Source organism: Pantoea sp. Ae19-2 (genome assembly GCF_059801205.1).
This window is the reverse complement of sequence record NZ_JBCHWE010000003.1, coordinates 112,626-205,032: the sequence shown is the minus strand read 5'-3', so window position 1 is coordinate 205,032 and position 92,407 is coordinate 112,626. Positions and strand designations below refer to the sequence as shown.

The following is a 92,407-nucleotide window of genomic DNA, read 5'->3' as shown; positions in this document are numbered from 1 at the left end:
CCTCCACCTCCGGTGTGACGGTAGCTGAAGGTGCGACCCTTAATCTCAGCGGCAACAGCCAGACCGTCACCACACTGAACAACAGTGGTACCGTATTAATTAATGATACCGGCGCAGATGCACTGCCGAAAGCAGTAACACTGTACGGTGACATGATTAACAGCGGACTGGTAATGATTAATAACGGAGCCACTAATGCGGGCCAGACCCTGGCCGTGGAAGGCGACTGGACCGGAAATGGCGGTACAGTTTCTCTCGGAACTGTGCTGGGTGGCGATGACAGCCTGACAGATAAGCTGACCATCAGCGGGAATGCTTCCGGCACCACCTACATCAGGGTCGCCAACGAAGGCGGTATCGGGGCACAGACCCTGGAGGGAATTGAAGTTATTTCCACCGGTAACTCCGCCTCCGGTGCCTTTATTCAGAAAGGGCGAATTGTAGCCGGCAGTTATGAGTATCATCTCCAGCAGGGTACCCCTTCCGGCATGAATAACAATAACTGGTATCTCACCAGTCAGAGTGAAAATAATAACGGTAATAACGGTAATAACGGTAATAACGGTAATAACGGCAATAACGGCAATAACGGCAATAACGGCAATAACGGCAATAACGGTAATAGTAATGGAACTCATAACAATGCCGATACCGGACACACTTATCGTCCTGAGCGAGGAAATTACGCCGCCAACCTTCAGGCAGCCGCAACAATGTTCAACATGCGTCTCAAAGACCGTCAAAGTGGCATGATATACACAAACCTGGCCACCGGAGAGCGTCACGAAAGTAGTCTGTGGGTACGCTCTGTGGGGGGCCATACGGAAGGACATGTCTCGGACGGTCAGTCAAAATACGCCGCAAACCGGATAGTCTTCCAGATGGGGGCAGATATCTTCAACGGCAGCACCGGCAACGACGATGCGTGGCATCTTGGTCTGATGGGCGGCTACGGTAAACAGTACAGTAATTCCCGTAACACTTTGTCCGGTTATAACTCAAAAGGCTCTGTGTGGGGTTACAGCGCTGGTGTCTACAGCACCTGGCACCAGAATTCGAAGGACAAAACCGGCCTGTATGCAGACAGCTGGATGGCATGGAACTGGTTCGATAACTCCGTTAAAGGTGATGAACTGGCGTATGAGAAGTACAAATCAAAAGGTCTGAGCGCGTCACTGGAAACGGGGTATGTTTTCCATACGGGTTCATACAGAACCTCCGGCGGAATGGAAAACAACGTTTACATAACGCCCCAGGCACAGGTGCTATGGTCCGGCGTGAAAGCCGATAATCACACGGAAGTCAACGGTACGAAAGTGGAAGGCAGGGGAAGTGATAACGTCCAGACACGCCTGGGTGTACGCTTGTCAATGACCGGACAGAGCCATCATGACAAAGGTTCCTTCCGTCAGTTTGAACCTTTTGTGGAAGCAAACTGGGTTTATACCGCGAAGGATTATGGCGTGAAGATGGGTGAAAGCAGTGCATATCTTCAGGGGCAACGCAATGTGGCAGAGCTAAAAACTGGTGTTGAGGGCCACATAAGCGAAAATCTGAGCGCATGGGGCAACGTGGCGCAACAGATGGGGTCAGGTAGTTACTGGGACACTCAGGGTATGCTGGGAGTGAAATACGCCTTCTGACAAGAAGGAATACGGTAGAACTCTAAAGCGCCTCTCTGGAGGCGCCAACCTAAAAAAATCATACAGAGATGAGTCATTATAATAATAGCCAGAACAGACTTAATCAGCATTGTCTGAAAGATGCCCGCCTTCCAGCCCAAACTGCACGAAAGAAAAGTAATAAGCCATATACGAAGTAAACATTTTAACAAAAGACTCATAAATAGTTATCTCACCAGTTTTTTTGTTAAAAGAGAGCATGTTTATTTCTTCGGCCGCAATTAGTATATTTCTCAAGTGCGTTCTAGAAACACCACATTCTTTAGATACTAAGCTTAATATCGCTTTTGGCTTATTATCCTCTATGGCAAGCATATAGAGATAAACAAGAATCATATGGCCTGAATCTTTTGAAATAAAAACATCCAAATCATTGACAAAATTAATAATAAATAGTGAAGATCTGTGGATTTTTGCGTATGATTTAAAAAAAACAGAAATCTGATCATCAGATATAATCTTAGGATTATATGGGCCTTCAAACATCAAGCTTAGTGCAGGAACCATTGTGTTCAACAATTTTATAATATCTAACCTACCTTTTCTTGTTATCTTAAAACTTTTTTTCCTTTTGTCATTATCACTCTCCCTAAGTGAAATCCTTCCACTAACATTAAATAACAACAACAAAGATGTAATTGTATTATGACTAACCAACCCCGTAGTCAAACACTCGCTCACAACGTCAGACAAAAAAGCTTCATCCTTATTAAAAAAAACAGATGCAGTCACAGTCGAAATGACAAAGCGATTATTACTAAATATATATTTATAATATAACCTATCTTTCTTGAACTCTTCAATCATAAGCCTACAATGCGTTTCAACTGCAGGAATAAATAGACTATCTCTTGAGATAACTTTATAGAGATGCTGTATTCTGTTGTAAACCTTTAATTTCAGCTCCATATTCAAAACCTTTTTCAACATGTTTGGTAATTAAAATAATCCTTCATCCTCATTATACAATAAAATCACACAACTACTTAATAACTGTTTCATATATTGACGAGCGTGAACACTCTCATCTATTTACATAAAAATCAATAGCAAACAACAGCACAAAAAGTAAAAACATTAAATAATAATTATAATTTATTATTTAGCATCACAGGCCAATAAAGTTTGTTGCGCTAGTGAACTATAGTTCTGTAGATACCCAGTATTTTATAATAAATTAATCGCCGTATACTTAAAGTGGTTAAAACAAAAAAATTGATATGCTGAATTAATTGCAAAATAAAAATCGCTCCTTACACAAAAAAATATAATTAATGATCCACATCAATATTCAGACTCCAGACTGCGCGCCTTCACAAATAAATGATGCCAATTTTCAAATTAGAAAAAAAAGAAATTAATTACTACTCAAGGGCTACAAATGAGATCTGTTTTCAGGAAATTACTTTATTACAGCGGAAGTTACACCCCCCTTGCAGGATAAGACTAAAAAAATCAAAGGATATATTTCATATAGCCATATTTAGATATGTATATGCAACAATATCAATTTACATTTAATTTTTTGAAAGTTACGAAAATTGAAAAAAAACTAGTTAAATAAATTGAAATTCGTTAATTTTGAATATTAACCTTGGGACATGCGGAAAATCATTCTTCGTAAAAAAGATAAAAACAAGATTTGATTAAACTGACACCCCTTCAAAGAGATTAAATGCAAGCTGTTAACTTTAAAATAACTCACTTTAACTAAACTAACAAAAACACACTTGGCTGGGTAACTATAGTTCTGGAAACATTTTCACTCGTACAATAATAAAACCCCACTACCATACTGTAAAAATCTATCCTTGGCAGGCCTAAGCCTGCCAAATATATTTACTTAACGATATCTTTCGTCCATACACCAATAATAGGCCGAGAAAAAATTGCCAATACTGCAATGAGGCTAAACTCAATTGATACAGACCAACAAATATGCCCTAATAGTTCACTCCAGAATTCGTAACCGTTCAAATTCCACAGCCAACCAGTTTTTCCGCCAAGGTAAACTGGATAACGGAAACCCAGTGCAGGTATAAGGAATCCGTGCATAACAAACGTAATGATGACTCCATAAGCCGCACCATACCAAAGTCTAACTTTTGGCACATAAGCTGAGAGTAAAATATAAATGCCAGCAAAGATAAAACTAAATAGCCAATGATAGAGCATTACAGCACCGGGAATAGTAATTCCTTGGTATATGTAATCCATCGAGTGCGAGTTAACCCCCAGCCAGCCCAACCAGGCATCAATGTTCAACGCGGGAGGAGAAACTTCCCCTGCGAGACGAGGTGGCATATTAACTTCAGTACCTGATTTAACTAATGAGCTTATCGCACCACCAATGAAAGTCGCCCACAACAAAATGCGTACGTTAGTTTTTTTCCATGCGCTCATAATTTATCCTTAAAAGTAAAATTGATACCATCATACACCTCAATCAAGTTACTGGATGTTTCTGTACGCGTCAATATTTTACGTTTCTTTAATATCTAATGATACGCAATTGAATCAATATACTTTTAATTTGTTATTTACGCTCTGCTGCGTGGAGGATAGTGCAGTCAATCAGTAAGAGATCACAGTTAATATTATTGAAAGCTATTGGTGTAACATCATTATTTTAAATCACGAAATTTAATTCACTACACTGCCCCCTTTTCTATGATGACTGACTTGTTGGCCTAAAGTAAGATTGACCCCGAATATGCTCCAGTCATAATCAGGAATAACCGGCTTCATGTTGGTTGCATGTTCTGGCAACCGGCAGACTTTTCAGCAAATTCGGACGGGATCATACAGCCCAGCGCAGAATGAGGACGTCTCTGGTTATAGTGTATGCGCCAGGCTTCGATTTTGCACCGGGCATCCTCAAGCGACATGAACCAATTTTCGTTCAGGCACTCCTGCCGCAGTCTGCCGTTGAACGACTCCACGGTCGTATTGTCCGTGGGCGTTCCCGGTCGTGAGAAGTCGATGCGGATCCCTCTTTCGTACACCCATTTGTACAGCATTTTCCCTGCAAGTTCAGAGCCATTATCGGTTTTCAGCCATTGTGGTAAGGGACGTCTGAGTGCAATGGCGTTCAGCATCTCTGCGACCTCCATTGAGCGCAGATTCTGACCCACGCAAATCCCCAGACATTCGCGCGTGTAGAGATCAATGACCGTCAGCAGACGTAGCCGACGCCCGTCAAATAAGGCGTCAGATACAAAATCCATGCTCCAGACATAGTTCGGATACAACCCCTGAGGCTGGGGCTGTCGCCGCTGTGCCGATTTATTTCGGCGCGGGCGTTTGAGGCGCAGGGACAGACCCTTCTCGCGATAGAGCCGGTAAATGCGTTTGTGATTATCCCGCCAGCCTTCCCGCCTGAGCATGACGTGAACTCTGCGGTAGCCATAGTGGACCCGGGTTTCAGTGATCTCCCTGATACGCAGGCGGAGCGCACTGTCGTCTGCCGCCACAGCACGGTAGCGGAAAGCGCTGCGGCTGATCCGTAGTGCAAAACAGATCTGCCGCTCGCTGGCCCCGTAACGTGCCTGCAAATCCCGGCCCCATTCACGCAGACACGCCAGCGTCAGTTCTTTTTTTCCAGCACATCCTGCAGCATGGACTTGTCGAGGCTCAGATCGGCTACCAGCTTCTTCAGCCTGAGATTCTCTTCCTCAAGCTGCCGCATGTGCTTCAGCTCAGAAGGGGAAATCCCGCCGTATTTTTTTCGCCGGGTGTAAAACGTGGCATCGGAGATACCCAGCTTACGGCAAACTTCGGGCACGCTCGTACCCGGTTCGGCCTGTTTCAGGGCAAAGACAATCTGCTCTTCGGTGAATCGTGACTTTTTCATCGGCACCACCTCCGTTCAGGGAAGTATTCATCATGCCGGAATTCTGTTTCTGAATGGAGCAGGATTTTGGGTCAGGGTCACAATCACGCAACAAGTACTGGCGAAGAAAAATGGGCAGTGAAAGTTGTATCTGCTTTAGCGAGACTGATTCACTGTCTGAAGAAAAGTTTCTTTATATTCTAAGGAGGTTGGAGCGGGCGAAGGGAATCGAACCCTCGTATAGAGCTTGGGAAGCTCTCGTTCTACCATTGAACTACGCCCGCTTTGAGGTGCGTTACGCATTATAGACTTTCAGCACTCGCTGGCAAGTGCCTTTGTGTCCAGGTGATGGTTTTTCAAGCACTTTTTAAATTAACACGACGGTTTTAGGTAACGCTGAGGGTCAATTGCTGTGGCCCGGTAGCGAATCTGAAAGTGCAAACGCACCGAATCCGCCCCAGTGCTGCCCATCGTGGCAATTTTCTGCCCGGCCTTCACTTTCTCTCCGGTATTAACCAGCATCGTGTCGGTGTGGGCATAGGCGGTGATGTACTCTTCGCTGTGTTTGATCATCACCAGATTGCCGTAGCCGCGCAGCTGGTTACCGACATAAACCACCGTTCCCGCGCCGGAAGAATAAATAGGCTGCCCGCGAGAGCCTGAGATATCAATGCCTTTATTGCCGCCGTCGCTGCTGGAGAACGGTTCAACAATGTTGCCCTTCGTCGGCCACAACCAGCAGCGTGCTCCCACCGGCGGCGGCGCCACCTTTGCTATGGTCGTGTTTTGCGAACGAGCTGGCGCAGTGGTGTTTTTGGCCATGGCGGTGTTTTTCGGCCGGCTTGCAGAGCCTGAGCCTTTGATCCGAATACGCTGGCCCACCTGGATAGTATAAGGCGCAGGGATCCCGTTCAGTCGGGCGAGGTCACCCACGCTGCTGCCGGTCATTCTGGAAATTTTTGAGAGCGTATCGCCGCGCTTAACGGTGTAAACCGCGCCGCTAAACGTGCCTTCGTTTCGGGTACTTTTGGCTGGTTTTGAGGAGGAGCAGGCCGTCAGCATCAGGCTCGTCATGATAATGAAAGCGGTGATGTGCCAGCGTTTTAAAATGCTTTCCTTGCGCAAACCAGGCCCCGGAAACGTTGATGAACTTGAGGAAAATCCCCCTCCTTACGGAGGGGAATGAGGGCGTTACTTAGTCGGACGCAGAGCCGGGAACAGGATAACGTCGCGGATGGTGTGGCTGTTGGTGAACAGCATAACCATGCGGTCGATACCGATACCCAGACCCGCCGTTGGCGGCAGACCGTGCTCCAGCGCGGTGACGTAGTCTTCGTCGAAGAACATCGCTTCGTCGTCGCCTGCCGCTTTCGCATCAACCTGGTCCTGGAAACGCTGCGCCTGGTCTTCCGCGTCATTCAGCTCGGAGAAGCCGTTGCCGATTTCACGGCCACCGATGAAGAACTCAAAGCGGTCAGTGATTTCCGGGTTTTCGTCGTTACGGCGCGCCAGGGGAGAGACTTCTGCCGGGTATTCGGTGATGAAGGTCGGCTGAATCAGGTGGCTTTCCGCAACCTCTTCGAAGATTTCGGTCACTACGCGGCCCAGGCCCCAGCTCTTCTCAACTTTGATACCGATACTTTCCGCGATGGCTTTCGCCGAGTCAAAGTTATCCAGATCGGCCAGGTCGGTTTCTGGACGGTGCTTTTTAATAGCTTCACGCATGGTGAGCTTTTCAAACGGTTTGCCGAAGTCGAAGGTCTCTTCGCCATACTGCACTTCGGTGGTGCCCAGCACGTCCTGAGCCAGAGTACGGAACAGGGATTCGGTCAACTCAATCAGATCTTTGTAGTCCGCGTAAGCCATATAGAGTTCCATCATGGTGAACTCTGGGTTATGGCGCGGGGAGATGCCTTCGTTACGGAAGTTACGGTTGATTTCGAAGACGCGGTCGAACCCACCCACCACCAGACGCTTCAGGTACAGCTCTGGCGCGATACGCAGGTACATGTCGATGTCCAACGCATTATGGTGCGTGATGAACGGACGAGCGGATGCGCCGCCAGGGATCACCTGCATCATTGGGGTTTCAACTTCCATAAAGTCGCGGCCCACCATGAACTGGCGGATGCCGGCCATGATTTTAGAGCGCACTTTAAAGGTATTGCGGGACTCTTCGTTAGCGATCAGGTCCAGATAACGCTGGCGATAGCGGGTTTCCTGATCGGCCAGGCCGTGGAATTTGTCCGGCAGCGGGCGCAGCGCTTTGGTCAGCAGACGCAGTTCGGTACAGTGAATGGACAGCTCGCCGGTTTTGGTTTTAAACAGCTTACCGCGCGCGCCCAGGATATCGCCCAGGTCCCACTTTTTGAACTGCTCGTTGTAGATGCCTTCCGCCAGGTCATCACGGGAGACATACAGCTGAATACGGCCGCCAACGTCTTGTAAGGTCACGAAGGACGCTTTACCCATGATACGGCGGGTCATCATACGACCAGCCACGCTTACCTCAACGCCGAGGTCTTCAAGCTCTTCGTTCTCTTTCGCATCGAAATCAGCGTGCAGTTGGTCTGAGGTGTGATCGCGGCGGAAATCGTTCGGGAATGGGATACCCTGCTCACGCAGAGCTACCAGCTTCTCACGGCGCGCTTTCAGTTCATTGTTAAGATCGGCTGCTGCGTCAACGCCCTGTGCTTGTTGTTCAGACATGTTGGTTCCTCATAACCCTGCTTTCAAACTTGCTTCGATAAATTTGTCCAGATCGCCGTCCAGCACAGCCTGCGTGTTGCGGGTTTCAACCCCGGTGCGCAGATCTTTAATGCGGGAGTCGTCGAGGACGTAAGAACGAATCTGGCTGCCCCAGCCGATATCCGATTTGTTGTCTTCCAGCGCCTGCTTCTCAGCATTCTTTTTCTGCATTTCCAGCTCGTACAGCTTCGCCTTCATCTGCTTCATCGCCTGGTCTTTGTTCTTGTGCTGAGAACGGTCATTCTGGCACTGGGTCACGGTGCCGGTTGGAATATGGGTAATACGTACCGCAGATTCCGTACGGTTAACGTGCTGACCACCCGCACCGGATGCGCGATAAACGTCAATGCGCAGGTCCGCCGGGTTGATGTCGATATCAATGTTGTCATCCACTTCCGGGTAAACAAACGCGGAGCTGAACGAGGTATGGCGGCGGCCACCGGAGTCAAACGGACTCTTACGCACCAGACGATGAACGCCGGTTTCGGTACGCAGCCAGCCAAAGGCATAATCGCCCTGAATGCGAATGGTCACGGACTTGATGCCCGCCACGTCGCCTTCGGACTCTTCAATAATTTCGGTTTTGAAACCGCGAGCTTCTGCCCAGCGCAAGTACATACGCTCCAGCATGCTCGCCCAGTCCTGCGCTTCCGTACCGCCTGAGCCTGCCTGAATATCGATGTAGCAGTCGGCGCTGTCGTACTCGCCAGAGAACATGCGGCGGAATTCAAGCTGCGCCAGTTTGGCGTCCAACACATCCAGCTCGGCAACGGCCTCGTTAAAGGTCTCTTCATCGTCGGCTTCTACCGCAAGCTCCAGCAGGCCGGAGACATCTTCCAGGCCCTGAGACATCTGATCTAACGTGTCGACGATGGCTTCCAATGAAGAACGTTCTTTCCCCAACGCCTGTGCGCGTTCAGGTTCGTTCCAGACATCGGGCTGTTCCAGCTCGGCGTTTACTTCTTCGAGGCGCTCTTTCTTGGCATCGTAGTCAAAGATACCCCCTAAGAACGTCGCTGCGCTCTGTGAGGTCCTGGATGCGGCTTTTTACCGGGTTAATTTCAAACATGCGTAATTTCTTATGTTGATTTCAGAAGACGAAATGCGGTCGTAAACCGGAAAGTTTACCGGATTTACGCCGCATTTTGTAGCATTCTCCCTGACATATAGCCAAGTAATTAACGCTGCAGCAGCGTCGAGAATGCGGGCTATATCGGCCAGAGATGATCGATTAAAAGCTGCACGCTGCGGTTGCCGCGGAACTCGTTCACGTCCAGCTTGTAGGCCAGCTCAACTTCGCGCACGCCGTTGTCCGGCCAGCGGGTGGTATCCACGTTGAAGGCGATACCGTCCAGCAGCGGACCGCCACCGACAGGCTCCACCATCACCTTCAGGTGACGCTCGCCCACCAGGCGCTGCTGGAGAATACGGAACTTGCCGTCAAACAGCGGCTCCGGGAACATTTGCCCCCACGGCCCGGCGTCTCTGAGCATCTCCGCCACTTCGAGCGTCATCTCCTGCGCGGACAGCTGACCGTCGGACCAGATTTCCCCCTGTAACAACGCCGGGTCCAGCCACTCACCGACCAGGTCGCCAAAACGCTGGCGAAACTCCTCAAAGCGAGCCTCTTCCAGCGACAAGCCTGCGGCCATGGCATGACCGCCGAACTTCAGCATCATGCCCGGATAAAGCGTATCCAGACGTTCTAAGGCATCACGCATGTGCAGCCCCTGAACTGAACGGCCGGACCCTTTAAGCGTGCCGTCTCCCGCAGGCGCGAACGCGATGACCGGGCGGTGGAAACGCTCTTTGATGCGCGAGGCCAGAATGCCGACCACGCCCTGGTGCCATTCCGGGTGATACATTGCCAGCCCGTAAGGCAGGGCTTCGCTACTGCGCTCCAGCTGTTCGCAAAGGGTCAGCGCTTCGACCTGCATGCCTTGTTCAATTTCTTTCCGCGTTTGGTTCAGCGCGTCCAGCTCGTTAGCCAGCATACGCGCTTCACCAATGTTTTCGCTGAGCAGCAGCGCCACGCCAACCGACATATCATCCAGTCGGCCTGCGGCGTTCAGGCGCGGCCCCAGCGCAAAGCCCAGATCGCTGGCGGCGATCTTTTGCGGCTCACGATTAGCCACTTCAAGCAGCGCGCGAATGCCGGGACGGCATTTCCCCGCGCGAATGCGGCTTAACCCTTGCCAGGTCAAAATGCGGTTGTTGGCATCCAGCGGCACAACGTCCGCCACGGTGCCCAGCGCGACTAAATCGAGCAGTTCTGCAAGATTCGGAATGGCCAGCCCACGCTGTTCGAACCAGCCGTTATCACGCAGATGCGTGCGCAGCGCCAGCATCAGATAAAACGCGACGCCGACACCAGCCAGGGATTTAGATGGAAATGCGCAGTCGGCGAGATTCGGGTTAATGATAGCTTCAGCAGCGGGAAGTGTTTCCCCTGGCAGGTGGTGATCGGTCACCAGCACCGGGATCCCCAGTGCATGGGCGCGCTCAACGCCCGCATGGGATGAGATGCCGTTGTCGACGGTCACGATCACCTGCGCACCGCGGGCATGGGCCTGATCGACCACTTCCGGGCTAAGCCCGTAACCATCCTCAAAGCGATTAGGCACCAGGTAGCCAATATTCTCAGCCCCCATGCTGCGCAGGGCCAGAACGCTTAGCGCGGTACTGGTTGCCCCATCGGCATCAAAATCGCCGACAACGATGATGCGCAAGCCTTCGCGAAAGGCGTTATAAAGCATGACCACGGCCCGATCGATGCCGCTGAGCTGCTGCCACGGCAGCATTCCTTTTACGCCGCGCTCCAGCTCTTGTTCGCCACGCACGCCCCGGCTGGCATACAGCCGCTGTAACAAAGGAGGCAGCGTAGCCGGAAGCGCCACCGAGCTGTCAACGACCCGGCGGCGGAGTTGCGTTTGCTGTTTCACCCGAAATTAACCACCCGCTTTCATTAACTGCTTGTGGGCATCCAGCATTTGTTTCATTTCTTTAGGCCCCTGATAACCCGGGATCATGCTGCCGTTGCTCAGCACGATCGCTGGCGTCCCCTGCACGCCAAACTGCACGCCCAGGTTGTAGTGGTTAGCCAGGTTAATGTCACAGCTTGCCGGTGCCACATCACCGCCCTTCATTGCGGCATCGAACGCTTTGTTACGGTCTTTCGCGCACCAGATAGACTTCATGTCGCTCTCGGCCTGGCTTTGCAGCCCCTGACGAGGGAATGCCAGATAACGCACGGTGATCCCCAGCGCGTTGTAGTCGCTCATCTCTTCATGAAGCTTGTGGCAGTAGCCGCAGGTGATGTCGGTGAACACCGTAATCACATGCTGCTCCTTCGGCGCTTTGTAGATAATCATCTCTTTTTCCAGCGCGTTCAGCTTGCCGATCAGCAGTTGGTTGGTCACGTTCACCGGCTGAGCGCCGCTCACGTCATACAGCGGCCCCTGAATCACATGTTTGCCGTCTTCGGTGATATAAAGTACGCCGCTATCGGTCAACACAGTTTTCATCCCGGCAACCGGTGCAGCCTGAATCTCTGCGCCCTGCACGCCCAGCTTCGCCAAAGATTGTTTAATAGCGGCGTCATCCGCGTGAGCAATACCGGAAACGGAAGCGGCCAGCAGCGAAAGCAGCCAAAAACCTTTTTTCATGAGGATTCCTTTATCTCTTGTAGCACTCACGCTCGAGGGTGGTGCTGTTGATGCAGCTGGCGTAAACGCGCCGTCGCTACATGTGTATAAATTTGTGTGGTGGACAAATCACTATGGCCCAGCAGCATCTGTACGACACGAAGATCCGCGCCATGGTTCAGCAGGTGCGTGGCAAAAGCGTGGCGTAGCACATGCGGAGACAGTTTTTCACTGTCGATACCGGCCAGCACGGCATAGTGCTTAATGCGGTGCCAGAAGGTTTGCCGCGTCATTTGCTGTGCGCGATTGCTGGGGAAAAGCACATCCAGAGACTGCCCGTTTAACAACTCCGGGCGGCCATACTTCAGGTACTCTTCAATCCAGTACACAGCCTCTTCGCCCAGCGGCACGAGACGCTCTTTGTTGCCTTTACCAATCACTCGCACCACGCCCTGCCGCAGGCTGATATCGCTCATTGTCAGCCCAACCAGCTCCGAGACGCGCAGCCCGGTTGCGTACAAGACTTCAAGCATGGCTTTATCGCGCAGTTCAATAGGCTGATCGACACACGGAGATTGCAACAGCCGTTCAACCTGAGCCTCGCTTAAATCCTTCGGCAAACGCTGGGGAAGTTTGGGCGATGAAAGCAGCGCACTGGGGTCGTCTTCCCGCATTTTTTCGCGATACAGGTACTGAAATAACCGCCGCATAGCGCTAAGCAACCGCGCGGAACTGGTGGCTTTATAACCGCCCTCGACGCGCTCCGCAAGCAGCGACTGGAGATCCGAAGCCTGAACGGTCAAAAAACTGAGTTGCTGACGCTGCAGCCACTCGGCCACCATAGTGAGATCGCGGCGATAAGAGCTGAGCGTATTTTCGGCCAGATTTCTTTCCAGCCACAGCGCATCCAGAAACTGTTCGATACGGATCTTATCCTGCTCCACGCTCCACTCCTGATTTGGCGAATTGTGTCCATTATGCATGATGGCGAATGGGATCTGGTACACTTGGCCATCTGCACGCGATTAAAATGAGTTGTTATTGCTATGAACATTGGTCTTTTTTACGGCTCCAGCACCTGCTACACCGAAATGGCCGCCGAAAAAATTCGCGACATTATTGGTCCTGAACTGGTGACGCTTCACAACCTGAAAGATGATGCCCCGGCCATGATGGAGCAGTATGACGTTCTGATCCTGGGCATACCGACCTGGGATTTTGGCGAACTGCAGGAAGACTGGGAAACCGTCTGGCCGCAGCTGGATGGCCTGAACCTGGAAGGCAAACTCGTGGCGCTTTACGGCATGGGCGATCAGCTTGGCTACGGTGAGTGGTTCCTGGATGCGTTAGGCATGCTGCACGACAAGCTGGCACCGCGCGGGGCACAGTTCATCGGCTACTGGCCAACAGAAGGCTATGAATTTACCAGCCCAAAACCGGTCATTGCCGACGGGCAGCTGTTTGTTGGCCTGGCGTTGGATGAAACCAACCAGTACGACCTGAGCGACGAACGCATTGAAACCTGGTGCGAGCAAATTCTTGGCGAAATGGCCGAACGCTTCGCTTAAATCTGCCCGCTTCCGCTCGCCTGCTGTTGCATCAGCAGGCGGCGTAGATCGCGCCATTCACCGATGTCCATGCTGTCAGCCGCCAGCCAAAGATGCTGGCAACGATGCTTTCCGGCACGACGCAGTCTTAGCATCGCCCCGCTGTCAATCATCCATGGATTTCCGACGATATCCCAGTCACGCCCCTGCCAACGCAGACGAAAATCCGTCAGCAGTTTAATTTCGCCCTGGCGAGCGTGAATGCGGCGCTGGCTGCGTACGCTGTCGAAAACCACAAGGGAAAGCAGCAGCATCCAGACCAGCGTGTAGCTCATCGGCCACGGCATTAGCAGCACGAATAGCGCCACCAGGCCGTGGAGAAGCAACGACATCCATTGCGCGCGCCAGGAAACCCGGAGATCAGATTGCCACAGGACCACGTTCTTTATTCCGTGTCTGAATCAGGGCAACCATACGCTGAAGCTCGGCATCTGCTGGTTTACCGTGATTCATCAACCAGTTAAACAGGTCTGGATCGTCAGACTCCAGCAGGCGAACAAACAGCTGTTTGTCGCTGTCGCTGAGCGTTTCGTATTCATGTTCGAAGAACGGCATAATCGAAATATCGAGCTCGCGCATTCCACGGCGGCATGCCCAGTGAATTCGGGCTTTATTATTGATATCCATGTGCACTTTCCTGCTTAGCCATCAAGTTGGGTACGGAGTTAGTGTAACGTGTTTTCGTCACCGGGATTACCTGAATGTTCCATTGTGCGCGCTTTCCCCACACAAACCCGTGTAACAGCACCGATTGCACAAGATTCCCCGAGGCAACACGCAAACGCACGAATGGCGTTATCAAACTGCTTGCATTGCCCTCTGGCTCTTTTACCATTGAGAAATTAAACCGTTGGATAACCCGGGATCTTTGTTATGGCTTTTAATCCGTTTCCTCCTCGCCAGCCCAGTGCCGCCGCCCGTCTACCGCTGACACTAATGACGCTCGACGACTGGGCTCTCGTGACTGCCGTAGGTGCAGACACTGAGAAATATCTTCAGGGCCAGGTGACTGCCGACGTCGCGAAACTTGACGCGGGCCAGCATCTGCTCTGCGCCCATTGCGATGCCAAAGGGAAGATGTGGAGTAACCTGCGTCTGTTCCATCGGGGCGAAGGCTTTGCGTTTATTGAACGCCGCAACCTGCGTGACGCCCAGCTTACAGAGCTGAAGAAATATTCCGTTTTCTCCAAAGTTACTTTCAATGCGGATGACGCCAGCGTCCTGTTAGGGCTGGCGGGTTTCCAGGCGCGTTCTGCGCTTGCAGCCATTTTCGAAACGCTGCCGGATGAAGAGACTCAGGTTGTTCAGCACGGCGCAACGACGCTGCTGTGGCTGAACCTGCCGGCGGAGCGCTTCCTGATTGTTACTGATGAAGAAACAGCTCAGACGTTAACCGAAAAACTCAGTGAAGAAGCACAGCGTAATGATAGCCAGCAGTGGCTGACGCTGGATATCGAGGGTGGATTGCCGGTCATTGATAGTGTAAACAGCGCTCAGTTTATTCCACAGGCAACAAACCTTCAGGCGCTGGGCGGTATCAGCTTTAAAAAAGGCTGCTACACCGGCCAGGAAATGGTTGCCCGAGCCAAGTTCCGCGGGGCAAATAAACGCGCACTCTGGCTGCTGGCCGGGAGCGCAAGCCGCGTGCCTGAAGCAGGCGAAGATCTTGAGTTGCAGATGGGTGAAAACTGGCGTCGTACCGGCACCGTGCTGGCCGCTTCACGATTGGAAGATGGCCGTCTTGTTGTGCAGGCGGTAATGAACAACGATCTTGAACCGAACAGCGTCTTGCGCGTGCGTGATGATGCAAACAGCAAGCTCTCACTGGCGCCACTGCCCTATTCTCTGGAAGAAAATTAATCGAACACTGAGCCTCGAAACCGGGGCTCAGTAATTTGATTTTGGCGAGTCAGACGCTTTAACGAATATAGAGATAAATCGCGAGGAAATGGCAGACGCTGCCGCCCAGCACAAACCCATGCCAAATGGCATGATTGTACGGAATACGTTTGCAGACGTAGAAAATCACCCCCAGCGAGTAAACAATACCGCCAATCGCCAGCAGCGTAACGCTGCCCGGTGCCAGTTTGACGACCATTTGGTAGATGACGACCAGCGACAGCCAGCCCATCAGCAGATAGGTCACCAGCGACAACACCTTAAACCGGTGTGCAATGGTGAGCTTAAACAGGATCCCCGCCAGCGCCAGGCTCCAGATAACAATCATCAGCCCCTTCGACAGCGGCGAGTTGAGCCCTACCAGCAAAAACGGGGTATACGTGCCGGCGATCAGCAGGTAAATGGCGCAGTGGTCGAATTTTTTAAGCCACCGCTTGGCCCGCTCATGTGGAATAGCGTGGTAAAGCGTTGAGGCGAGAAACAGCAGGATCATGCTGCCGCCGTAAAGACTGTAGCTGGTAATTGCCGTTGCGCTGGCATTGGCATCGACCGCCTGCACCAGCAACAACACCAGGCCAACAATACCGAACACCAACCCAATGCCGTGGCTAATGCTATTGGCTACTTCCTCTGCCAGAGAATATCCATGCGCGACAAGTGGTTTACGAGCCATCTGGCTCCTCCCGAGATAAAGAAGAATAACGCGGCGTTCCTAGCCTAACTGAGAATGATTCCAGTGAACACATGTAAGCTAAAATAAATATGTGAGCGTCTGTGACGACTCCCTTCGTCAGCCTGGAGGATTTCTTTTACAATCAAACGACAGCCAAAAAACAGGGAAAATACGATGCAACAGGCATTTGGTGAAATGAGTGCAGTTATCCATTTCCTGATGGAGATTGATAAGCTGAAGCTGGTTCAGCGTCGCACCAAAATCATCGGTCATGAAAGACATGAAAACTCTGCCGAGCACAGCTGGCACTTCGCTATGGCGGCAATGAGCCTCGCCCCCTGGGCCGAAAAAGAGGTGAATATTCAGCGCGTGATCCAAATGGCGCTGCTGCACGACATCGTAGAAATCGATGTTGGCGATGTGCTGGTTTATGACATTGCGGCCCGTGAAGCCATCGCCGAAAAAGAAGCGGCGGCGGCACGGCGTCTGTTTGGTTTGTTGCCTGCGCCGCAGGGGCCACAATTTCTGGCTTTGTGGCAAGAATATGAGGCAGGCACCACGCCCGACGCCCGCTTTGCCGGGGCGCTGGATCGCATTTTACCTATTCTGCTTAACCTGCATAACGAAGGGCAGAGCTGGCGAGAGAATAATATTTCCCTGCAGCAGGTATTAACTCGCAATGCGCAGGTGGGAGAAAGCTGGCCGGAATTGTGGCAACATGTCGAGCGTCAATTATATCGGGCGCACGAGAAAGGCTGGCTGCGTTAGTTCCAGCCATCCGTAAGCACCGTACCAGCAGGAAGAAAAAGTATGTTTACCCATGCGGCAATCGCCACCCTGAACGGCCTCGAAATGATGGTGTACAACTTTGTCATTAAAAACAAAGACAAAGTCATGTACATGACCATTCGAGAGCTGGCGGATGCCGCAGGAGTCTCCACCACGACCGTGTTGCGTTTTTGCCGCAAACTCAACTGTGAAGGGTATTCCGAGTTTCGCGTTCGTTTTAAATTATATCTGGAGCAAACGGAAATTCAGCCCGCTAATTTCGGCAGTAGCGAAATTATCAGTTTTTTTAAAAGTACCAATAATGAAGAATTCGATAATTTAATCGACCACGCCGTTGATATTATTTGCTCCTCCGAGCGTATTATTTTTGTTGGCGCGGGAACATCCGGTGCTTTAGCTAAATATGGTGCACGTTTTTTCTCAAACGTTGGTAAATTTAGCAACCATATTGATGATCCTTATTTTCCGGTCACCAATGATATGGCACGAAACGCGCTGGCTATTGTGCTTTCCGTTTCAGGTGAGACGGAGGAGATCCTGCGCTTTGCCAGCCAGTTCAGCCTTCACCACTGTAAAGTGATGTCTGTCACCAGCCATGAAAACTCATCGCTGGCTAAGTTAGCCGACTTTAATATTTCCTGGCATATTCCACCGGTACGTATTGCCGGAGTGTATGACATCACTACACAAATCCCCGTTATTTATATTCTTGAAACCATTGGCCGCCGCCTGGCAAAAAGAATGCTATAAAAAAACACCCTGTTTTTTGTTTGTGACAAATCACAATTCACGCTATTTGTTATATCGTGACAATCCCATTTCATTTGTTAGACTCCAAAGCAGAAAAAAAATACTTTCAGCGCGACGATGTGAACCTACGCACATTATTTTATGCGCTAACAATGAGATGAAAGAATATGAAACAACTTAAGTTACCGAAGGACTTTTTATGGGGCGGCGCGGTTGCCGCTCACCAGGTGGAAGGCGGCTGGAACAAAGACGGTAAAGGCCCAAGCATTTGTGACGTACTGACGGGCGGTGCCCATGGCGTCCCACGCGAGATTACTCAGCAGGTTGTGCCTGGTAAATACTACCCGAACCATGAAGCAATTGACTTTCATGGTCGCTATAAAGAAGACATCAAGCTGTTCGCCGAGATGGGCTTCAAGTGCTTCCGTACCTCCATTGCCTGGACCCGCATTTTCCCCAACGGCGACGAGCAGCAGCCTAACGAAGCTGGCCTGAAGTTCTACGACGATATGTTCGATGAGCTACTGAAATACAATATCGAGCCGGTCATCACCCTCTCCCACTTCGAAATGCCGCACCACCTGGTGACCGAATACGGCGGCTGGACCAACCGCAAAGTGGTCGATTTCTTTGTTCGTTTCGCCGAAGTCGTGTTCGAGCGTTACAAGAGCAAAGTGAAGTACTGGATGACCTTTAACGAAATCAATAACCAGCGTAACTGGCGCGCGCCGCTGTTCGGCTACTGCTGCTCCGGTGTGGTTTACACTGAGCATGACAACCCGGAAGAGGTGATGTACCAGGTGCTGCACCACCAGTTTGTGGCGAGCGCAATGGCGGTGAAGATCGGCCACCGCATCAACCCTGAGATGAAAATCGGCTGCATGCTCGCCATGGTGCCTCTGTACGCCTTCTCCTGTAAGCCTGAAGACCAAATGTTTGCGCAAGAATCAATGCGTGAACGCTATGTGTTTACCGACGTGCAGCTGCGTGGCTATTACCCGTCTTATGTACTGAACGAATGGGAACGCCGCGAGTTCAACATTAAAATGGAAGCCGGTGACGAGCAGATCCTGCGCGAAGGCGTCTGTGATTATCTCGGGTTCAGCTACTACATGACGAACGCCGTTCAGGCCGAAGGCGGCAGCGGCGATGCGCTTTCCGGCTTCCAGGGCAGCGTGCCAAACCCGCACGTCAAAGCCTCCGACTGGGGCTGGCAGATTGACCCGGTTGGCCTGCGCTACGCGCTGTGTGAACTGTATGAACGCTACCAGAAACCGCTGTTCATCGTAGAAAACGGCTTTGGCGCTTACGACAAAGTAGAGGCGGACGGCACCATCAACGATGACTACCGCATTGATTACCTGCGCGCTCACGTTGAAGAATTGAAAAAAGCTGTGACCTACGACGGTGTGGATCTGATGGGCTATACGCCATGGGGCTGCATCGACTGTGTGTCGTTTACCACCGGCCAGTACAGCAAGCGCTACGGCTTTATCTACGTCAACAAACACGACGACGGCACTGGAGATATGTCGCGCTCCCGCAAGAAGAGCTTCAACTGGTACAAAGAAGTGATCGCAAGCAATGGCGAGAATATCTAAACGATCACCACCTCCATAGGAGGTGGTTTAGCGTTGATAAGCAAAAGGCGCCCTCATGGCGCCTTTTTTATTTAAACGGGCAACCCAAACCGGAAGCAGGCCCCGCGCTTTGGCTGGTCCACCAGCGAAATGTCGCTGCCGTGCAGTTGCAGCATCTGGCGCACAATCATCAGTCCAAGCCCGCCAACCCTGAGCCGGGATTGATTCACAATCGAAGGCCGCACAAACAGCCCCTCTTTTAGCTCCTGCGGAATACCTGGCCCGCTGTCGCTGACCTGCACCATGACTTTATCCACCTCTTTCCACAGCCGGACTGAAATCATGCCTTTGTCCGGCGTATGGCGAATGGCGTTGTCCAACAGATTAGTCAACACGCGCTCGATCATGCTGACATCGGCTTCAATCAGCGGCAGTCCTGGCTGGATGTCAGCTAAAAGTTCAAGTTGGCGAGTTTGCGCCGGAAGCTCAAATTTCTGGAACACATCCTGCAGCAATTCGCTCAGGGAGAAGCTCTCTTTGTGTGGCTTCACCACCCCGTATTCCAGCCTGGCCAGTTCGAACAGCGACTGCGCCAGCGCCCCAACCTTCTGACTCTGGGCCAGCGCAATATCCAGATAGCGCTTTTTCTCCGCCTCGCTCAGCGTAGCCGACATGACCGAGAGGCTTTCCAGGTAACCATGCAGCGACGTTAGCGGCGTTCTCAGGTCATGGGAGATATTGGCGATAAACTCGCGCCGCAGCTGATCTTGCTGAGTCAGGCTATGCCACTGCTCGGAGATTCGCCCGGCCATAGCAATCACCCCGTGACGCAGTTGGGCCAGCTCATCCCCATCTCCTCCTGGATTTTGCGGCAGAGCCGCCATGGCCTGCATTTCGGCCATCCCTCCTGATTCCAGCGCCTTAACGTGCTGCGAAAGTTCGCGTAACGGGCGTGTGATCCAGCGAAACGCCAGGCCGCCCACCACCAACCCCAGCACGCAGACCAGGCTGAGCAGAAACAGGCTTAGCTTTAAAACGGCATCAAACTGAGCGCTGTTGGCAAGCTGATTGTAGGTTTCCCCCAGCAGCACCACATACAAATAGCCCTCCAGCTTGCCGTCTCGCATCATCGGCGCCACGCTAAACACTTTCTGCCCGTCAAGGCTGCGCGGGTCGTCTCCATAAAGCGGGAATTTGCCGCCGTTCAGCGCGGCCCGTAGCGGAGCGAGATCGACCTGATGGCGCTTAATATGCCCATCCGGGGCTGCATCACCAATGATATTGCCTTGTTTATCCAGCAGATAAACTTCCACGCTGGGGTTAACGGCCATCAGATGGTCGAACAGCGTGCGGACCGAGTCTTTGTTCAGCCCATCCTGCCCGAGCAGCGGGTAGCTCTGGTTGATGTGCTGCGCCAGGTCACCGGAGAGTTGCTGAATCACGGCCTGGCTGTATTGCGTGCTGGTACGCACCTGCAGCCAGCCCAAAAAGGCGCAGGCGGTCAGCAGCAACACGGCAAAAACCAGCGTCAGGCGGCGGGAAAGCGTAAGAATTCGCATAGGGTTACTCACGTATCAGGGCGGTAAACTTATAGCCTTTACCCCACACGGTGCGGATAAAATTCGGCTCCGCCGGGTTATCTTCAATCTTGATACGCAGCCGGTTGATGTGGGTGTTTACGGTGTGCTCATAGCCTTCGTGCTGGTAGCCCCAAACCTGGTTGAGCAGGTGCAGCCGCGAAAACACTTTGTCCGGGTTGCGGGCGAAAAAGTACAGCAAATCAAACTCACGCGGGGTGAGATCTATCGGCATCTGATTCAGCCGAACATCTCTGGCCAGCGGATCAATCGTAAGCGGGCCAAAAGTCAGCGTGCCGGCGTCTATCTTAAGGTTTTGGCTCATCGCCTCCTGACGGCGGAACAGCGCCTTCACGCGGGCGACCAGTTCGAGCATTGAAAACGGTTTCGCCAGGTAGTCGTCCGCGCCCAGCTCAAGCCCCAGCACGCGATGCGTTTCGCTGGAGCGAGCGCTGATCATAATAATCGGCGTGTACCGCGTCATGCTTCTGGCAAAGCGGCAAATCTCCAGGCCATCGACGCCGGGCAGCATCAGATCGAGAATCAGCGCATCCCAGCCGCCCTGCCTGAGCTTTTCCAGGCCGAGATTGCCGTCGGCGGCATGCACAATTTCAAAGCCTTCTTCCCGCAAATGCAGCTGCAGAAGCTCGGCGATATTTTCGTCGTCTTCTACGATCAGTATTTTTTTTGCCTGATTCACTTTGTCTGTCCCCACACGCTGGCATAGCCAAAGTTTACACAACTCGCGTCGGTTAAGTTGTCACATTTAATTTAACTTTGCGTGAGGCAATGGGGAACAAATCTGGCCAATACTCGCTGCATCGAATCACGAGGAAGCCGGACGATGGAAAGCTCAACGCTGCATACCGCCCCAACGCTCATTCACCCGCTATGGCTGAGGCTCTGCCACTGGCTGAATGCGCTGGCGATCCTGATTATGGTCACCAGCGGCTGGCGCATTTATAACGCCTCTCCGCTGTTTCATTTCCAGTTTGCCAACGAACTGACACTCGGCGGCTGGCTGGGTGGCGCGCTGCAGTGGCACTTCGCCGGGATGTGGCTGTTTGCGGTCAACGGCGTGATTTATCTGCTGTGCAATCTCTTCAGCGGCCGCTTTAAGCAGAAATACTGGCCCTTATCGCCTCGCGAATTCTTCCAGGACGCCTTTGCGGCGCTGCGGGGGAAATTAGCCCACGCTGACCTGAGCCATTACAACATGGTGCAAAAGGCGGCCTATCTGTTTGTTATCGCCGATAGCCTGCTACTGGTTATTTCCGGCCTCGTCGTGTGGAAATCCGTGCAGTTTGCCCTGCTGCGAGAATTGCTTGGCGGCTATGACACAGCGAGGTTTATCCACTTTTATGCCATGTCCGCCCTGGTCGGTTTCGTGGTGATTCATCTGCTGATGGTGGCGCTGGTGCCCCGCACGTTGCTCGCCATGCTCCGTGGCCGCTGAGGAAGAAACATGAGCGATAAAAACGAAATCATTAAAGAAGCGACGCAGCTGATTAATAAGCAGCTCACGCAGGAAGGCCGCCGTCGTTTTTTAAAGCAGAGCTTAACGCTCGGCGGCATCGCGATGCTCACCGGCTGCGATATCAGCGATAACGCCACGGTTGAAAGTTCGCTCAGCAAGATTTCACGTTTTAACGACCGCATTCAGGCCTGGCTGTTTAACGGCAGCCAACTGGCACCGGTTTACCCGGAAAGCATGATCGACGCTAACTTCCCGTTTAACGCCTTTTACGGCGAGGACGAAGCGCCGGACATCAACGGCGACAGCTACCGCCTGGAGCTTGCCGGGCTAATTACCGACAAGCGCCCGTGGACGCTGACACAGCTGCACCAGATGGCGCAGGTCAGCCAGGTGACCCGCCATATCTGCGTCGAAGGCTGGAGCGCCATCGGCAAATGGGGCGGCGTCCCTTTTGCCCTGTTCCTGAAAGGGATTGGCGCCGACCTGCGAGCCAAATACGTCAGCTTTAAATGCGCGGATGACTACTACACCAGCATTGATATGGCCACCGCGCTGCATCCACAAACGCTGATTGCTTTAACCTGGGATGGCAAAGTCCTGCCGCGCAAATATGGCTACCCGATGAAACTGCGTATCCCTACCAAACTCGGCTACAAGAACCCGAAGCATATTCAGGTCATTGAAGTCACCAATCGCTACCCCGGCGGCTACTGGGAAGACCAGGGCTATAACTGGTTCGGTGGTAGTTAACTCTCTGTCTCACTGCAAAATCAAGGAAATACATCATGAAAAAGATCTACGCTGCCCTGCTGTGCTCCACCATGCTGTTCGGTATCGCCGGGGCTAACGCTGCCGACTCGATGAGCAAGGATTCCATGGCCAAAGACGGCATGGGCAAAATGACCCACACCTGTAAAGACGGCATGAACAAAGACGGCATGAAGAAAGATTGCATGTCCAAAGATGGCATGAAGAAAGACGGGATGAGCAAAGACCCTATGGGCAAAGACAGCATGGCCAAAGACGGTATGGCGAAAGACAGCATGAGCAAGCAATAAGCCTGACGCTACGCCAGTCTCACCCTCTTCTGGCGTAGCGAACTCATTTCCCACCTGCCGCATCAATAAAGGTGCCGGTCACGTAAGATGCCTTTTCGCTCAGCAGCCATAGAATGGCCTCCGCGATCTCTTCCGGCTGACCGCCGCGCTGCATCGGCAATGCCGTTTTCACCCGATCAACTCTCCCCGCTTCTCCACCGGAAGCATGCATTTCGGTATAAATAAAACCGGGCCGCACGCCGTTCACGCGGATCCCCTGCGCGGCAACCTCTACCGCCAGCCCGGTGGTCAACGTATCGACGGCTCCTTTGGACGCGGCATAGTCAACATATTCCCCAGCAGCGCCTAAGCGGGACGCGGCAGAAGAGACATTCACAATGGCTCCACCTTCCCCACCGTGATGCCATGCCATGCGCTTCACCGCTTCCCGGCAGCAGAGAAAATATCCGGTAACGTTTGTCGTCAGCACGCGATTGATACGTTCCGCCGTAAGGTTTTCAATGGTCGATTGCTGGAACAAGATGCCGGCGTTATTCACCAGGGCGGTCAGCGGCCCAAATGCGTTATCGATTTCGGCGAACATCGCCATCACCTGCAGCTCATCGGCAATATCCGCCCGCAGCGCCAGCGCTTCTCCGCCCTGGGCAATGATCGTCTTGACCACTTCATCCGCAGCCTGCTTATTGCGGAGGTAGTTCACCACCACTTTATAACCATGCTGAGCCAGCAAAAGCGAGGTTGCTTTACCCATTCCCCGGCTGCCGCCGGTAACCAAAGCTATCTTCATGCGACTCTCCAGAAACAAGAAAGGGCACCGAAGTGCCCTTAAGGTTGATGACAAAGAGGAAAAAAGCGTGGTTTTTTCCTCTTTGTGATTATCAGCCGAAAATCAATAAATTGATTTTCCTTATTTTTTTGACGAATCGTCTAGCATTTCTACTATCACCAGAGGATTGTCAGCAGTCTTTAGGGCACCGAAGTGCCCTTGATTCAATCTGTAAAAACTATTCGTACTCGCTCATCGGCACGCAGGAGCAGAACAGATTACGGTCGCCGTAAACGTCGTCAAGGCGCTTCACGGTTGGCCAGTATTTATTGTTGAGACCTGCCGGGAAGACCGCCAGTTCACGGGTGTACGGGTGCGCCCACTCGGCAACAATTTCATCCTGAGTGTGCGGCGCGTTCACCAGCGGGTTGTCTTCCAGCGGCCATTCGCCTGCAACGACGCGGTCGATTTCGCTGCGGATGGACAGCATTGCATTAATAAAGCGGTCCAGCTCCACTTTGCTTTCGGATTCGGTTGGCTCAACCATCAGCGTGCCCGCTACCGGGAACGACATGGTTGGCGCGTGGAAGCCGAAGTCGATCAAGCGCTTGGCGATATCCAGCTCGCTGATGCCGGTTTCTTCTTTCAGCGGACGAATATCCAGAATACATTCGTGAGCCACACGGCCATTCGCGCCGGTGTAGAGCACCGGATACGCGGATTTCAGGCGAGTCGCGATGTAGTTGGCGTTCAGAATCGCTACGGAGCTGGCTTTCTTCAGGCCGTCCGCGCCCATCATGCGGATGTACATCCAGCTGATTGGCAGAATAGAGGCGCTGCCAAACGGGGCGGCGGAAACCGCGCCTTGCTGGGTCAGCATCTCTTCAATCTGCACCACGCTGTGGCCCGGTACAAACGGAGCCAGATGCGCTTTCACGCCGATTGGGCCCATGCCCGGGCCGCCGCCGCCGTGCGGAATGCAGAAGGTTTTGTGCAGGTTGAGGTGTGAAACGTCAGCGCCGATATACCCCGGCGTGGTGATCCCCACCTGGGCGTTCATATTGGCGCCGTCCAGGTAAACCTGGCCCCCAAACTGATGCACGATCTGGCACACTTCGCGGATCGTTTCTTCGTACACGCCATGAGTGGACGGGTAAGTCACCATGATGCAGGAGAGCGCTTCGCCCGCCTGTTCGGCTTTAACACGCAGATCCTGCAGATCGATGTTGCCTTGTTTATCACAAGCCACGACGATCACTTCCATACCCGCCATTTGCGCCGAAGCCGGGTTGGTACCGTGCGCAGAGCTTGGGATCAGGCAGATGTTGCGGCTGCCTTCGTTGCGGCTTTCGTGGTAGCGGCGGATAGCCAGCAGGCCAGCGTATTCGCCCTGGGCGCCGGAGTTCGGCTGCATGCACAGCGCGTCGTAGCCGGTCAGTTTCACCAGCCAGTCGGACAGCTGGGCGATCATCTGGTGGTAGCCTTCGGCCTGGTTTGCCGGGCAGAACGGGTGCAGCTCGGCAAATTCCGGCCAGGTGATCGGGATCATTTCGGCCGCAGCGTTCAGCTTCATGGTGCAGGAGCCGAGCGGGATCATCGCCTGGTTGAGCGCCAGATCTTTACGCTCCAGAGAGTGCATGTAGCGCATCATCTCGGTTTCGCTGTGGTAGCGATTAAAGACCGGGTGGGTCAGGATCTCGTCATCGCGCAGCATCGGAGCCGGAATGGACTGGCTGTCGTTGGCAACGTCACGATCCAGCTTGTCGATATCCAGGCCGTGAGCATCGCCCAGCAGCACGTCGAACAGAGCAACAACATCTTCACGGGTGGTGGCTTCATCAAGAGTGATGCCTACCGCGTTCAGGATGTCGCTACGCAGGTTAATTTCACGCGCTTCGGCACGCGCCAGCACGGCGGCTTTATCAGCCACTTCAACACAAAGGGTGTCGAACCAGTGTTTGTGGCGCAGAACCAGCCCTTTCTGCTGCAGGCCGGCGGCCAGAATGTCGGTCAGGCGGTGGATGCGGCCTGCAATGCGTTTCAGGCCAGCCGGGCCGTGGAAGACCGCATACAGGCTGGCAATGTTCGCCAACAGCACCTGGGAAGTACAGATGTTGGAGTTCGCCTTCTCGCGGCGGATGTGCTGCTCGCGGGTTTGCATCGCCATGCGCAGCGCGGTGCGGCCAGCGGCATCGCGGGAAACGCCGATAATACGGCCTGGCATGGAACGTTTAAATTCATCGCGAGCGCCGAAGAACGCCGCGTGCGGGCCGCCGTAGCCCATTGGGACACCGAAGCGCTGGGCAGAGCCGAAGACAATGTCCGCACCCTGTTTGCCCGGCGCGGTCAGCATCACCAGCGTCATGAAATCTGCGGCTACGCTGACCACAACTTTACGCTGTTTCAGCTCGGCAATCAGAGCCGTGTAATCATGCACTTCGCCGGTGGTGCCCACCTGCTGAAGCAGCACGCCGAACACATCCTGATGGTCCAGCACTTTCGCAGCATCATCGACAATGACGTCAAAACCGAAGGTTTCCGCGCGGGTACGCACCACGTCCAGCGTTTGTGGATGAACGTCAGAGGCCACGAAGAAACGGTTAGCGTTTTTCAGCTTGCTGACGCGCTTAGCCATTGCCATAGCTTCGGCTGCCGCGGTAGCTTCATCAAGCAGAGAAGCGGAAGCGATATCCATGCCGGTCAGGTCAAGCGTGACCTGCTGGAAGTTCAGCAGCGCTTCAAGACGCCCCTGGGAAACTTCAGGCTGGTAAGGCGTGTAGGCGGTGTACCAGCCTGGGTTTTCCAGCATGTTACGCAGAATCACCGGCGGCGTTTGTACCGCGGTGTAACCCATGCCAATGTAATTTTTGAAGCGTTTATTGCGGCTGGCAATGCCTTTTAACTCTGCCAGGGCCGCAAACTCGGTCGCCGCGGCGCCAATCTGAGGCGGCTCAGCAAGCTGAATATCCTGCGGGACAATGCTGGCGATCAGGTCGGGGAGCGTCTTCGCGCCGACGGTCTCCAGCATCTCTTGCTGCTGCTGCGCGTCCGGGCCAATGTGACGGTCGATAAACGCTTCGTGATTCTCTAACTGACGTAAAGACTGGGTCATGAGCGGTGATTCCTGAAATGGTTTCCCCTCCCCGCAAGGGAGAGGGGTTTAAAAATTACTCGTCTTCTAACAGTGCTTCATAGGCAGAAGCATCCAGCAGCGCAGCAACCTGTGCTTCGTCGCTGGCTTTAATTTTGAAGATCCAGCCTTCGCCATAAGGCTCGCTGTTGACCAGTTCCGGGCTGTCGCTCAGCGCGTCGTTGACCGCAACGATTTCACCGCTGATTGGCGCGTAGATGTCAGAAGCCGCTTTCACGGATTCAGCAACGGCACAATCATCACCGGCAGAAACGGTGGCGCCCACTTCAGGCAGGTCAACAAATACCATGTCGCCCAGCAGTTCCTGCGCGTGTTCGGTGATGCCCACGGTGTAGCTGCCGTCAGCTTCTTTACGCAGCCATTCGTGCTCTTTGCTGTATTTCAGTTCGTTCGGCACATTGCTCATTGTTTTCTCCTGATACCAGATTTCAAAATTTAAAGCGCGACCGGCTTACCGGCGCGAACAAAAATAGGTTTGGTGACTTTGACCGGCATTTCGCGGTTGCGGATCTGCACGATCGCCGTTTCACCGATACCCGCCGGGACGCGAGCCAGCGCAATGCTGTAGCCGAGCGTTGGCGAGAAGGTGCCGCTGGTGATTGCCCCTTCGTGCGTATTGCCCTGCGCGTCGGTAAACCGTACCGGCAGCTCATTACGTAATACGCCTTTTTCGGTCATGATCAAGCCAACCAGCTCTTCGGTGCCGTTCGCACGCTGTGCTTCCAGCGCTTCGCGGCCGATAAAGGCACGATCTTCTGGCTGCCACGCGATGGTCCAGCCCATGTTCGCGGCTAGTGGAGAAACGCCTTCGTCCATGTCCTGGCCGTAAAGGTTCATGCCAGCTTCAAGACGCAGCGTGTCGCGAGCGCCCAAGCCGCAAGGCTTAACGCCCGCCTCAACCAGCTGCGCCCAGAATCCCGCGGCCTTGTCGTTCGGCATTGCAATTTCATAGCCCGCTTCGCCGGTGTAGCCGGTGGTGGCAATAAACAAATCACCGGACTGCACGCCAAAGAACGGTTTCATGCCTTCAACGGCTTTACGCTGCGCTTCGCTAAACAGCGTGGCGGCTTTGGCTTTCGCATTCGGCCCCTGAACAGCAATCAGCGCCAGGTCGTCACGCACGGTGACGGACACGCCAAACGGTTCAGCGTGCTGGTTGATCCAGGCAAGGTCTTTTTCACGAGTAGCGGAGTTAACAACGAGGCGGAAATAGTCTTCAGTGAGGAAATAGATAATCAGGTCGTCAATCACGCCGCCGGAAGCATTGAGCATGGCAGTGTAAAGCGCTTTGCCCGGCTGGGTGAGTTTGGCGACGTCGTTGGCGACTAAGTAACGCAGAAACTCGCGGGTACGGCTGCCGTGCAGATCGACGATGGTCATGTGCGACACGTCGAACATACCGGCGTCGGTGCGTACGGCGTGGTGCTCATCAATTTGCGAGCCGTAGTGCAGCGGCATCATCCAGCCGTGGAAATCAACCATGCGGGCACCGCAGAGCGTGTGCTGTTCAAATAAGGGGGTCTGTTGAGTCATCTTTTCCTCTTTAACCATCTGGTGGCAAGGCGGATTTGGCTTTGCCAACCGTCAGACGAAACCCGGCATCGCCACCGTTCCCCGATAGCGACGCAAACGTTACCTTTGACCTGAACTTACCACCGAACGGGGACGTAAACCATAAGCGAAAAACGGTCATTGCATTAGCTTATGACCAAAATGGGAGAGGAAGTGTGCAGAGTAATTGACTGTAAAAATGCGATTCACTCCACATTAACAGCAGGTATTTAGTGTCGAATTTAGCACTGGCTAACATTTACGACCATTTCAGAAACAAATTGACTACATCGCATAATTTGTAAGATTAGAAAATGTAATCCGAGATTTGTCCTGAGATTAGAATATTTCAAACGAGGGAGCAGATACCCTTCCCGGTCATCGGGAAGGGAAATGTGACGGGGTTATCACTATGGATTCCATCAGGTGGGTGAGTACTGCTCACCCCCGTGTAGCGCGAAGTATGACGAGTATTTATTGCAGCCAGGATGGCAGATCTTGCAACCCCATCGCCTGGCGAACCAGTTGAGGTTTAACTCCCGGCAGCGTATCGGCAAGCTTCAGGCCAATATCTCTGAGGAGTTTTTTCGCCGGGTTGCTGCCGGCGAACAAATCGCGGAAGCCTTGCATACTGGCCAGCATCACCGCCGCGCTGTGCTTGCGGCTGCGCTCATAGCGACGCAGGTAGAGATGCTGCCCAAAATCTTTGCCTTCGCGATGCAGGCGGCGAATTTCCGCAATCAATTCCGCGGCATCCATAAAACCGAGGTTGACGCCCTGCCCGGCCAGTGGGTGAATGGTATGGGCGGCATCGCCCACCAGCGCCAGACGATGGCCGGCAAAGCTGCGGGCGTAGCGGCCCGTCAGCGGGAAGGTGCGGCGCTCGCTTTCAACAGAACACAGGCCGAGACGCATGTTAAACGCAACGGAAAGCGCCTGGTTAAACGCTTCATCGTCGGCCTGCTGCATACGAGCCGCTTCTTCCGGCGGCAGCGACCAGACAATAGAACAAAGATGTGGGTCAGAAAGCGGCAGAAATGCCAGAATGCCTTCGCCGTGGAACACCTGACGTGCGACGGCCTGATGCGGCTCGGCGGTGCGAATCGTCGCTACCAGCGCATGATGGTTATAGTCCCAGAACGTCAGCGGGATATCGGCTTTGTCCCGCAGCCAGGAGTTGGCGCCATCTGCGCCCACCACCAGCCTTGCAGTTAGCATTGTGCCGTCTTTCAGGGTCAGGAAAGCGTCGTTTTCACCCCAGGCGACCTGGTGAATGTCCACGGGGGCCATCAGGCTGATGTCGCTGCATTGCTCCGCACGTTGCCACAGCGCCTGGTGGATCACCGAGTTTTCGATGATGTGCCCCAGGTGGCTAAAACCGAAGCTCTTATCATCAAAGGCGATTTGCCCGAAGCTGTCTCGCTCCCAGACTTCCATCCCGTGATAGCTGCTGGCTCGCTCGCTGATTTTTGGCCACGCGCCCAAATGCGTCAGCAGCTTTTCGCTCGCCGCATTGATAGCCGAAACGCGCAGTTCCGGGGCAGCGTCAGGCCCCAGCGGCTGGGGAAGATGACTTTCAATGACCGCAACGCGCAGGCCGCTGCCCTGAAGTCCGCAGGCCACCGCCAGCCCCACCATGCCGCCGCCGACAATCGCCACATCTACGCTTTGCAAATTGACTCTCCTTTAACGCGCCACCCAACCCAGGGTGCGCTGAGCCAGCACGTCTCGTGCCGGAGTAAAATGTTCCATCGCCATCAGGCCAAGGTTACGGCCCGCCACTAGCGGTGCCCAGCGGTTAGCAAACAGCTGAACCAGCCCGTCAGTGACGCCAATAGTTGCCGCTTTATCTGCGGCACGGCGCTGCTGATAAGCGGCCAGAACCGGGAAGCTGCCGACATCCGTGCCTGCAGCGTGCGCCTCTGCCAACCCTTCAGCCAGCGACATAACGTCGCGCAGGCCAAGGTTGAACCCCTGCCCGGCTATCGGATGCAGCGTTTGCGCGGCATTGCCTACCAGCGCCAGGCGATGGGATACGGTCTGAGAAGCCTGTTGTAACGCCAGAGGATAATGATGACGAATGCCTGCATGGGTAATTCGCCCCAGCCGCCAGCCAAAGGCACGCTGAAGCTGCTGACAAAACGCTGCTTCGCTCCAGCTTTCAACCTCGTCACGGGCATCCAGCGCATGGCACCAGACCAGCGAGCAGCGCCCGTCGGACATAGGCAGCATGGCGATTGGCCCGAATTCGGTAAAGCGCTCAAATGCCCGGCCATGATGGGGTTCAGAAGTAGTGACGTTGGCAATCACGGCGATCTGCTGGTAGCTCTGCGGCTGCCAGGTGATGCCGCACTGCGCCGCCAGCTTAGAACGGGTGCCATCCGCGGCAACCAAAACGTTGCCCTGCAGCTCAACGCCGTTATCCAGCACAACCTGCACGCTATGCTCATGCCGGGTAAACGACGAAACGCGCTGCGGGCAGTGCAGCGTTACGCCAGGCGCTTTACGCAGCAGGCTAAAAAGACGCAGCCCGACGTCGTGCAGCTCCACAACCTGCCCAAGCGCATCAATCTGGTAATCCTCAGCTTCAAGGGTGACGAAGCCGGCGTGGCCTTTGTCGCTGACGTGCACGGTTTTAATTGCCGTGGCGCAGTCGACGAGCGCAGACCATACGCCAATGCGGGCCAACTGCTGCCGGGTGCCCTGGGCGAGCGCGATGGCTCTGGCATCAAACCCCGGATGAGCGGCTGAGTCCGGGGCAATCGCCTCGATGAGGTGCACCGGCAATTTCCCCTGGGTGAGGGTCGATATGGCTAATGCCAGCGTCGCCCCCGCCATCCCGCCGCCAACAATGATGACGCTCATGGCTGACGCGCCGCTGCCATCAGCGCTTCGATATCGTCTGCCGACTTCACCACGCTGGCGGTCAAGTTCTCGTTGCCGTCTTTGGTGATCACAATGTCGTCTTCAATGCGGATGCCAATGCCACGATACTGCGCGGGCACGTCCGCATCCGGAGCAATATAAAGCCCAGGTTCGACGGTGATGACCATACCCGGCTCCAGCACGCGTGACCTGTCCTGCCCGTAAGCGCCCACGTCGTGCACGTCCAGCCCCAGCCAGTGGCTCAGGCCATGCATAAAGAACGCGCGGTGGGCGTTATTGGCGATCAGATGATCGATATCGCCTTTCAGAATACCGAGCTTCACCAGCCCCTTAACCATGATGCGCACCACTTCCGTCGTCACTTCCTGCATGGACGTGCCCGGCCGGTAGAGTTTTAGCGAGGTTTCGAGCGATTCCAGCACGATGTCGTAAATTTCACGCTGCGCTGGGCTGAATTTGCCGTTAACAGGGAAAGTGCGCGTGATGTCTCCGGCGTAGCTTTGGTATTCACATCCGGCGTCTATCAGCACCAGATCTCCGTCGCGCAGTTCACTTTCGTTTTCGGTGTAATGCAGAATGCAACCGTTCTCACCGCCGCCCACAATAGTGGTGTACGAAGGATAACGCGCGCCGTGGCGAGTAAACTCGTGGTGAATTTCACCCTCGAGCTGATATTCAAACATTCCCGGGCGGCAGGCCTGCATGGCACGAGTATGCGCCAGCGCGGAAATCTCGCCGGCACGACGCATAACGGTAATCTCTTCTTCGGATTTGAAGAGGCGTAGTTCGTGTACCGTCGGGCGCCAGTCGGTCAGGGTTACGGGCGCAGCGAGATTTTGACGCGAACCACGACGCAACTTATCCAGCGCGGCAAAAACGATGTTATCCGCATATTCGTACTCGCCCTGAGCGTGGTAAACCGCATCCAGACCGTTTAGCAGGAGATGTAATTGCTCACCGATTTCGCTGAAGGCCAGCGCGCGATCCACCCCTAACTTCTGCGGGGCAGCGTCCTGGCCAAGCCTGCGGCCAAACCAAATTTCTGCACTTTTATCCCGCACGCGGTTGAACAGCACGCTGTGATTATGCGACTCATCGCTTTTAATGAGCACCAGCACGGCTTCCGGCTCGTTAAAGCCGGTGAAGTACCAAAAATCGCTGCTCTGCCTATAAGGGTATTCGCTGTCGGCATTGCGGGTCGCTTCCGGGGCCGCGAAAATTAACGCAGCGCTGCCGGGCACCATTTTCGCCAGTAGCGCCTGGCGGCGGCGAAGAAATTCCTGCTGGGTCATCACATCTCCTGATTTTTTGATCGTTAGTGGAGCGTAGGTTTGCGTACCTCTGGCGCGGTCGGTGCCGCGTGAGTAAAGGTGTCGTGGCACAGCAGCGCAGCAACACGCACATACTCAATGATCTCTTCGAGCGACATCTCCAGCTCTTCCTGGTCTTCGTCCTCGTCGTAACCCAGTTGGGCAATATTACGCAGATCGTCAATGGCTTCGCCGGTTTCACCGGTGACTTTGTCGAGCTTGCTCTGCATGACGCCGAGGCCCAGCAGGAAGTGGTTTACCCAGCCGGAAAGCGCATCGGCGCGATCGAAAACGGAGACATCATCCCCGTCCGGCAGGTAAAGCTGGAACAGGAAGCCTTCGTCTTCCAGCGCATCGCCAATGGCGCCGTGCATCTGGCGCAGCGGATCTGCGAGGTTCTGGCTAAAGGCCAGGCCTTCGTTAGTCAGGTCATGCAGCAGCGTTTGCCAGCTGGTGTCTTTGTTACCACCGCACAGCATGCCGCTGATCAAGCCGTGCATTTCTGCAGGCGTCAGACCCACACCCTGTTGGTTCAAAAGTTGGCCGACTAAGTCGTAGTCCGGCATTGCGTTCTGTATTGACATGCGCATTCGTCATCGTTGGCAGGAATAGTGTGTGTTATGCTACCACCAGGACCCCCGCAGATACCAGAAAAGGGCTTGTATCTTGATATCGGGATAGCTATAGTGGCGCCCCTTCCGCTACCGGGGCCGGTAGCGTAAGGCAGGCGAGTAAACAGCAGGAAGGTGGCATGTCTGCACAACCAGTCGATATTCAAATTTTCGGTCGTTCATTGCGCGTGAATTGTCCGCCTGAACAACAGGATGCGCTGAATCAGGCTGCGGAAGAGCTGAATCAGCGGTTGCAAGATTTAAAAGTTCGCACTAGAGCCACAAATACCGAGCAGCTGGTGTTCATCGCAGCACTTAACATTTGCTACGAACTGGCTCAGGAAAAGTCGAAAACCCGTGACTACGCCGCCAATATGGAAGAGCGTATTCGGATGCTACAGCAGACCATCGAACAAGCATTGCTTGAGCAAGGTCGCATTGCAGACCGACAGGGTCCAAAGTTTGAATAACACTTCGCAGTTGACTGTGGTAGAGTAACTTCGAAGACAAAATTTCTCTGAGATGTTTGCAAGCGGGCCAGTCCCCTGAGCCGATATTTCATACCACAAGAGTGTGGCGCTCCGCGGTTGGTGAGCATGCTCGGTCCGTCCGAGAAGCCTTAAAACCATGACGACACACTCACCTTGAACCAAGGGTTCAAGGGTTACAGCCTGCGGCGGCATCTCGGAGATTCCCTCTTTACTACCCGGCCATCATGACGCATACCCCGTTAACCTCAACGCTTCGTCAGGACATTCGCCAAACGATTCGGCAGCGACGCCGGTCGCTCACTCCCCCAGAACAACAAACCTTTGCCCTACAGGCTGCTGAACGCATGCTGGCGTTTGAGCCGGTCATTCGTGCTCAGACCGTAGCGTTGTTTCTCTCGTTCGACGGGGAACTGAATACCACTCCGCTGATTCAGGCTTTATGGCGGGCAGGCAAAAACGTTTATCTCCCGGTGCTTCATCCTTTTAGCCCCGGCAACCTGCTGTTTTTACGCTACACGCCGCAAAGTCACCTGGTCACCAATCGCCTGAAAATTCTTGAGCCTAAGCTGGATGTTCGCGACGTGCTACCGCTGAATAAGCTGGATGTACTGGTCACGCCGCTGGTTGCCTTCGATGAAACAGGCCAGCGTCTGGGGATGGGCGGCGGGTTTTACGACAGAACGCTGCAGCACTGGCAGCAGCACGGTTTCTACCCGGTTGGCCTGGCGCATGATTGCCAGCAGGTGGAGACGTTGCCGGTAGAACAGTGGGATATTCCTTTGCCTGCCGTGGTGACGCCATCGCGCCTTTGGCAGTGGTGATGCCACTTCCCCCTTCGGGGAAGAGGCCATGGTCAGATCAGTACAGCAGACGGGCGCGGATGGTGCCCGGAATCGCTTTCATTGACTTCAGCGCTTTCTCAGCCACATCTTCCGGCGCATCAATATCAATTACTACGTAACCCATGTGCGGCGTGGTCTGCAGGAACTGAGCGGCAATGTTGATACCCTGCTCAGCAAAGATCTGGTTAAGCGCGGTCAGAATGCCAGGGCGGTTCTCATGAATGTGCAGCAGGCGGCTGCTGGTGCCCCCGTGCAGCGGCAGAGAAACTTCCGGGAAGTTAACCGCAGACAACGTAGAGCCGTTATCCGAGTATTTCGCCAGTTTGCCCGCCACTTCCAGGCCGATGTTTTCCTGCGCTTCCTGAGTTGAGCCGCCGATGTGCGGGGTCAGGATCACGTTATCAAATTCGCACAGCGGAGAGTTAAACGGATCGCTGTTGGTGGCCGGTTCGGTCGGGAAGACGTCGATAGCCGCACCAGACAGATGCTTGCTGGAAAGCGCACCGCACAGAGCAGGAATATCTACCACCGTACCGCGAGAGGCGTTGATCAGCAGAGAGCCCGGCTTCATCAAGGCCAGCTCGTTCGCGCCAATCATGTTTTTGGTGGAGGCGTTTTCCGGCACGTGCAGACTAACCACATCGCTCATATTCAGCAGGTCGGAGAGATGCTGAACCTGAGTCGCGTTGCCCAGCGGCAGCTTGTTTTCGATATCGTAGAAGTAGACGTGCATCCCCAGGGATTCAGCCAAAATCCCCAGCTGCGTACCGATGTGGCCGTAGCCAATGATGCCCAGCTTTTTACCACGGGCCTCAAAAGAGCCTACCGCCAGCTTGTTCCACACGCCACGGTGCGCTTTGGCGTTAGCTTCAGGAATGCCACGCAGCAACAGCAGCAATTCACCAATCACCAGTTCAGCAACGGAACGGGTGTTCGAGAACGGGGCGTTGAACACCGGAATACCGCGCTTCGCCGCCGCATCCAGATCAACCTGGTTGGTGCCGATGCAGAAGCAGCCTACAGCCACCAGTTTTTCAGCCGCGGCAAAGATCTCTTCGGTCAAATGGGTGCGGGAACGCAGGCCAATGAAGTGAGCATCACGGATCGACTCTTTGAGCGCTTCGGAATCCAGCGCGCCTTTATGGAATTCAATGTTGGTGTATCCCGCTGCACGGAGGCTGTCTACCGCCTTCTGGTGCACGCCCTCCACAAGCAGGAATTTAATTCTGTCTTTATCCAGTGATACTTTTGCCATTTCCCGACCCTATTTTCAGTGCTGTTGTATTCGTTTTTAGGCGGTGATGCGCCACCGCCTATAAGTTACCCTTCTGTCAAAATATCAAAATCTACGTTTGGGGCAATATGAACGATTGCGTCGCCGTATCGTCAGGCGGGAATAAGGCGGCGAGAGTCAGAATAAAATGCTGAGCGGGAGAGTGAACCAGGCATGAATCACAGAACTGTTACCAAAATGTGATATATGTCACCAAAAATGCGGTTAAAATAATTTGTCATTTTTTATACGGTTTTTTGGGGCGCAGCACGCGCCCCGGTCAGATCATTTCACGATGGTTTTTACGCCGTCAGCGGTACCGATCAGCGCCACATCCGCGCCACGGTTCGCAAACAGGCCCACGGTAACAACGCCAGGCATACCGTTGATGATGTTTTCCAGCTTCATCGGTTCCATGATGCTCAAACCATGCACATCCAGAATGATGTTACCGTTGTCCGTGACCACGCCTTGACGGTACTCCGGGCGACCACCCAGTTTTACCAGTTCACGCGCGACGGCGCTGCGCGCCATAGGAATCACTTCCACCGGCAGCGGGAAGTTACCGAGAATATCAACCTGCTTGGAGGCGTCCGCGATGCAAACAAACTTGTCGGCAACGGAGGCGATGATTTTCTCGCGAGTCAGTGCTGCGCCACCGCCTTTAATCATCTGCATCTGGTGGTTGATCTCATCGGCACCGTCGACGTAGACGCCTAATGAATCCACCTCGTTGAGATCGAACACGGGGATCCCAAGACTTTTCAGTTTCGCGGTAGAAGCGTCGGAGCTGGAAACAGCACCTTCAATCTGGTGTTTGATGGTGCCCAAAGCATCAATAAAATGCGCGGCGGTTGAGCCCGTGCCCACGCCCACAATGGTGCCCGGCTGCACATACTGGAGTGCTGCCCATCCGACTGCTTTTTTCAGTTCATCCTGCGTCATAATTTTATGCCTGTGATGTGGAAACTGACGCGCATTATAGAGCATGCGGCGGAAAAATGTCCCCGGCTTTGCCGCACTGCAAACCCCATCACGTTCAAGCACAATGTCAGCTTGCTGATTTGGTCTGAATCAGCGGCAAATTTATGTCATAGTGGCTGCACGACGAAATCAGGAGCAGATGAACAACAATGAAACGCCCGGACTACAGAACGCTGCAGGCGCTGGATGCGGTAATTCGTGAACGAGGATTTGAGCGTGCGGCGCAGAAGCTGTGCATTACTCAGTCGGCGGTGTCACAACGTATTAAGCAACTGGAAACGATGTTCGGCCAGCCATTGTTGGTGCGTACCGTGCCGCCCCGCCCCACCGAGCAGGGCCAAAAACTGCTGGCACTTTTACGTCAGGTGGAACTGCTGGAAGAAGAGTGGCTGGGCGATGAGCAAACCGGCTCCACGCCGCTGCTGCTTTCGCTGGCAGTTAACGCCGACAGTCTGGCCACCTGGCTGCTACCGGCCCTTGCGCCGGTTCTGGCCGACTCCCCCATTCGCCTGAATCTTCAGGTGGAAGATGAAACCCGTACTCAGGAACGCCTGCGTCGCGGGGAAGTGGTTGGGGCGGTTTCCATCCAACCTCAGCCGCTGCCGAGCTGCCTGGTGGATCGCCTGGGCGCGCTGGACTATCTGTTTGTGGGGTCGAAAGATTTTGCCGAGCGTTATTTCCCGAATGGCGTCACGCGGTCGGCGCTGCTAAAAGCCCCTGCCGTAGCCTTTGATCATCTCGACGATATGCATCAGGCATTTTTACAGCAGAACTTTGATCTGTCCCCAGGCAGCGTGCCGTGCCACATCGTTAACTCTTCGGAGGCCTTTGTGCAGCTGGCTCGCCAGGGCACAACGTGCTGTATGATCCCGCACCTGCAAATTGAGCGCGAGTTAAATAGCGGGGAATTAATTGACCTGACACCGGGTCTGCTGCAGCGCCGCATGCTCTACTGGCACCGCTTTGCACCGGAAAGCCGCATGATGCGCAACGTGACGGATGCGTTGCTGGAGTACGGGCACAAGGTCTTGAGGCAGGATACGGAATAACGCTTTGATTAACCCTCGCCGGCTGCGGCGAGGGTTAAGGTGAAGATCACACCTTACTGAGCAGGTGCCGCAGGGGTTTGTGCGCCCTGCAGTTCAAACACCACATCGACCTGATCGTCAAACTGAATAGTCTGCTGATCGTAGGTATCCTGAGCGGAAGCCGGTGCAGCCGCGTCCGCTTTCATCATGCGAACCATCGGCGCGGGCTGGTAGTTAGATACGTGGTAACGCACGCTGTAGACCGGGCCCAGTTTGCTGTTAAAGCCTTCGGCCAGCAGCTTCGCCTGGCGGGTTGCATCGTTAATCGCTTCTTTACGTGCTTTGTCTTTGTACTCTTCTGGATGCGCAACGCCCAGCGACACGGAACGGATTTCGTTCAGACCGGACTTCAGCGCGCCATCCAGCAGCTCGTTCATTTTATCCAGCTGACGCAGCGTGACTTCCACCTGGCGTACCGCACGGTAGCCCTTCAACTGAGTTTTACCGTCTTTCAGGTAGTCATACTCTGGCTGTGTGCGCAGGTTAGCGGCATTGATGTCCTTCTTCTCTACGCCATTTTTCTGCAGGAAGGTCAGGTATTGCGCCACGCGATCGTCGGCCTGTTTTTTGGCAGAAGCGGCGTCCTTAGCGGACACGTTGACTTCGATAGCGAGCGTGGCGATATCAGGAACGGCATCGACGCTGGCTGTCCCGGAGGTGACCACGTGAGGGCCGTTTGGCAACTCACCCGCCTGCACAGAAACAGAACCTAATCCCATTAACGCGGCTAATGCTAAAATTTTAAACTTCACTGTAACTCCTCCGTGCTACGTTCCACTGTGATTACGCCGATCAACAAACTCCCGACGTCTGCCAGCAAGCTTAGCCTGTAATGGTAACTTGTCTATCAGATTATGGCGAATTAGCCCACGAGTGCCGCGATGTGCTGCACGCCATCCCGGGCCAGCTGAGCGGCAATAAACCACATCACAATCCCAACCACCCCGTTGATAATGCGCTGCGCTTTTGCGGTACGAAGACGAGGGGCCAGCCAGGCGGCAAGAATAGCCAGGCCGTAAAACCAGAGGATAGAGGCGCTAATGGTTCCCAGCGCGAACCAGCGTTTTGCTTCGTCCGCAAGCTGGCCCCCCAGGCTACCAAGTACCACAAAGGTGTCCAGATAGACGTGCGGGTTGAGCCAGGTCACCGCCAGCATGGTGACCACGATTTTCCAGCGCCCCTGCTTCAACACTTCGGCAGAAGCCAGCTCCAGGTTGCTGCTCATCGCCGTGCGCAGCGCACCCCAGCCATACCACAGCAGAAATGCCACGCCGCCCCAGGTGACCAGCGCCAGCAGCCAGGGAGACTGCATCAGAATGGCGCTGCCGCCAAAAATCCCGCCGCAAATCAGAATGATGTCGCTCAACGCGCACAGGGAAGCAATCATCAGATGGTACTGGCGACGAATGCCCTGATTCATCACGAAGGCATTTTGCGGCCCCAGAGGCAGAATTAGCGCGGCTCCCAATGCAATGCCCTGAAAATAATAAGATAACACGCGACACACCCTTTAACTGTTCATCATTGAGCGTGAGTGTAATGCGCAAAAATTATTAGAGGAAATTGATATTTTTAATCGCTTATAAGCATGGCTAATAATTGCAGGTGAAAATAAGGCCAGCGAAAGCTGGCCCCGGAGGTTATGCGTTATCAGAGTCTTTCATCTGGCGAACGTGAACGTCCATTTGCGGATAAGGAATACCGATACCGTTGGCATCAAGCGCTTTCTTGATGCGCTCCAGCACGTCCCAATAAACGTTTTGCAGGTCACCGCTTTTGCTCCATGCCCGCACCACAAAGTTGACGGATGAAGGGCCAAGCTCGTTCAGGCGCACGGTGATATCGCGATCCTTCAGCACGCGCTCGTCGCTGGTGATGATGTCAGTCAGGATCTGCTTAACTTGATCGATGTCGGCATCGTAGGCCACGCCGATGATGAACTCGTTGCGGCGGGCAGGTTCCCGGGAGAAGTTAATGATATTCCCGGCGATGATTTTGCCGTTCGGCACAACCACGATTTTGCCATCCACGGTACGCAGCGTGGTGGAGAAGATTTGCACGTTCAGCACGGTGCCCGCAATGCCGCCGAGATCGACATACTCCCCGGTACGGAACGGGCGGAAGGTAACGAGCAACACGCCTGCGGCCAGGTTGGACAGGGAACCCTGCAGCGCCAAACCAACGGCCAGACCGGCGGCACCCAGCACGGCAATCACCGAAGCTGTCTGCACCCCGACACGGCTCAGGGCCGCAATCAGCGTGAAGGCAATAATCCCGTAGCGCACCAGCGCGGAAAGAAAGTCGGCGACAGTGCTGTCGATGCTGCGAGCCAGCATCAGGCGATTAACGGCTCCGGAGACCAGACGGGCAACGATCATCCCGGCGATCAAAATGGCCACGGCGGCGACGATATTTACCGCATAGCTCAGGAGCAGCTCCTGATTGCGTACCAGCCAGCCCCCCGCATTATGAATACTGTCTACTACGTTGAGATCTTCCATTTACTGTTCCTTGTCTGAAAAGTTTCTCCGCCCGGTAAGGCAGTTCAAACCGTAAAGGGTAAACAAAAACGCATGGATGTGCCAAGTACGTCACAAAATTGATCTCAAATTGCGTATTAATGCGGCAAAAAAAGGGAAAAGCCCGGACGAATGTCCGGGCTAAAAGTGGGCTTACAACGTTTGTGTGAAGGTCCGGGAAATAACATCCTGCTGCTGCTCGCGGGTAAGCGCGTTGAAACGCACCGCGTAGCCAGAAACACGAATGGTCAGTGTCGGATAATTTTCAGGATGCGCGATGGCATCCATCAGCATTTCACGGTTCAACACGTTGACGTTCAGGTGCTGCCCGCCTTCCGTTTTGACATCGTGGTGGAAGTAGCCATCAAGCAAGCCGACCAGGTTCAGGCAGCGAATGGAATCCTCTTTCCCCAGCGCCGCAGGCACGATGGAAAACGTATAAGAGATACCATCTTTTGCGTAGCTGAACGGCAGCTTAGCCACGGAGGTTAACGAGGCTACAGCTCCTTTAGTGTCTCGCCCGTGCATCGGGTTCGCACCGGGTGCAAACGGCGTTCCTCCCCTGCGGCCATCTGGCGTGTTCCCCGTTTTTTGCCCGTAAACCACATTCGACGTAATGGTCAAAATAGACTGCGTCGGCACGGCATCGCGATAAGTTGGCAGCGCCTGAATTTTCTTCATAAAACGCTCAACCAGATCGCAGGCAATGGCGTCCACGCGATCGTCGTTATTGCCGTATTGCGGATAGTCGCCCTCAATCACGAAATCCACCGCCAGCCCGGTATGGTCGCGCACCGGCTTAACCACGGCGTGTTTGATGGCAGAAAGTGAATCCACCGCCACCGAAAGCCCGGCGATGCCACAGGCCATCGTGCGGTAAACATCCCGGTCATGCAGGGCCATCAGCGAAGCTTCGTAGCTGTATTTATCGTGCATGTAGTGGATCAGGTTCAGGGCCGTCACGTACTGCACCGCCAACCAATCCATAAAGCTGTCGAGGCTGGTCATCACCTTGTCGTAGTCCAGCACATCGTCGAGCAACATTGGCGTTTTCGGCCCAACCTGGATCTTCAGCTTTTCATCCATTCCCCCGTTGATGCAGTACAGCAGCGTTTTTGCCAGGTTGGCGCGAGCGCCAAAGAACTGCATCTGTTTGCCAATCACCATCGGGCTAACGCAGCAGGCAATCGCATAGTCGTCGCTGGCGAAATCGCTGCGCATCAGATCATCATTTTCATACTGCAATGACGAGGTTTCAATCGACACTCTGGCGGCATAAACCTTGAACGCTTTCGGCAGCGCCTCAGACCAAAGGATGGTCAAATTCGGCTCCGGCGCAGGCCCCATGGTGTAAAGCGTATTCAAATAGCGGAAGGTACTTTTGGTCACCAGAGTACGACCATCCTGCCCCATTCCGCCTAACACTTCCGTTGCCCAAATAGGATCCCCGGAGAACAGCGAATCAAACTCCGGCGTGCGCAGGAAGCGCACCATGCGGATTTTCATAATGAAGTGGTCAATAAGCTCCTGCGCCTGTTGCTCATTGAGCAGGCCAGAGCGAAGATCGCGCTCAATATAAACATCGATAAAGGTTGCGGTGCGTCCCAGCGACATCGCTCCGCCGTTTTGCGACTTCACCGCCGCCAGATAGGCGAAATAAAGCCACTGAATCGCCTCCTGTGCGTTGCTCGCCGGCCTCGAGATATCGAAACCGTAGCCAGCGGCCATGTCCTGTATTTGCAGCAGTGCGTTGCGATGCTCCGACAGTTCTTCTCGCAGGCGAATCGTTGCCTCAAGATCCTCGCCGCGTTCAAGCTTTTGCTGCAGATCGGCAAACTGTAGCTCACGTTCGCGAACCAGATAAGCAATGCCGTACAGCGCCACGCGGCGGTAATCGCCGATGATTCGGCCACGCCCGTAACCATCAGGCAGCCCAGTCAGTACGCCGGACTTGCGGCAGCGCAGAATATCCGGCGAATAAACGTCGAACACGCCCTGATTGTGCGTTTTCCTCAGCTCGGTAAACTGATACTCAAACTCAGGGTCCATTTTGCGGCCATAGGCTTCAAACGAACTTTTGATCATATTGATGCCGCCGAAAGGATGCAGCGCGCGCTTTAGCGGCTGGTCCGTCTGAAGGCCAACAATTTTCTCATGCTGCTGAATAATGTAACCGGGGGCATGGGCGGTAATGGACGTGGCCACGTTAGTATCAAAATCGACCGGGGCATGAGTGGCATTTTCAACGCGAATACCCTCCATCACCTTTTCCCAGAGCGCCGTCGTCTCAGATGTTGCGCTCGCCAGAAACGCATCATCCCCCTCATACGGCGTGTAGTTTTGCTGGATAAAATCCCGAACATTAATTTCATGCTGCCAGCATTCCCCACGAAACTGCTGCCAGGCCTGAGCATAATTATCATGGGAAATATCAATATCCATTTTCATGCATTCAATCCTCTGTACCGCAAATAAAATTAAGCGAATGCCGCAAGCTCCGATGCCTTGCCCAATTCACGGGCATCAAGAGCAATCATTTTTTCTTCGTTGCTCGGAATAACTGCACACAGTACTGCCGAGTTCTGGGTTGAAATAACACGCTCGCCGTCAGAATTAGGCCGCATATTTTTTTCTTCATTCAGTTCGAAACCGAATACCCGTAAATGTTGAATAACCAGACGGCGAATAAGCGCGGAGTTTTCACCAATACCACCAGTAAAAATTAGCCCATCAAAATGTGGCAGCGAAGTTGCGTGTCCGCCGATGGTTTTGGCAATACGATGTACAAAGGTGTTGATAGCCAACTCCGCGCGGGTATCCCCCTGCTGCCAGGCTTTTTCCAGCGTCCGTAAGTCAGAAGATATACCTGAAAGCCCCAACAACCCTGACTCGGTATTTGCCACCTGCTCAAGATCGTCCAGCGACTGCCCGGTCTGCCTTGCCAGCCACACCATCGCCCCAAAGTCGACATCGCCGCAGCGTGTCCCCATGATCAAACCTTCCAGCGGCGTCATCCCCATCGAGGTATCAGCGCTTTGCCCGTCAACAACCGCGCACACTGAAGCCCCGTTGCCCAAATGAGCAATCACCAGCCCCAATGAACGCCCTTGCAGTTCAGGTAGCTCGCTTGCCTGCATGGAAACATAGCGGTGAGAGGTCCCGTGGAATCCATAACGCCTGACGCCGTGCTCGTTGAAATAGCGGTATGGCAGGCCGTAAAGATAGGCTTCAGGTTTCATCGTCTGGTGAAAGCTGGTATCAAACACGGCAACCTGCGGCACGCCAGGGAAGCGCAGCCTGGCCGAAGCCACGCCACTGAGATTGGCATAGTTGTGCAGCGGCGCGAGAGGCGAGACCGCGCGGATTTGCTCCACGACGTCGTCCGTAAGCAATACCGACTCGCCAAAAATCGCCCCGCCGTGAGCAATGCGGTGGCCTATATAGGCCACGCTTTCGGTCAAATGACGTCTTTCAAGCTCGAGGGAGATTGCCGCCAGCGCATCCTCATAATCAGAATGCGCCAGCTTTACCGGCTCACCGCTATTAACGATAAGCATTGCGGCTTCGGTATTTATACCTTCGCAAATACCCGTTAAAAGTGGCTCCATGGTTAATTCATCCAGCACGGAGAATTTAACCGAAGATGAACCGCAATTTATGGTTAATATTACCGGATATTCATTCATATTAACGTTCACTCATCCTGAGCCAATGACAGTTAACTACAAGATTTTGTATACGATATTAAGGATCGTCAGTAAGCCGATCACGGTAACAAAGATATTTTCACTTCTGCCTTTGTATTTGCTCAGCGCCGGCACTTTGCGAATCGCGTACATCGGCAGCAGGCAAAGCAACGAGGCAATGATCGGGGCGCCCATCGCTTCAATCAGGTCAAGAATATTTGGGTTGGCGTAGGCGACAACCCAGGTTGACCCCATGATAAACACCATGCTGATCAGATTAAGTTTGCCCTCGGAAACCTTCGTTTTGTCACTCTTATAGCCAAACTTCAGGACCAGGCCATTCAACCCTTCCAGCGTGCCCAGATAGTGGCCGAAGAAAGATTTGAAAATGGCGACCAGGGCAATAATCGATGCGCCATATTCCAGCACCGTGGCAAAAGTAGACTTCGAACCAGAGAGTGAAGAGAAATGGTTAGCGAGATAGGAGAGCACCGGGATGTTCTGCGCTTTTGCTTCGGCCATATTCTGTGGCGACAGCGTGAACAGGCAGCTAAAGGCGAAGAACATCACCACGCCAACCATCAACATGCTGGCACGCGAGATGATTTTTGAGCACTTGTCTTCGGTATAGGCTTTCCCGAAGTCAGCTTCGTATTCTTCACGCTTCGACACCACAAAGGAAGAGACGATCGGCGAGAAGTTAAAGGAGAACACCATGATGGAAATCCCGAGCCACACGGTCACCAGGATGCCGTCATGGCCGGTCAACGCGATTTCACTCAGGTTCACCTGATCGATAACCGCTGAATTCCAGTAGGGAATAAGCGACAGAGAAATAATGACCAGGCTGGCGATAAACGGGAACACAAGCCAGCTCATCACCTTCACCATCAGATCTTTACCAAAGAAGATGACAAAGGCCATCAGCATCAGCAGGAATAGCGCTACCAGCCCACGATTTAAGGGCATCAGCTGGAGCTGATTTTCCCAGAAGGTCATGAAGGTGTTAGTAATGGTGACGCCGTAAATCCACAGCAGCGGGCAAATCGCGAAGAAATAAAGGAAGGTGATAACGACGCCACCCGTTTTACCAAAATGCTCCTCGACAACTTCGGTGATATTCCCCGACGGATTGCTGCCGGAAAGGCACAGTCGTGCCAGCGCGCGGTGGCAAAGGAAGGCTATCGGATAGGCAAGAACAAGCATGATAAGTATTGGGATAAGCCCGCCGTAGCCCGCGCGAATCGGGAAAAACAGGACCCCAGCGCCAATGGCGGTACCAAACAGACCTAAAGTCCAGGTGGTATCGGACTTACGCCACAGGGAGGACTCTTTTTGACCAACAAGGGTTGTTTCTACATTACTCATAATGAAGATCCTTATTTAGACCAGGCAGGCTTCCGCTGCGCCAGTAATTTCAGAAACACGAGACAAATCGATATTTCCACCAGAAATAATACTCACGGTTTTTCGGCCTTTAATGTACTGGTCAAGCTTGCCGCTTAATAATGCAGCAGAAGCCAGCGCACCAGCACCTTCAGTGACAATTTTGTTTCTCTGAATAAGTGCGACCATACTATTTCTGATATCGTCTTCACTGACCAAAATAATATCGGTGACTAATTTTTTAACGATTTCGAAGGTTAGCTTTCCTGGGCGGGCAACGTCACAGCCGTCAGCCAACGTGCTACCTGCCCGATACGCGGTAATTTCACCAGTACGGAAAGAGGAAGCCATGCCGTGGACGTTTTCCGCCTGCACGCCAATAATATTAATTGTTGGATTAATGGATTTAATGGCTACCGCAATGCCGGCAATCAGGCCGCCGCCGCCAATCGGCACAATCACATTATCGACGTCGTAAAGGTCTTCAAGAATTTCCAGGCCAATCGTCCCCTGCCCGGCAATGACTTTTTCATCATCGTAAGGTGGGATAAAGATACGCCCTTCCGTCTCAACAATTTCGCTGACCTTGGCGATGGTTTCGTTAAAATTATCGCCGTGGATAATCACTTGAGCTGAATAGTCAGTCGTGGCGGCAACTTTTGACTTCGGTGCACCTTTAGGCATCACCACTTTGCCGTTAATACCGAGCAGCGCACATGACAATGAAACACCCTGAGCATGGTTACCCGCAGAACAGGCCACCACGCCCCGGGCTCTTTCTTCTTCACTCAGTGAACTGAGTTTATTGAAAGCACCGCGCATTTTAAACGAACCGGTACGCTGCATGTTTTCAAATTTCAAATAGATGTCGCCCTTACAGCATTCGCTAAGATAATTAGAGCGAGGCATCCCGGTTTTATACACAAATCCAGATATTCTTTTTTTCGCTTCAAGAACATCGTTAATTGTGACTGGCAATTCATTATCTATATGCATGTTGATCTCCGCATCAAAGCAATAAAAGATATTCGTAGCGAATAATAAAAACTCGCCTTTTTAATTTAATGAGTGATAAAAAGTGATTATGCTAAGTAAGCTAAGCCACCACCGTTAATTTATTAAATTGATATTTACTACGCACTGAATGCACTTTGGCTAATTCAACCAGAGTCGCCGCTGATTTTTTTATACGGCAATTTTTCGACCATACCGCAGCATAGCGTGCAACAGGTAATTCATCCGTTAATGGAATTTGAACAAACTCCTGAGAGCCAAAAGGTGCGATCATTTCACGGGGAATAATCGTCAGGAAACCGGCGGTCAACACCATGTTATAAATAGTGACAACTGAGTCGGTTTTAATGATTTTATCGCTGGTGATATGGTTCTGTTGCAGGATGGTCAGAAGTTCACTGTAGTAGCCCATTTCGGTTTGAGGCAACACCCACTGCTCATGGCTTAATGAGCGGAGCGTCATCACGCCTCCGCGCGTTCGTGTTCGTCCGGCTACCAGAACAAACTCTGATTCAAACAGGGGTTCGATATGCAAATCCTGAAGCAGCATCTCATCGCTCAGCGTACCGATGGCAAAATCCAGCCTGCCGTCACGTATCGCCGGTAAGAAGGAGCAAAGTTGGGCTTCAAACATTGAAACTTCAGCCTGTGGATACTGCTCTTTAAAGGCTTTCATCATGCCCGGCAGGAAGGTAAAACCGATAAGTGAAGGATAGCCGAATGAAACATCTACCGCTTCGCTACCGACCAGACTGTTCATTTCGTTGCACATGTTGCGCATTTCGCGGGTAATCGACTCGGCGTAACCGAGCAGTACTTTACCGGCAGCCGTAAGCTGAACACCGGTATTTTTGCGAATGATAAGCTCCAGACCAAACAAGGCTTCCATATCGCTGATAATTTTACTTACCGCAGGCTGAGTCAAACTTAGCTGCTTCGCCGCAGAGCCAAATGAACCACTTCTTACCACTTCCTGAAATACAACCAGGTGCTGTGTTTTAGGTAATGTCGTATTATCCATAAAGCGCCATGCCTAATAAGTTATCAATGGCGGCGATCTTACGTATTCTCCCTACTATGTTATGTGCGGCGACTCACAAGAGCTCAACCCTCATCAGTACAACAAGCAACCAAATGAATATAAACCCATAAATAACAATGAGTTAATGTTTTATAATTTGCTATTTCCATGATTAAGGTCAACCTAAACATCCTGAATAAAAGAAATTTATGGAGATAATAAATTCATATAACCAGCCATAAACTCTTATTCAGACTGAAAACTTATCAATATTGACGTTTATTTACTCAGAGTAAGGTGCATAAAACAAAGAATTAAAAATGGCTGCAAATATTACGCTTATATTTGAATATAAAAAAACCCGCCAAGGCGGGTTTTTATCGAAGCAAATATTAGCTCAAATTACAGAACGTCTACCGCGTTCAGCTCTTTGAATGCCTGCTCCAGGCGAACGATCATAGAGGTCTGAGCTGCGCGCAGCCAGACACGTGGATCGTAGTATTTTTTGTTCGGCTGGTCAGCGCCTTTCGGGTTACCCAGCTGACCCTGCAGGTAAGCTTCGTTTTCTTTGTAGTAGTTCAGGATGCCGTCCCAGGTTGCCCACTGGGTATCGGTATCGATGTTCATTTTGATTACGCCGTAGCTGACGGAGTCTTTGATTTCCTGAGCAGAAGAACCGGAACCGCCGTGGAAGACGAAGTTCAGGCTGTTGTGCGGCAGGTTGTGTTTCTTAGAAACGTATTCCTGAGAATCACGCAGGATGGTCGGGGTCAGAACCACGTTACCTGGTTTGTACACGCCGTGTACGTTACCGAAGGAAGCTGCGATGGTGAAACGTGGGCTGATTTTGCTCAGTTCGGTGTAAGCGTAATCAACGTCTTCTGGCTGGGTGTACAGAGCAGAAGCGTCCATGTGGCTGTTGTCCACGCCATCTTCTTCACCGCCGGTGCAGCCCAGTTCGATTTCCAGGGTCATGCCCAGTTTGGACATGCGAGCCAGGTATTTGGAGCTGATTTCGATGTTTTCTTCCAGAGACTCTTCGGACAGGTCAATCATGTGGGAAGAGAACAGTGGTTTACCGGTAGCGGCAAAGTGTTTTTCACCCGCGTCCAGCAGGCCGTCGATCCACGGCAGCAGTTTCTTAGCGCAGTGGTCAGTGTGCAGAATAACCGGCACGCCGTAGTGTTCAGCCATCTGATGTACGTGGTGTGCACCAGAGATTGCGCCCAGGATAGCAGCACCCTGTGGAACATCAGTTTTCACGCCTTTACCAGCGATGAATGCAGCACCGCCGTTAGAGAACTGAACGATAACCGGAGATTTTACTTTCGCAGCGGTTTCCAGAACGGCGTTAATAGAGTCGGTACCGACGCAGTTAACGGCTGGCAGAGCAAAGTTGTTCTCTTTTGCTACCTGGAAGATTTTCTGTACGTCGTCGCCAGTTACAACACCTGGTTTTACGAAATCAAAAATTTTAGACATGTTGATGTGTCCTGTAGGCCTTGGAAAAATCGAATCACCGTCCTGAATCTTGCCGGGCGGCAATAAATCAACGGGCAGGTTACCCTGCCCGTAGGAATTACTTCTTAGCGCGCTCTTCGAGCATTGCTACAGCTGGCAGTACTTTGCCTTCCACGAACTCAAGGAATGCGCCGCCGCCGGTAGAGATGTAGGAAATTTTGTCTGCGATACCGAACAGGTCGATAGCAGCCAGAGTGTCGCCGCCGCCTGCAATGGAGAAGGCTTCGCTGTCTGCGATAGCACGGGCAACGATTTCGGTCCCTTTACGGAAGTTAGGGAATTCGAATACGCCAACCGGGCCGTTCCACAGAATGGTTTTCGCGTTTTTCAGGATCACGGCCAGTTTCTCAGCGGAAACGTCGCCCATGTCCAGAATCTGCTCTTCGTCTTTGATGTCGTTCACAGACTTCAGGGTTGCGGTCGCAGTTTCGGAGAACTCGGTTGCCACACGCACGTCGGTTGGTACTGGGATATCGCAACGGGTCAGCAGATCTTTAGCGGTATCAACCAGGTCTGCTTCGTACAGGGATTTACCTACGTTGTGGCCCTGGGCTGCAACGAAGGTGTTCGCGATGCCGCCGCCAACAATCAGCTGGTCAGCGATTTTGGACAGGGAGTCCAGCACGGTCAGTTTGGTAGAAACTTTAGAACCGCCAACGATAGCAACCATTGGGCGAGCCGGCTCTTTCAGAGCTTTGCCCAGTGCTTCCAGTTCGTCAGCCAGCAGCGGGCCTGCACAAGCAACGTCAGCAAATTTAGCGATGCCGTGAGTAGAAGCCTGCGCACGGTGTGCAGTCCCGAAAGCATCCATCACGAACACGTCGCACAGTGCAGCGTATTTTTTGGACAGTGCTTCGTCGTCTTTTTTCTCGCCTTTGTTGAAGCGAACGTTTTCCAGAACAACCAGCTCACCGGCAGCAACCTCTACGCCGTCCAGGTAATCTTTTACCAGACGAACCGGGTTAGACAGCTTGTCTTTCAGGTAGTTAACCACTGGCAGCAGAGAGAATTCTTCGTTGTACTCGCCTTCGGTCGGACGACCCAGGTGAGAAGTCACCATGACTTTAGCACCCTGTTTCAGCGCCAGTTCAATGGTCGGCAGAGATGCACGGATACGCGCATCGCTGGTGACTTTCCCGTCTTTAACCGGCACGTTCAGATCGGCACGGATGAATACGCGTTTGCCCGCCAGATCCAGATCGGTCATCTTAATTACAGACATGGTGAATCCTCTCGTTGATTCTTAAAGTTTTGCAGACGCAACGTGCGCCTTACCTGAAATCCATTGAGCCATAACCAACGTGGTGTCGAGCATCCTGTTGGCAAAGCCCCATTCGTTATCACACCAGACTAGAGTTTTAATCAGATGTTGCCCACTGACCCGCGTTTGCGTGCCGTCGACGATTGCACTGTGCGGATCGTGGTTAAAATCAGTAGAGACCAACGGTAATTCCGTATAGTCAACTATACCATGAAATGCTTCCTGTGCCGCTTTTTGCAGCAAGTGGTTGACTTCACATGCATTTACTGAATTTCTGACCGTCACGCTCAAATCAATGGCCGTCACGTTTATCGTGGGAACGCGTACCGCGATCGCCTCAAAACGGTCATTAAATTGTGGGAAAATACGCGTGATACCGGCCGCAAGACGCGTATCCACCGGAATGATCGACTGACTCGCCGCACGAGTGCGTCGCAAATCAGGGTGGTAAGCGTCAATCACCTGCTGATCGTGCATGGCCGAGTGGATGGTAGTGACCGTCCCGGACTCAATGCCAAACGCTTCATCCAGCAGTTTAATGATTGGAATAATACAGTTTGTGGTGCAGGAGGCATTGGAGACGATACGGTGGCTGTCTTCGACCTGCTCATGGTTCACGCCGTAGACGACGGTTGTATCGAGGTCGTTACCGCCAGGGTGTGAGAACAGGACTTTCTTCGCCCCTGCCGCAAGATGGGCTTCACCGTCAGCGCGGGAGCCGAACACGCCGGTACAGTCCAGCACGATATCAACGCCCAGTTCACGCCACGGGAGCGCTTCAATGGTCGGTTCATGCAGCAGGCGAATGCTGTCATCGCCCACAAACAGGACTTCACGCTCCTGGCGAACATCCCAGGCAAAGCGACCGTGGCTGGTATCGTACTTCAACAGATGCGCGATACCCGCAGCGTCTGCCAGTTCGTTGATTGCTACCACGGTAATTTCCGCACGGCGACCAGATTCGTACAAAGCACGTACCACGTTGCGCCCAATGCGACCGAAGCCATTAATAGCGATGCGTACGGTCATATCTCTCCTGCCAGAATCCCTGGGATTTAGTGGCTGACAGAGTAATCCAGCAACCGCCTGAGGGGAATCCTCGCACTCATGAAACTGCACTTGTTTGCTTAATTGTCGAACATTTATTCGACTGAAACGCTTCAGCTATGTTAAGCGAAAGCGGGAATAAAAGGAACGATACCCCAACATGCTCCGCTCAACTTCTGATGTACATCACAGTTTTGGTGGAATAACTGCAACTGAGCGCCCCGATGGTGGAATAAAGAACAGGGTATAAGTGGAATAATCGGCATAAAAAAGGGCCGCCGAAGCGACCCTGATAGTTAGCGAGACGGATTACAGAATCGCTTTAGCCTGTTTCACCACGTTTTCCACGGTGAAGCCAAACTCTTCGAACAGCAGTTCCGCTGGAGCAGACTCACCGAAGGTGGTCATGCCCACGATAGCGCCGTTCAGGCCAACGTATTTGTACCAGTAGTCAGCGATGCCAGCTTCGATAGCCACACGAGCAGAAACGGCTTTCGGCAGCACGGATTCACGGTAAGCCGCATCCTGCTTGTCGAACGCGTCGGTAGACGGCATCGACACCACGCGCGCTTTCACGCCTTCGGCAGTCAGCTTGTCCCATGCGGCCACCGCCAGCTCAACTTCAGAGCCGGTAGCGATGAAGATAAGCTCTGGCTGACCTGCGCAATCTTTCAGCACGTAGCCGCCGCGAGCGATGTCTTTCAGCTGCTGCTCGGTACGATCCTGCTGAGCCAGGTTCTGGCGGGAAAGGATCAGCGCGGTCGGGCCGTCGTGACGCTCAACGCCGTACTTCCACGCGACTGCGGACTCAACCTGGTCACATGGGCGCCAGGTGCTCATGTTCGGGGTCACACGCAGGGAAGCAACCTGCTCAACCGGCTGGTGAGTCGGGCCATCTTCGCCCAGGCCGATGGAGTCGTGGGTATACACCATCACCTGACGCTGTTTCATCAGCGCAGCCATACGCACCGCGTTACGGGCGTATTCTACGAACATCAGGAAGGTAGAGGTGTACGGCAGGAAACCGCCGTGCAGGGAGATACCGTTGGCGATAGCGGTCATACCGAATTCGCGCACGCCGTAGTGGATGTAGTTCCCGGCGGTATCTTCGTTAATTGCTTTAGAACCAGACCAGAGAGTCAGGTTAGAAGGCGCCAGGTCAGCGGAGCCACCCAGGAATTCCGGCAGCAGCGGGCCGAACGCTTCGATAGCATTCTGGGACGCTTTACGGCTGGCGATCTTGGATGGGTTAGCCTGCAGCTTAGCGATGAACTCGTTCGCTTTTGCGTCGAAGTCAGAAGGCATTTCGCCTTTCACGCGGCGAGTGAACTCTGCGGCTTCCTGCGGGAAGGCTTTCGCGTAGGCAGCGAACTTCTCGTTCCATGCGGCTTCTTTAGCCTGACCCGCTTCTTTCGCATCCCACTGCGCGTAGATGTCAGAAGGGATTTCGAACGGTGCGTGGTTCCAGCCAAGCGCTTCGCGGGTCAGTGCGATTTCTGCATCACCCAGCGGGGCGCCATGAGAGTCATGGGTACCGGCTTTGTTCGGGGAACCGAAACCGATGATGGTTTTGCACATCAGCAGGGATGGTTTGTCGGTCACCGCACGCGCTTCTTCTACTGCACGTTTGATAGCCGCGGCATCGTGGCCGTCTACACCGCGCACGACATGCCAGCCGTAGGCTTCGAAGCGTTTTGCGGTATCGTCGGTGAACCAGCCTTCAACGTGACCGTCGATGGAGATGCCGTTGTCGTCATAGAACGCAACCAGTTTACCCAGCTTCAGGGTACCAGCCAGGGAGCAAACCTCGTGAGAGATGCCTTCCATCATGCAGCCGTCACCCATAAATGCATAGGTGAAGTGGTCCACGATTTCGTGGCCAGGACGGTTGAACTGTGCCGCCAGCGTTTTCTCTGCGATAGCCATACCGACCGCGTTCGCAATACCCTGACCCAGTGGGCCAGTCGTGGTTTCAACACCGGCGGTGTAGCCCACTTCCGGGTGGCCCGGAGTCTGGGAGTGCAGCTGACGGAAGTTTTTCAGCTGCTCAATCGGCAGATCATAACCGCTGAGGTGCAGCAGGCTGTAAATCAGCATAGAACCGTGGCCGTTGGACAGCACGAAGCGGTCGCGGTCTGCCCAGGAAGGGTTCTGTGGGTTATGGTTCAGGAAATCACGCCACAGGACTTCGGCAATGTCGGCCATGCCCATAGGGGCACCCGGGTGACCGGATTTGGCTTTTTGTACTGCGTCCATGCTGAGCGCACGAATAGCATTGGCAAGCTCTTTACGAGAGGACATTTTGACTCCAGATCGGATGGTTGAAGGTCGCGCCTTGACTACGATGCGTTATGGGCTACGCCCGAAAATGTGACAACAATGTACACCAGGGGAATGGTCATGTACATGCGGCGTGCCGTTGACAGGGTAAGAAATCTCTGGATAACGCTCGCAAGTTGCGCAACCTGATGCGCAGGCCATTTATTCTTCTTTATACTGGTTCTGGAGCCGCCACGCCTGCGGTAAATCCGATTCTGTTTTTACCTATTATAAAGAAAGGAAAATGGCCATGAAGATGCGCCCAATATTGTTGAGCCTGAGCGTCGCAGCCCTGCTGAGCGGCTGCCAGGGAATGGATTCCAACGGGCTATTGACCTCTGGAGCCGAAGCTTTCCAGGCCTACACTTTAAGCGATGCGCAGGTGAAAACCCTGAGCGATGATGCCTGTAAGCAGCAGGACAGCAAAGCTACGATAGCCCCGGCAGACAGCCCATACACCCAGCGGCTGAACAAAATTGCCTCCGCGCTGGGGGATAACATCAACGGTCTGCCGGTTAACTATAAAGTTTATGTGACCAAAGACGTCAACGCCTTCGCCATGGCGAACGGCTGCATCCGCGTCTACAGCGGCCTGATGGACATGATGGACGACAACGAAGTTGAAGCGGTGATTGGCCACGAAATGGGGCACGTCGCGCTGGGCCACGTGAAAAAAGGGATGCAGGTCGCGCTCGGGGCTAACGCAGCCCGCGTTGCTGCCGCATCCGCAGGCGGCGTGATTGGCAACCTGTCGCAGTCTCAGCTTGGGGATTTAGGCGAAAAACTGGTGAACGCTCAGTTCTCCCAGCGTCAGGAATCTGAAGCGGACGACTACTCTTACGATCTGTTGCGCAAACGCGGCATCAACCCGACCGGTCTTGCCACCAGCTTCGAGAAACTGGCTAAGCTCGACGAGGGCCGTCAAAGCTCCATGCTGGACGACCACCCGGCGTCTGCCGCTCGTGCCCAGCATATCCGCGACCGCATGGCAGCGGATGGGATTAAATAAAGCGATACCGCCCCCAACGGGGCGGTATTTAAAAGCTTATTCGCCTTTCTTGGCCGCCTGGATATACAGCATTTCCAGCGCCAACGTTGCCGCAGCCAGCGCGGTGATTTCAGACTGGTCGTAGGCCGGAGCCACTTCCACCACGTCCATCCCCACGATATTCAGATCTTTCAGGCCCCGAACCAGCTTGATAGCACGATCGGACGTCAGGCCACCAATCACCGGCGTACCTGTTCCCGGCGCAAACGCGGGATCCAGGCAGTCGATGTCAAAAGTCAGGTAAACCGGCATGTCGCCGACGATCTGCTTAACCTGGGCAATAATGTCGTCTACGCCGCGATCGTTTACCTGGCAGGCATCCAGCACGGTGAAGCCGTTATCTTTGTCGAACTCGGTACGAATACCGATCTGCACGGAGTGGTTCGGATCGATCAGGCCTTCGTTTGGCGCGGTGTAGAACATTGTGCCGTGGTCGAACTCGCAGCCATTCGCGTAGGTGTCGGTGTGAGCATCAAAGTGAACCAGCGCCATTTTACCAAAGTGCTTCGCGTGAGCACGCAGCAGCGGCAGAGTCACGAAGTGGTCACCGCCGAAGGAAAGCATACGCTTGCCGGAAGCCAGCAGACGCTCAGCGTGCGCCTGGAGATTTTCGCTCATCTCACGGGCATCGCCGAAGGCGTAAACCAGATCGCCGCAGTCCACAACGTTCAGACGCTCGCGCATGTCGAAGTTCCACGGGAAGCGGTTTCCTTCCCATGCCAGGTTGGTGGATACCTGACGAATCGCTGCCGGGCCGTGGCGGCCGCCTGCGCGACCGGAAGTTGCCGCATCAAACGGAACGCCGGTGATCACCCAGTCTGCATCGCTATCGTACGGCTGGAAATTCAGCGGGAAACGTAAAAAACCAAAGGCATTAGATACCAGGGAGTTATCGTATTTGTGGCCTAAGGTGCTCATTGTCTGACCTCTCGGTTGGGGTTAAAAAACGCCTAAAAAAAATCCCCTCCGCGTCGTTAAACCCGACGAGGAAGGGATTGGATTGGGTGACTACTATTTATTGCGCGGATTATCGCCGCTAATTCATACAGGTTCAAGAGAGTATAGGCTATTGCTCGCTCTTTGCCCCTCTCCCTGAAGAGGAGAGGGAAAGCGATAGCTTACTCGTCTTCCAGATACGTATAACCGTACAGACCCGCTTCGAACTCTTCGAGGAACTGCTGCTGCAGCGCATCGTCAAGGCCGGTGTTCTTGACCTGGTCGCGGAACTGAGTCAGCAGCTTGTTCGGATCGAGCTGCACGTACTGCAGCATGTCCGCCACGGTATCGCCTTCGTCAGACAGTTCAACTTCCACGGAGCCATCAGGGAAGACGAAGACGTCCACCGCTTCGGTGTCACCGAACAGGTTGTGCATGTTGCCCAGGATTTCCTGGTACGCCCCCACCATGAAGAAGCCCAGCATCGGTGGGTTCTCCGGATCGTATTCCGGCATCGGCATCGTCGTGGCTATGCCGTCGCCATCAATATAGTGGTCAATTGCCCCATCGGAGTCGCAGGTAATGTCCAGCAGCACCGCACGGCGCTCAGGCGCGTGATTCAACCCTTCCAGCGGCAGTACCGGGAAAAGCTGATCGATCCCCCACGCATCCGGCATCGACTGGAACAGCGAGAAGTTGACGTACATTTTGTCCGCCATGCGCTCCTGCAGTTCGTCGATAATTGGACGGTGCGCGCGGTTGCTTGGATCAAGCTGCTTCTGCACGTCGTGGCACATGTTCAGGTAAAGCTGTTCTGCCCAGGCACGCTCCTGCAGGCTATATGCTCCGGAGGAGTAGCCGACGTGGATATCGTGCAGGTCCATCTGGCTGTCGTGCAACCATTCACGCAGCGAGCGGCGAGTCCCAGGCTGATGCATCTCCTCCCAGGTTTCCCACATGCTTTGCAGTGCGCGAGGGGCGTCAACCGCAGGTGGAGTTGCTTCGGTATATTCGTTACGCTCCACGCCGATAATATTGGAAACCAGCACTGTGTGGTGCGCGGTCACGGCGCGGCCAGACTCGGTGATCACCGTCGGGTGCGGCAGACCATTTTCTTCACAGGCATCGCCAATTGCCCAAATAATATTGTTCGCGTATTCATTCAGGCCGTAGTTAACGGAGCAGTCGGACTGGGAGCGAGTCCCTTCGTAGTCCACGCCCAGGCCACCGCCAACGTCGAAGCACTGAATGTTCACGCCCAGCTTATGCAGCTCAACGTAGAAGCGCGCCGACTCACGAACGCCGGTGGCGATATCGCGAATGTTCGCCATCTGCGAACCCAGGTGGAAGTGCAGCAGCTGAATGCTGTCCAGGCGGCCGCGTTCACGCAGGATTTCCACCAGCTGCAGAACCTGGTTTGCCGCCAGGCCAAATTTGGACTTCTCACCGCCGGAAGACTGCCATTTACCGGATCCCTGAGAGGCCAGACGTGCGCGAACGCCCAGGCGAGGAATCACATTCAGTCGCTCGGCTTCTTCCAGCGCGATGCCAATTTCGGACATCTTCTCGATAACCAGGTAGACCTTATGGCCCATCTTCTCGCCGATCAGCGCCAGGCGGATGTATTCGCGGTCTTTATAGCCGTTACAGACGATAACCGACCGGGTCATGCCCGCATGCGCCAGCACGGCCATCAGCTCGGCTTTAGAACCCGCCTCCAGGCCCAGCGGTTCGCCGGAATGAATCAGCGACTCAATCACACGGCGGTGCTGGTTAACTTTGATCGGGTAAACCAGAAAATAATCGCCGTTGTAGCCGTAGGATTCACGCGCACGCTTAAAGGCGGCGTTAATCGAACGCAGGCGGTGCTGCAGGATCTGCGGGAAGCAGAACAGCGCAGGCAAGCGCTGGCCCTGAGCTTCACGCGCTTTCACCAGTTCGGCGAGATCCACGCGAGCTTCCGGAACGTCCGGATCCGGGCAAACGCTAATATGGCCCAGTTCGTTAACGTCATAATAGTTATTGCCCCACCAGGCAATATTGTATGTACGCAGCATCTTGCTGGCTTCCTCGGAGCTCATGGCAACCTCCTGAATGGAACGATGTACATCCTGCTCGCCCACTGACGAACCCGAAACAGAAGTGATTTTGTCAGTCATGGCGAACCTCAAATTTTGTCGATTGTGCAAAACAGTTGACTACTATCGCAGGGGTATCCTGCAATAACAACCCATTAACAGCGCGCATTGACAGCACAAGACGCTGACAGCCAGGCTGTGCGACCGGTTTCATTTTCATATCATTGTAAAACACGTATCCGAACCCTGTATGACAGGACGGCGAAACCACGAGAAAACTCTTGTAATACAAGAGCGCCCTTGTTCAGTTACCACGGCGGATTACAGACCGGCCCGGGGATCCTGAGAAGCGCCGAGATGGGTAAAACATCGGCAAGTTTGAAAACATGAGATGCAGGCTGCGAGGAGCATACGCGCGCCAGAACGGCGTGCTGGGTTATATGAATGACGGCGGTTCATTACTTGTATCACCTCCACGCATACGTTGAATATGTATGCGACAAGCCAAAGCTGCGAACGCTGTACCTGACAAGCTCTAAATAATTGCTCAACCCGGCTGGAAGTGGGCAACACGAATCGTGTGCTTTTGATTAAGCCGCGCGCGCCGCTTTATACCCATATAAGGGGTAAAAAGCAAAACAAAATGTGTAAATTGCCAGCAGTGTCAGCTCCACTTTCCACTCAAGATTTATCACATGTTGCCGTTACCCTAAAAAATTCTGGCTATCTGCCGATTGTCTAATCTAAAATGGCCGTCCAGATGTTAATCCATCTATACTGATTAACTGTTAGACTGCCTGTTTTTCAATCTGTGGCAATAAGTTCCCGGGTTGGTCTATCTCGCCACCGCTGTGGCGTAGAGCAGCAGCCTGAACTAAATAAATCCTCTTAGGGTGAAGAAAATATGGCTAAACACCTCTTTACGTCCGAGTCTGTATCTGAAGGGCATCCTGATAAAATCGCTGACCAAATCTCCGACGCCGTCCTTGACGCAATCCTCGAGCAGGATCCGAAAGCACGCGTAGCCTGTGAGACCTACGTCAAAACCGGTATGGTTCTGGTTGGCGGCGAAATCACCACCAGCGCGTGGGTTGATATCGAAGAAATCACCCGCAAAACCGTGCGTGAAATCGGCTATGTGCATTCAGATATGGGCTTTGACGCCAACTCCTGCGCTGTTCTGAGCGCGATTGGTAAACAATCCCCGGACATCAATCAGGGCGTTGACCGTACCGATCCGCTGGAACAGGGTGCGGGCGATCAGGGCCTGATGTTTGGCTATGCGACCAACGAAACCGACGTGCTGATGCCAGCGCCAATCACCTACGCCCACCGTCTGGTGCAGCGTCAGGCTGAAGTGCGCAAAAACGGCACCCTGCCGTGGCTGCGCCCGGACGCGAAAAGCCAGATCACCTTCCAGTACGACGATGGTAAAATCGTCGGTATTGATGCGGTAGTGTTGTCCACTCAGCACTCTGAAGACATCGCGCTGAAAGACCTGCAGGAAGCGGTGATGGAAGAGATCATCAAACCAGTTCTGCCGGGCGAGTGGCTGAACGCCTCCACCAAATACCACATCAACCCAACTGGCCGTTTTGTTATCGGTGGCCCAATGGGTGACTGCGGTCTGACCGGGCGTAAAATCATCGTTGATACCTACGGCGGTATGGCTCGTCACGGTGGCGGCGCATTCTCAGGTAAAGATCCGTCTAAAGTTGACCGTTCTGCTGCCTATGCTGCGCGTTATGTCGCGAAAAACATCGTCGCCGCTGGCCTGGCTGACCGCTGCGAAATTCAGGTTTCTTACGCTATCGGCGTGGCAGAACCTACTTCCATCATGGTGGAAACCTTCGGTACCGAGAAAATCTCTACCGAGCAGCTGACCCTGCTGGTACGCGAGTTCTTCGACCTGCGTCCATACGGCCTGATTCAGATGCTGGATCTGCTGCATCCGATCTACAAAGAAACCGCCGCATACGGTCACTTTGGTCGCGAACATTTCCCATGGGAAAAAACCGACAAAGCCGCACTGCTGCGTGAAGCCGCTGGCCTGAAATAACCCGCCACCGCTTTGTACTTTAAAGGCCAGCTTATGCTGGCCTTTTGCTTTTTGGTTCTGTACCTACAGATTTCTCTTCTCCTGGCTCCCTGCTATCACCGGCAACAATTTGAAACCGATTACACATAACAGGAATAGCCTTTATTGCCACTTTTATTCATATGTGCGTTCAGGCACATCATTTGTTACATAACAGCTCATCAAACACCGATTTTTAACCGCAGGACGGATTTTATTAGCCGTAAATTCCCTGTCTTATCAACATTAAGTTTCCTCTCAATTTAGACCTCTAGTGTAAACGATTACATCACTGTGATTATCATCACACACTTCCGCCGTTTACTGCCCTACCCTTAAAAACGTCAAATCCGAAAAAATCCACGTGGAGGGCGATATGCCTGACAATAAAAAAACCGGGCGCTCCAACAAAAGCATGACCTTTTTTGTCTGCTTCCTCGCCGCGCTCGCCGGCCTGCTGTTCGGCCTGGACATTGGGGTGATTGCCGGTGCGCTGCCGTTTATCGCTAAAGACTTTGCCATCACCTCCCACACCCAGGAATGGGTGGTGAGTTCGATGATGTTCGGGGCAGCCGTCGGGGCCATCGGCAGCGGCTGGCTCTCTTTCAAACTGGGGAGAAAATACAGCCTGATGATAGGTGCCGTGCTGTTTGTGCTCGGTTCCCTGTTCTCGGCCTTTGCGCCCAATGTTGAAGTGTTGATCGTGTCTCGTGTCCTGCTGGGCCTGGCCGTTGGCGTCGCTTCCTACACCGCCCCGCTTTACCTGTCAGAGATTGCGCCGGAGAAGATCCGTGGCAGCATGATCTCCATGTACCAACTGATGATCACCATCGGTATTTTGGGCGCTTATCTCTCCGATACAGCTTTCAGCTACACCGAATCCTGGCGCTGGATGCTGGGCGTGATCACCCTTCCCGCTCTGCTACTGCTGGTTGGCGTGTTCTTCCTGCCGGACAGTCCGCGCTGGTTTGCCGCCAAGCGCCGCTTCCACGATGCTGAACGCGTGCTGCTGCGCCTGCGCGATACCAGCGCAGAGGCGAAACGTGAGCTGGAAGAAATCCGCGAAAGCCTGAAGGTGAAACAAAGCGGGTGGTCGCTGTTTAAGGACAACTCGAACTTCCGCCGGGCGGTCTTTCTTGGCGTATTGCTGCAGGTCATGCAGCAGTTCACCGGCATGAACGTCATCATGTACTACGGACCAAAAATCTTCGAAATTGCCGGGTTCGCGAATACCACGCAGCAAATGTGGGGCACCGTGATCGTGGGCCTGATTAACGTGCTGGCTACCTTTATTGCTATCGGTCTGGTTGACCGCTGGGGACGTAAACCTACGCTGGTGCTCGGCTTCCTGGTCATGGCCGTCGGCATGGGCGTGCTGGGCACCATGCTACACGTCGGCATCCATTCCCAGGGCGCGCAGTACTTTGCGGTTGCCATGCTGCTGATGTTTATCGTTGGCTTCGCCATGAGCGCTGGCCCGCTGATTTGGGTGCTGTGCTCGGAAATCCAGCCGCTCAAAGGGCGCGATTTCGGCATCACCTGCTCCACCGCCACCAACTGGATTGCCAATATGATTGTCGGCGCCACCTTCCTGACTATGCTGAACACGCTGGGCAACGCTAACACCTTCTGGGTTTATGCGGCGCTGAACCTGTTCTTTATCGTCCTGACGCTGTGGCTTATTCCTGAGACGAAACATGTCTCTCTGGAACACATCGAACGTAACCTGATGAAAGGCCGTAAATTACGCGAAATCGGCGCACACAACTGAGTCCTGAAAGCCCCTCCCGGTAACGGGAGGGGCTTGCACCGCGCTTCCTGCCCCATTATTCTCTGCCGTTATGAAAGCCCTCAGACTCCCTATCGCTCTCCAGCAAGCCGTTATGCGCTGCCTGCGTGAAAAACTTCAGCAGGCCAACGCGCATTTAGGCACTCATTATCCTGAGCCCAAAGTGGTCTATCATCAGCGCGGCACCGCCGCCGGCACTGCCTGGCTGGAAAGCAACGAAATTCGCCTGAATCCGGTGCTGCTGATGGAAAATCAGCAGGCTTTTGTCGAAGAAGTTGTCCCCCATGAGCTGGCTCACCTGCTGGTATGGAAGCACTTTGGCCGCGTCGCCCCCCACGGCAAGGAATGGAAATGGATGATGGAAACCGTGCTCGGCGTCCCTGCCCGCCGCACGCATAAATTTGAAGTCGATTCGGTACGCAAAAATACCTTCCCCTACCGCTGCCCTTGCCAGCAGCATCAGCTCACCGTGCGCCGCCACAATCGGGTGCTGCGCGGCGAAGCCGAATATCGCTGCACTCATTGCGGCCAGTTATTAAAACTCGACGTTACAACCCCATGTAATTAATCGTTTATTTCTGGAATTTTTACACTGCCCCTGATTGAAACTGGATATCCGATCAGGTAGGGTGCGGGCACGTTTTAGTAAGGATTCTGGAAATGTCTCGCAAAATTTCTTGGGCTGTTGCATTCGTTGCAGCCTTCAGTTCGCTTCCCGCCTTCAGCAACGGCATCAATAGCTTCGCACAAGCCAAAACCGCAGGCGTCAAGGTCAACGCCGATGCTCCGGGCGACTTCTACTGCGGCTGTAAAATTAGTTGGCAGGGTAAAAAGGGTATCCCGGACCTGGAGTCCTGTGGCTATAAAGTGCGGAAGAATGAAAACCGGGCCACCCGCATTGAATGGGAGCACGTCATGCCTGCCTGGCAGTTCGGCCACCTGCTGCAGTGCTGGCAAGACGGCGGACGTAAAAACTGCGCCAAAGATCCGGTATACCGCAAAATAGAAAGCGATATGCATAACCTGCAGCCTGCCGTGGGCGAGGTTAACGCCGACAGAAATAACTTCATGTACAGCCAATGGAACGGCGGCGAAGGCCAATACGGCCAGTGCGCAATGAAAATTGATTTTAAGGATAAAGTGGCCGAGCCGCCGGAACGCGCTCGAGGCGCAATTGCGCGCACTTATTTCTACATGCGCGACCAATACCAGCTGTCGCTTTCTCGCCAGCAGACTCAATTATTCCAGGCCTGGGATAAACGCTACCCGGTCAACACCTGGGAGTGCGAGCGGGATGAGCGCATTGCGAAAGTCCAGGGCAATCATAATCCATATGTGCTGCGGGCTTGCCAGGCGCGAAACAGCTAACCTACACTAGCGGCAATTCTTTATTTGCTGTGACGAATATAGCCCTCGACCTACAGAACAAGGGGGCGAAAATCCCCTCTCCCTTTTTGGGATAGAGTCAGGATAAGAGCCCATTCCTGCAGCGCAACTAACCGGAACTCACTTCATGCGTATACCCCGCATTCACCATCCTGAAAATCTTTCCGTTGGCCAGGACGTTGCCCTGAGCGAAGATGCGGCTAACCACGTTGGACGCGTGCTGCGCATGAGCGCGGGCCAGGCTATTCAGCTGTTCGACGGCAGCAATCAGGTGTTCGACGCGGAAATCGTGCAGGCGGATAAAAAAAGCGTGCGCGTTAAAATCCTGGCGGGCAACGAGGACGACCGTGAGTCACCGCTCTGGCTGCATCTCGGCCAGGTCATGTCCCGCGGTGAAAAAATGGAATTCACCATTCAGAAGGCCGTGGAACTGGGTGTGAACGAGATCACCCCATTGTTTTCCGAACGCTGCGGGGTAAAACTGGATGCGGAAAGGCTGAACAAGAAACTCCAGCAGTGGCAAAAGATTGCGATTGCCGCCTGTGAACAATGCGGCCGCAACCGGGTGCCAGACATTCGCCCGGCGATGGATCTGGCCGCCTGGTGCGCCGAGCAGGATGACGCCCTGAAGCTCAATCTGCATCCGCGAGCCAGCGCCAGTATCAACACTCTGCCGCAGCCGGTCGAGCGCGTCCGCCTGCTGATTGGCCCGGAAGGCGGCCTGTCTGCGGATGAGATTGCCATGACCGCAGAGCACCAATTTACTGATATTCTGTTGGGACCGCGCGTTCTGCGTACTGAGACCACCGCGCTCACCGCCATCACCGCACTGCAGGTGCGCTTTGGCGACCTGGGCTAAAGGAGAACAACAATGATCAAGCTCGGCATCGTGATGGACCCCATCGCACACATCAACATCAAAAAAGACTCCAGCTTCGCCATGCTGCTGGAAGCGCAGCGTCGTGGTTACGAACTGCACTACATGGAAATGGCCGACCTGTATCTGAACAACGGCGAAGCGCGCGCCCGCACGCGCCTGCTCAGCGTCGAGCAGAACTACGATAAGTGGTATGAGTTTGGCACCGAGCAGGATATCGCCCTGGCCGATCTGAACGTGGTGCTGATGCGCAAAGACCCGCCGTTTGACACTGAATTTATCTACGCGACCTATATTCTTGAGCGCGCAGAAGAGAAAGGCACGCTGATCGTTAACAAACCGCAGAGCCTGCGCGACTGTAACGAAAAGCTGTTCACCGCCTGGTTTGCCGACTTAACGCCGGAAACGCTGGTCACCCGTAACAAAGCTCAGCTGAAAGCCTTCTGGCAGCAGCACGGCGACATCATTATGAAACCGCTGGACGGTATGGGTGGCGCCTCTATTTTCCGCGTGAAACAGGATGACCCAAACATCGGCGTTATCGCCGAAACGCTGACCGAATTGGGTACCCGCTACTGCATGGCGCAGAACTACCTGCCTGCCATTAAAGACGGTGATAAACGCGTGCTGGTGGTCGACGGCGAGCCGGTACCTTACTGCCTGGCTCGTATTCCGCAGGGCGGTGAGACCCGCGGTAACCTGGCCGCCGGTGGCCGTGGTGAACCACGTCCGTTGACCGACAGCGACTGGGAAATTGCCCGCCGCGTTGGGCCTACGCTGAAAGCCAAAGGGCTGATTTTTGTTGGTCTGGATATTATCGGCGATCGCCTGACCGAGATTAACGTCACCAGCCCAACCTGCATCCGCGAAATCGAAGCTGAATTCCCTGTGTCGATCACCGGGATGCTGTTCGACGCCATCGAAAAACGCCTCGCTCACTAAGCGCATCTGGCGGGTAGCTGTTACCCGCCTTCCCCCTTCGAAGGCACGATTCACGGCGGGTAGCCCGCCTTCCTTCATTAGTGGTAAGCTGGCCACACTTCGCGCAGCCACTGCCGCTTTTATCAACCGGGATCAGAACCTCTGACAATGAATTTACAGCATCACTTTCTTATTGCCATGCCGGCTCTCCAGGACCCTTTATTTAAGCGCTCCGTAGTTTATATCTGTGAATACAACGATGAAGGCGCGATGGGCATTATCATCAATAAACCGCTGGAAAACCTGCAGGTGGATGGCGTTCTCGAAAAGCTAAAAATAGAACCAGACCCGCGCGACGCTACGATTCGACTGGATAAACCCGTATTTATCGGCGGCCCGCTGGCGGAAGATCGCGGGTTTATTCTGCACTCGCCGCCGGACAACTTCGGCTCAAGCATTCGCATCTCCGACGACACGGTGATTACAACTTCCCGTGATGTGCTGGAAACGTTAGGCACGGCCAAACAGCCGAAAGAGGTGATTGTTGCCCTCGGCTACGCTTCCTGGGAAAAGGGGCAGCTTGAGCAGGAGATCATGGAAAACTCATGGCTGACGGCTCCTGCTTCGCCTGAGATCCTGTTCCACACGCCCATTTCAGAGCGCTGGCGCGAGGCCGCCCGTCTGATTGGTATCGATATCCACACCATGCCAAGCGAAGCGGGGCACGCCTGATGAGCAGTGGAACTTTAATGGCTTTTGACTTCGGCACCAAAAGTATCGGCGTCGCCATCGGCCAGCGCATTACCGGCACTGCGCGCCCGTTAACCGCGCTTAAGGCGCAGGACGGCACTCCGGACTGGAATGCGGTAGAAAAAATCCTGAAGGAGTGGCAGCCGGAAGAAGTCGTTGTCGGCCTGCCGCTGAATATGGATGGCACCGAACAACCCCTGACGGCGAGAGCCCGCAAGTTTGCGAACCGCCTGCACGGCCGCTTTGGCGTGAAAGTCTCCCTGCAGGACGAGCGGCTGAGCACCGTCGAAGCCCGCGCCGGGTTATTCGAACACGGTGGTTTCCGCGCCCTCAACAAAGGCAGCATCGACTCCGCTTCTGCGGTGATTATTCTTGAAAGCTGGTTCGAGTACCACCCGTGAAGGGCTTAACTGCCGGGCGCGTCGTTCCCTGCGTTCAGCAGTTCATGCCTTGCGGCAATCGCCAAAAAATGGCTGCGGTCCCGGTAGCCTGAAGAGGGCTGTTTTACCCGGGAATCAATACGCCGCAGCAGCGCGTCTGGCAGCATGATGTTTAGCCGCTGCTGCTTTCCTTCCAGCGCGGATAAATCCACATCAACCAGCAGCCATTGCTGGCAGTAGCCGTACTCCGGGTCTGCGGCATAAGCAAAAGGCCCGGCATCACACAATCGAGTAATGTCTTTGCCGCTCTCCACCATTAAATCCACAATCGACAGCACCGCATCCTGCACCATCGGGGCGATATCCGCCTGACTGTCTGCGGCCGATACGCAGCCAAATTCATCATTGCATAGCGCGGGCACGACCAGGCCAAACGCTTCGTTTTCAGTTGCGGGTAATTCCACACCAACGGAAAAAAACATCATCAACCTCCGGCAGCGACAGGCTAAATGCCTGCCATTTTACGAATGGATTTGACGGTACCGACGGGCAAATCCTTTTTGGGATGCGGAACGGGGAACGTTTTTCCGGTTGTAGGTGACCACCAGATCCAGTGGCTACCCCCAGAACGCCTGACGGGTTCGCACCCCGTGGCCCTCAATTCCTTTATCAGCTCAGCAGAGGTCATCATGCTCACCCTGAATGATGGATAATATACACACCAATACACATTAAGGCAATAAAGGCGTTCAAAATGTCGCCTCCCATGGCACGCTGAATTCCCGATCGTGTCCAACAATCTTACCTTCACGCAGCAGCAGCGCCTCGCTCTGGGCAAAGCTTTGCATGCCATGCTGCTGGCCGGTTTGCAGCACGCCAGGCAGTTGATGCGTCTTCCCCTCACGAATCAAATTTGCCATAGCCGGGGTATTGACCAACAGTTCGTACAGCGCCACCCGGCCACCGTCAGTCGCCGGTACAAGCTTTTGTGCCAGCACCGCTTTCAGGCTTCCGGCAAGCTGAGTTTGAATCAGGCTTTTCTCCTGAGCAGGGAACACGTCCACCAGCCGTTCCACCGCCTGAGCAGCACCGCGTGTGTGTAATGTCGCCAGAACCAAATGCCCTGTTTCTGCCGCGGTCAGCGCCAGGCCAATAGTCTCACTATCCCTGAGCTCACCCAGCAGAATGACGTCCGGATCTTCCCTTAAAGCGGCTTTTAGCGCTGCTGCATAGCTTTCACAGTGCAGGCCGGGCTCGCGCTGCTGAATCAGGCAGCGGCCAGAGGCGTGAATAAATTCGATGGGGTCTTCCAGCGTTAGCACATGGCCGTCAAGATGCTGATTGAGATGCTGAATCATCGCGGCAAGGGTTGTAGACTTCCCGCTCCCGGTAGCTCCAGTCACCAGTATCAGCCCTTCACTTTCCCGTAAAAGCGCCTTCAGTTGGGAGGGTGCGCCAAGCGTATGCAGATCCGGGCAAGAAGATGCGAGTAATCTAAGCGCCAGCGAATAACCTTCCTGATGGAGAAAAGCATTGCCGCGTAGCCTGATGCCGTTCGCGAGCGTGAGGGAAAAATCGAGCTGGCCGGCGCGACTAAGCTGCAACTTTTGCTCCTCATTTAACCATCCGTTGAGAACCTCTTCGACTTCCGGCACCTTCTCCGGGCACGCTTCCAGCCTGCCACACTTTCGCCAGCGTGCCGCCTGGCGCGCGCACAGGTGTAGATCGGAGACATTATGCTTTACACTAAGGGCCACAATTTCTTCGATATCCATATCACTTCCAACGATCATGAATGAGATAGCGCACAATCTGGCACAGGTACATGGGAAAATCTCAGCCGCTGCGGCACGTTGCGGCAGAAGCCCCGAAGAAGTGACTCTGCTTGCAGTCAGCAAAACCAAGCCTGCGAGCGCCCTCGCAGAAGCGATTGCTGCCGGGCAACGCGCCTTTGGCGAAAACTATGTGCAGGAAGGCGTGGATAAGATTCACCACTTTGCTGAACAAGGTGTAACAGGGCTGGAGTGGCACTTTATCGGGCCGCTGCAGTCGAATAAAAGCCGCCTTGTGGCGGAGAATTTTGACTGGTGCCATACCGTCGATCGGCTGAAAATTGCCAGTAGACTCAGCGAACAACGCCCGTCGACGTTGCCGCCGCTAAACGTACTGATTCAAATTAATATCAGCGACGAAAACAGTAAGTCCGGCATCGCGCTGAGTGAGCTGGAGCAGTTAGCTGCCGAAGTGGCGGCCTTACCGGGACTGACGCTGCGAGGCCTGATGGCCATCCCTGCGCCAGAACCGGATTACGAGCGCCAGCTTACCGTTTGCCGCAAAATGGCAGAGGCCTGTAATGCACTCAAAGCCCGCTTTACCACGATCGATACATTATCTCTCGGCATGACCGATGACATGGAAGCCGCGATTGCCGCAGGCAGCACCATGGTGCGCATTGGAACCGCTATTTTCGGCGCGCGGGATTATCCCGCTCGTTAATCACCATCATTTTTGAGGAAAACCATGCTTACGTTGACTTTCCTGGTCAAAACCCTGATTGAGCTTTACGTAATGGTGCTGCTTATCCGTATCTGGATGCAGTGGGCGCGCTGTGATTTCTACAACCCGTTTGCCCAGTTCATCGTTAAAGTTACCCAGCCCGTTGTCGGACCGCTTCGTCGCGTACTGCCATCCCTGGGCCCTATTGACACCTCATCCCTGCTGGTGGCATTTATACTCACCACGCTGAAATTCCCTATTCTGCTGCTGATCCAGTCCGGCGGGCTGTCGCTCGATCCATTAAACTTACTCATCGGCGTGCTGTCGCTGCTGAAATCAGCCGGTACCCTGGTGTTCTGGGTGATCATCGTTCGTTCCCTGATGAGCTGGATAAGCCAGGGCCGCAGCCCTATTGAATACGTGCTGATGCAAATGACCGAGCCAATGATGGCGCCGATTCGCCGCATCTTGCCTGCGATGGGCGGCATTGATTTCTCCGCCATGGTGGTCATTCTTATTCTTTATGCGCTGAATTACCTCGGTATGGACCTGTTCCCTGGCCTTTGGTACGCGATTTGAGTGCTGTGACACAGCAGCCTGACGGGCTGGTTCTGCGGCTGTATATTCAGCCCAAGGCCAGCCGCGATAGCCTGGTCGGTATGCATGGCGACGAGTTAAAAGTCGCCATCACCGCACCACCGGTAGACGGGCAGGCCAACGCTCACCTGGTAAAATATCTGGCCAAACAATTCAGGGTAGCGAAAGGCCAGGTCGTGATAGAGAAAGGCGAACTTGGTCGCCATAAACAAGTTAAAATTATCGGCCCGCAGCAGATCCCGACGGAAGTCGCGGCATTGATTGCCCCCCTCGAATAACACAGGACTGACTATGCAAAAAGTCGTATTAGCTACCGGTAACGCCGGTAAAGTGCGTGAACTCGCCAATCTGCTGGCGGATTTTGGCTTCGATGTGGTCGCGCAAACCGAGCTGAACGTAGAGTCTGTCGAAGAGACCGGCCTGACCTTTATTGAGAATGCGATTCTCAAGGCTCGCCATGCGGCTAAAGTGACCGGGCTACCGGCGCTGGCCGACGATTCCGGCCTGGCGGTGGATGCGCTGGGCGGCGCACCGGGTATCTATTCCGCACGCTACGCGGGCGAGGATGCCAGCGATCGGCAGAACCTCGACAAGCTTCTGGAAGCGCTCAACGACGTGCCGGACGATAAACGCCAGGCTCAGTTCCACTGCGTGCTCGTCTATATGCGTCACGCGGAAGACCCAACGCCGCTGGTGTTTCACGGTAGTTGGCCGGGCGTGATTACCCAGGCGCCAGCAGGGCAAGGTGGCTTTGGCTACGATCCTATCTTCTACGTTCCTTCCGAGGGTAAAACCGCGGCGGAGCTAACCCGCGATGAAAAGAGCGCGATCTCCCACCGTGGGCAAGCGCTGAAACTGTTACTGGAAGCAATGCGTAATGGCTAATTTGCCACCTCTTAGTCTCTACATTCACATCCCGTGGTGCGTACAGAAGTGCCCGTACTGTGACTTCAACTCCCACGCGCTGAAAGGCGACGTGCCGCACGACGAATACGTGAGCCATCTGCTGCACGACCTCGACCGCGACGTGGCGCTTGCTCAGGGGCGTGAGGTAAAGACTATTTTCATTGGCGGCGGTACGCCAAGCCTGCTCTCCAGCGAAGCCATGCAAACGCTGCTGGACGGCGTGCGCTCACGCCTCAAGCTGGCAGACGACGCAGAAATCACCATGGAAGCCAACCCCGGCACGGTCGAAGCCGACCGCTTTGTTGGCTACCAGAAAGCGGGTGTGAATCGTATTTCTATCGGCGTTCAGAGCTTTAGCGAGCCCAAATTAAAGCGCCTGGGCCGTATTCATGATGCGGGTGAAGCCAAACGTGCCGCGAACCTGGCAAGCGGCCTGGGGCTGCGCAGCTTTAACCTTGACCTGATGCACGGCCTACCTGACCAGTCGCTCGAAGAGGCATTGGACGATCTGCGCCAGGCCATTGCCCTGAATCCCCCGCATCTTTCCTGGTATCAGTTGACCATCGAGCCGAACACGCTGTTTGGATCACGTCCGCCGAAGTTACCGGACGACGACGCGCTGTGGGATATCTTCGAGCAAGGCGATAAGCTACTGACCGCCGCGGGCTACCAGCAATACGAAACCTCAGCCTATGCTAAGCCCGGTTATCAGTGTCAGCACAACCTGAACTACTGGCGCTTTGGCGACTATTTGGGGATTGGCTGCGGCGCGCACGGCAAAATCACCTCCCCGGACGGGCGCATTACGCGCACGGCGAAAACGCGCCATCCGCGCGGCTATATGGAAGGAAAGTACCTCGACCGCCAGCATGACGTTGAGCAGGCAGACAAACCGTTCGAATTCTTTATGAACCGTTTCCGCCTGCTGGAGGCCGCACCACGCAGTGAGTTCACGCTTTATACCGGTTTAGATGAAGCGATAATTCGCCCGCAGTTGGATGAGGCGCTGGCGAAAAACTATATGACGGAAACGGATGAACACTGGCAGATAACCGAGCACGGGAAACTGTTTTTAAATTCCCTGCTGGAGCTGTTTTTAGCCGACGAAGCGTAAGTTTTTACCCTCACCCCGGCCCTCTCCCAGAGGGAGAGGGGGAAAACAAGTGATGGGCGACATGGTTTATCCCCTATCCCCTTTGGGGAGAGAACTGGTGAAGGGGAACTCGGTTTATCCCCTCTCCCCTTAGGGGAGAGGGTTAGGGTGAGGGGAAAATTACTTCAGCGCCCCCACAAGCCCTTTACGCTGATTTTCCAGCGACACCACCCGGTTACACACCTCGTGGCCGAACTGTTCAAAATCAGCCTGCTGATTATTCCATTCGTTCTGAACCGCCGTTTGCAGACCGCCCAGGTTACCCAGCACATTCTGCAGCGGGTTGCCGCCGCCTTTCAGCACCGCCTGCGCGCCCATTTCATTAATGCTGTCCTGCAGAATGCCGCCCATCGCCTGGTTCACCAACTGCTGACCATCGGCTCTCACCTGATCGACCGCTTTATAATGGAACGTCAGCCCGTCCTGGCGGCGCTCAATAATCCGGTTCATCTGCTCTTTTAACTGGGCATCCAGCTTGGTCAGGCGATTACGCATGCTGCTGCTTTCCCCAACCTGTTTAGCAATAATGCCGTCCAGCGCGACGCGGCTTTTCTCTACGCGAGAGCGAGCCCCATTATCGATCCACGGTAAATCCGTGCGCAGGGCTTTCTGGTAGTTCAGCGCCTGCTGGCGCTGTGCGGATGTCAGCGTCTTCTGAACACCGTTGTATTGCACGCTGCCGTCAGGCGCGATGACCAGATTGCCGTTCTCACCCACAACCTGCACGGACTGCGGGTTAATCACCACGTCATCACGTGGATTGACGCTGCACTGATAGTCCGCGTGTGCCGAAGCGGCGGTGACCAGCAGCGCGCCTAAAAGGACCTTACGGATCATATTTTCTCCTGAAAAATCAGCTCCTGAAAAAAAGGCCGGTTAATTAACCAGCCTGTTTTTGCTAAAGCTTAATCCCACCAGACGTCGAACAGATCGCTGATGCGAACATCTTCGAGTTTGCGGTCTTCTAACCATTTACGCACCAGCGCCTGATGCTCTTCGGTGCATTTGCCAATCTCTTCCATGCACACCAGACCTTCCCAGACCAGGTAACCGCTGCCGTCAAACGCCAGCTTGTTCGGCGCGATCACTTCGGCGATCAGCTCGTCCACGGTTTTATCAATTTGCTCTTCGGAAGTGCCCTCCGGGAAGCGCCAGGCAATCGAGAAGCCCAGTTCCTGGAACTCTTCGATATGCATTTTCTTACGCAGACGACGGCTACGATTCTTTGCCATTATTTCACCCTCTCGAACATTAAGTCCCATACGCCGTGACCAAGACGATGGCCACGTTGTTCAAATTTGGTTACCGGACGTGAGTCCGGACGCGGTACGTAGTCGTGACTCTCCGACTGGTTTTTATACCCTTCGATAGAGGACATCACTTCGAGCATATGTTCAGCATAAGGTTCCCAGTCGGTGGCCATATGGAACACGCCGCCCAGCTTCAGCTTGCGTTTTACCAGGTCAGCAAACGGTGCCTGAACGATACGGCGTTTATTATGACGTGCTTTATGCCATGGATCAGGGAAAAACAGCTGAACCATGTTCAAAGAATTGTCAGGAATCATGTTTTCCAGCACTTCCACCGCGTCGTGGCACATCACACGGAGGTTCTCCACGCCAGCCTCATGCGCGGTGCCCAGGCAGGCGCCCACGCCCGGCGAATGCACTTCAATACCGAGATAGTTATGCTGCGGATTGGTTTGTGCCATGGTTACCAGCGAGGTGCCCATACCAAAACCGATCTCCAGCGTGACCGGCGCTTCGCGGCCAAAAATCTCGCTAAAGTCGGCAGGCTCGGCCTGGAACTCAACGCCCATCACCGGCCAGTAGTTATCCAGCGCGTGCTGCTGGCCTTTTGTCAGACGCCCCTGGCGACGGACAAAGCTGCGGATGCGGCGCAGCACACGGCCTTCTTCATTAAATTCCGGTGAAATGACGTCATTCTTCATGGTTTTCTTAACGCTTCGCTTAGTGTTCGGGAAACGGGCATTATCCAAAGTTAAGGATGAGAAGCAAGTGGCAGAAAGTTCCGGTTTACAGCTTTACGCCGCTGTGCTGGAATCGGCTCCTTTATTACACCTTTGCCGGATATCCCGCGTTGACCATGCAAGCTCCTCAATTCGCCCAACAAGTCCTCGACTGGTACCACAAGTATGGGCGCAAAACCCTGCCGTGGCAGCAGGAGAAAACGCCTTATAAAGTATGGCTCTCTGAGGTAATGTTGCAACAAACCCAGGTCGCGACGGTCATCCCTTATTTTGAGCGCTTTATGGCGCGTTTCCCCACCGTGACCGACCTGGCGAACGCCCCGCTGGACGAAGTGCTGCACCTGTGGACGGGGCTGGGCTATTACGCTCGTGCGCGCAATCTGCATAAAGCCGCTAAACACGTTGCCGATAAACACGGTGGCGTTTTCCCTGAAACGTATGACGAAGTGGCCGACCTGCCTGGCGTCGGGCGCTCAACCGCAGGCGCGATTCTGTCTCTTTCGTTGGGTAAACACTTCCCGATTCTCGATGGCAACGTAAAGCGCGTGCTCGCCCGTTGCTATGCCGTTTCCGGCTGGCCGGGCAAAAAAGAGGTTGAAAACCGCCTCTGGGAAATCAGCGAACGCGTAACCCCTGCACAGGGCGTTAGCCAGTTTAATCAGGCGATGATGGACCTCGGGGCCATGGTCTGCACCCGCTCAAAGCCAAAATGCGAGCTTTGCCCGCTGAACAACGGCTGCGTGGCCTATGCCAACCACAGCTGGGCGAACTATCCCGGCAAGAAGCCTAAAGTGACGCTGCCTGAACGCACCGGCTATATGCTGATGATGCAGCATGGCGATGAAGTCTTCCTGGCGCAGCGCCCGGCGGTCGGGCTATGGGGAGGCCTATTCTGCTTCCCACAGTTCGCTGAAGAACAGGAATTACATCGCTGGCTGGAGCAGAGAGGTATTCCGGCAGATAATCTCACGCAGTTAACGGCTTTCCGCCACACCTTTAGCCATTTCCATTTAGACATTGTGCCGATGTGGCTTCCGGTGTCGTCCATGGACGCCTGCATGGATGAAGGCCCCGCTCTCTGGTATAACTTAGGCCAGCCACCGTCTGTCGGGCTGGCGGCTCCCGTGGAACGCCTGCTACAACAATTACGAGCCGAACCGGTTGCCTTAGCGCCCGTTCGTGCCGAAGAAGAGGAATAATCATGAGCAGAACGATTTTTTGTACTTACCTGCAGCGCGATGCTGAAGGCCAGGATTTCCAGCTGTACCCGGGCGAACTGGGCAAGCGGATCTACAACGAAATCTCCAAAGAAGCCTGGGCGCAGTGGCAGTCCAAGCAGACCATGCTGATCAATGAAAGAAAGATGAGCATGATGAACCCGGAACACCGCAAAGAGCTGGAAAACGAGATGGTCAATTTCCTGTTTGAAGGGAAAGAAGTCCATATCGAAGGCTTTACCCCGCCAGAAAAACAGTAATCGTCGGCACCTTTTTGCAAACACAACACGCATACACGGAATGATGAAAAAACTTCTCGCGCTGGCTCTCGTGGCCCCGTTGCTGATCTCCTGCTCCAGTAAAAAAGGCGATGACGCTTTTAACGAAGCCTACGTAAAGGACACCAACGGGTTTGATATTTTGATGGGGCAGTTTGCCAACAACATCGAAAATATCTGGGGTATGAAAGAGGTCCTGATCGCAGGCCCGAAAGATTACGTCAAATACACCGACCAATATCTGACGCGTAGCCATATCAACTTTGATGAAGGTACCATCACCGTTGAGACCATCGCGGGCACCGATCCTGCCGCGCACCTGCGCCAGGCCATCATTACCACCCTGCTGATGGGGGACGATCCTGGCTCAATAGATCTCTATTCCGATGCCAACGACGTCCAGATCTCCAAAGAGCCGTTCCTTTACGGCCAGGTCGTGGATAACACTGGCCAGCCCATTCGCTGGGAAGGCCGTGCGACGAAGTTTGCCGACTATCTGCTGCAAACGCGCCTGCAAAAGCGCAGTACCGGGCTGAAAATCGTCTATAGCGTGACCATCAATCTTGTGCCTAACCACCTCGACAAACGAGCACATAAATACATCGGTATGGTGCGTAAAGCGTCGAAGAAATACGGCGTGGACGAGTCGCTGATTCTGGCCATCATGCAGACGGAATCCAGCTTCAACCCGTATGCGGTAAGCCACGCGGATGCACTGGGCCTGATGCAGGTTGTTCAGCACAGCGCCGGGGTTGACGTGTTTAAGGCGCAGGGTAAATGGGGCAAACCAAGCCGCAGCTTCCTGTTCGACCCGGAAAGCAACATTGATACCGGCACGGCCTATCTGGCGATTTTGCAGAACAGCTATCTGGGGCAGATTGATAACCCAACGTCACGTCGCTATGCGGTGATTACGGCCTATAACGGCGGCGCGGGCAGCGTGCTGCGGGTGTTCTCTAACGATAAGATGCAGGCGTTTAGCCTGATTAACAGCATGGCGCCGGGCGATGTCTATCAAACGTTGACCACGCGACATCCGTCCGCAGAGTCTCGTCGTTACCTGTACAAAGTGAATAACGCCCAGAAGAGCTATCGCCGGCGGTAATTTACCCTCACCCTAACCCTCTCCCTAAAAGGGAGAGGGGACTTTCCGGGAATACACTTCTTCACCCTTCTTTCCTCCCTCGCCCCCTTGGGGAGAGGGCTGGGGTGAGGGGCTATTCCCTCTTACTTCAGCATGTAGCCGTACAGCCGCTTAATGCCGTCCGAATCCGTCTCGCTGTACACGCCCTGCAGCTCAGGGGAGAAGCCTGGCAGCATATTCACGCCCTCTTCCAGCGCCAGGAAGTAACGCAGTGCCGCCCCGCCCCAAACTTCACCCGGCACCACGCAAAGCACGCCCGGAGGATAAGGCAACGCGCCTTCCGCCGCGATACGTCCTTCAGATTCGCTCAGGCGCACCAGCTCCACGTTGCCGCGAATAAACTCGATGTTTGCGTCCTGCGGGTTCACCACCACGGCAGGCAGGCTCTCCTTGCGGAACATCGCTTTCTGCAGCTCTTTAACCTCAAAACTCACGTACAGATCGTGCATCTCCTGGCAAAGCTGGCGCAGGGTGTAACCCTTGTAGCGCACCGGGTATTTCTGATAAATCGTGGGCAGCACATCCGCCAGCGGCGTGTCGTCCTCAATATGCTGTTCAAACTGCGCCAGCATGGCCACCAGCTGAGCCAGCTTCTCGTGGCTCTCCGCCGGGGTAAGCAGGAACAAGATCGAGTTAAGATCCGACTTTTCCGGCACAATTCCGTTTTCACGCAGATAGTTAGCGAGGATTGCCGCTGGCACACCGAACTCGGTGTAGCGCCCGGTTTCGGGATCGATGCCCGGCGTGGTTAGAAGCAGCTTGCAGGGATCGACAAAATATTCGTCCTTCGCATAACCTTCAAAACCGTGCCAGCGCTCACCGGGTTCAAAGCTGAAGAAGCGGCGCTCCTGAGCAATCTTCTCCGTGGGGTGATCCTGCCACGGCCGCCCGGCCACTTCCGGCGGAATAAACGGCTTGATCATCTTACAGTTGGCGATAATCGCCTTGCGCGCTTCAATGCCCAGTGCCACACATTCCGCCCACAGGCGACGACCACTTTCGCCCTCGTGGATCTTGGCATTTACATCCAGCGCGGCAAACAGCGGGTAAAACGGGCTGGTTGAAGCATGCAGCATGAAAGCATTGTTAAGCCGCTTGTGCGGGCAAAAACGGGCCTGACCGCGAAGATGGTTATCTTTCTTATGGATCTGCGAAGTCTGGGAGAATCCGGCCTGCTGCTTGTGAACCGACTGAGTGACAAAGATCCCCGGATCGTTTTCATTCAGCTCCAGTAACAGCGGCGAACAGTCCGCCATCATCGGAATAAACTGCTCGTAGCCGACCCAGGCCGAATCAAAGAGGATGTAATCGCACAGATGGCCGATGTTATCTACCACCTGGCGAGCGTTATAAATTGTGCCGTCATAGGTGCCGAGCTGGATCACCGCCAGGCGGAAAGGCCTTGCCTCCTGAGCTCGTTCAGGTGCCACTTCCGAAATCAGCTCCCGCAGGTATTTCTCATCAAAACAGTGCGCATCAATGCCGCCGATAAAGCCAAAGGGATTGCGGGAAGCTTCCAGATAAACCGGCGTAGCACCGGCCTGGATGAGTGCGCCGTGGTGGTTTGATTTATGGTTGTTGCGGTCAAACAGCACCAGATCGCCGCGTGTCAGCAGAGCATTGGTCACCACTTTGTTCGCCGCAGAGGTACCGTTAAGCACGAAATAAGTTTTGTCGGCGTGGAAAACTTTCGCGGCAAACTTCTGCGCGTGCTTAGCTGAGCCTTCGTGGATCAGCAGGTCACCCAGCTTAACGTCCGCGTTGCACATGTCTGCACGAAATACGTTCTCACCAAAGAAATCATAAAACTGCCGTCCCGCCGGGTGTTTTTTAAAGAATTTCCCGTGCTGGTGCCCAGGGCAGGCAAAAGTGCTGTTGTCCATCGCCACGTATTTGGTCAGCGTGTTGAAGAACGGTGGCAACAGATCTTCTTCGTAGCCGCTGGCCGCGGTTTCCAGCTCCAGATAATCCTGCGCTTTCCCGGCAATCACGCCGGTTACCGCAGGCAAACCGTCAACGGCGGTTTCGCTAAAAATAAACACCGGCAAATTAAAACCCGAGCGTTTAAGCAAGGCCAGAATGCCGCTGCGGCTGTCCGCAACGGAGATGACAACTGCCGCCACATCGGTGAAGTCGGTCTCGTCGAGCGTGACCACTTCACGATGCGTTGAGAGTAATGCAGCCACGTCGTGACTGGCGGCAATTTTCAGTGATTTCATAAGCACAAATCCCCGTCTGCAAGGATGAGTGAGTGCCATCCGGCACGGCAAAGGGAAAATTCCCCAACGAAGGCGTTCTGAAGGTCTTAGGTGTGAATCCACTTCGACCGCCAGACATCAGTAAAACCAGGCGATTCCTGATTTTACTGATGTCCTGCAGCGAGCAAGCATTGCCCTCACCGCATGGTGAGCAAGGGACTTCGGAAGGTTATAGCAGCACGGACGAGCGCCATCCCGAAAGATGCATGGGAATTGAGAGTGAACATCAAGGCGCCCCGTAGTGGATAAGAAAACTGGCGCAATCATGGCACCTTCTGCCAGGGGGTTCAACATGAAGTCTGTAACAGCCCGCACATAAATCAGGCAAACGCACCGTGCCGTGCAACAAAGCCATTGACGCGGAATGGGGTTTACGGTTTAATGCGCCCCGTTGCCCGGATAGCTCAGTCGGTAGAGCAGGGGATTGAAAATCCCCGTGTCCTTGGTTCGATTCCGAGTCCGGGCACCACTATTTAGAAGAACCCGCCTATGGCGGGTTTTTTGCTTTTGGCGAAACGGACTCTGCATCGAACTGAAAGTCGATTATTCGTCTCATCCCTGAGACTCACCCCTTCGGGGCCAGCGCAAGCGCTGTTCAAAAACGTTCCCGACGTTTTAGTATTCGTCTCATCCCTGAGACTCACCCCATAAGGGTCCAACGCAAGCGCTGTTCAAAAACGCTCCCGTTTTACACGATACAAATTTTCAGGGCTAATATTGAGAATGCATATTAGGCAAAACTATAATTTGATAATTTAAAAACTTCAGGAGAATAAGAGCTTTGCTCAAATCCAGCATTGATAATAACCTGGTTCAATGGATTTATGCGCAACAACCCTCCCTTCGACCAACAGCAAGTAAATTCATTAAGATTATTTACTCGCAGTAATTTTTTAATAAATTCTAAATCTTTAAGAACCATCTCTATCAGTTGAGGACCGACCCGTCCACTGGAGAGAAGACTTTTTATCCCTGCATAAAAAGGACGGTAAGATATTCCATTTAATCTGATTCTATCTGTTGCAGGAAGTCCAGAATATATATTCAGGCCAGTTCGCCCAACAACTAAAATCTCATTGTACTCGGCCGTAGTTTGTTGACGCCTAATTTGACGATGAATTTCCTCAACGGATAACAAAGTATTATAAGGTTTATTCATTCTAAAGTTACCTTTAGTAGGCCTATTTTTCCCTTGAAATATAGCGTCTGCCAAAGCGTAACTATCGACCAGTGCTCCTGAAGGAACAGCTCCCTCTCTACCCGCAAAATTAGGGAATGCCACATCCTGTAGGTGAGTGCCCAGAATATTTTGCACAGGTACATTTAAATCCAATGCAATAGGGAGCGGTGCTATACCACATCCCGCTAAACGAGCCGGTATTTTTTTTACAACGCAGCAGCATGAAATAACATCCCAACTATTTAAGATCGACTCAGCAGAACGTTGCTCGAATGGAGATATAACATTTCGACCAGCTCGACTCATACTACAGATGCCACTGATAGTATGAATAATTTTAAGATCTCCATTTATATCGATTCGCCGCCGCCAACCATCGAGTATTCTCTTGGTCTCTAGCTCACTATATCTTTTATTTAGATATTCATCTCTAAACCTTGCAATTTTATTCTTATCAAGTTTCTCGCCAAACTTTTTCAAGTTAATATTTAACATAAAAACCTTACATTAACAAATGGTGAACATTGAAAACACATTAAACACCATCAAATATAAATTCAACAAAAATTGGCTTAACTACTTCCAAATACGTTCATTAAAACATTAACATACATTAATTAAGACTCTTGTAACGCCATTAATTATTTTCACCTACAATATTTATCGTCCAGACACACAACTTAAAGCCCCCCAAAAGCGTTTTTTTTACTATTTAAAACGCGCTATTTTATCGTCCACGCATCACTAAACTGTTCGCTACTGAACAGCTCAGACAGGCCGCTAATCTGCTTCAGGCGCAGCACTTCATCAGCGTCCATCCCCAATTCTGATCCGATTTTCAAATCATCCCAGCCCAGACGGGAAAGATCGCGGACAATATCGGACATCGCCGTTACCTGATGTTTTCCACGCGCCCGGTTATGGCGCACCGTCGCGGCAATACATTCGGCTTCACCACTGGATTCCAGGTTTACCACCGTAATAGGAAGAAAACCGTTGATCCTCTTTTTTGCCACAGGCGATGTTTTTCCTACCAAATGCCGGTGAAACCCATCCACGACCTGAAACTTATCTTTCAGCGGCGTCACCACAATAGGCTGAGTGAATCCATCTGTCTCAATTGAAAGCTGTAACAAGCTTCGTTCAACGGGTGCCATAACGTTAGGGTTATAATCATTGGCCACAATATCGCCCTCACGAACCCAAAGGACACAATCAACCGGCTCTTTTTTAAAAGGGCTGTGCTGATGCATGACTTTTTTGACTTCATTGATTGCGTCCACTTTTGACTCATCCGATTCGACGGAAGAAAGATAATTATCCAGTTGTTTTAATAGCGTATTAAGCATCAGAGGATCCCCCACATTTGTCGTTTCTTTTGTATCCTTTCAAGGTACCGGTTGTAGTGCTGTGGCTTATTAGGGCTAAATGATAGCGTCCGACACCAAAAGTCATTCTTCAATAGCGTCTTACATATCCTTCGCCACGAGGGTATATCTCTCGAGCCGGAATCTTTATCCTGCTCATCAGGAATATTTTCTGGAAACTCTCGTTCTCTATACCATTTTAAATAAATGGCAATTTTATTCTTGTAATGCTCCGCTGTTTTTTCCGGCATCGATGCCAGTAAAAACATGGCGTACTCTTGCCAGGTTAAATGGCTCGGTTTTGTGATGCTAGTATTGCGGGCATAGAAAGAACCGCTCTGATGCGCATAAATAGCGCCGCTGTTGGCGCCAGCCACGCGCATGCATACCCGGGACCAGGTTTCAGGCTCCAGAACATGGTAGAGCCAAAGCCCACGGCGCGCCTCCGGGCCAAAAGGTTCACACACCCTCATCGCTTTCATAGGGACACCGGCGCGATACATCAGGTCATAAAGCGGATTCCCGGCAGCTTTATATTTGCCGTTAAAAATCCAGATATCCTGTACCTTCCAGTCGTACAAAGGATAAGCGACACAAAAATTGCCCTCCCGGCTGGCCGTAGTCCAGGGCTTATCATCGGCATAGCGGGTTTTGCTTTGTGAAGCCAGCGCTAAAAAACGGTTGAGGGATTCGTCGGCCCGGATGCCGGTTAACGTGGCCAGACCTTTATCGCCGGAAAGCCAGCGTGAGAACGCTGGCATAAATTCTTCAAAGGTCATGCCATAGCGATAGAAGGGGAAGAAGTTTGGATCGGTAATGGCGTCTTCCGGCGGCTGGCGAACCCATTCCACGCCCTCCTCCCAGCAAATCCATTCCGGCTGAGCCTGCGAAACCCCGTTCACCGTGGTTAGCGGCAAAGCGACCCAGTAAAAATGCCCAACGATATCGTCATATTGCTGCCTGAGTCGCAATACATGGTCGATGGTATACTGGAACTGAACTTCCCAGTCGATAAACAGCACGTCAAACTGACGCTCCCGGCGGCGAGCGATTTCAGCCACAAGGTGAAAAAGCACGCTGGAATCCTTTCCACCGGAAAAAGAGACGCAGACCTGATCAAAGGTATCGAATACCCAATCGATTCTCTTTTTAGAAGCATTAAGAACATTATCACCAAGAATGATTTTTTTATCTTTTCTCACAAAAACTCCCTTTAACTGCTGTCTCAACATTACTACGACAGCAAAATCCCTGCATTTCGTTCAATCCACCCAGGATATCTTAGCGCACCAGCCTGGTAATATCCTCCGCCAGGAAAACCACGCTCTCCGGATAAAGCATTTACATAAATTATGATTCGCATATTTTATATAAACACCATCAATACCGCAGTGCGGTTATGTTATATCCAGCCTCAACCCCAGACAATAAAAATTTAAAATCATCAAGAAAAAATCGCAATTAATTGAATTACCTATATTTAAAATGTAAACAAAAAAATACATCAACAAAAAAATCAAAGAAGCCCTATCTACAGCCTGGCGTTAATTTTATTAAAATAATCGCAGATTAATAAAATGGATAACCACGATAGAAATAAAAAATAGCGCAGGCCATGCTGAAACAGAATAGATGAACTACCGTGGTATAAGCGGGCGACTTGCCCGGATCGAAGCAGCATCCGGGCCATCAACTCATCCTTAGGGACGATCAACCGCTACCTGTTTTTGACCACAATCAGCGGCTCGATATCGCTCTCTTTTTTAATCACCAGCGAATCATCGCCACGCAGGCAAGTGCCGCCGTAGCTGCCACCCACGGTAAAAGTGCAGACCTGGATGTATTTGCCATCCACCTTCGGCAGGCACCACAGCTGCTGATAGATATTCTTGCGATCCACGAACTTGCCGCTGGTTTTATCCAGCAGTTCATCATGGTGGCTGACCAGATCGATATTGCTGCCGCAGCGCCCGGCAATTGGCTTCACCGCGTAGCCGGTTTTTGACAGCAGGTTGTTCACCTCGAAATCCGTATCCAGCAGGTAACGGTGGTTCGGGAACAGCTGCCAGAGCACCGGCAGAATGGCTTTATTACCGGGGATCACCGTCCACAGCGGTTCAAACACCAGCACTTCCGGGCGAAGCAAGACGTCAATCAGGCGCACTTCTCCCTGTGGATGGCCGGTACGGATCGGCACGGCGGCATATTCGGTTTCGCTAACCTCACGAATTTGCTCAATCGCGGTTTCCCACGCCCAGGTTTTCCAGACACAGTTCACCGCCCGGCCATCATTATCAATAAGCTGCCCGGCGCTGTCCCAGTTCAACTCGCCCAGGCCGTGCAATATTTTGGTGTCAAACCCGGCCTGCAACAGCGAACGCTGCATAAACAACGCGTGGTAATCCTCCTCGGCGTCATTGTCCTGCATAATATGGACAAACGGCCGGGCGCTGCTGTGCTTCCAGGCCCCGGTAAGCTCTTCCAGCAACCCTTCCGCCGGATTATGCCCGGTGCCCCGGTATCCCGTCTTAACCCACTCCTCAAGGATAAGCCCGCTTTCGGTGTGGCAGGAGGCTGAATCGGCGTTGTATTCGTACACCTTCAGCCCGCGCTCATCCATGCAAAAATCCATGCGGCCGCTGACCATCTGGTGGCGGCGCCATTGCCAGGAAAGCCTCAGACGCGGCCAGAGAATTTTGGGAATATCAAAGAGTGCCAGAAGACTGTCGTCTTTCAGCACTTTATCCGTGGCGTGCAGGTACATCAGGTGTAGCTCGTTGGTGGCCTTGATCAGTTCCTGCTCGGCGCTTTCGGTAATAGTGAAATACTGGCAAGGATCTTTATTAATAATGTGGCCATTGGCCTGTATATAGGCCAGCTGGAGTTCATCTTTTTCATTCAGCCATTTGCCGTCGAACTGGCGCTTATTGGCCAGGCGAGCCCCACCAATTTTTAGCGCTTCACCGCCGATTTCCGGCTGTGGCTCGCTGTTGGTCGTCTCTTCAGTTTGAATCATCCAGCCAAGAATCGACGTGTCAGCAAACGTATCCTGCAGCGTATAGTGACCGTCGCGTTCAACCAGGATTAGCTCGCGCGTCCACTGCTGCCCGACGGGTAACGGCGCATGAATCACGTTCTGCTCGGCAATGCGCACTTTATTGCCGATAAGCTGAGTGATCACCGCGACATGGCCAGTTTCATGAAATTCGCCGCCCTTCTGCCAGATAAGTAACGCGCCCGCCTCCGGCGCTCGTTTTGAGCCATTCGCAAAGGCCTGCAGCGGCAGAATATTGTCGTTCACCACCTGACGTAAAAATCGCAGCGAGAAAATTTCCCACGCCATGTGAACGTCAGTGAAGACAAAGCCGTAGTTTAAGAAGAGAAAGCGGCGGGCAAACTCTACGCACTGCCATTTGTGGCCCATGTATTCGTTGCCGATGTAGCTGCGAAACTCCGCGTCTTCGGGGTAATTTTTCGGGTCGAGGCTGCCGTAATTAGAGGAGTAAATCGCTACGCCACCCGGCGCATAGCCCAGAAGTGTACCAAAGGGCGAATCGTTGTCTGGTGTTCCTGTATGCATGTGTCCAACCTAAATCAGGCAGGCGGCAAAGGTCACGCGGATTGTCGTCTGCACGTTAAAATTAACCTGACAGAGAAGCCGTTATCATACACCTCTGCCAACGGTTTTGTGCAGTCGCGCTTCGTTTAAACAGACATATTCCGGCAGGTCGGGGCCCAAAGAAAAAGGCTGCCTCAGCGGGCAGCCTTTGTTTAAAAGTGACTCAGCCAGTTTATTTGTTCCCGTACTCGCTGCCGTTAACCCAGGCGTGATCTTTCTCCCAGGTAAACATCCACTTGCGTACCGGCCCCGCCATCACGTTCAGGTAATAGCTGTCGTATCCGGCCATCGTCGCCACCGGGTGGTAGCCTTTCGGCACTTTCACCACGTCTTTGTCGTACACCGCCATGCACTCATCCAACGAGCGGTCATCGGTATACACACGCTGCAGACAGAACCCCTGCGGCGGGTTGAGGCGGTGATAATAAGTCTCTTCGAGATAGGTTTCGTTGGGCGGATTATCGGTGTCGTGCTTGTGGCTCGGGTACGAGCTGGTGCAGCCCTCGTTGGTATACACCTCCACCACCAGCAGGCTGTCGGCGGGCTTATCCTCCGGCAGAATATTGTGGACATAGCGCTGGTTGTGGCCTTTACCGCGCGCCTCGGCATCAATATCCTGCGGGGCAATGAGCCGCGTGGCATAAGTCCCTTTACCCGGCGCGGAGCAAACGGCCAGTTCGAGCGCGGTGAGCGCCAGAACCTTAACCCCCTCGCCGGACGTCACGTACACGGCCCAGGGTTTACGGCGCTCAAACGGGCTCATGCGGTCGCCTATTTCAGGGAAGCGAGCGAGCGGCGTGTCCACCGTCGCACGTCCTGCGACCAGCACCAGGCAGCGCTCTTCCTCCACGGCGGGCAGTTCCAGAACCTGCCCTTCCTGAAGCTGATAAGCGGCAAATCCCACGTAGCCCCAGCCCGCGTTTTCCGGCGTGACGCACTGCGTCTGCCCCTGCGCGTCCGGCTGCTGCCAGCGGGAAAGTAATTCGGCCATTCTCCCTCCTTAAATCAGCCCGGCTTCGCGAGCAAAACGGCTCAAATTAGCGTAGCCCAGCCGCGCGTAGGTCATCGGGTGTGCCACCGCCGGATCCTGCTCGGCCTCAACTACCAGCCAGCCCTGATAGCCATGCTTTTTCAGCAGCGCCATGATCGGCGGGTAGTTCACGCAGCCATCGCCCGGCACGGTAAATACGCCGCTCAGGACCGCATCCAGGAAGCTGGTTTTGCGGTTTTTCACGTCCGCCAGCACGCCAGCGCGCACATCTTTGCAATGCACGTGGTTAATGCGCGAGATCCAGCGCTCGGCCACCGCCAGCGGATCGGCCCCCGCAAAAGTCAGATGCCCGGTGTCCAGCAGCAGCCCGACTTCCGGCCCTGTGTGAACCATCAAATTATTCACGTCATCCGCGCTCTCTATCACCGTTCCCATATGGTGGTGATAGGCAATTTGCACGCCCTGCTGCTGGGTATAACGGGCGAACGCGGTAAGCTTTTCGCCGTACTCCTGCCAGCGTTCGGCAGGGAAACGGGGCCGTAAATGCACCGGAGTTTGCTGCTCACCGTGAATGCAGTGGGTGACTTCGGCAAATACCAACACCTTCGCCCCCAGTTCGCGCAGCAGCGTCAGGTGCGGCTGCACGGCCTCAATTTCCTGCTCAACGGAGCGCTCAAGCAAACGGCCAGAATACCAGCCGGAGACCAGCTTCAAATCATGCTTATCGAGAATCGGCCCCAGCACGCCGGCCTCTCGCGGGAATTTATTCCCCAGTTCAAAACCTTCAAATCCGGCCTCTTTTCCTTCGCTCAGGCAGGTGTCCAGCGGCGTGTCGGCGCCCAAAGAAGGCAGATCGTCATTGGTCCAGGTCAGCGGGTTAATACCTAAATGCACGGTCATAATGCTCTCCTTATTGTTTATGCTGGCCGCGCTCGCGCCACAGGGCGATCAGCCGCAGGTAATTGTCACGGATGCGCGCCACCAGCTGCGCATCGTCGATATCGCGTTTTAACCAGGCCTGCGAGGCTTCGCCAAACAGCGTGCGCCCTACCGCAAAGCCTTTCACAATCGGGTAATTAGCGGCGGCATTGAAGCCATCACGCAGCACCTCTACCGGGGCATCCAGGCCGAGGATCACCACGCCGCGGCAGTGGGGATCGCGTTTATCCACCAGCTCGCTCAGGGCCGCCCAGCCAGCGCTGCTCAGCGGCGGCAGCTTCCACCAGTCCGGGTAGATACCGAGGTTGTAGAAGCGGGAAACGGCTCTGAGATAAAGCTCGTCGCTGCGCGGCATATTCGCCGGGAGGATAACTTCCAGCAGCAGCTCGTGGCCCGACTGGCAGCAGGCGCGGTACACTTCGGCAATCTTCTGCTCCTGCTCCAGACGCAGAGCGTGGGCATCTTCCGGGTGGAAAAAGACCAGGCACTTAACAATGTGTTCCTGCGGCCAGCTAATCAGCTGCGAGCCGATGTTGCCATGTTCCATTTCCAACGGGCGTGACCCTGGCAGCTCAATCGGGCGACCGATCCACCAGCCTTCACCGGTGATGGAATTCAGCGCGTCCTGGCCGAAGGTGCCATCGCACAACAGCCCGGCTTTGCCCTCCAGCTCGGCACGCTGAGCGGCTTCGCGGCTAGCCTGTAAAATCAATTGTTTAAGCACCGGAATTCGGCGTAAATCCGCGCCGCTTTTCAGCGCCATCTCTTCCAGTTGGCTGCGGTGATCGAACGCCATCACGCAGAGTTCCGGCCACTGGCGTCGACGCGTGGTAACGCGGTGCAGGTGATTCAGGCGTGCGTCGAGATCCGGGCGAGGCACCTGATGTTCACGCGAAAGGTAATCATCCAGCTCAATTTTGCTCGGCATCGCCGGGGCGCAGCCATGGCGTGAAACCACCAGTGCACCGCAGGCATTGGCATAGCGGCAGGCCTGCTCCCAGCCTTCGTCATTGAGGTAGCCGCGCAGCAGGCCGGACATGAACGCGTCCCCCGCGCCCAGCACGTTGAGCACTTCCACGCGCACGCCGCTGACGTTTATCCCGCCATCCAGCGAGTCAGGGATCAGCCCGAGGAACACGGAACAACCTTGCGCGCCTCGCTTACAGACCAACGTCGCCTCGGTGTTCTGCCGCACTTTTTTCAGTGCCGCGAGCGTGTCGATTGACCCGCCGGCAATGTGGAATTCTTCTTCGGTGCCGACAATCACATCAAAAAGATGCAGAACCGTTTGCAGCTGGGTTGTGACCTGTTCGGCTTCAACAAAGCGCGTCTCGCCGTCGCCGAGGGAGGTCAGCCCCCACAGCACCGGGCGATAATCAATATCCAGCACGGTGCGAACATCGTTCCGGCGGGCATAGCTCAGCGCAGTCAGCACCGCCTCACGGGTACGCGGGTTTGAGAGGTGCGTGCCGGTAATCGCCAGGCAGCGGGCAGAGGCAATGTACTCTTCGCTGAAATCGTCCGCCGTAATCGCCATATCCGCGCAGTTGTCGCGATAAAAAATCAGCGGGAAAGTGTCGCGATCTTTGATGCCCAGCAGCACCAGCGCCGTCAGCCGCTCTTTGTCGGTAATTAAATGGCTGGTGTCGCAGCCGACCTGGCTAAGTTCTTCGCGCAGAAAGCGCCCCATGTGCTCGTCGCCAACGCGCGCCAGCATGGAAGATTTCAGCCCCTGGCGAGCGGTACCGTAGGCCACATTGCCGGAGGAGCCGCCAAGATAACGGGCGAAGCTGCTGGCATCTTCCAGCCGCGCACCAATCTGCTGGCTGTAGAGATCTACCGCGACCCGCCCCATGCAAATCAGATCCAACTGCTTTTCTTTCATGCTTCGTCCTCAGACAATGTCAGATACGTTGACCCAGCGCCCCTGCTGGTGTGACAGGGCGATAGCGTCGAGAATGCGCGACACCTTCCAGCCCTCTTCAAAGTCCGGCCACATCGGCTTATCAGTGGCAATGCCGTCGATCAGATCGCGTACTTCCACCGTTTTTTGATCGTTAAAGCCAATGCCGTGCCCCGCCCCCATACAGAACGAGCCGTAATCCGGGTGAGCCGGACCAACCAGCAGCGTGCGGAACCCCTGGCGGCCTTCGGGATCGCTTTGCAGATAAAGTTTCAGCTCCGCCATGCGTTCCTGGGTAAAGCTCAACGCCCCTTTCGTGCCGGTGATTGTCCAGGTCAGCCCCATTTTTCTACCGCTGGCGACACGTGACGTTTCGATCACGCCCTGGGCGCCGCCTTCAAAACGCACCATCGCGTGGGCCTGATCTTCGTTTTCCACGGCGATCATTTCGCTGCTGCCAGCGGAAGCCGGGCGCTCCGGCATCACGATTTTCAGGTCACCGCAGACTTCGTGGATATCGCCCACCAGGTACTGCGCCATATTGACAATGTGCGCCGCCAGATCCCCCAGCGCGCCAAGCCCGGCGGTTTCTTTGAAACAGTGCCAGTGGATCGGCGAAAGCGGATCGGCCATATAGTCTTCATTGTGGGTGCCGTAGAAGTGGATCACTTCCCCGATCTCACCGCGTGCAATGATCTGCTTTGCCAGCTGCGCCGTCGGGTTCTTCATGTAGTTGAAGCCGACCAATGTCTTCACTCCAGCCAAATCGGCAGCATCCACCATCAGGCGTGCGTCGCGGGCGTTAAGCGCCAGCGGCTTTTCTGAATAGACGTGCTTGCCGTGGCGAATCGCTTCCAGCGCCATCTCTTTATGCAGGTGGTTTGGGGAACAAATGTCCACCACGTCAATGTTCGGGTCCGCTACCAGTTCGCGCCAGTCGCCGGTGGAGCGATTAAACCCAAACGCCGCGGCGCGTTTTGCCGCCAGCTCCGGCGTGATTTCCGCTACCATTTCACGCACCAGTTCGCCCTGCAGGTCAAAGACCGTCGGCGCCTGGGCGTAGGCGATGGCGTGGGCTTTGCCGATGTAGCCGGTGCCGATTAAACCAATTCTGACCTTTTTCATGTGTTGTTCCTGAAGTCGTGACTAGCCTTTGTACCCTCACCCCACCCCTCTCCCTGAATGGGAGAGGGTTAGGATGAGGGGCAATCCCTACAGCGCGCCGCGCCGGTTCTTGGCGTAAGTATCAAACGCCACCGCCAGTACGATAATCAGCCCGGTAATGATCTGCTGGTAGTAGGCCGACACGTTCATCAGCACCAGGCCATTAATCAGGATCCCCATGATGATGGCGCCGATGATCGTGCCGCTGATCCGCCCGTAGCCGCCCATCAGCGATGTCCCGCCGATCACCACCGAGGCGATAACGCGCAGCTCGAAGGAGATCCCCGCTACCGCTTCAGCGCTGCCCAATCGGGCGCTGAGCACAAAGCCCGCCAGCCCGGCAAGACAGCCAATCACCACATACACGCTAACCAGCACGCGCCTCACGTTAACCCCGGCGAGGCGAGCCGCTTCCGGGTTGCCGCCGATGGCATACACAAAGCGCCCCCAGCGAGTTTTGTGCAGCGCCAGATAGCCCAGAATCGAGACGATGGCGAAGATCCAGATAGGTATCGAGATGCCGAGCATTTCGCCGCGTCCCCACCAGCGGTAGCCGGCATCAAACCCGGCAATTGGCGCGCCGTCGTTGATCACCAGCGTCAGGCCGCGCCAGATAGTCATCCCGCCCAGCGTGACAATGAACGGCGGCAGACGCAGCCGAGTGACGCCCAGACCGTGCAGGAACCCAATCAGCGTGCCGAGCGCCAGGCAAATCCCCAACCCCAGCAGCCAGCTAAAGCCGCCCCAGGCGTTCGGATCGACAGTGGTAAAGTTATCCCCCTTGATCACGTAGGCTGCGGTCATCGCGCACACGGCCAGGATCGAACCCACCGACAGATCGATACCCGCCGTGAGAATGACAAAGGTCATGCCCACCGCGATGATCCCGTAGATAGAAACCTCGGTCAGGATGTTGAAAATATTACGTTCGGACAGGAAGTTGCTGTTCTGCGACTGGAAGAAGATCAGCAGCAGGAACATGAAGATCAGCACCCCGAAGCGCTCGAAGAAAGCGATCGGATCGAAGCGTGAGGCACTTTTTGCCGGCGTCTGGGTTTTGGTAATCATCTGCGTCATGGGCTCCCCCGTTATGCGGCTCTTAAGGCGCTATGGTTGATGGCCATCAGGGTCATCAGCCGTTCTTCGTTGGCTTCGTCGCCGTGCAGTTCGCCGGTCACTCGCCCTTCACTGAGGGTGATGATCCGATCCGACACCGCGAGAATTTCCGGCAGGTCGGAAGAGATCACGATCACCGCCACGCCTCGCTTAGCCATATCAAACAGCACCTGATGCACTTCAGATTTCGTGCCTACGTCAATGCCGCGAGTCGGCTCGTCGACGATCAACACCCTTGGATTCAGCGCCATACAGCGCGCCAGGATCACTTTTTGCTGGTTCCCGCCGGAGAGCTTGCGCACCTCTTGCTCGGCGTTAACCATTTTGATTTGCAGCGCCTGCCGGTAGGACTCAATCAGCGCATCTTCTTTACGCGGGCTAACGAAATAGCGCCAGGTCAGCAGGGACGAAAGGCTGGAGAGCGACAGGTTGTCGCGGATCGACAGGCCCAGCACCGCCCCTTCTTTTTTACGATCTTCCGGCACCAGCGCGATGCCCTGGTCCAGCGCGTGCATCGGGTTTTGTGGCCGGTAAGGTTTGCCGTCCAGCTCGAAACTGCCGGTGGTGAATTTGTCTGCGCCAAACAGGCAGCGAGCAACCTCGGTGCGTCCGGCACCTACCAGTCCGGCGATGCCCAGCACTTCTCCGGCGTGCACGTGGAAACTGATGTCTTTCAACGCAATGCCGTGTGGATCAAGCGGCGGCTTTTCACGGCTCAGCCCCTTCACCGCCAGACGGATGGGCTTGTCTGCATGGTGCGTGAGGCTGGCATCGCGGCGGTTAAACACCACGTCTCGGCCGACCATCAGGCGAATAATTTGCTCCACGTTGGTGCCCGCCACGTCGCCGGAGCCGGTATAGCGGCCATCCTGAAATACGGTGAAACGGTCACAAAGCTGGAAGACTTCATGCAGGCGATGAGTCACATAAATAATGCTGACGCCACGGCCTTTCAGCTCGCGCACCACGCGGTGCAGGCTCTCAACTTCGCTGTCGCTCAGGGCAGCGGATGGCTCATCCATAATGATCAGCCGGGCGTTCAGCGTCAGCGCCCTGGCAATCTCCACCATTTGCTGCTGGGCAACGCTCAGGCGGGCCACGGCGGTCGTCGGCGCAACGTTGAGCTGCAAATAATCCAGAATGACCTGCGCTTCCTGGTTCACCGCTTTGCTGTCGACGATCAGGTTGCGGCGGCGCGGCTCGCGGCCAAGAAACATGTTTTCCGCCACCGTCATATTGGGCAGCAGGTTAAATTCTTGATAAATCGTGATAATGCCTTTGTTCTGGCGCGCTACCGGCGAGTCATCCGCAGAAAGCGTTTCACCGTTGAACCAGATCTCACCGCGCGTTTGCGGCTGCGCCCCGGCCAGCGCCTTCAGCAGCGTGGATTTTCCCGCGCCGTTTTCCCCCAGCAGGGCATGGATTTCCCCCTGCCCGACGCTGAGCTGCGCGCTGCTTAACGCCCAAACGCCGGAGAAACTCTTCGCCAGGTCGGTCACTTTCAGTAAAGGTTGCGACATCAGACTGCTCCTCTGTTGCGCCCGCCCGCAGGCGGACGGGCACGTTCAGATTTATTTGCCGGCTTCGCCGATACGCTCTGCTTGATCGAGGTTATCTTTGGTGATCATCGTGGGCGCGTAATCTGCCCCGGTAATCGCCTTCTTCTCGCGGATGTTGGCCACCAGCTGGCTCATCGCCGTTTTCACCGCAAAACCAGGGCGCTGATCGGCGGTTGCCGCCATCCAGCCATCGCGTACGCGGGCCAGCGCTTCCGGCACTGCGTCAAAGCCGGTTACCAGCACTT

The 92,407-nt window shown here is 54.0% G+C and carries 87 protein-coding genes, 2 tRNA genes and 1 other RNA gene (1 of these 90 running past the window's edge); 31 read left to right on the top strand and 59 right to left on the bottom strand.

Going from position 1 to position 92,407, the window contains the following annotated elements; genetic code table 11:
- The coding region (locus tag AAIE03_RS23180; RefSeq protein ID WP_498563244.1) for an autotransporter outer membrane beta-barrel domain-containing protein at positions 1-1,643 on the top strand (1,643 nt) is incomplete at its 5' end.
- A 99-nt stretch (positions 1,644-1,742) separates the two neighbouring features.
- Here AAIE03_RS23180 and AAIE03_RS23175 read toward each other — a convergent pair.
- From AAIE03_RS23175 to xerD, 10 genes are all read right to left on the bottom strand, one after another.
- On the bottom strand, positions 1,743-2,591 hold the full coding sequence (locus AAIE03_RS23175; RefSeq protein WP_157141414.1) for a hypothetical protein: 849 nt from the start codon (positions 2,589-2,591) through the stop codon (positions 1,743-1,745).
- A 930-nt stretch (positions 2,592-3,521) separates the two neighbouring features.
- Positions 3,522-4,085, bottom strand: coding sequence for a DUF1440 domain-containing protein (locus tag AAIE03_RS23170; protein WP_008458541.1), 564 nt, complete (start codon positions 4,083-4,085; stop codon positions 3,522-3,524).
- Positions 4,086-4,426: 341 nt separating this feature from the next.
- Positions 4,427-5,535 (bottom strand): IS3 family transposase gene (locus tag AAIE03_RS23165; protein WP_442892303.1). Its coding sequence is split into 2 segments (ribosomal slippage): positions 4,427-5,283 and positions 5,283-5,535, totalling 1,110 coding nucleotides; the frame shifts between segments, so codons are not numbered across the junction.
- 189 nt (positions 5,536-5,724) lie between these two features.
- Positions 5,725-5,798 (bottom strand) — tRNA-Gly (locus AAIE03_RS23160).
- An 88-nt stretch (positions 5,799-5,886) separates the two neighbouring features.
- Positions 5,887-6,639: an amidase activator ActS gene (gene actS / locus AAIE03_RS23155; RefSeq protein ID WP_286180330.1), complete on the bottom strand. Its 753-nt coding sequence runs from the start codon at positions 6,637-6,639 to the stop codon at positions 5,887-5,889.
- A 66-nt stretch (positions 6,640-6,705) separates the two neighbouring features.
- Complete coding sequence (gene lysS, locus AAIE03_RS23150) at positions 6,706-8,223, bottom strand: lysine--tRNA ligase (RefSeq protein WP_166995291.1); 1,518 nt, start codon at positions 8,221-8,223, stop codon at positions 6,706-6,708.
- A 9-nt stretch (positions 8,224-8,232) separates the two neighbouring features.
- A protein-coding gene (gene prfB, locus AAIE03_RS23145) for a peptide chain release factor 2 (RefSeq protein ID WP_156107000.1) occupies positions 8,233-9,331 on the bottom strand; the annotation gives its coding sequence in 2 pieces (ribosomal slippage) (positions 8,233-9,255 and positions 9,257-9,331; 1,098 coding nt in all).
- A gap of 139 nt (positions 9,332-9,470) precedes the next feature.
- Positions 9,471-11,204, bottom strand: a complete 1,734-nt coding sequence (recJ, locus tag AAIE03_RS23140) for a single-stranded-DNA-specific exonuclease RecJ (protein ID WP_008461632.1) — start codon at positions 11,202-11,204, stop codon at positions 9,471-9,473.
- A gap of 6 nt (positions 11,205-11,210) precedes the next feature.
- On the bottom strand, positions 11,211-11,927 hold the full coding sequence (dsbC, locus tag AAIE03_RS23135) for a bifunctional protein-disulfide isomerase/oxidoreductase DsbC (RefSeq protein WP_336708732.1): 717 nt from the start codon (positions 11,925-11,927) through the stop codon (positions 11,211-11,213).
- A 26-nt stretch (positions 11,928-11,953) separates the two neighbouring features.
- Positions 11,954-12,850: a site-specific tyrosine recombinase XerD gene (gene xerD, locus AAIE03_RS23130; protein ID WP_008461629.1), complete on the bottom strand. Its 897-nt coding sequence runs from the start codon at positions 12,848-12,850 to the stop codon at positions 11,954-11,956.
- Between the two features lie 102 nt (positions 12,851-12,952).
- On the opposite strand from xerD, the gene fldB reads away from it, so the two are divergent.
- Entirely contained in the window at positions 12,953-13,474 is a 522-nt protein-coding gene (gene fldB / locus AAIE03_RS23125) for a flavodoxin FldB (protein ID WP_166995287.1), read from the top strand.
- On the opposite strand, the gene AAIE03_RS23120 is transcribed toward fldB, so the two are convergent.
- Positions 13,471-13,893, bottom strand: coding sequence for a protein YgfX (locus AAIE03_RS23120; RefSeq protein ID WP_166878208.1), 423 nt, complete (start codon positions 13,891-13,893; stop codon positions 13,471-13,473). The two genes, fldB and AAIE03_RS23120, sit on opposite strands and share 4 nt — an antisense overlap.
- Positions 13,874-14,140 carry an FAD assembly factor SdhE gene (gene sdhE, locus AAIE03_RS23115; RefSeq protein WP_008461626.1) on the bottom strand — a complete coding sequence of 89 codons (267 nt, stop codon included), beginning with the start codon at positions 14,138-14,140 and terminating at the stop codon, positions 13,874-13,876. The genes AAIE03_RS23120 and sdhE overlap by 20 nt, the downstream gene beginning before the upstream one ends.
- 246 nt (positions 14,141-14,386) lie before the next feature.
- Between sdhE and ygfZ the strand changes: the two genes are divergently transcribed.
- Entirely contained in the window at positions 14,387-15,373 is a 987-nt protein-coding gene (ygfZ, locus tag AAIE03_RS23110; RefSeq protein WP_336708729.1) for a tRNA-modifying protein YgfZ, read from the top strand.
- Positions 15,374-15,431: 58 nt separating this feature from the next.
- Here the strand turns inward: ygfZ and trhA are convergent, their stop codons facing one another.
- Positions 15,432-16,085, bottom strand: a complete 654-nt coding sequence (gene trhA / locus AAIE03_RS23105) for a PAQR family membrane homeostasis protein TrhA (RefSeq protein ID WP_008461624.1) — start codon at positions 16,083-16,085, stop codon at positions 15,432-15,434.
- Between the two features lie 174 nt (positions 16,086-16,259).
- Between trhA and AAIE03_RS23100 the strand changes: the two genes are divergently transcribed.
- From AAIE03_RS23100 to AAIE03_RS23090, 3 genes are all read left to right on the top strand, one after another.
- Positions 16,260-16,853 (top strand): HD domain-containing protein, encoded by a 594-nt coding sequence (locus AAIE03_RS23100; RefSeq protein ID WP_166878201.1) that lies wholly within the window; start codon positions 16,260-16,262, stop codon positions 16,851-16,853.
- A gap of 42 nt (positions 16,854-16,895) precedes the next feature.
- Complete coding sequence (locus AAIE03_RS23095; protein WP_336708727.1) at positions 16,896-17,624, top strand: MurR/RpiR family transcriptional regulator; 729 nt, start codon at positions 16,896-16,898, stop codon at positions 17,622-17,624.
- 167 nt (positions 17,625-17,791) lie between these two features.
- Entirely contained in the window at positions 17,792-19,225 is a 1,434-nt protein-coding gene (locus tag AAIE03_RS23090; RefSeq protein WP_166995278.1) for a 6-phospho-beta-glucosidase, read from the top strand.
- Positions 19,226-19,296: 71 nt separating this feature from the next.
- On the opposite strand, the gene AAIE03_RS23085 is transcribed toward AAIE03_RS23090, so the two are convergent.
- Positions 19,297-20,763: a sensor histidine kinase gene (locus tag AAIE03_RS23085; protein WP_336708725.1), complete on the bottom strand. Its 1,467-nt coding sequence runs from the start codon at positions 20,761-20,763 to the stop codon at positions 19,297-19,299.
- A 4-nt stretch (positions 20,764-20,767) separates the two neighbouring features.
- Positions 20,768-21,481 (bottom strand): winged helix-turn-helix domain-containing protein, encoded by a 714-nt coding sequence (locus AAIE03_RS23080; protein ID WP_008461615.1) that lies wholly within the window; start codon positions 21,479-21,481, stop codon positions 20,768-20,770.
- Positions 21,482-21,625: 144 nt separating this feature from the next.
- Here AAIE03_RS23080 and AAIE03_RS23075 point away from each other — a divergent pair, with 144 nt between their 5' ends.
- From AAIE03_RS23075 to AAIE03_RS23065, 3 genes are read left to right on the top strand one after another with little or no spacing between them, the layout of a single operon-like run.
- Positions 21,626-22,237 carry a cytochrome b/b6 domain-containing protein gene (locus tag AAIE03_RS23075; RefSeq protein ID WP_008461613.1) on the top strand — a complete coding sequence of 204 codons (612 nt, stop codon included), beginning with the start codon at positions 21,626-21,628 and terminating at the stop codon, positions 22,235-22,237.
- A 9-nt stretch (positions 22,238-22,246) separates the two neighbouring features.
- Positions 22,247-23,008 (top strand): molybdopterin-dependent oxidoreductase, encoded by a 762-nt coding sequence (locus AAIE03_RS23070; RefSeq protein WP_336708722.1) that lies wholly within the window; start codon positions 22,247-22,249, stop codon positions 23,006-23,008.
- Between the two features lie 35 nt (positions 23,009-23,043).
- A complete protein-coding gene (locus AAIE03_RS23065) occupies positions 23,044-23,316 on the top strand; it encodes a pentapeptide MXKDX repeat protein (RefSeq protein WP_008461611.1) in 273 nt (90 codons plus the stop codon).
- Between the two features lie 43 nt (positions 23,317-23,359).
- On the opposite strand, the gene AAIE03_RS23060 is transcribed toward AAIE03_RS23065, so the two are convergent.
- The 8 genes from AAIE03_RS23060 to AAIE03_RS23025 all read right to left on the bottom strand — a co-directional run bounded on the left by AAIE03_RS23060 (position 23,360) and on the right by AAIE03_RS23025 (position 33,564).
- Complete coding sequence (locus tag AAIE03_RS23060; protein ID WP_166995274.1) at positions 23,360-24,103, bottom strand: SDR family oxidoreductase; 744 nt, start codon at positions 24,101-24,103, stop codon at positions 23,360-23,362.
- A 217-nt stretch (positions 24,104-24,320) separates the two neighbouring features.
- Positions 24,321-27,194: an aminomethyl-transferring glycine dehydrogenase gene (gcvP, locus tag AAIE03_RS23055; RefSeq protein ID WP_336708720.1), complete on the bottom strand. Its 2,874-nt coding sequence runs from the start codon at positions 27,192-27,194 to the stop codon at positions 24,321-24,323.
- A gap of 55 nt (positions 27,195-27,249) precedes the next feature.
- Positions 27,250-27,639, bottom strand: coding sequence for a glycine cleavage system protein GcvH (gene gcvH, locus AAIE03_RS23050; protein WP_008461608.1), 390 nt, complete (start codon positions 27,637-27,639; stop codon positions 27,250-27,252).
- 29 nt (positions 27,640-27,668) lie between these two features.
- Entirely contained in the window at positions 27,669-28,766 is a 1,098-nt protein-coding gene (gene gcvT / locus AAIE03_RS23045) for a glycine cleavage system aminomethyltransferase GcvT (RefSeq protein ID WP_039287537.1), read from the bottom strand.
- Positions 28,767-29,258: 492 nt separating this feature from the next.
- On the bottom strand, positions 29,259-30,458 hold the full coding sequence (gene ubiI / locus AAIE03_RS23040) for an FAD-dependent 2-octaprenylphenol hydroxylase (protein WP_336708718.1): 1,200 nt from the start codon (positions 30,456-30,458) through the stop codon (positions 29,259-29,261).
- A 12-nt stretch (positions 30,459-30,470) separates the two neighbouring features.
- A complete protein-coding gene (gene ubiH / locus AAIE03_RS23035; RefSeq protein WP_166995266.1) occupies positions 30,471-31,649 on the bottom strand; it encodes a 2-octaprenyl-6-methoxyphenyl hydroxylase in 1,179 nt (392 codons plus the stop codon).
- On the bottom strand, positions 31,646-32,962 hold the full coding sequence (pepP, locus tag AAIE03_RS23030) for a Xaa-Pro aminopeptidase (protein ID WP_166995264.1): 1,317 nt from the start codon (positions 32,960-32,962) through the stop codon (positions 31,646-31,648). The genes ubiH and pepP overlap by 4 nt, the downstream gene beginning before the upstream one ends.
- 23 nt (positions 32,963-32,985) lie before the next feature.
- Positions 32,986-33,564 (bottom strand): YecA/YgfB family protein, encoded by a 579-nt coding sequence (locus AAIE03_RS23025; RefSeq protein ID WP_008461600.1) that lies wholly within the window; start codon positions 33,562-33,564, stop codon positions 32,986-32,988.
- Positions 33,565-33,731: 167 nt separating this feature from the next.
- On the opposite strand from AAIE03_RS23025, the gene zapA reads away from it, so the two are divergent.
- The 3 genes from zapA to AAIE03_RS23010 all read left to right on the top strand — a co-directional run bounded on the left by zapA (position 33,732) and on the right by AAIE03_RS23010 (position 34,903).
- Positions 33,732-34,061, top strand: a complete 330-nt coding sequence (gene zapA, locus AAIE03_RS23020; RefSeq protein WP_336708715.1) for a cell division protein ZapA — start codon at positions 33,732-33,734, stop codon at positions 34,059-34,061.
- Between the two features lie 41 nt (positions 34,062-34,102).
- Positions 34,103-34,286, top strand: a non-coding RNA gene (gene ssrS / locus AAIE03_RS23015) — 6S RNA.
- A 20-nt stretch (positions 34,287-34,306) separates the two neighbouring features.
- On the top strand, positions 34,307-34,903 hold the full coding sequence (locus AAIE03_RS23010; protein WP_336708714.1) for a 5-formyltetrahydrofolate cyclo-ligase: 597 nt from the start codon (positions 34,307-34,309) through the stop codon (positions 34,901-34,903).
- Positions 34,904-34,940: 37 nt separating this feature from the next.
- On the opposite strand, the gene serA is transcribed toward AAIE03_RS23010, so the two are convergent.
- Both serA and rpiA read right to left on the bottom strand, forming a co-directional pair.
- The gene (gene serA / locus AAIE03_RS23005) at positions 34,941-36,179 is read right to left on the bottom strand and encodes a phosphoglycerate dehydrogenase (protein ID WP_008461595.1); all 1,239 of its coding nucleotides are present in this window, start codon (positions 36,177-36,179) and stop codon (positions 34,941-34,943) included.
- Positions 36,180-36,482: 303 nt separating this feature from the next.
- On the bottom strand, positions 36,483-37,142 hold the full coding sequence (gene rpiA, locus AAIE03_RS23000) for a ribose-5-phosphate isomerase RpiA (protein WP_008461594.1): 660 nt from the start codon (positions 37,140-37,142) through the stop codon (positions 36,483-36,485).
- A gap of 188 nt (positions 37,143-37,330) precedes the next feature.
- Here rpiA and argP point away from each other — a divergent pair, with 188 nt between their 5' ends.
- Complete coding sequence (gene argP, locus AAIE03_RS22995) at positions 37,331-38,230, top strand: DNA-binding transcriptional regulator ArgP (RefSeq protein ID WP_008461592.1); 900 nt, start codon at positions 37,331-37,333, stop codon at positions 38,228-38,230.
- 53 nt (positions 38,231-38,283) lie between these two features.
- Here the strand turns inward: argP and AAIE03_RS22990 are convergent, their stop codons facing one another.
- From AAIE03_RS22990 to tkt, 12 genes are all read right to left on the bottom strand, one after another.
- Positions 38,284-39,021, bottom strand: a complete 738-nt coding sequence (locus AAIE03_RS22990; RefSeq protein ID WP_008461590.1) for an oxidative stress defense protein — start codon at positions 39,019-39,021, stop codon at positions 38,284-38,286.
- 110 nt (positions 39,022-39,131) lie between these two features.
- Complete coding sequence (argO, locus tag AAIE03_RS22985; RefSeq protein ID WP_166878159.1) at positions 39,132-39,767, bottom strand: arginine exporter ArgO; 636 nt, start codon at positions 39,765-39,767, stop codon at positions 39,132-39,134.
- A 142-nt stretch (positions 39,768-39,909) separates the two neighbouring features.
- Complete coding sequence (locus AAIE03_RS22980; RefSeq protein ID WP_008461586.1) at positions 39,910-40,770, bottom strand: small-conductance mechanosensitive channel MscS; 861 nt, start codon at positions 40,768-40,770, stop codon at positions 39,910-39,912.
- Between the two features lie 171 nt (positions 40,771-40,941).
- A complete protein-coding gene (gene pflB, locus AAIE03_RS22975) occupies positions 40,942-43,236 on the bottom strand; it encodes a formate C-acetyltransferase (RefSeq protein ID WP_498563243.1) in 2,295 nt (764 codons plus the stop codon).
- A gap of 29 nt (positions 43,237-43,265) precedes the next feature.
- On the bottom strand, positions 43,266-44,474 hold the full coding sequence (tdcD, locus tag AAIE03_RS22970) for a propionate kinase (protein ID WP_498563242.1): 1,209 nt from the start codon (positions 44,472-44,474) through the stop codon (positions 43,266-43,268).
- Between the two features lie 36 nt (positions 44,475-44,510).
- Positions 44,511-45,842: a threonine/serine transporter TdcC gene (tdcC, locus tag AAIE03_RS22965; RefSeq protein WP_008461579.1), complete on the bottom strand. Its 1,332-nt coding sequence runs from the start codon at positions 45,840-45,842 to the stop codon at positions 44,511-44,513.
- Between the two features lie 15 nt (positions 45,843-45,857).
- On the bottom strand, positions 45,858-46,856 hold the full coding sequence (tdcB, locus tag AAIE03_RS22960) for a bifunctional threonine ammonia-lyase/L-serine ammonia-lyase TdcB (protein WP_008461576.1): 999 nt from the start codon (positions 46,854-46,856) through the stop codon (positions 45,858-45,860).
- Between the two features lie 100 nt (positions 46,857-46,956).
- Entirely contained in the window at positions 46,957-47,895 is a 939-nt protein-coding gene (gene tdcA / locus AAIE03_RS22955) for a transcriptional regulator TdcA (RefSeq protein ID WP_034810145.1), read from the bottom strand.
- A 402-nt stretch (positions 47,896-48,297) separates the two neighbouring features.
- Positions 48,298-49,377, bottom strand: coding sequence for a class II fructose-bisphosphate aldolase (fbaA, locus tag AAIE03_RS22950; RefSeq protein ID WP_008461574.1), 1,080 nt, complete (start codon positions 49,375-49,377; stop codon positions 48,298-48,300).
- A gap of 97 nt (positions 49,378-49,474) precedes the next feature.
- Positions 49,475-50,638 (bottom strand): phosphoglycerate kinase, encoded by a 1,164-nt coding sequence (gene pgk, locus AAIE03_RS22945; protein ID WP_008461573.1) that lies wholly within the window; start codon positions 50,636-50,638, stop codon positions 49,475-49,477.
- A gap of 21 nt (positions 50,639-50,659) precedes the next feature.
- Positions 50,660-51,706, bottom strand: coding sequence for an erythrose-4-phosphate dehydrogenase (epd, locus tag AAIE03_RS22940; RefSeq protein WP_008461572.1), 1,047 nt, complete (start codon positions 51,704-51,706; stop codon positions 50,660-50,662).
- Positions 51,707-52,033: 327 nt separating this feature from the next.
- Positions 52,034-54,025: a transketolase gene (tkt, locus tag AAIE03_RS22935; protein ID WP_336708707.1), complete on the bottom strand. Its 1,992-nt coding sequence runs from the start codon at positions 54,023-54,025 to the stop codon at positions 52,034-52,036.
- Between the two features lie 268 nt (positions 54,026-54,293).
- Here tkt and loiP point away from each other — a divergent pair, with 268 nt between their 5' ends.
- Positions 54,294-55,052: a metalloprotease LoiP gene (gene loiP / locus AAIE03_RS22930; protein WP_008461569.1), complete on the top strand. Its 759-nt coding sequence runs from the start codon at positions 54,294-54,296 to the stop codon at positions 55,050-55,052.
- Between the two features lie 36 nt (positions 55,053-55,088).
- On the opposite strand, the gene speB is transcribed toward loiP, so the two are convergent.
- From speB to yqgG, 4 genes are all read right to left on the bottom strand, one after another.
- Positions 55,089-56,009: an agmatinase gene (gene speB, locus AAIE03_RS22925; protein WP_008461568.1), complete on the bottom strand. Its 921-nt coding sequence runs from the start codon at positions 56,007-56,009 to the stop codon at positions 55,089-55,091.
- Between the two features lie 200 nt (positions 56,010-56,209).
- Entirely contained in the window at positions 56,210-58,186 is a 1,977-nt protein-coding gene (gene speA, locus AAIE03_RS22920) for a biosynthetic arginine decarboxylase (RefSeq protein WP_336708704.1), read from the bottom strand.
- Entirely contained in the window at positions 58,179-58,319 is a 141-nt protein-coding gene (gene yqgB, locus AAIE03_RS22915) for an acid stress response protein YqgB (RefSeq protein ID WP_442892300.1), read from the bottom strand. The genes speA and yqgB overlap by 8 nt, the downstream gene beginning before the upstream one ends.
- Positions 58,320-58,426: 107 nt before the next feature.
- Positions 58,427-58,582 carry a small protein YqgG gene (yqgG, locus tag AAIE03_RS22910; protein WP_498563247.1) on the bottom strand — a complete coding sequence of 52 codons (156 nt, stop codon included), beginning with the start codon at positions 58,580-58,582 and terminating at the stop codon, positions 58,427-58,429.
- A 427-nt stretch (positions 58,583-59,009) separates the two neighbouring features.
- Between yqgG and metK the strand changes: the two genes are divergently transcribed.
- The 8 genes from metK (at position 59,010) to ruvX (ending at position 66,306) form a co-directional block, all read left to right on the top strand.
- Complete coding sequence (gene metK, locus AAIE03_RS22905) at positions 59,010-60,164, top strand: methionine adenosyltransferase (RefSeq protein ID WP_008461565.1); 1,155 nt, start codon at positions 59,010-59,012, stop codon at positions 60,162-60,164.
- 394 nt (positions 60,165-60,558) lie between these two features.
- Entirely contained in the window at positions 60,559-61,953 is a 1,395-nt protein-coding gene (locus tag AAIE03_RS22900; protein ID WP_498563241.1) for a sugar porter family MFS transporter, read from the top strand.
- Positions 61,954-62,023: 70 nt separating this feature from the next.
- The gene (locus AAIE03_RS22895; RefSeq protein WP_336708702.1) at positions 62,024-62,539 is read left to right on the top strand and encodes a SprT family zinc-dependent metalloprotease; all 516 of its coding nucleotides are present in this window, start codon (positions 62,024-62,026) and stop codon (positions 62,537-62,539) included.
- Between the two features lie 92 nt (positions 62,540-62,631).
- On the top strand, positions 62,632-63,339 hold the full coding sequence (gene endA / locus AAIE03_RS22890) for a deoxyribonuclease I (protein ID WP_166878139.1): 708 nt from the start codon (positions 62,632-62,634) through the stop codon (positions 63,337-63,339).
- 145 nt (positions 63,340-63,484) lie between these two features.
- Positions 63,485-64,216, top strand: a complete 732-nt coding sequence (gene rsmE, locus AAIE03_RS22885; protein WP_166995246.1) for a 16S rRNA (uracil(1498)-N(3))-methyltransferase — start codon at positions 63,485-63,487, stop codon at positions 64,214-64,216.
- A 12-nt stretch (positions 64,217-64,228) separates the two neighbouring features.
- Positions 64,229-65,176, top strand: coding sequence for a glutathione synthase (gene gshB / locus AAIE03_RS22880; RefSeq protein WP_008461555.1), 948 nt, complete (start codon positions 64,229-64,231; stop codon positions 65,174-65,176).
- Positions 65,177-65,323: 147 nt separating this feature from the next.
- The gene (locus AAIE03_RS22875; RefSeq protein WP_008461552.1) at positions 65,324-65,887 is read left to right on the top strand and encodes a YqgE/AlgH family protein; all 564 of its coding nucleotides are present in this window, start codon (positions 65,324-65,326) and stop codon (positions 65,885-65,887) included.
- Positions 65,887-66,306 carry a Holliday junction resolvase RuvX gene (gene ruvX / locus AAIE03_RS22870; protein WP_008461550.1) on the top strand — a complete coding sequence of 140 codons (420 nt, stop codon included), beginning with the start codon at positions 65,887-65,889 and terminating at the stop codon, positions 66,304-66,306. The genes AAIE03_RS22875 and ruvX overlap by 1 nt, the downstream gene beginning before the upstream one ends.
- A 5-nt stretch (positions 66,307-66,311) precedes the next feature.
- On the opposite strand, the gene AAIE03_RS22865 is transcribed toward ruvX, so the two are convergent.
- From AAIE03_RS22865 to AAIE03_RS22855, 3 genes are all read right to left on the bottom strand, one after another.
- Positions 66,312-66,767 (bottom strand): type II toxin-antitoxin system HicB family antitoxin, encoded by a 456-nt coding sequence (locus AAIE03_RS22865; RefSeq protein WP_336708742.1) that lies wholly within the window; start codon positions 66,765-66,767, stop codon positions 66,312-66,314.
- A 23-nt stretch (positions 66,768-66,790) separates the two neighbouring features.
- Positions 66,791-66,973 carry a type II toxin-antitoxin system HicA family toxin gene (locus tag AAIE03_RS22860; RefSeq protein ID WP_166995303.1) on the bottom strand — a complete coding sequence of 61 codons (183 nt, stop codon included), beginning with the start codon at positions 66,971-66,973 and terminating at the stop codon, positions 66,791-66,793.
- A 61-nt stretch (positions 66,974-67,034) separates the two neighbouring features.
- On the bottom strand, positions 67,035-68,060 hold the full coding sequence (locus AAIE03_RS22855; RefSeq protein ID WP_336708699.1) for a type IV pilus twitching motility protein PilT: 1,026 nt from the start codon (positions 68,058-68,060) through the stop codon (positions 67,035-67,037).
- Between the two features lie 16 nt (positions 68,061-68,076).
- Between AAIE03_RS22855 and AAIE03_RS22850 the strand changes: the two genes are divergently transcribed.
- The 5 genes from AAIE03_RS22850 to hemW are packed head-to-tail and all read left to right on the top strand — an operon-like array spanning position 68,077 to position 71,398.
- The gene (locus AAIE03_RS22850; RefSeq protein WP_008461545.1) at positions 68,077-68,781 is read left to right on the top strand and encodes a YggS family pyridoxal phosphate-dependent enzyme; all 705 of its coding nucleotides are present in this window, start codon (positions 68,077-68,079) and stop codon (positions 68,779-68,781) included.
- 24 nt (positions 68,782-68,805) lie between these two features.
- Positions 68,806-69,360: a YggT family protein gene (locus tag AAIE03_RS22845; RefSeq protein WP_008461544.1), complete on the top strand. Its 555-nt coding sequence runs from the start codon at positions 68,806-68,808 to the stop codon at positions 69,358-69,360.
- Positions 69,357-69,656: a DUF167 family protein YggU gene (gene yggU / locus AAIE03_RS22840; RefSeq protein WP_008461542.1), complete on the top strand. Its 300-nt coding sequence runs from the start codon at positions 69,357-69,359 to the stop codon at positions 69,654-69,656. The genes AAIE03_RS22845 and yggU overlap by 4 nt, the downstream gene beginning before the upstream one ends.
- Positions 69,657-69,669: 13 nt before the next feature.
- On the top strand, positions 69,670-70,263 hold the full coding sequence (locus AAIE03_RS22835) for an XTP/dITP diphosphatase (protein ID WP_166995243.1): 594 nt from the start codon (positions 69,670-69,672) through the stop codon (positions 70,261-70,263).
- Positions 70,256-71,398, top strand: coding sequence for a radical SAM family heme chaperone HemW (gene hemW / locus AAIE03_RS22830; RefSeq protein ID WP_336708696.1), 1,143 nt, complete (start codon positions 70,256-70,258; stop codon positions 71,396-71,398). The genes AAIE03_RS22835 and hemW overlap by 8 nt, the downstream gene beginning before the upstream one ends.
- Positions 71,399-71,557: 159 nt before the next feature.
- Here the strand turns inward: hemW and AAIE03_RS22825 are convergent, their stop codons facing one another.
- The 3 genes from AAIE03_RS22825 to trmB all read right to left on the bottom strand — a co-directional run bounded on the left by AAIE03_RS22825 (position 71,558) and on the right by trmB (position 73,388).
- The gene (locus tag AAIE03_RS22825) at positions 71,558-72,274 is read right to left on the bottom strand and encodes a DUF2884 family protein (RefSeq protein WP_166995239.1); all 717 of its coding nucleotides are present in this window, start codon (positions 72,272-72,274) and stop codon (positions 71,558-71,560) included.
- 68 nt (positions 72,275-72,342) lie between these two features.
- Positions 72,343-72,669, bottom strand: a complete 327-nt coding sequence (locus tag AAIE03_RS22820; RefSeq protein WP_008461534.1) for a YggL family protein — start codon at positions 72,667-72,669, stop codon at positions 72,343-72,345.
- Positions 72,669-73,388: a tRNA (guanosine(46)-N7)-methyltransferase TrmB gene (gene trmB, locus AAIE03_RS22815; RefSeq protein ID WP_166995237.1), complete on the bottom strand. Its 720-nt coding sequence runs from the start codon at positions 73,386-73,388 to the stop codon at positions 72,669-72,671. The genes AAIE03_RS22820 and trmB overlap by 1 nt, the downstream gene beginning before the upstream one ends.
- Before the next feature lie 155 nt (positions 73,389-73,543).
- Between trmB and mutY the strand changes: the two genes are divergently transcribed.
- The 3 genes from mutY to mltC are packed head-to-tail and all read left to right on the top strand — an operon-like array spanning position 73,544 to position 76,027.
- Positions 73,544-74,626, top strand: coding sequence for an A/G-specific adenine glycosylase (gene mutY, locus AAIE03_RS22810; RefSeq protein WP_336708694.1), 1,083 nt, complete (start codon positions 73,544-73,546; stop codon positions 74,624-74,626).
- 2 nt (positions 74,627-74,628) lie between these two features.
- Entirely contained in the window at positions 74,629-74,904 is a 276-nt protein-coding gene (locus tag AAIE03_RS22805) for an oxidative damage protection protein (protein ID WP_008461529.1), read from the top strand.
- A 43-nt stretch (positions 74,905-74,947) separates the two neighbouring features.
- Positions 74,948-76,027, top strand: a complete 1,080-nt coding sequence (gene mltC / locus AAIE03_RS22800) for a membrane-bound lytic murein transglycosylase MltC (protein ID WP_008461527.1) — start codon at positions 74,948-74,950, stop codon at positions 76,025-76,027.
- Between the two features lie 122 nt (positions 76,028-76,149).
- Here mltC and AAIE03_RS22795 read toward each other — a convergent pair whose 3' ends face one another.
- Positions 76,150-78,285 (bottom strand): ornithine decarboxylase, encoded by a 2,136-nt coding sequence (locus AAIE03_RS22795; RefSeq protein WP_166995233.1) that lies wholly within the window; start codon positions 78,283-78,285, stop codon positions 76,150-76,152.
- Positions 78,286-78,717: 432 nt separating this feature from the next.
- On the opposite strand from AAIE03_RS22795, the gene AAIE03_RS22790 reads away from it, so the two are divergent.
- A tRNA-Phe gene (locus AAIE03_RS22790) sits at positions 78,718-78,793 on the top strand.
- 261 nt (positions 78,794-79,054) lie between these two features.
- On the opposite strand, the gene AAIE03_RS22785 is transcribed toward AAIE03_RS22790, so the two are convergent.
- From AAIE03_RS22785 to AAIE03_RS22735, 11 genes are all read right to left on the bottom strand, one after another.
- Positions 79,055-79,999, bottom strand: coding sequence for a hypothetical protein (locus AAIE03_RS22785; RefSeq protein ID WP_336708691.1), 945 nt, complete (start codon positions 79,997-79,999; stop codon positions 79,055-79,057).
- 227 nt (positions 80,000-80,226) lie between these two features.
- Positions 80,227-80,853, bottom strand: a complete 627-nt coding sequence (locus AAIE03_RS22780) for a ParB N-terminal domain-containing protein (protein ID WP_166995230.1) — start codon at positions 80,851-80,853, stop codon at positions 80,227-80,229.
- Entirely contained in the window at positions 80,853-82,103 is a 1,251-nt protein-coding gene (locus AAIE03_RS22775; protein WP_166995229.1) for a phosphoadenosine phosphosulfate reductase, read from the bottom strand. The genes AAIE03_RS22780 and AAIE03_RS22775 overlap by 1 nt, the downstream gene beginning before the upstream one ends.
- A 485-nt stretch (positions 82,104-82,588) precedes the next feature.
- Positions 82,589-84,451 (bottom strand): bifunctional glutathionylspermidine amidase/synthase, encoded by a 1,863-nt coding sequence (gss, locus tag AAIE03_RS22770; RefSeq protein WP_166995228.1) that lies wholly within the window; start codon positions 84,449-84,451, stop codon positions 82,589-82,591.
- Between the two features lie 211 nt (positions 84,452-84,662).
- Entirely contained in the window at positions 84,663-85,481 is an 819-nt protein-coding gene (gene iolB, locus AAIE03_RS22765) for a 5-deoxy-glucuronate isomerase (protein ID WP_166995226.1), read from the bottom strand.
- Positions 85,482-85,490: 9 nt separating this feature from the next.
- Positions 85,491-86,381 (bottom strand): myo-inosose-2 dehydratase, encoded by an 891-nt coding sequence (iolE, locus tag AAIE03_RS22760; protein WP_008457033.1) that lies wholly within the window; start codon positions 86,379-86,381, stop codon positions 85,491-85,493.
- A gap of 10 nt (positions 86,382-86,391) precedes the next feature.
- Complete coding sequence (locus AAIE03_RS22755) at positions 86,392-88,305, bottom strand: bifunctional 5-dehydro-2-deoxygluconokinase/5-dehydro-2-deoxyphosphogluconate aldolase (RefSeq protein ID WP_008457031.1); 1,914 nt, start codon at positions 88,303-88,305, stop codon at positions 86,392-86,394.
- A 9-nt stretch (positions 88,306-88,314) separates the two neighbouring features.
- Complete coding sequence (locus AAIE03_RS22750; protein ID WP_336708688.1) at positions 88,315-89,448, bottom strand: Gfo/Idh/MocA family protein; 1,134 nt, start codon at positions 89,446-89,448, stop codon at positions 88,315-88,317.
- 87 nt (positions 89,449-89,535) lie between these two features.
- Entirely contained in the window at positions 89,536-90,564 is a 1,029-nt protein-coding gene (locus AAIE03_RS22745; RefSeq protein ID WP_166878096.1) for an ABC transporter permease subunit, read from the bottom strand.
- 11 nt (positions 90,565-90,575) lie between these two features.
- Positions 90,576-92,123: a sugar ABC transporter ATP-binding protein gene (locus AAIE03_RS22740; protein ID WP_336708686.1), complete on the bottom strand. Its 1,548-nt coding sequence runs from the start codon at positions 92,121-92,123 to the stop codon at positions 90,576-90,578.
- A gap of 51 nt (positions 92,124-92,174) precedes the next feature.
- Positions 92,175-92,407, bottom strand: the 3' end of a protein-coding gene (locus AAIE03_RS22735; protein ID WP_336708685.1) for a sugar ABC transporter substrate-binding protein. Its footprint extends 697 nt past the window's final position; 233 of the gene's 930 nt are visible here — the last part of the coding sequence; its start codon lies beyond the right edge, outside the window; its stop codon occupies positions 92,175-92,177.

What these genes read in the sequence shown, in the direction of transcription:
- gcvT (WP_039287537.1), bottom strand. Translation starts at nt 28,766, where the DNA reads ATGACTCAACAGACCCCCTTATTTGAACAGCACACGCTCTGCGGTGCC.
- AAIE03_RS22855 (WP_336708699.1), bottom strand. Translation starts at nt 68,060, where the DNA reads ATGGATATCGAAGAAATTGTGGCCCTTAGTGTAAAGCATAATGTCTCC.
- AAIE03_RS23175 (WP_157141414.1), bottom strand. Translation starts at nt 2,591, where the DNA reads ATGGAGCTGAAATTAAAGGTTTACAACAGAATACAGCATCTCTATAAA.
- AAIE03_RS22755 (WP_008457031.1), bottom strand. Translation starts at nt 88,305, where the DNA reads ATGAAAGAAAAGCAGTTGGATCTGATTTGCATGGGGCGGGTCGCGGTA.
- tdcB (WP_008461576.1), bottom strand. Translation starts at nt 46,856, where the DNA reads ATGCATATAGATAATGAATTGCCAGTCACAATTAACGATGTTCTTGAA.
- AAIE03_RS22895 (WP_336708702.1), top strand. Translation starts at nt 62,024, where the DNA reads ATGAAAGCCCTCAGACTCCCTATCGCTCTCCAGCAAGCCGTTATGCGC.
- ruvX (WP_008461550.1), top strand. Translation starts at nt 65,887, where the DNA reads ATGAGCAGTGGAACTTTAATGGCTTTTGACTTCGGCACCAAAAGTATC.
- AAIE03_RS22805 (WP_008461529.1), top strand. Translation starts at nt 74,629, where the DNA reads ATGAGCAGAACGATTTTTTGTACTTACCTGCAGCGCGATGCTGAAGGC.
- gcvH (WP_008461608.1), bottom strand. Translation starts at nt 27,639, where the DNA reads ATGAGCAATGTGCCGAACGAACTGAAATACAGCAAAGAGCACGAATGG.
- AAIE03_RS22980 (WP_008461586.1), bottom strand. Translation starts at nt 40,770, where the DNA reads ATGGAAGATCTCAACGTAGTAGACAGTATTCATAATGCGGGGGGCTGG.
- serA (WP_008461595.1), bottom strand. Translation starts at nt 36,179, where the DNA reads ATGGCAAAAGTATCACTGGATAAAGACAGAATTAAATTCCTGCTTGTG.
- gss (WP_166995228.1), bottom strand. Translation starts at nt 84,451, where the DNA reads ATGCATACAGGAACACCAGACAACGATTCGCCCTTTGGTACACTTCTG.
- AAIE03_RS22785 (WP_336708691.1), bottom strand. Translation starts at nt 79,999, where the DNA reads ATGTTAAATATTAACTTGAAAAAGTTTGGCGAGAAACTTGATAAGAAT.
- AAIE03_RS22780 (WP_166995230.1), bottom strand. Translation starts at nt 80,853, where the DNA reads ATGCTTAATACGCTATTAAAACAACTGGATAATTATCTTTCTTCCGTC.
- pepP (WP_166995264.1), bottom strand. Translation starts at nt 32,962, where the DNA reads ATGACCCAGCAGGAATTTCTTCGCCGCCGCCAGGCGCTACTGGCGAAA.
- tdcA (WP_034810145.1), bottom strand. Translation starts at nt 47,895, where the DNA reads ATGGATAATACGACATTACCTAAAACACAGCACCTGGTTGTATTTCAG.
- tdcC (WP_008461579.1), bottom strand. Translation starts at nt 45,842, where the DNA reads ATGAGTAATGTAGAAACAACCCTTGTTGGTCAAAAAGAGTCCTCCCTG.
- AAIE03_RS22775 (WP_166995229.1), bottom strand. Translation starts at nt 82,103, where the DNA reads ATGTTGAGACAGCAGTTAAAGGGAGTTTTTGTGAGAAAAGATAAAAAA.
- rsmE (WP_166995246.1), top strand. Translation starts at nt 63,485, where the DNA reads ATGCGTATACCCCGCATTCACCATCCTGAAAATCTTTCCGTTGGCCAG.
- AAIE03_RS22750 (WP_336708688.1), bottom strand. Translation starts at nt 89,448, where the DNA reads ATGAAAAAGGTCAGAATTGGTTTAATCGGCACCGGCTACATCGGCAAA.
- metK (WP_008461565.1), top strand. Translation starts at nt 59,010, where the DNA reads ATGGCTAAACACCTCTTTACGTCCGAGTCTGTATCTGAAGGGCATCCT.
- pflB (WP_498563243.1), bottom strand. Translation starts at nt 43,236, where the DNA reads ATGAAAATGGATATTGATATTTCCCATGATAATTATGCTCAGGCCTGG.
- hemW (WP_336708696.1), top strand. Translation starts at nt 70,256, where the DNA reads ATGGCTAATTTGCCACCTCTTAGTCTCTACATTCACATCCCGTGGTGC.
- speB (WP_008461568.1), bottom strand. Translation starts at nt 56,009, where the DNA reads ATGAGCACCTTAGGCCACAAATACGATAACTCCCTGGTATCTAATGCC.
- fldB (WP_166995287.1), top strand. Translation starts at nt 12,953, where the DNA reads ATGAACATTGGTCTTTTTTACGGCTCCAGCACCTGCTACACCGAAATG.
- mutY (WP_336708694.1), top strand. Translation starts at nt 73,544, where the DNA reads ATGCAAGCTCCTCAATTCGCCCAACAAGTCCTCGACTGGTACCACAAG.
- pgk (WP_008461573.1), bottom strand. Translation starts at nt 50,638, where the DNA reads ATGTCTGTAATTAAGATGACCGATCTGGATCTGGCGGGCAAACGCGTA.
- fbaA (WP_008461574.1), bottom strand. Translation starts at nt 49,377, where the DNA reads ATGTCTAAAATTTTTGATTTCGTAAAACCAGGTGTTGTAACTGGCGAC.
- tkt (WP_336708707.1), bottom strand. Translation starts at nt 54,025, where the DNA reads ATGTCCTCTCGTAAAGAGCTTGCCAATGCTATTCGTGCGCTCAGCATG.
- AAIE03_RS23075 (WP_008461613.1), top strand. Translation starts at nt 21,626, where the DNA reads ATGGAAAGCTCAACGCTGCATACCGCCCCAACGCTCATTCACCCGCTA.
- argP (WP_008461592.1), top strand. Translation starts at nt 37,331, where the DNA reads ATGAAACGCCCGGACTACAGAACGCTGCAGGCGCTGGATGCGGTAATT.
- zapA (WP_336708715.1), top strand. Translation starts at nt 33,732, where the DNA reads ATGTCTGCACAACCAGTCGATATTCAAATTTTCGGTCGTTCATTGCGC.
- AAIE03_RS23170 (WP_008458541.1), bottom strand. Translation starts at nt 4,085, where the DNA reads ATGAGCGCATGGAAAAAAACTAACGTACGCATTTTGTTGTGGGCGACT.
- lysS (WP_166995291.1), bottom strand. Translation starts at nt 8,223, where the DNA reads ATGTCTGAACAACAAGCACAGGGCGTTGACGCAGCAGCCGATCTTAAC.
- AAIE03_RS23085 (WP_336708725.1), bottom strand. Translation starts at nt 20,763, where the DNA reads ATGCGAATTCTTACGCTTTCCCGCCGCCTGACGCTGGTTTTTGCCGTG.
- AAIE03_RS22865 (WP_336708742.1), bottom strand. Translation starts at nt 66,767, where the DNA reads ATGTTTTTTTCCGTTGGTGTGGAATTACCCGCAACTGAAAACGAAGCG.
- yqgB (WP_442892300.1), bottom strand. Translation starts at nt 58,319, where the DNA reads ATGAAACCGGTCGCACAGCCTGGCTGTCAGCGTCTTGTGCTGTCAATG.
- iolB (WP_166995226.1), bottom strand. Translation starts at nt 85,481, where the DNA reads ATGGCCGAATTACTTTCCCGCTGGCAGCAGCCGGACGCGCAGGGGCAG.
- dsbC (WP_336708732.1), bottom strand. Translation starts at nt 11,927, where the DNA reads ATGAAAAAAGGTTTTTGGCTGCTTTCGCTGCTGGCCGCTTCCGTTTCC.
- endA (WP_166878139.1), top strand. Translation starts at nt 62,632, where the DNA reads ATGTCTCGCAAAATTTCTTGGGCTGTTGCATTCGTTGCAGCCTTCAGT.
- AAIE03_RS22900 (WP_498563241.1), top strand. Translation starts at nt 60,559, where the DNA reads ATGCCTGACAATAAAAAAACCGGGCGCTCCAACAAAAGCATGACCTTT.
- AAIE03_RS23025 (WP_008461600.1), bottom strand. Translation starts at nt 33,564, where the DNA reads ATGTCAATACAGAACGCAATGCCGGACTACGACTTAGTCGGCCAACTT.
- mltC (WP_008461527.1), top strand. Translation starts at nt 74,948, where the DNA reads ATGAAAAAACTTCTCGCGCTGGCTCTCGTGGCCCCGTTGCTGATCTCC.
- ubiH (WP_166995266.1), bottom strand. Translation starts at nt 31,649, where the DNA reads ATGAGCGTCATCATTGTTGGCGGCGGGATGGCGGGGGCGACGCTGGCA.
- AAIE03_RS22835 (WP_166995243.1), top strand. Translation starts at nt 69,670, where the DNA reads ATGCAAAAAGTCGTATTAGCTACCGGTAACGCCGGTAAAGTGCGTGAA.
- speA (WP_336708704.1), bottom strand. Translation starts at nt 58,186, where the DNA reads ATGACTGACAAAATCACTTCTGTTTCGGGTTCGTCAGTGGGCGAGCAG.
- AAIE03_RS22745 (WP_166878096.1), bottom strand. Translation starts at nt 90,564, where the DNA reads ATGACGCAGATGATTACCAAAACCCAGACGCCGGCAAAAAGTGCCTCA.
- AAIE03_RS22860 (WP_166995303.1), bottom strand. Translation starts at nt 66,973, where the DNA reads ATGACCTCTGCTGAGCTGATAAAGGAATTGAGGGCCACGGGGTGCGAA.
- AAIE03_RS22820 (WP_008461534.1), bottom strand. Translation starts at nt 72,669, where the DNA reads ATGGCAAAGAATCGTAGCCGTCGTCTGCGTAAGAAAATGCATATCGAA.
- AAIE03_RS23070 (WP_336708722.1), top strand. Translation starts at nt 22,247, where the DNA reads ATGAGCGATAAAAACGAAATCATTAAAGAAGCGACGCAGCTGATTAAT.
- AAIE03_RS23100 (WP_166878201.1), top strand. Translation starts at nt 16,260, where the DNA reads ATGCAACAGGCATTTGGTGAAATGAGTGCAGTTATCCATTTCCTGATG.
- trhA (WP_008461624.1), bottom strand. Translation starts at nt 16,085, where the DNA reads ATGGCTCGTAAACCACTTGTCGCGCATGGATATTCTCTGGCAGAGGAA.
- epd (WP_008461572.1), bottom strand. Translation starts at nt 51,706, where the DNA reads ATGACCGTACGCATCGCTATTAATGGCTTCGGTCGCATTGGGCGCAAC.
- AAIE03_RS23010 (WP_336708714.1), top strand. Translation starts at nt 34,307, where the DNA reads ATGACGCATACCCCGTTAACCTCAACGCTTCGTCAGGACATTCGCCAA.
- AAIE03_RS22795 (WP_166995233.1), bottom strand. Translation starts at nt 78,285, where the DNA reads ATGAAATCACTGAAAATTGCCGCCAGTCACGACGTGGCTGCATTACTC.
- AAIE03_RS22875 (WP_008461552.1), top strand. Translation starts at nt 65,324, where the DNA reads ATGAATTTACAGCATCACTTTCTTATTGCCATGCCGGCTCTCCAGGAC.
- ygfZ (WP_336708729.1), top strand. Translation starts at nt 14,387, where the DNA reads ATGGCTTTTAATCCGTTTCCTCCTCGCCAGCCCAGTGCCGCCGCCCGT.
- AAIE03_RS22740 (WP_336708686.1), bottom strand. Translation starts at nt 92,123, where the DNA reads ATGTCGCAACCTTTACTGAAAGTGACCGACCTGGCGAAGAGTTTCTCC.
- trmB (WP_166995237.1), bottom strand. Translation starts at nt 73,388, where the DNA reads ATGAAGAATGACGTCATTTCACCGGAATTTAATGAAGAAGGCCGTGTG.
- gcvP (WP_336708720.1), bottom strand. Translation starts at nt 27,194, where the DNA reads ATGACCCAGTCTTTACGTCAGTTAGAGAATCACGAAGCGTTTATCGAC.
- rpiA (WP_008461594.1), bottom strand. Translation starts at nt 37,142, where the DNA reads ATGACGCAGGATGAACTGAAAAAAGCAGTCGGATGGGCAGCACTCCAG.
- sdhE (WP_008461626.1), bottom strand. Translation starts at nt 14,140, where the DNA reads ATGGATATCAATAATAAAGCCCGAATTCACTGGGCATGCCGCCGTGGA.
- AAIE03_RS23095 (WP_336708727.1), top strand. Translation starts at nt 16,896, where the DNA reads ATGTTTACCCATGCGGCAATCGCCACCCTGAACGGCCTCGAAATGATG.
- tdcD (WP_498563242.1), bottom strand. Translation starts at nt 44,474, where the DNA reads ATGAATGAATATCCGGTAATATTAACCATAAATTGCGGTTCATCTTCG.
- AAIE03_RS23065 (WP_008461611.1), top strand. Translation starts at nt 23,044, where the DNA reads ATGAAAAAGATCTACGCTGCCCTGCTGTGCTCCACCATGCTGTTCGGT.
- loiP (WP_008461569.1), top strand. Translation starts at nt 54,294, where the DNA reads ATGAAGATGCGCCCAATATTGTTGAGCCTGAGCGTCGCAGCCCTGCTG.
- AAIE03_RS23090 (WP_166995278.1), top strand. Translation starts at nt 17,792, where the DNA reads ATGAAACAACTTAAGTTACCGAAGGACTTTTTATGGGGCGGCGCGGTT.
- gshB (WP_008461555.1), top strand. Translation starts at nt 64,229, where the DNA reads ATGATCAAGCTCGGCATCGTGATGGACCCCATCGCACACATCAACATC.
- AAIE03_RS22845 (WP_008461544.1), top strand. Translation starts at nt 68,806, where the DNA reads ATGCTTACGTTGACTTTCCTGGTCAAAACCCTGATTGAGCTTTACGTA.
- iolE (WP_008457033.1), bottom strand. Translation starts at nt 86,381, where the DNA reads ATGACCGTGCATTTAGGTATTAACCCGCTGACCTGGACCAATGACGAT.
- AAIE03_RS22850 (WP_008461545.1), top strand. Translation starts at nt 68,077, where the DNA reads ATGAATGAGATAGCGCACAATCTGGCACAGGTACATGGGAAAATCTCA.
- AAIE03_RS22825 (WP_166995239.1), bottom strand. Translation starts at nt 72,274, where the DNA reads ATGATCCGTAAGGTCCTTTTAGGCGCGCTGCTGGTCACCGCCGCTTCG.
- AAIE03_RS23060 (WP_166995274.1), bottom strand. Translation starts at nt 24,103, where the DNA reads ATGAAGATAGCTTTGGTTACCGGCGGCAGCCGGGGAATGGGTAAAGCA.